Consider the following 90142-nt stretch of genomic DNA (forward strand, 5'->3'; position numbering starts at 1 on the left):
CAAGGATAAAACGGTTTAAGCATAGGAAGTTGGAAATGTTAATCATTTATATATAGTAAAAGCTACTTATAATGTAAAAAGAGGCTAATCTATTATCCATTTCTGTCAAATAAATTAACCTCTCGTTATCTTAACTTCATGCTATTTTCATAGATAGAGATGATTGATAGCTAGCAGCCTGCATTCCCTTACCTGTCTATCAATAAAAGGCTGGTGCTGACTCTTCAAAAAGAAGGAAGGAAAATTACGACGTATAGATCTCATGCAAATCTCCCTCTGTAATCAGTACATCCCTAGGTTTGCTTCCTCGTGCCTCCGAAATGATCCCTTGCTCTTCCATTACATCTATTAATCTAGCTGCACGATTATACCCTATGCGGAAATGACGTTGCAAACTAGAGGTGGATGCTCCCCCTTGTTCGAGTACAAATTCACAGGCTTCTAAAAAGAGCTCATCTTCCTCTTGTGAAATAGAGGTTTGACTTTTTGTTAATAGTTCTTCCTGACTAAATAAGTACGCAGGTTTTTGCTGAGCTTTTACATGAGCAACCACACGATCAATTTCTTCATCCGATACAAAATTCCCTTGTACACGAACTGTTTTCGATGATCCATTCTCTAAGAGCAACATATCCCCTCTACCTAGTAGTTTTTCAGCTCCACCTGTATCAATAATGGTACGAGAATCTACTTGTGACGATACTGAGAAAGCCACTCGTGTCGGAACATTTGCTTTAATTAAGCCTGTAATAACATCTACTGAAGGTCGTTGTGTAGCTAATAATAAGTGAATGCCACATGCGCGAGCTTTTTGAGCAATTCGACAAATTGCTTCCTCAACCTCACCAGGCGATACCATCATTAAATCTGCTAACTCGTCAATGATAATAACCAAATATGGAAGCTCTCCACTCTTTTCATTATGCGCTCGAACTCGCTCATTATATTTAGTAATATCACGAACACCTGTATGAGCAAATAACTCATAACGGCGTTCCATTTCTTCCACTGCCCATTTTAAGGAAGCGGTAGCTGCTTTTGCATCAGTAATAACAGGACTAACTAAATGGGGAATACCATTGTAAGGTGCTAGCTCGACCATCTTAGGGTCAATCAGCATTAACTTTACTTCGTGAGGTGCTGCTTTATAAAGTAAACTCACAATAATCGTGTTAATGCATACACTTTTCCCAGATCCAGTTGCTCCTGCAATTAAACCATGTGGCATTTTATTCAAATCGGTCACCACTGGCTCCCCTGAAATATCTAATCCCAATGCCACTGTTAGTGGTGATGGACTCTGGTTAAATGCTGGAGTTCGCAATATTTCTCGTAATAAAACAGGCTTACTATGACGATTTGGCACTTCAATTCCAATAGTATTTTTACCAGGAATTGGAGCTTCAATTCGGATATCTCTCGCAGCTAAACTCAACTTAATATCATCTGTTAAGTTGGTAATTTTGTTCACCTTCACTCCAGGCTCCGGATGCACTTCAAATCTCGTAACAGTTGGTCCTTGTGTGACATTTACAACTTTTGCACGTACGTTAAAATTCGTCAATGTCAGATCAAGGAGTTTTCTTTGTTCATCAAGCCACTGATTATCGTCTTCCATTTTAGCAGGTGGTACATTTAGTAAGTTCATAGATGGAAAGGCATAGCTTGACTGCGTAACGACAGCTGGTTGTTGTTCTTGCTTTTTAATCGGTTCTTTCTGTGCCAGTTTTCGACGATCTTTCTTTAGCATCATCACATTGTACGGAACATAGCGTCTTGATTGATTTGGCAGCTCCTCTTTCTGTTCTAGAGGAGGTTCCTTGACAGGAGTTGATGACATATTAAACGGCTCTTCCTCTTGTTCGGGAGACATAACCGTAGTATCTCTTTCTTGTACATGAGCAAGTTCCTCAACTGACTGCCCCTCTTTAATGAAAGAAGAGTACTGTTCAATCTGACGTTGTTGTTCATCTTTTAATCTATTCTCATCTACATCATGATGACTAGTAGGAGGAAGTTCGATTGGTTGACTTTCCACTTCCTTTACCGGCTCAACTTCAACTTCATTATTTCCTGGCTTTTCATCCTCCGTTGATTCTACCGTTCCCTTTTCTTTTCGACGAAAGAAGGCATCTAGATCATCATCATATTTTTCTTCACTTAATGGAACATGCGAATGAGTCTCTTCTATAGGTTCAATACCGTCTGTGTCTACAATCACTTCTTCACTTGGATCTTCTTTCTCGTCGATTTCAACAGACCATTGGCGTTCTTCTGACACCTTTCCCTCTTCTTCATAAAGGTACGGAACTTCTTCTTGTAACATGTCTGACGTATTCTCTTCGTCAGCCAAATAAAAAAGACGATATTCTTGTTCAACGTCGTGCAGTTCTTTTTCTTCCGATAGTTCAGGTGTATATTCATCTATCACTCTAGCATCCTCTTGAGTCACGCCATTTGTATCGTTGTCGTGCTCACTTTGAATCATCTCTTCTCTCTCTCTAAACGAAAAGGAAGAAGGGAGTTCATATTCTACCACGTCGTTACGTTGTAAAGACGTTAGCGTCGTATTCGTTGGACGCTTTTTAAATCCATAAATAGGTGATGGAACCTCTGTAGGCCTAAAAGGTCGTGTGCTACGCACTTCTTTTTTTGGCGGAGCAGGTTGCGGGACCTTTACCTCTTTTGGCTCTCTTATTTGTTTTACTTCTTCCACTACCTTTTGGGTTCCTGTTCGCTTTTTCATGCTTGGTTCATCTATTGAAGCTTGACGTCTCGTCGATCTCCTTACAGGACGATTTGTTACTTCTTCATCAGGAATAAGCGGGAAGCGAAAATTTCCTTTTGGATAATGGTAAGCCACTTTCGCCTCGATTTCTTTCGTTTCTTTTCCCTCGCTATTTTCATTTACGTTCACGTTCACCTTCACAGGTTGCTTAACTGTTTTTTTCGGCTGCAGAGTAGAACTCTTATCAGCCTCTTTATTATGTAAAGGAACTTCTTCAATTTGACCGTCTTCTTTTTCAATAATTTCTTTTACTTCATAACCTAATAAATAATCCATTGCTTTGCGCATCCAACGCATCTTTATCACTCTTTCTATTTCTCCGTTTTTTACACAACATGTTATCTGTATGTATCTTGTCATCTTACTATAAAAGCTGTTTTATACACTTTGTTACATTTTAAAGAGTGTAGAGCTTGATTAATCCCTGCTCTATTTTACCATTTATTCTATAGCCCTTAAAACTGTAACAAATAGGTTATTGAGAAAGAAACATTTAAAATCCATCTTTATAAACATATGAACACCTAAAAAATAACAAAAAGACTTTATAATTCAAAAACCACTAGTATATACTAGTGGTTTGTTATTTTACCAAATATTCATAAGAGGATGCAATTCCTTTTGATGAACTGTAATGCTTGAAATGTGTGTGTAAACGAATGCGTTCCAAATGGACTAGTTTTTACTTTTGAAAAAACGCACTACCTACCTCATAATCATTTGGTAACACTAAAATTCCTTTTTCTTGAGGTGCATCTGGTAAATCTAACTCTTTTGCAGAGCAAATCATCCCCGATGACGCCACACCACGTAACTCAGCATCTTTGATTACAAGACCACTTGGCATCACAGCACCTACTTTTGCTACGACTACCTTTTGGTTAGCATCTACATTAGGTGCACCACAAACAATTTGAAGCGTCTCTGTACCAACATCCACTTTACAAACACTTAATTTATCTGCATTTGGATGTTTTTCTTTTTCTGTCACAAATCCAACAACAAATTTTGGTGATAAGTCCACTTCAATTGATGCCTCAAAGCCATTTTTCGTCATGACTTCATTAACTTGCTTAACAACTTCTTCTGTTAACTCGACTGAGCCATTTGCTTCAACTGTCATATATTGAGATAGGTTAAAAATATTATAACCTGCTGTTTCATTTGTTTCTTTATCATAAACGCGAGCTACATCGCCTTTTCGCTCAAACGTTTTATTTTCTTCATTAATATCTTTCAACGCGACGATTAACGTATCACCAATTCCTTGCTTATTGTAAAAAAGATTCATTTTTTATCCCTTCCTTGCTCATTTTTTGCGATTCTTACCTAAAATAAAGATTGGCTCTAGTTCATTGTTTTCATATAAAAATGATAATGCCGTAATTGGTACTCGACCACTTGCAAAGAAACTCATTGTCATTTGAGCCAACACATCATAACCTGTCTCATTTTGAATGTCTGCAATGATTAACACGTCTTGATGTGGTACAGCTATAGCCATTGTACCTTTTATATCAGATTCCATCTTTTTGAGAAATGATTCGTTTAAAATACGACTCGCATCATATCCATCATTACTGTTAACAAAATAGAACGTACTTCCTGCGACCTCATCTTTCTTCACTGAAACAGGTAGAGATCGAAGGTTAAAGGTAGCCATCTCACGAATAGCTTCAACAGATAACTCTTCTTTTTTTAACCATTCTTCATCAATTAACCGATATGTATTTCCTAAATCCAAAGCATAGTAAACTCGTGTTTCTGCTGTATGTTCGTCAAATACCAGATTGCGTTCATCATTCGTTTTTACTGGAAAAGAAGTTGAACGGATAACCGGATAGACTTTCTTTTCTTGACCAGCTAACTGCTGCTGTTCATTCATAACTTGGAGAGCTTCCCTTATATAATATACCATCTCATCGAGAGCTTGTTCTTTTTTTTCTTCCCATTTTCCAATTAACCCGGGGATTGATACATTCAATCCTTTTTTCATTTGCTTATGCTCGACTCTTAACGTATCCTTTTCCCGATCATAAAAAAAAGACCAATTATCATCGTTAAGACGTTCTTCGAGTAGCTTTCTCATTTTTTGACTATTCATTTTCATCTTACAGCACCTCCTCTTACAAGATACATGCGCGTTTTTTACTTTGAAAGTCCACTAATAAATTGATTAATTTGTTCTTTCGTTTTGCGCTCTTTGTTTACGTATCGTCCAATTTCTTCGCCGTCTTTATAAGCAAGAAAACTTGGAATCCCAAACACATCTAACTCTACACATAAATCAATAAATTGATCACGATCAACATAATAGAATGTATATTCGCTATGTTCATTCATTACTTCTGGTAAAATTGGCTCGATTACGCGGCAATCTGGACACCAATCTGCTGAAAACATCATAATGTGTTGACCAGTTTGAATCACTTCTTTATATTGTTCAATCGTTTCTAATTTTTTCATCTCATTTTCCTCCTAATTCTAACTTTAAATCATTTTCTTTAATCCATTTACGCTTTCTCATCCACTCTGATAAGACCAAACTAATCATAGCAGGTCCAACAAAATGGAGCAAAAGCACTTTTAATAACACAGACATGGAAAAGCCCATTGTCGTAAACGTCATAATCTGTCCTACAAAGCCACTCGTACCCATACCAGCACCTGGGGCATTATTACTCATATCAAACCATACTGTTGCTATTGGTGCAAGTATGATACCTGCAACAGTAGGCGGAATAAGGACAAGAGGATTTTTGATGATGTTTGGTACTTGCAACATAGAAGTCCCGACTCCGATGGCAACAAAGCCACCCACACCGTTTTCACGATAACTACTTACTGCAAATCCTATCATCTGCGCGCAACACCCCACCGTTGCAGCACCAGCTGCAATTCCTTCCAAGTTTAGCATAAGAGCGATAGCAGCACTAGAAATTGGAGCCGTTAATGCAAGACCCATAAGAGTTGCAATAATAATCCCCATAATAAAAGGCTGCTGTTCAGTAGCCCACATAATCACTTCACCGATGGATGTCATCAATAAATTAATAAGAGGTCCAAATGAACTTGCCACCAAATAACCTGACAAAATTGTCACAAATGGCGTTACGATAATATCAACTTTTGTTTCTTTACTTATCATTTTCCCAACTTCAGTTGCGATTAAAGCAGCAGCGAAGCTTCCTGCTGGTCCTCCTAATGATGCACCAGCTGCACCGCTAACAATCGTTGCAAACAAAACAAGGGGCGGCGCTTTTAGTCCATAAGCTACCGCAGCTCCAATGGCTGGTCCCATTAAACTCATGCTAAGTTGACCTAGTTCTACAAAGAGCGTAAACCCAACTTGTTCACCAATTGTTTTTACGATTAAACCAATAATAAGAGACGAAAATAGACCAAGGGCCATGTATGTCAATCCATCAACAAAATAAACTTTTGGAGATAATGTTACACCTTTTCTATGTAAAAACTGTTTCATCCTGTTCACCTTTACCGTTATTCATTTTACAAGTTTATAAGTTCACTTTTTATGATAACCATTTTAGGGGCATTCATAACTTTACCAAGATTTAATCGTGAGAAAGTCGGACTTGAAACTCATATTGTCCATATAACATTTCAACAATATGCATAAACATATTCGTACGATCAATTCGAGCATTCGTAAAGATTCCAATAGCTCCTTCTTTTTGACGCACATTGATTTTCTTTGTGTAAGCTTCCATCACTTCTGCTAATTCTACTTTCTTCTCCCTTAGCTCATTCGCAATTTCAATCGGCAATGCAATCCTTGCTCCTCCTGCTATAATGGGAGTTTCAATATGTCTTGAAACAAGCGCTCCCCAATTACAAAGGATAAGACCATGGTTTGTTTCCACTACCCCTCCCTCAAGACCAATTCCAATGTCAGCACCTGTTTTTTCACATGCTACTTGTGCTCGGTTAATCGCACCTTGTATCGTTTCCTCATCAGAAAAAGGTTGTGAAGATACACCAGAATCAACTTCTATAGCAGTGAAAAAAGTGCCTTCAGCTCGTATTACTTGCTCTACTGCATTCACTTTTGTAGGGTTCTTAGTTCCAATACCAACTTTCATAACATCTGGCTCCCTTTACTCGTTTACGTTTTGAACACTTGTTTTACATATAAGCTGTTTTTTAGAGGCTTTCATGCTATATAATCACATATAAGCAACACTCTTTTAGAAAAAAGCCTACACATAGTAGACAAGAAGAAATCGCCCTCTTCTACTCAGAGGACGAGTGATGTAATCTGCACCATGACAACAACTAAAAGTAATGCCTTCATACAACATCCCTTGCCTATCTATTCATGTACTGAATTTCATAGGCAAGGGATGTAACAAGTCAAAGATAGCCCTCTTTGACTCAACTATTTTTAGTATAAAGGATAAGACACCAACATGGAATCTACAAAGACGATGATTTACGAATTTTGCTTAATTGTGTCAACAGTTTTGCGATCCGATGCTTTTACTAATTTAATTAACAGTTCTTTAGCAGCCGCATAGTCATCAATATGAATAATTGATGCATGTGTATGAATATAGCGAGAGCAAATGCCAACTACTGCAGACGGCACACCTTGATTAGATGTATGGACGCGACCTGCATCTGTTCCACCTTGAGAGACAAAGTATTGATATGGGATGTTATTTGTTTCTGCTGTATCTAAAACAAACTCTCTCATTCCTCGGTGAGTCACCATTGAGCGATCTAAAATACGTAAAAGAGCACCTTTTCCTAATTGGCCAAATGCATGTTTATCACCAGACATGTCGTTGGCTGGACTCGCATCTAATGCGTAGAAAATGTCTGGGTTAATCATGTTAGCTGCCGATTGTGCACCACGTAATCCTACTTCTTCTTGAACTGTAGCGCCTGAATAAAGAACGTTAGGAAGTTGATCATTTTTTGTTTCTTTTAACAGTTCCACCGCAAGTCCACATCCATATCGATTGTCCCACGCTTTAGCCATGATTTTTTTCTCATTGGCCATTGGTGTAAATAAACAAACTGGAACAATTTGGTCACCAGGCTTAATTCCCATTTCTTTTACTTCTTCTTTACTGTCTGCGCCAACGTCAATTAACATATTTTTAATATCCATTGGTTTGTTACGTTGAGCATCCTCTAGTAAGTGTGGAGGAACAGATGCAATTACTCCTACAATAGGGCCCTTGTTTGTAATGACTTGAACACGTTGTGCTAGTAGGACTTGGCTCCACCAACCACCTAAAGGCTGAAAGCGAAGCATGCCTTTATCCGTAACGGATGTCACCATAAATCCTACTTCATCCATATGACCGGCTACCATAACTTTTGGACCCGTTTTATCTCCATATTTCACACCAAAGATACTTCCTAGACCATCCTGAATCATTTCATCTGCATAAGGCTCTAATTGAGAGCGCATAAAAGCTCGAACTTGATGTTCATTTCCAGGTGCTCCTGGAAGTTCGGTTAACGTTTTAAATAGCGTTAAGGTTTCTTGATTCATTTGAATTCTCCTTTGTATATGTATCTTTTTACATTTTATCTAAAATATAAAATCCTTTCCACTATTCAGACAGATATAACCTCTCGCTTAACAAAGGGGAAATAATTTTGTATACTTTTCTTATGAAACGAAAACAAGATCAAACAGAAAGGTGAGTAATCATTATGAAATGGACACACGTTGCTACAGGATTCGCATTAGGTTTTGCTAGCGCTTACATTATTCAAAAGAAGCAATCATCACTTTCGTCTAGTGACGCCCTTCAATTAGTAAAACAAGCATTTAAACAAAATGGCACGATTGACGGATCTTGGATTCAAACCACTTCAAAACTTCATCAAGCCCAAGGATTAACATTTGAAGGTTACAGCGGTGGTATTATTCGAACAGTCGATAACCAACAAGAGCATTTTGAGTTTTTTGTGGATAAATCAAGCGGTGCAATCATTGATTTAAAACTTATTTCTTAATCGTAAGTTGTTCGGTTATTTCACCTGATTCATTCCACTTTAATGCACGATAAGTCGAATCATGATAAAAGCTTAACCAAGCATTCTTTTTGACAGCAAACGATAACCATGTTTGTTTTTGATCAATGGAAGTCATTGGATAATCATCATAAGCCATTACCCAGAGTACATTTTGATGGGCATGTGTTGGAAGCAAATCACCGAGATGAACGAGCGTTTCTCCACCACTCTCTATGACAACGACTGCATGTCCATCACTATGACCTCCTGTATGATACATTTTTACATCCTTTACCACTTCAACTTCCTTTCTAAATGGTACCACTTGATCTTTAATAGCTTCCCAATTTTCTTTCCAGTATGTATTTCTTGATCGTATATTAGGATTTCTCATCTCTTCCCATTCGACATCTGTTGTCACAATCTCTGCGTGTTTGAAGACAGATACAATCTTATCTCCTTCTACTTTTGTAAGACCAGAAGCATGATCAAAGTGCATATGAGTCATTATTACAATATCAATATCTACTGGGGTTAAGCCTAGCTCTTTTAGCGATTCTTCAATTGATGACTCTTCAGATACACCAAAATTTCGTTTCTGCTTTTCTGTTAGTTTCCCTTTACCTAATCCAGCTTCCAGCAAAATGTTTTTCCCTTCTGCTTGAATTAATATAGGATCCGTTCTTAGTGTAATCTGATTCTTTTCGTTTACATCATATTTTTTTGACCACAATGCTTTTGGCACAACTCCAAACATTGCACCCCCATCTAAGTTATTTTCACCACCTCGCAACCACGTTAATGTAACTTCACCTATTGTTAATGTTTCCACTCTCTTCACCCCCACTTTTCTTAATATGATTTTACCATTTCAAGATTTGAAAATTCAAAATATTTTATCGTCAAAAAATTGTTTTCACAAACTTTTTATTTTTACATGTAATGTAGATCAATTTCCCCTCTAGATATTCCGTTTTTGAACTACCCCCACTTAACACTCTTACGAGCTGTTTGAAGTGGGAGATTCCTAAGAACACCAACCTAACAGTTAGTTATTGATTAGGCGATCCCCGTAGTCCCTACGGTTAGAAGTCTTATTGCTTCATTTTTAAGATTTTGTCCTGCGTTAATATCTCGATCATGATGTGCGCCACAAGAAGGGCAATCCCATTCACGGAGGTTGAGATTTTTAACGGCTTTGTTTTGGTAGCCACAAATTGAACATAATTGAGAACTTGCAAAGGTTTTAGACACAGTGACTACCTGTTTTCCATACCACTTTGCTTTGTACGCTAACATCGTTCTAAATTGCGACCACGATACTTCACTAATTGCTTTCGCTAACTTATGGTTCTTCAACATATTTGACACTTGCAAATCTTCGATACCGATTACATCGTGGTTTTTGATGATTTCAGTAGAGATTTTTTGCAAGTAGTCTGTTCTTGCATTCGTGATTTTCTCATGGAGGCGAGCTACTTTACGTTTTTGCTTTTGATAGTTTTTTGCTTCCTCCAGTTTACAGTTTCGTTTGAATGCTAATTCCTGTCGTCTCGAAAGAACACGCTGCGCTTTGGCTAATGTTTCTTCCAGTTTGCGAAACCATTTAGGATTACTAAATACTTCACCTGTTGAAAGAATCGCAACATCTTTTAGACCAACATCCACACCAACAGACGAGCCCGTTTTAGGAAGTTCTTGAACTTCTGTTTCAACAAGAATGGATACAAAATACTTCCCACTTGGATGTCGTCTGATTGTCGCACTAAGAATACGACCTTCTACTTCACGACTTTTCGCAAATTTAACGAATCCCAATTTAGGTAACTTGATCTTGTTGTCTACAATGGCAATATTGCCATTCGTATGCTTTGTTGTGTAGGATTGCACATTATTCTTTTTACACTTGAAACGTGGTGGTTTGTTCTGCTTTTTAAAGAATCGTGAATACGACTCGGCAAGGTTTTTTAGTGAGGATTGAATCGCAATGCTGTCTACTTCTTTTAACCAAACGAATTCTTTCTTTAGTTGTGTTAATTGAGACGAACAAGCGTTATAAGTTAACCCTTTCCCCGTTTCTTTGTAAGCATCGTTCCATTTCGCCAAAAAGTGATTGAAAACAAAGCGAGAACAACCGATTGTTTTAGCGATTAAGATTTCTTGTTCCTTATTAGGATAGATCCGAAACTTATAGGCTTTATTGACTAACATGACTTTCACCTCCTCGCGTGTTGAGATATACATATTATACCATATTAGATATATATTATATTTTATTTAGAGGTGAAGGTATGGAAACACAATCCGTTGTCTTAAGATTTCCCAAGATTTTTTTAGATAGAGTCGACACATACAAAGTGGTTTTGGTATTCGTACACAAGCTATTTTTCATTTACTGCAACTCGCACTCGAACAGTCGGACAATCGAGATGGCAAGTAAGCCATCCCTTGTCCGAAGGCGATTCATCCCCCCACCTACTCATTGGGCTTGGCCCTTCTCATTCCTTGAGGTGGGGGTCTTCTCGACTGAAATGATAAAAACACCCCTTGTCGGTTATCCAATCATTGCGGCGGATAGATGACAAAGGGTGTTTCATTCATCAGCGATACTTTACTTCACATCGATAAATACGTTGACCTTTTTTAGAAAACTTCTCTTCATATTCAGTCATCACATTTCCTTCAAAGTCACTATTATGCAAGTCTAAGCTAATATATTTTAACAGCAAACCGTATTCTGAAAAGCTTGTTAAAGAATATTCGAATAAGCCTTGGTTATCTGTTTTAAAGTGAATTTCTCCATTATCAATTAAAATATTCTCATAAGACTGTAAGAACGCCTTATACGTTAAACGACGCTTTGCATGTCTTACTTTTGGCCATGGATCTGAGAAATTCAAATAAACTTGACTAACGTCGCCTTTTGCGAAGAACTCTTCTAACTCTCTAGCATCAACATTCAACAAGCATAAATTTGGCAAGTCTTCTTCAATTAATTTATCAAGAGCACTTACAATCACACTTTTATACAGTTCAATTCCAATATAATTAATGTGCGGATTTTGTTTCGCCATCCCTACTAGAAATTGACCTTTCCCTGTCCCAACTTCAATATGAATTGGGTTGTCATTATTAAAAACTTCATGCCATTTTCCTTTATGTTCGACTGGATTGGCAATAATGTACTGAGGGTATGAATCTAATTTTTCTTGCGCGCCTGGTTTGTTACGTAATCGCATCTGGACACCTCATCTTCATGATTAATTTATTTTATAAATGTACAAGCAAAAAAGTCAGCTACAAGAACTGACATTGAACATGAATAATTGTATTTCCAAAGAAAAAGATAAGAACATGACATTTGAAAGGATGTGGCCTAATGCCTTTGAGTTATCAAAATCAAATGGACATGCTAAAAGATATTTTATCAAATCATCAAAGTGATTGTTGTGGAACAGTCGCGGAATGTGAACAAGTAGAAAGACTTATTAAATCTATGCTTGCAACTGGCTCGCAAAGTGAGCAAATAGCAAGCACACTTCAACACGTTTACGAATACACACAAGCAGCTAAAGATTGTCAACATTTAGATCAACATATCCAAACGAATCAACAAAATTTATCTCAATGGGTAAGTGAATTAACAACTTTATCATGAGCAACCGGAAATGAATCATTGTGGGTAGATTTCATTAATCAATTGACCTAAGTAATCCTCCCAATGCTTCATTTCCTCTTCTTCATTTTTTAATCGATACCAATGAAGAAATAAGATTGTTTGACTAACTACATACCACTTCATTCTTCGTTCTAGACTCTCTGTTAATTCAATTCCATAATCTTTTAACCAATTCTCCCAATCTGATGGACGGATGTACCAATAAAGCAATAATCCAAGGTCAATTGCTGGGTCTGCAATCATGGCACCATCCCAATCAATTAAATACAGCTGTTCATCTTCTCCCAATAACCAGTTGTTGTGATTCACATCACAGTGACACACAACGTAACGATCTGTACGCACATAAGGTAATTCTTTTTGTAGATACCGAATACTTTTTTGCACGACTGGATGGGTAATCAGTTCTTTATCCACTTGTGTATAAATATCTGTTAATACTTGTTCTGGTAACAAAGGAGCCTTTCCCAACCTTTTTAACATTCCTAGTAATTCTTTGGAATGATGGATTTTACTTAAAAGTTCTGTTACCTTTTGTGAGCTCATATCAACAGGCTTCAGCTCTCTTCCGTTAAGCCAATGTTGAGCCGTAATCACATCTCCATTTTCCATACGTCTTGTCCATACAAGCTTAGGGACAATCCCTTCTGCAGATAATACTGCTAAAAATGGCGAGGAATTACGCTTTAAAAAAAGTCTACGGTCTTTGAACTTTGCAAAGTAAGCATCTCCTGTCGCTCCACCTGCCGGGATAATCTCCCATTCACTTCCTAATATATGTTCCAACCAATTCACCTTCAATTTCAACACACACATTTCATTTAAAGATTTGAATGATTCACCAATTCTTCTACTTCAAAAACAACAAAAACTTTTCGTATATAATTAAGTTTAAACCATCTTTACACGAATCATTACGTCATTGTACATCTTAAAATATTTTATAATGGAATTTATTTTTCCTCACAAATAAAAAAGACGGCTATTGAGGACATATTAATCAACAGCCATCCTTTATAAATATTATCTCCATCTCTCTTTTTTCGTCAAGTAGGGGAGAATAATTACTTTTGAAATAATACAAGGACGCTTACAGGTGGGACCTCTATGACATCACCTTCCATATAAGCATAACCATTAAGGTCGACTTTCATATCTCTAGCTGCAATGTACCAGCCGGATTCATGAAGCTCTAGTGTTTGTCGCTCTAAATCATTATTAAAGGCTACAATGATATTTCGCCAAGGTCCAAACTGTGAAACGTTTTGTAGTTTGTACGCAACGATACAATCATTTGAATGTAGAAATGATAAATGTTCACGAATCTGTGCAGTCGTCGGTAATCGAAAAGCTTGATGATACTTGCGTAATGAAATAAGGTCTTTAATGTATTGAACATCTTCTTTGTACTCTGCACATCTATTCCAATCTAGCGCATTAATATGATCAGAGGAGCGGTAACTATTTTCCACTCCGTCTTTCGTACGATAAAACTCCTGACCACTATGAAGAAATGGAATACCTTGAGATAATAATACAATCGCTGTACCTAAACGCTGGCGCTTTTGCAAAATGTCATCCTGTTCGTGTTCATTACATCGCTTCAGCTTATCCCACGTTGTGTGATTATCATGAGATTCAATATAATTAATGCTTTGATGTGGCTCTTTAAATAAATATTTTGCTCCTTTTTTGTAAGGTACACTTCCTGCAATTGATTGCATCACTTCTTCTTTTTTATGATGATGACCAGCAATAAAGCCTCGATCATATAAATTAAACGTGCTTCCTTTAATCGAATCACGAAATCGATCGTTAAAATAACCGATAGTCGGTAATTGATGTGCTTGATGAATAATCGCTTTTTGCTCATATGGAAGTGGTGTATTCAAGTCCCACCCCTCCCCAAAGAGAAGAACAGATGGATCTATTTCATGAATCTTTTGACGAACACACTGCATCGTTTCGATATCTAATATCCCCATCAAATCGAACCGAAACCCATCTACTCCGTATTCCTTTAGCCAAAATTCAATTGAGTCAACAATAAATTTTCGTGCCATTTTCCGCTCTGAAGCGAAGTCATTGCCTACCCCTGTTCCATTAGACGGCATTCCAAATTCATCGTGACGAAAAAAGTACCCTGGCACAATTTTCTCAAAACTTGATTCCTCTTTTATATACACGTGATTGTACACCACATCTAGAATGACACGTAATCCACTTTTTTGTAATAAGCGAATCATTTCTTTAAGTTCGTTAATACGACCATAAGGACTGTGAATATCGAATGCGTAACTTCCTTCTGGCACATTAAAAAATAATGGATTATAACCCCAATTATAAGATTCAGTTTGATTAAGGTCATCTACTCCATAAAAGTCATTGACTGGCAATAGCTCAACATGAGTAACACCTAACCCTTTTAGATAGGAAAAACCTGTAACTTCCCCTTCGGAACGTGTCGTTTGTTCCTCTACTACTCCTAAATACTTTCCCCTTTGTGTAATTCCGCTACTTTCATGGATTGAAAAATCACGAATATGCATCTCATAAATGATGGCATCGGTAGCAACTTGAAAAGGTGGCTTCGGTGTTGGAGAGATGTTCGTTTTATTTATATCCACTACTACGCCATACTCACTGTTCGGTGTCAGCGCTACAGTATACGGATCAATTGCTTCCCTCCATATTTGATTGACACATACAAGAAACGTGTAATAGTAGCCCTCAATGTCCCTTTTCTCTGTGAATGTCCACACTCCTCTTTCAATCCGTTCCATGTTGTTTGTGAACGTTCTTTTCGTTTCAGGATCAATTGTTTTTACTTTTACATGTGTAGCCGTTGGTGCCCATAAACAAAAAGTCGTTTCACCTTTACAATACGTTACCCCTAGGTCCGTTCCCTCATATGAAAAGAATTCATCAAACTCATGAGTACGAATAACTGCTCCAATTTGTAAATCTGTTGTTGCTCCGTGTTCTTCTTTTATTTCATATACCTGCCCAACTACAAGAGGGCTCGAAACGATGCATTCGTATTTAATGTGCTCATCTAATAAAATCGTTTGAACGACCTTTAACGTTTCCGTCATTTCCGGACCTTTTAGATAAAAAGAATTGGATTTACCTTCGTGATACTTTTTAGGAATTAATATAGTGATTAGATCCATCTTATCTAAGTAAGCTTCGAACGTCCTATTTATATATGGCACAAACACTTCACCCCTTGTTTAAAGTTGCCGATAATAAAGAAGGTAACGATAACCTTCTCATCGAAAAGTAACTACTTATAGAACTATCATATGTAACATGAAGAAAGGATGAAAACGCTTTGAAAATAAATAATGCCTGTGTACAGTGTGGCATTCCATTCACGATCTACCCATGCGGTTTTTTAATACTTAAGGATATGGACTACTGTTCCTTATCATGTTTTGAGGTCATTTCATTAGATAATTGTGTTGCGATTTCTTATCAACATGAAGAAGAAATTTGCTTACTCTTTGATCAAATCTCTTCTTTAGTTTCAACTCAAACGAAGTGTTACCTCTCTCAGTCATTAGATGTCTCTAACGAGTTGTTTTCTTCTTTTTCCCATATACATACACGCATTAAACAAAAAGAAATGATTCATTTTATTGAACAAGGATCGCTTGTTAGTTACTTACAGCCAATTATCGACCTAGATACAAATGAGATCTATGGGTTCGAAGCTCTTTTGCGTGCAGAAGATAGCTTCAAAGAAATTTCTCCAGCTGTTTTATTTCAAACGGCTATTGACACAGGCATGCAATCATTACTTGATAAGCGAGCACGCCAATGTGCTGTGCAAGCGAAGGCGAAACATTTACCAAAAGGTACTAAGGTTTTCATTAACTTTCTGCCTTCTACTATTTATAACCCATATTATTGTTTACAACACACCTTTCAACTAATTGAACAATATGAGCTAGATCCTGCAGATTTTGTATTTGAAGTAGTAGAAACAGAAAAAGTAACAGATCTTTCTCACTTAAAAAAGATTTTACAAACATATAAAGAAGCTGGTATGAAGGTAGCTCTTGATGATGTGGGAGCTGGCTTTTCTACACTAGAGATGCTACAAGACTTAAAGCCAGACTTTGTAAAAGTGGATCGCCATTATATCTCCTATTGTGATCAAGATGAAGAAAAACAAAGATTTCTTCGTGATGTCATAGAGATTGCTACTAAATTAGACATTCAAGTATTAGGAGAAGGCATTGAGCGCAAAGAAGAACTCGACTACTGTAAGCAGATTGGTATGAACTATGCACAAGGTTATTATCTCGGCAAACCTGCATTACACGTTGATTTAAATAAAAAGAAGAACTGATATTTCATTCATTCAGTTCTTCTTTCTTGTCTCGTGTTAAATAAGTAGCTTGACTACGTCCTAGCAAAACATGAGCTGCTTTTAACTGGTTATACTTTAATGGCATGGAGTTGCCTCTCAATTCATGAAACCATGAATCATAATTACGCCGATCAACGAATGTGATACCATAGGGCGGAACTGGGCAATCGATATAGCCTGTTCGCGATAAAACCACCTTCTTTATAGGTAATTCAACATTGTTTGCCTCATATAATTGACGAACAATTTTCTCTGTGCGATTAAGACCTATTAAAGGGTTTAATACCTTTCTTTTTTCGTCTCCTACCCATTCATCCCAAAATCGTTCTTTTGAATATTGGAACACAGAGTTGTCCTTTCTTTCTATCATTGAAATACACCATGTGTCATTGGGTCCAATAAGAACGACATCAACTTCAACAGGAGCCTTTTTTATAACAAAAATTGGTTTATACATCACTAAATATGTATCAGGAAACCGTTGCAAGAAGTATTTTAACGTTGGGTCATGGTAAAACTCCCGCTCTACATTCGAATATTCCCATAGAGTTGAGCTAGCCCATTTCACTTGAAGTTTAAAAACATTTTCTAAAAAAAGAATTTTGAGATCTTCAAACGTTTGTGGAGTCGTTGTGAAAGAAGAAAGTGACTTTTCAACGTGTGGTTCACTAAACCTTTCCTCAACGACTAGTTCCTCGTCTTCTTTTTTGAAAAATTTTCGAACTGTCTTTATAAACGATTGTTTTTCTTCACTTTTTCCAGCTAATTCTTCTTGTTCAACATGTGAAAACATTAAAGAAATGTCACCTTTTTCAAACGATGCTCTCACATTATTCCAGTTCTTTTTCTTTAATTGGATAAAGCGTGCTGGATATTGATATGGATCTTGTTCATATCTAGATACATAGTCTTGAAGCTTAATAAGTTGAGCCATAATCATTTAATCTCCTAATCTAAATTACAACATCCACTGAACAAAGAGTGGACAGACAATAACCGTCACAATCGCACTTAATGTCATTGAAATGGAACTGATAGCTGCTGTTTCAGCACCTAATTCCAAGGCTTTCGCTGTACCAATTCCATGAGAGGAACTCCCTAAAGCTGTTCCAACACTAATAAAATGATGAATGTTCAATTGTTTTAACAAAAATGGACCAATCATCGCTCCCGTTATCCCTGCGACCATTACATAGACTGCTGCTAATGACGAAGAGCCTTCGATTAAAGTCGCGATGTCCATGGCAACAGGTGATGTAACGGATTTTGGAGCAAGCGAACGAATGACCTCGTTATTGACTTTGAATCCAATTGAAAAAATGAGTCCACTCATAATTCCAACGATACTGCCAATCCCAACTCCACCAATAATTGGCCATACATATTGTAAAAGCAAGTGTCGATTGCGATAAAGTGGGTAAGCTAAAGCTACAACAGCTGGACCTAACAATTCTCCTATCCATTTTCCTCCTACCATGTAGGTTGGATAATCAACGTTCATTAGTAATAAGAACGCCACAATGATACATGTACTCGTTGCTGTTGGAACCAAAAGTGGAGTATTTACTTTTTTATAAAGCTTCTTCATACAAATATATACCAAAACCGTACCTACAATGTATAAAACTCCCATTAGCACCTTCATAAGGTCACGCCCTGTTTTTGTTTTGGTTCGCTTTGTTGTTCTTGTTTATTGATGATAAATTGACTAACAGCTCCTGTCACTATTAATACAAGCAATGTACTAACAATCACCACAAGAATGGAGACAAAACCGATTCCCATAAAGTAATCTACATATTGAATAATACCTACAGTCGCTGGTACAAATAATAAAGCCAAGTGGGACAACAGCCATGTCGATCCTTTTAAAAGCCATTTTTCTTTCACAATATTTATTTGAAGCATTAGAAACAGTAATAGCATTCCTATGATACTACCTGGAATAGGTACATCCATATATGCTTGTATGACGACACCTACTTTGTAGAGAATATACAAACCAACTACTTGAATAACAATGGTTAAGAATCTCACTATTTCTTCGCTCCTTTGCACGACTCATGCCTTCATAAAGATTGTTTTATTAACACGTTTTCATCATAACCTTTGTGACATTTCAAGAAGCGAATTTATACACAACGATCTGTTAAAAACAGGCTTGTTATTTACCCATGTGCTTCTTAGACGTTCAACAAAGGAAGTAGCTACTATTGAATTAGGAAAAGGAAAACATCTCTATTACTTCATACTTAGGAACACTGTTTGGGTGAATCATATAAAGGTTAATCTTACTTATCGTTAATTCATTTTCTTCTTGTGTCACTATTTCTTTATTCATATATCGGTCAAATTGAAACGGACTTTCACCATTCCACCGCTTTGCAATTGTAATATGAGGATGATAGGGACGTTTGTCTAAGCTGAATCCTAGCTGTACACACTTCTCATAGATTTCTTTTTGCAACTTTGCTAACTTCTCTTCATCGCTTACTTGTAAAAACACCACGCGAGGACGTTCTTTTACCCCAAATACATGCAGTGGTCCTACTTGTAACTTAAATGTCTTGTAGTTCTTGGCTATCTCTACGAGTTCTTGAGCTAATTTATTTACTTTCTCTTCTTTTACTGCGCCTAAAAAAGCTAGTGTAATATGATAATCACACATATGAGTCCATACTCGAAATGGAAAATCATCTTTATTAGCTTCCAAAAAAGCAACCGATTGTTCGCTGATAAACGTGGGTACATTGATTCCAATAAAGTAATGTTGCTGTTTCACACCTCTTCATCACCCTTCTACTTTCATAATACCATTATCAGTTTTGTCAAAACAGTTCATACTTGTTAGATTCTTTGATTATTCAATTAAAGCATCTACTGCTTAAAAATTAGCACTTTGTGTTATCATATATAAAAAGTGATTAATAAAGGATGAGAGATGTGAAAGTAGTTAACAACATGGCTGATTTAATTGGCCAAACACCACTTGTCAAACTAAATCGTCTTCAACCCGCTGACGGTGCGTCTGTTTATTTAAAGCTTGAATTTTTCAATCCAAGTCGTAGTGTAAAAGACCGTGCAGCATACAACATGATTATTGAAGCAGAGAAAAAAGGGCTATTAAAGGCAAACTCAACAATCATTGAGCCAACTAGTGGAAATACAGGGATTGGTCTAGCAATGAATGCTGCTGCTAGAGGTTATAAAGCCATTTTAGTGATGCCAGACACGATGACACAAGAACGAATTAACTTGTTAAAAGCATACGGTGCTGAAGTGGTTCTTACACCCGGTGATGAAAAGATGCCAGGTGCTATTCGCAAAGCCGAAGAGCTGACAAAACAAATTCCACATGCATTTATGCCAATGCAATTTGAAAACGAAGCAAACCCAAATGCTCACCGCACCAGCACAGCACTAGAAATTATTGAAGCAATGGAAGAAGTCGGAAAACAACTAGGCGCTTTTATTGCAACAGCTGGTACTGGTGGAACCGTAACGGGAACAGGTGAAGTGTTAAAAGAACATTATAAAGACTTGACCGTTCACGTTGTAGAACCTGCTGGGTCACCTGTTTTATCAGGTGGAAAACCTGGAAAACATAAGTTAGTTGGTACAAGCCCTGGATTTATCCCTAAAATTCTAAATCAAAATGTCTATGATGAGATTATTCAAATAAAAGATGAACAAGCGTACGAAACGGTACGTAAGCTTGCTTCTGAAGAAGGAATACTAGTAGGACCCTCTTCAGGTGCAGCTTGCTTTGCTGCTATTGAAGTTGCAAAACGGTTACCATCAGATCAAGCAGTCGTTTGTATCATTTGCGATACAGGAGAGCGTTACTTATCGAGCGATTTGTTTGCATTTGAATAAAGAAAAAGTGGCTGAGACATAAGTGTTTCAGTTGATAAGATATCCGAACCATTTTGAGTTATACACTCTTTATAGTTCGGATATTTTTCAGTTAAAAAACCAAGTTTAAAAGAATAGTGGAATGGAGCGTAGGACACTCGACTCCTGCGGGAAGCGAGTGGCTGGAGCGCAATGGAACGAACTTGTTGTTGTAAACTAACGATGATAGAAACGTCACTGTTCGTTTTTGAGAAGGAATCATTTCGTTATATCCCACTCTCTTTTTCTTGCTCCATTCTACGTAAAAAGAAAATAAATAGACACCCAAACATCGTTAATACGCCAAAGCAACCGTATACTGTAGCAATTGAGTATTTCTCTAAGACTAAACCTCCAAAAAACGTACAAAACCAACTCCCAAGACCATTTCCAACTGCTGCATAAATAGAAACCGCTGTGACTCTCACATTAGCCGGAGCTAGATCTCGCACATATTGAAGAGCTGCAGGAATAAACAAACCAACTGAAAACCCTTGAGCAATTGTTGTCGCATATACAATCGCTAACGGCGGCTCTATGAAATAAAATAACCAACGTAAACCTGAAATAAAAGCAGATAAAATTAAGATATGTAACATACCAAACCTGCGGATCCATCCATTCGCTACTTTCATAAAAGGCGCTTCACTTCCAGCTGCTAGTAAAAATGCGATTCCAACACCTGTTAAGGTTCCACCAATATCAGTGATGTACAAACTAAAATAAAAATTATTCGCAAAAATAGGACCGAAAACTAAAAAGGTAATAAGTAGAAACAAAACAAACTTCGGCATCTTAAGTAAGCTAGATACACCGTCTCTCAATCGTACATTCATTGTTTGGCTTTCTTTTGGTAAATATCTCGCTAAAACAGAAGCTGCTACTAACACGACAGCAAACACGTAGAAGATAACATGCAAACCAAATACCTCTGATAGACGCCCTACCGCAAGTACCGAAACAGCAAAACCAATCGCTCCCCAAAGGCGAATAGAACCATAATCACCGTTTACTTTTTGTACATAGTTTAAAGCAATGCTATCTGAGATTGGAATAAGAGAACTTTGAAAGAATGCTAATATGGCGGCTAGAATGACAAAAACATAATAATCATTCACAAATGAAAAGAAAAATCCTACAACTCCTGTGCATAATAATGTACTCATTAAAACAAAGCGAGGCTTTTGTGTATAGTCAGAAACGATTCCCCAAAGAGGTTGTGCAAAAATCATCACGACAGGGCTAATTGACATAATGATTCCTACCTGTGCGCCAGAAAGTTTGACGACATCACTTAAATACACAGATAACAAAGGAAAAAGTCCACCAATACCAAAAAAAATTAAGAAGTAATACGAAATAAAAATTGTCTTTACATTTACTTTTTCATTTTTCAATGCTAGTTCCATCTTAACGTCACCTTCTCATATAAAATCATCTATGAGTTTGATTCTTCACCAAAAAGAGCATAGAGAATGACCGCTTCCCATGAACTAAGCAAGCGGTCATTCTCTATATTTTACCATAGTCGTTTGTTGAGTAGGAACGATTATTTGGTAAGCTCATGCAAAGCTTGTGCATAAATTGCGGTAGCTTTTAACAAATCTTCAATGTACATGTACTCGTCCTTTTGGTGAGCGACTTCTTCACGTCCTGGAAATAAAGGGCCGAATGCTACACCTGCTTCAAGTGCTCGGGCATATGTCCCCCCTCCAATTGAAAGTAACGTCGCTTCTTCTCCTGTCTGTTCTGTGTATACCTTTTGCAGCGTTTTTACAAGCTCGTGATTTTGATCAACGTGATGAGGCTTTGAATCGGATATGTTTTCAATACTTACCTGATGTTCTTCGCTGATCTGGGCAATTTTTTCTAAAACCTTGTCGTAGTTAGCTGTTACTGGATAGCGCATATTAACCCCAATTTTCCCACCTTGTTCTGCTGTATAAGCTAATACACCAACGTTCATCGTTAATGGGCCCGTAATATCATCTTCATATTGAACTCCTAGCTTCTCCCCTAAACAATCTCCAACAACATAATCATTCACGTAGTTTAGAAACCCCTTAGCAGGTACATCTAGAGGAAGCGTATGTAAAAATTCACTCAAAATCAGTCCTGCATTTATTCCTTTTTGAGGTACACTTCCATGAGCAGAAACCCCCACTAATTCAAGCTCTACATTATCACCTTTACTTGTCACTCGCCCTTCTACTTCTTTCGCTTTCAGAAATTGCTCATAAAGCTCTTCAACATTTACCGAGTTTTCCGTCAGTCGAATTGTTGCACGAGCAAAATCAGGAACCATGTTGTAACGTCGACCAGAAGAAAGTTGTGTTAACATCAATGGACTCTCTTCTACGGAAGAAGACGGCTTTACTAAATCGAAGTCAGCAATTCCTTTTTCTGCATGAATAAGTGGAAAATCAGCATCAGGAGCAAAGCCGACTGTTGGCATTTCTTCACGTGCAAAATAATGATCAACACATTGCCAGCTGCTTTCTTCATCTGTTCCAATAATCATGCGGATGCGCTTATTGAGTGGTAAGCCTAAATCTTTTACAATCTTCATCGCGTAATAAGCCGCCATGGTTGGTCCCTTATCATCGATTGCACCTCGAGCAAAAATTTTCCCGTCTTTTATTTCTGCTCCGTAAGGCTCTACAGACCATCCGTCACCTTCAGGAACTACATCAACATGACAAAGTACACCAACAAGTTCTTTACCTTGTCCCATTTCAATATGTCCAGCGTATCCATCTACGTTTTTCACAGTAAAGCCATCAGTCTCTCCCTTACTTAATAAAAACTCTAAAGCTTGTTGGATCCCTTTACCGAACGGTGCACCTTCTTCATTACTCTCTTCAAGAACACTTTTAATACGTAGAAATTGTTGTGTTTGCTCAATGATTTCTTGTTTTCGTTTTTCAACCTCTTCTGTCCAGTTAATCTTGCTCATCTCGTTCACTCCTGTATTCATTCTATTACTTCCAAATGTACCATAAATATCACTCTAAAAAAATAGCTGTCCATGAGTCCATATGTTTTGGATATAAAAGAAGTGGGAATGACAGAAAATAAAGGTGTCTAATTGAAGAGCAAAAATAAAATAGAGAAGAAAAATAAACTTCTTATATTTTTAAATTTATCACTTAAAAATATTCTAATTTTTCCGATTATTTTATACAATAGTCATATATTGTTAAAATTAAGAGAGGAGATGTTACGAGATTATTACATACCTTTATCTATTTATGTAAATATTATGTTAATTCAGCCTTTTGACTTTCAATTTTATCTAGAATTTGTGTACAATAAAAACAAGTATGAAAGTAGTAATTGACACCTGAGATTTATTCTAAACTTTTGCGATGCGAAAAACGAATAAGGAAGTGGTCTTTTGAAGCCTTCAACAAATCGAATGCTAACTCGTATCAAATCGATCTACATGTTCATTCGTTCGAATGGAACAGTCACTACGCAAGAACTTGTTGACGAATTTGGTATCACCCCACGCACCATTCAACGAGACTTGAATGTGTTAGCATACAATGATTTAGTTCGCAGCCCCAGTCGTGGTAGTTGGACGACTACGAACAAGAAGGTCAGGATGTCATCCTAGTTACATTGGCAATAAAGAAACACATATAGAGATAAACGTGAAACTGTTCACTTAACGGTGAAATAGAAAAAGGAACCACGTATTGGGTTCCTTTTTTTTTTCGGGCACTTATCCCTTTCTATGTTGCTTTAACAAATCTACCTCCGCGTCTGTTAACTCTCGGTATTCACCTAACTCTAAGTTTTCATCTAATGGTAGTGGCCCCATTGAAATCCTCTTTAAATAGGTTACTTTCTTTCCTACTGATTCAAACATCCTCTTCACTTGATGAAACTTTCCTTCCGTAATTGTTAACTCAATTTCCGATTCGGTATCTGCCTTTAAAATTTTAAGTTCGCCGGGTTTTGTTTCATACCCATCATCTAATGTTACTCCTTGCTTAAACGCCTCAACGTCTTCTTGTGTAACAGGCGCGTTTATGATTGCAAAATACGTTTTAGGCACATGCTTTTTAGGAGATAGCAATTGATGTGATAATTGTCCATCATTGGTCAAAAGCAAAAGTCCTTCTGTATCCTTATCTAAACGCCCAACAGGGAATGGATTGTACACAGCATCTTCAATTTCCAACAAATCCACCACTGTTTCTTGACGAAAGTCTTCTGTAGCAGATAAGACTCCTGGCGGCTTATTCATCATCAAATAAATAAATTCTTTATATGAAACAGGCTCACCATGAACAGTAATCTCTTGTTCATTAGGATCTACGTGGGTTTTTGCTTCTTTTATAAGCTCTCCATCTACTTTTACTACTCCAGATTTTAATAACCCTTTAATTTCTTTTCGACTACCATACCCAATGTTTGATAATAACTTATCGATTCGCATGTTAAAACCTCCGACCATATAACAAAATGAAAGAGGCGAACCTCTTTCATTTTGTTACGAACTTTGTGATTTTTTTCTTAGTATTTTTCGTTGAATTAAACTTGTAATTCGATTCCCCATCACTTTTTGTAAAAGTTGTGAACGATATGCAATGACAAAGTAAATGACTCCCCCGATAGCTGCGCCAACAAGCGTAATAATAGCTGCTGGCAAGCGTCCGGCCTCATACATCACAAAGAAGCTCATCGCATATTCAGTTACCTTCACACCAATTCCCATTAACACAGCAAAGATAATCATTAACATCGCTCGCTTTACTAACGTACGATGTTCATATCTTCCATGCTTTTTAATCATATAAAACGTATAAGCAATAGAAACAAAATAGCCAAGCCCTGTTGCTAGAATAGAACCAATTTCATGGAATAACATAATAAACGGCATGTTACATACAATCTTCACAATTAATCCAAACCCTAGACTAATAACCGCATATTTTTGTTTATTAATCCCTTGGAGAATGGCAGCATTTACTGTAAAGAATGAAAATAGTAAAGCAATTGGCGCATATACCCGTAAGATGTACCCCCCTGCTTCAACCGTTTCTACTCCAAAGAAAAAGCCATAAGCTGGATAGGCTAACACAAACAAACCGATAACCGCCGGCAAGACTAAAAAGATAATCGTTTGATAGGTTTGATCAATTTGCTTTTGTAGTGTGCCATACTCTTTATTCATATAAGAATTTGTAATCGTTGGAACAAGTGTTAATCCAAATGCTGTAGCAAGTGAGACTGGAATCATCACAAGCTTTGGTACATACGTTTGGACAATTCCGTACATTGATTCTGCCACATCTTGTTGTCCAGCAGCAATCATTGCTTTGTTAAATGTAAACTGATCCACGAATTGATACAAAGGAATAGCCAGTCCAACAAAAACAAATGGCAAAGCATACGTAAACAGCTCTTTAAACATTGACGCAGTTGAAATACGTGTAGGCGTCACACTCTGTTCGAGTAATGAATCCAAATGAGGCTTTCTCTTCTTCCAATACCAAAGTAAAACCGCAAGACCCCCCAATGCTCCAACAAACGCAGCAAAAGTCGCAAAACCAACAGCAGTAGCAATACTTCCACCTAATACCTTAATGACAATATAAGTTGAAGCTAATAAAAAGACGATGCGAACCACTTGTTCAATAACTTGTGATACAGCTGTTGGCCCCATCGATTGATGACCTTGAAAGAACCCTCTCATAAGACTCATCATCGGTACGATCAAAAGCGCCACACTGACCATGCGCATAACCATTACAACATCTTCTAATGAGTTTTCTAAGTTATTGCTTCCTAGAGTTGCTTTTGCAATAATAGGAGCAGCAGAATAGAGAAAGATAAACGCTAAAAAGCCTGTAAAAAGCATCAGTTTCATTCCTGATCGAAACATCCTGCGGCTCGTATGATAGTCTCCTATCGCATTATATTTTGAAACAAATTTTGAAACAGCCATTGGAACACCAGCTGTTGCGATACTTAAATAGATTGTGTATTGCACATATCCGTATCCAAATAAGGCTCCACCTACTGTTCCAACAAGAGCAGAAAATGGAAATAAATAAATCATCCCTAGAACCCGAGATATGTAAGTACCAAGTGTTAAAATAAAAGTTCCTCTTAATAACTTTGAATCTGACATGGATTTGCCTCCAATATTCGATGTTACATATTTGATAATAGTAATAAGATTGAAAATAAGCAAGCTGCAGTTTACAATTAAGAACGCTTTGGTAAAAACTAAACCATAGCTCACTATTTTATACAATTCTTTAAAGTTTGTCAGTTTTTAATTAAAAAATGTTCAACTTATAAAGGAAGCCAAAGGAAAGACGATAAATTAAAGTTGGTGAATAAAATGAAGTATGATGTTGTTGTGATTGGTGGAGGACCTTCTGGATTGATGGCATCCATTGCTGCTGGCGAATCGGGAGCCAGTGTATTATTGATTGATAAAGGAAATAAACTAGGACGAAAGCTAGCTATCTCTGGTGGCGGACGTTGTAATGTAACCAATCGCTTACCAATTGATGAAATTATTAAGCATATTCCAGGAAATGGACGATTTTTATATAGTGCATTTTCAATTTTTAGTAATGAAGATATTATCCGCTTCTTCGAAAACTTAGGAATTAAGCTAAAAGAGGAAGACCATGGACGCATGTTCCCTGTAACAGACAAAGCTCAATCTGTTGTAGATGCGTTGATTGGAGAGTTAAAAAGATTAAAAGTAGACGTTCGAACAAATACACCTGTTAAAAAGGTAGCCTATCAGGATGAGGCTGTAAAAGCTGTTCACTTACAAAGTGGAGAAACAATTGAAGCAAAAAGTGTGATTATTGCCGTTGGTGGAAAGTCTGTCCCTCACACAGGCTCTACCGGAGACGGTTATAAATGGGCGGAAACAGCAGGACATACGATTACTGAACTGTATCCCACTGAAGTTCCAATTACTTCAAATGAAGCATTTATTAAAGAAAAAGTCATGCAAGGACTTTCATTACGTAATGTGGGACTAAGTGTCTTAAATAAAAAAGGCAAGCCTGTCATTACACACCAAATGGACATGATTTTTACCCATTTTGGAATATCAGGACCTGCCGTTCTTCGCTGTAGTCAATATGTCGTGAAGGAGTTAAAAAAACAAAAAAGCTCGTCCGTTACGATGAGTATTGATGCCTTCCCTCATAAAAATGAAGAAGCTATTTTTCAAGAGTTAGTTAAACTAACAAAAGAAGAACCTAAAAAAGCATTTAAAAACGTAGTAAAAGGTTTTCTACCTGAACGCTATTTATTGTTTGTGACACACCTTGCTCAAATCGATGAACAAGCAATCGCTGGACATCTTTCTCATGAGAAGCTACGAGAGTTTGCAAAGCTTTGTAAACGATTTGAATTTCAAGTAAATGGCACTCTTTCAATCGAAAAAGCATTCGTAACAGGTGGAGGCGTTTCAGTAAAAGAAGTACATCCAAAAGAAATGGCTTCTAAATTCATGAACGGTTTGTACTTCTGCGGAGAGGTACTTGATATTCATGGCTATACCGGCGGCTATAACATTACGTCTGCCCTTGTAACAGGACGTCTTGCTGGGTTAAATGCAGGCGCATATGCTAGAAGTTCATACTAAAAAAGAGGGTAAGGTATGAATCAATAAACTGAACAACGTAGGTTTACATGCAACATCCCTTGCCTCTCTATCCATTGGTATAACTGGACAACGGAGCAAGGGACGTTGCTGTCTGAGTCAAAAAGGGGTGTTTTTTCCCCCTTCTTTTCATGTTAGTCTCTGTAAATAACCATGGCTGAAAAGCAATACACCTGCTCTTCTCGATCAAACCCTGTTGAAATCTGATACTTAATATCAATAATCTGATCACCTGATAACGTTTTCAAAAATCGATTGACGGATACTTCTAAATCTTTTTCATGTTCTTTATCGAATAACTTCACTTGCACCAATACGTTAACACCATCCTAAATCACAATCTTCTACATACGGGGGTACGTTTTCCTCACAGTTAATTAATTTCAATATTTTATTGTCTTCATACGTGTAACCTTCAATTAATTCATATTCTTTTCCGGATTCAGTTAACACAACTTTTCCAATGCATTCTGTGTAAAAATATAACTCGACACAATCTTCTTTAATTTTGGCATGCACCCTTTCTGTCACATCCATAATATGAAACATGCTCATACGTATCCCCTCCCTTTATTTAAGAATATTCAGAAAAATCACATTCATGAACAACAGATGAAATAAAAAGAAGCTTCAGCATGTATGTTACTGAAACTTCTTCTACTAAATCATTATGAAGTTGCGTTATTTTTTAACAACGTCTCCTTGCCAATCTAACATGCCACCAACCATGTTTCGCACTTTATATCCTTGATCTTGTAGGTAAAGACAGACATTTTCGCTGCGACGACCTGAACGACAAATAAAAATATATTCCTTCTCTTTATCAAAATAGTCCACATTCTCAGGGATATCACCCATTTTTATATGTTTCGCTTTTGCGATAATACCTTCTTCTACTTCTTCATCTTCACGTACATCTACTAAGTAAAGATCTTCACCTTTTTCAATCTTCTCTTGAAGTTCGCCCGTTGTAATTGTTTTAACTTCTTCCACACTTATCACTCCTTTTCATATCATTTTTTTATTTTATCAAATATAAAAGCAGTAAAGCTACTATCACGACATTTAACTCATCTAGACAGATTCAAAACAACCTTATCTCCTATGATATTGAGAAAAAAATGCGCTTTTTTCTCTCTATATCCCATTGTTTTCCGACTAAAAAAAGAAACTTATAGTTCTATAACAATGAGTCTTTAGTCTCTTTTTTATTTTACAGAAAATATAGAAAATAAAAAGAAGAGCAGCAATAGTAATCATTTTTACTATATAAAGGAGTTTTTTTCTAACTATGCACTTACTGAATGATAACTTTGAAGTCAATATTGGCACTCTTATCTCTATTACTCGTCAAGGAAAAGAGATGACACAAGAAGAACTTGCAAAAGGCATTTGCTCGATTCCTTACTTAAGCAAGTTAGAAAACAACCGCATCGAAGCAAATGATGAGATTATTGAATTATTGTTAGAGAGATTAGGCTATGATTATGGCCTAGTCATGAGTGAACAGCAACTTCTTAATGACGAGGTGCTAAGATGGTACGAAGCAATGGTCGATCGACGTAATGAGACGGTTCAAAATTACGCTGAAGAATTAGAACTTAAAACGAAAAGCATCTATAATATGACGCTTTTGAATAACTATCGTCTCGCTCAATTTCGTTATTTTTTATATGAAGAAAAGTTTTCAGAGGCTAGACAACTCATCGAATATTTCACAAGAATTAAAAAGAAATTAACCGTTGTTCAATCTTTATATTTTCATATGTTTTTAGGGTTGTATCATTGTTTACTAGGGGATTATGCACAAGGATTAGACATGTTTAAAAAGGCGGAACAAATGAGTGAGAAAATTCGCTACAAAGAGCCTGAGCTCTCTTATAACTTAGCCTTAACTCATAGTCACTTACATCATCCTTCTTTAGCCATCATTTATGGTTATGAAGCGTTAGAAATGTTAAACTCTGCATCCCTTTTTTTACGAAGTCTAGACTGCCAATTATTAATTGCGATTAATTACAAACGCATTAAACAATTTTCACAAGCCAGACAACTCTTTCATAACATTTTATCAACTGCTAAAAAGCTAGACTTAAAGGACATGCAAGCTTTTTGCTATCATAACCTAGGAAATTTATATAGTGAGCAAAAGGATCACCAAAAAGCGACTACTCATTATGAAGAATCCTTATTCCTTAAAAAACAGTATTCTTTTTCCTATTTAAAAACCTCTTATTATTTAGCAAAAGAATTAGTGGCACAAAATGATAAAGAACAAGCACTAGAAATAATTCAACAGTCAATGAAACAACTAAACAATATGCCAGAACTAGAAATAAAGTTTCAGATTCTTGCTCTTGAAGTTGATCGCAATCATGCAGAGCTAGAAAACTATTTAGAAACTGTCGCCCTGCCATTTTTTGAAGCAAAAGAAGACCTGCACTACTTATTAATCTGTTACGAGCAATTGGCTAATATGCATTCTAACCGCTTTTCATATAAGAAAAGCAGTTATTATTATAAACTTTGCAATGACATTAGAAGAAACTTAACAAATTAGGAGGAATTGTTATGAAAAAGTATATTCTTGGCTTTTTTACATTCACACTAGGTTTCACGTTCACTTCTTGCTGCTTCATTTTTACATTCTACATCTGATGAAGATCATCCTCGCTATCACAATATTATTGATGTAGCATCGGACGAAGACCACCCATATTATCATCGTTAATGTAAAAAGTGGCTAGATAAAGCGCATTACCACTCTATCTAGCCACTTTTTTAGCTATTAATTTGCTACAATGTTTACTAACTTACCAGGTACCGCAATTACTTTTCGAACTGTTTTACCTTCGATATACTCTTGAACGTTTCCATCTGCCATCGCCATTTCCTGTAGTTGTTCTCTAGAAGCTTCAGTTGGTACGCTTAGTTTTGCACGTACTTTACCGTTAATTTGAACAACAATCTCTACTTCATCATCTACTAATTTGGCTTCATCAAAAGCTGGCCATGCTTCATATGAAATTGTTTCAGAATGACCTAACTTCTCCCACAGTTCCTCTGAAATATGAGGACAAATTGGCGCTAATAATTTCACAAAACCTTCTACGTATTCTTTAGGAAGAACCTCTGCTTTATAAGCATCATTAATAAATACCATTAATTGAGAAATGCCTGTATTAAAACGAAGCCCTTCATAATCTTCTGTCACTTTTTTAACCGTTTGGTGATAAACACGCTCTAACGTTGTATCTGTAGAGTCTTGAACTTTGCTACTTAGCGCACCATTATCTTCTACAAGTAAACGCCATACACGATCTAGGAAACGACGTGAACCATCTAATCCTTTTTCTGACCATGCAATTGATGCATCAAGTGGTCCCATAAACATTTCATACAGACGTAACGTATCTGCACCATGTGTCTCTACGATTTCATCTGGATTCACAACATTTCCTTTTGATTTACTCATTTTTTCGTTGTTTTCACCTAAAATCATTCCTTGGTTAAATAACTTTTGGAATGGCTCTTTCGTTGGGACTACACCGATATCGTATAAGAATTTGTGCCAGAAGCGTGCATATAGTAAATGAAGAACGGCATGCTCTGCTCCCCCGATGTAAATATCTACAGGCAACCACTCATTTAGCTTTTCTGGCGCTGCTAAATACTCATCATTTTTCGGATCAATATAGCGTAAATAATACCAGCAGCTTCCTGCCCATTGTGGCATTGTATTCGTTTCACGACGCCCTTTTTTACCTGTTTCAGGATCTACAACATTAACCCAGCCTTCAATATTCGCTAGTGGAGACTCCCCTGTACCAGAAGGTTTGATTTCTTTTGTTTTCGGTAACGTCAGTGGTAGCTGTTCTTCAGGTACAGCAGTCATTGTTCCATCTTCCCAATGAATAATTGGAATTGGCTCACCCCAATAACGTTGACGACTAAATAACCAATCGCGCAGACGATATGTGACTTGCTTTTCACCTTTGTTGTGTTCAACAAGCCAGTCAATTGCTTTTGCAATTCCATCCTCTTTGTTTAATCCATTTAAAAAGTCTGAGTTAACGTGCTCGCCGTCTCCTGTGTATGGTTCTTTCTTAACATCTCCACCTGCTACTACTTCTTTAATCGGTAGATCAAACTCTTTTGCAAATTCAAAATCACGCTCATCGTGCGCTGGAACAGCCATAATTGCACCTGTACCGTAGCTAACAAGTACGTAATCTGCGATCCAAATTGGCATCTTTTCACCATTAATTGGATTAATTGCATAAGCACCTGTAAAGACACCTGTTTTTTCTTTCGCTAAATCTGTACGCTCAAGATCACTTTTCATTTTTACATTTTCTAAATACGTTTGAACCGCTTCTTTTTGATCAGCTGTTGTAATCTTTTCAACAAGCTCATGCTCTGGTGCTAAAACAGCGTAAGTGGCTCCAAATAACGTATCTGGACGTGTTGTAAACACTGTAAATGTTTCGTCATATCCGTCAATATCAAAATGAACATGTGCACCTTCTGAACGGCCAATCCAGTTACGTTGCATATCTTTGATGCTCTCTGGCCAATCTAATTCTTCTAAATCTTCAAGTAAACGGTCTGCATAAGCAGTGATTCTAAGCATCCATTGCTTCATTGGACGACGCTCTACTGGGTGACCGCCACGCTCACTTTTCCCATCAATGACTTCTTCGTTCGCTAGCACTGTTCCTAATGCTGGACACCAGTTTACCGCTACTTCGTCAATGTACGCTAACCCTTTTTCATATAATTTTAAGAAAATCCATTGTGTCCATTTATAATAATCCGGATCTGTTGTATTGACTTCCCTATCCCAATCGTATGAAAATCCTAGTGCTTTAATTTGGCGGCGAAAGTTATTAATATTTTGCTCTGTAAATTCTGCTGGGTCATTTCCAGTATCTAACGCATATTGTTCTGCCGGTAAACCAAAGGCATCCCATCCCATTGGATGTAACACATTAAAGTCTTGCATACGCTTCATACGAGATAAAATATCCGTCGCTGTATACCCTTCTGGATGCCCTACATGAAGCCCTGCACCTGATGGGTATGGAAACATATCTAATGCGTAAAACTTACGTTTACCTTTGTCCTCTGTTGTTTTGAATGTTTTATTTGTTTCCCATTGCTCTTGCCATTTCTTTTCAATCTGTTGGTGATTAAAAGCCATGATAATCCTCCTCATAGTTATAAATAAGTCAGTTTCTGCAGTTATAAACAGTCACCTTCACTTTTAGTGCAAATAAAAAACCTCTCATCCCTAAAAAAGGGACGAGAGGTTGAATTAACTTCCCGCGGTACCACCCACATTAGCACACCATGGTGCTCACTCAAACTCCTTAACGCGGATGGACGGCAAATGCTACTAAAACACTTGTTCACACTTGCAACTCAAAAGGCGAGTTCATGAACGCACGTTTGTTGACTCACACCAACCGTCAACTCTCTTTGCTCGTTTCGCTCACTACTATTCCTTATCATTGTTGTTAGAATGTATGTAGATTCCTATATGTATTGTAAATAATATGTTACCAATCTGCAAGTTGTTACGGCTATTTTATTTACACTATTTTCAGTATTTCTTTTCCAATTTTGTTTTATACCAAAAAACACGACCATACGCATTCATTTTAACCATTCACTATCGACCAACGATGTTGTAAGTGTATACGTATTGGATGATGGAGTAAGTACGTTTATATGCAACACCCCTTGCCCGCCTTTTTGTTGAGTTTAATGCATTGGGCGAGCAAAGGATGTTCGAGATTAAATCAAAATACAGAGTCTTTTATCCCTTTTGACTTCACTCAATATTAAATCCCTAATCCAAACGAGAATAAAACAATCGCAAGTACCAATCCAATGAGTGGTACAATAACCGTCATCGCTGCCATAGGTAAATATGCAGCTTTATGGGTGTCTCCACAAATAGCTGTAATGGTTGTTACGACGTAACCATTGTGAGGAAGTGAATCTAATACTCCTGATGAAATAGCTACAACACGATGAAGTGCTTCAGGATTCACTCCTGCATCAATATAGTGTGGAGCTAAAATTGGCAATGCAATTGCCTGACCACCAGAAGCTGATCCTGTCATACCAGCGATCACACTAACAGCAATTGCCCCACCAATTAATGGACTTCCAGGAATGTTTGTCATCGCATCAACTGCTACAGCGAATGCTGGTACTGCTTTTGCAACTCCCCCAAACCCGACAACTGCAGCTGTATTACCAATCGCAATAAGCGCTCCAAGTGTTCCTTCAGAGATGGCATTCCAAAAATTTTTAAAATATTTACGATTTAATAAGTAAGTGGCAATAATCCCCCCTGATAATGCAACAATAAGTGCTGATTGCTTTAACGAGTCATGGAAAACAAATGAAATAATTAATACGACAAGTAAAGGAATTAAGCTTAGTAACGGATTTGGCAAACTTCCTCCCTCTACAGTAGTAGGATCATTTTTACGTCCTACGAATTTCTCACCATTGCTAACTGCTTTGCCAATTAAACGCTTTAACCACCAATATCCAAATACCGCCATTAACACGCCAACAATTAAACTAACTTCCCAGCCTGCATAAGGAGTTGTTCCAAGGTATTCAATGGGAATCCAGTTTTGGATTTCTGGTGATCCCGCTGATGTCATTGTAAATGTAACAGAACCAAATCCTAAAGCAGCAGGAATAAAGCGACGTGGCAAATCTGCTTGCCTAAACAAACTAACTGCCATTGGATAAACCGAAAATGCAACCACAAATAAACTTACACCACCATACGTTAAAATAGCACACGCTAGGACAATCGCAAGCACGGCACGTTTCATACCTAGTTTATCTACTATCCACTTTGATACACTATCGGCTGCACCACTATCTTCCATTACTTTCCCAAATATAGCACCTAATAGAAACATTAAGTACCAAGATGCCACAAATCCCGTGAATCCAGACATGTAGTTACCTACAAAATTAGCTTCACCTTCTCCTACTAACTGAGGAAAGAGTGGCAAACCACTGAAAAGCGCTACAAACAATGCACACAGTGGACCTGCGATTAACAAATTCATGCCACGCATTGTCAATACAATGAGTAAAACTAATCCCCCAATTAAACCAATCATACTTAGCACTCACTCATCACTCCTATTCATAATTTTTTAATCTAAACACACAAAAAAGAAAGCGGTTTCAATTATCGTAATAGCGTCTTTCTCTTAGGTGCTTGTCACCGTCTATATTATAGTATTAAGATTAGAGTCCGTAAATTCTAAATTTTTAGTTTTATTATCCAGTAATAAAAAAGCCTCATGTATCTTATCTAATGCTGTCATTAAACAAAACACAGAGACTTTTTTATCATTCTCATTTACGTTGAGATTGGCTTTGCAACCATTTCCTCTTGATATACTCGTTTTAATTTCTTATCGTAAATCCACGTTGGGATGAGTGAAAGTAATAACACAAACATAAGAACGTAAAATAACGTTGTAATGTTAGAGAAATCAACAAATAATCCCCCTATAAGAGGTCCTAACATCCTTCCACCTGTTGCAGTACTGTTTACAACCCCTTGATAAAACCCTTCTTTTCCTTTTGGTGCTAATTGACTTGCAACCGTTGGAACGGCTGGCCAAACAAACATTTCACCGATTGTAAGAATAACCATTGCTAATACAAAATGAGTAAATGTTGTCGCCACAGATACAATACCGAATGAAAGAATAAAGATAGCTGTACCAATCAGAATCTGCACCTTCAACGTTTTGGCAAAGAATTTTACAACTGGTAAAATAAATGGCTGACCTACAACAATTAACACACCATTAATTGTCCACAACATACTATATTGTTTTAGTGAAATCTCAAGATCTCGAGTATGAGCCGCAATAGTAGATTGCCATTGTACATACGCCATCCAACATAATAAATAACCTACACATAGCATAAGTAATGCAGCAAATCTCGCTTTATCATTCACCAGTTTTGCTTCATTTAATACACTTGTTTGTTTTGTGTGAGTGGTGGCAATATGGCGATATGAAATAAATGCAATGCTAAAGAAAATGACATACATAAGTGCATTCGCAATAAAAATATACGTAAATGAATAAGAAGCCACTAAACCACCAAGAGCAGCCCCAATGGCAACTCCTGCATTTTGCGCCACGTACATAGCGTTAAATGCCTTACGACCACCTTCTGGCCATACTGTTCCCGCCATCGCGTACATAGCAGGAAACACCATACCGGAACCGAATCCAACAACAATAAGCAAGATGACATACGTTGGCCATCCATGAAAAAATACTAATCCAATTAAAGCAATTAATGTAATTGAAATGCCAATAACAATTGATTTATATCCTCCAATTTTGTCAAAAAGCGTCCCACCAATTAAATTTCCAACAACGCTTGCTCCTGCATTTAACATTAATACAAATCCAGCTACAGATAAAGACTTCCCTAGATGTTCATGTATGTAGATTGTATTTAGCGGCCAAAGAAACGAAGCACCCGTTACATTGATGAGCATCCCAATTACTAAAAGCCATAAAGCTTTTGGCATATATGCTCTCTCCTTCTTTAACTAATTCCATTCAAATAGGCAGTACACTTCTCATTTGTTACTACATCACCCTAAATCTAAAATGAGAAACAACTGCCTATACATATTTCATTTATTTAGATTGAAATAACCATTTTATTTCGAAAACCAAAATAAATTGTAGTCCTTTGTTATACTTTTCGCAACCCATTTTCGTAAAAAGATTATTAAAAAAACAATGCAAATTCTCTTAATTTTCAACATGTAAAATAGAGTGTTCATATGTATGCAACTAAATAATAGCAATCGCTTCACTAATGATACTCTTATTGAAAAAACATACTACTGAATCGTATTTTTAAACACCTTAACAAAAAAGATGCCCGTCTTGCTACAACATCAAAAAGTGCGTAGCAAGACGGACATCTTTTTCTTTTATTTAAATGTTTTGTTTGATTTTACCGGTTGTGCTCGCTTACTATTTTTTTCTTTTACTTCTTTTACCGGGTCAAAGTCTTTTCCAACTTCAATATCATTGCTATTTACACCATTCTTTGTCTTTTGTTCTGGATTGTTTTGTTTTGAACGTTTCTTCATTGAAAGACCTCCTCGTTTAATGTTCTGTAATAACCATTTCGTTTTGAAGCTGTTGAATTTGCAACCTCATACGATAGAGTTGCTCACGTTGTTGAGCATTTGCACTATGAGAAAGCTCTTCCAATTCTTTGTACGCATTTTCTAATCCTAATTGCGCACCTGTATATTCTGTATCATTGTAATGTTCTTGCTGCATGCCATTTTGAAGTTGTTCTTTTGCAAAACGCATTGCATCTTCACATTGTTGCATAAGTTTATCGACTGATTGACGAGTTGCCATCTTATTCCCTCCATTTAAAAACAAACTAAAAGCGGTCCTCTCCACTATTTTGTTCAAAAGTCTTACAGTTTACGACATCATTTAAATAGAAGAAACTGCTAACACGACTTTCATTTGGATATCACGTTGTTTTTTGTTAAAATCTGATGATGAATCATCATTTATATTTTGCTTTCAAAAGGAGTCTAATTACTTGAAATTATCTAATCCATTTCCTTATACAGCCGAAAACAAGCGTTATCATACATGGAATTATCATTTACGTCAGACGTTTGGTCATAAAGTATTCAAAGTAGCTCTAGATGGAGGGTTTGATTGCCCAAACCGTGATGGTACGGTGGCACATGGTGGGTGTACGTTTTGTAGTGCCGCTGGTTCTGGAGATTTTGCTGGAAACCGTACGGATGATCTTGTCACACAATTTCATGACATTAAAGACAAAATGCATGATAAATGGAAAGATGGAAAATATATTGCTTATTTTCAAGCATTCACAAATACACATGCACCTGTTGATGTTTTACGTGAGAAATATGAAACAGTTTTAACCCTTCCTGGTGTTGTTGGTCTTTCGATTGCCACGCGACCAGATTGTTTGCCTGATGATGTTGTAGAGTACTTAGCTGAATTAAATGAACGCACATATCTATGGGTAGAGTTAGGCCTACAAACCGTTCATGAACGAACATCTTTGCTAATCAATCGAGCTCACGATCATCAATGTTATATAGAAGGTGTGAAAAAACTACGAAAACACGGTATTCGCGTTTGTTCACATATTATTAATGGTTTACCATTAGAGACACCTGAAATGATGATGGAAACAGCTCGTGAAGTTGCCAAGCTAGACGTGCAAGGTATCAAAATTCATTTGTTACACTTATTAAAGGGAACACCTATGGTTAAACAGTACGAAAAAGGAATGCTTGAATTTTTAACTTTTGACGATTATGTTCAGCTTGTATGCGATCAATTAGAAATATTACCTCCTGAAATGATCGTTCATCGTATTACGGGTGATGGACCGATTGACTTAATGATAGGTCCCATGTGGAGTGTCAACAAATGGGGAGTATTAAATGCCATTGATCAAGAACTCATTCGTCGAAATAGCTATCAAGGAAAGTATTTTAAAAAGGAAGTTGTGACACCATGAAAGTAGAGCGTATTTTACCTTTTGCTCGTTCCCTATTAGAACGTGCGATTAAACCTGGAGACACAGTTGTTGATGCAACAATCGGGAACGGACACGATACATTATTTTTAAGCCACCTTGTCGGTGAAAGCGGGCGTGTGTATGGCTTTGATGTTCAGAGAGCTGCTTTAGAGGAAACCACAAAACGGTTGAAAGAACATAACGTTTTAAATCGAGTCACGTTGTTTCACGAAAGTCATGATCAGCTTTCTTCTTTACTTCCCGACTCTTTAAAAGGAACACTAACAGGAGCGGTTTTTAACCTAGGTTACTTACCGGGAGGCGACAAACAAATTGTGACTACTCCAAGTTCAACCATTCACGCGATTGAGCAATTAATTCATTGGTTGGCACCAGAAGGGATCATTGTCCTTGTTATTTATCACGGACATGCAGAAGGTGAAGTAGAAAAGCAAGCACTTATGCAATATGTAAAACAGCTTGATCAGAAGCTTGTACATGTGTTGCAATATCAATTTATCAACCAGAAAAATAATCCTCCTTTTATCGTAGCGATTGAAAAACGCTGAACCACTAAAAAAATAGAACGCTACTTTTACCATTGAATTCAGATAAAAGTAACGTTCTATTTTTTTGAAGTTATTTTGCTTTTGAGAACATCCGATAAATCCGTCCATTGACATAAAAGAAATAACTAAGCCTCCCACCTGACCGAATCAGTTTCTTGGCAGTCGTATGAACTTCTTTTTGATTCCTCACCTTTTCATCTGATAAATAGACCCCTAGTAATCCTCTATTAATAAATCGATGAAAATGCTCATTTGGCAATCCTTTTATGTGAGAATCTGCTTCTGTTACAAAGTGCAAGAAACGATTCATCATGAATTTATAATGAGGATAGTAAAAACAAAAGTTCAAGTCTCCCCCTAGTTTATCTTCTTCTTGATCAATGAAGTAGTCTAACAAGATATGTAACCCTTGTATATACGGAAAATAACCTTTTTTCACTTTCAATGCTTGTTCTTCTGTAAAGGTTGACTGAAAACTGTATGCAACTAAACAAAAAATCCCTAATGTCGATCCTGAACATGCTGAAAACTCGTACCATTCCATTTCAGGGAGGGTCTCTTTGTATGCAGAAAACCAGTTTTCTAAGCGTGGCACACGTTCTTCGACTGTCACATGCTTATGCACTTGTAAATCACAATAGTACGTAGCTAGTTCGAGAATGTGTTCTGAAATAATGGGATAATGAACGCTTTTACCCAATACCTCTTGACATGTTTGAACCAATGCAACTAAATAACCACCATCGTCTTGGTCCGTTCGAAAACGGTAATATTCACGAATAGGAGCACTTACAGTTAACGCATCTAACATGGACTCATGAAGCGCAGTAAAATCATTAGGATCCAATGAGTTACTTCGGTCACATAAGTTATCTAAATAATCACTAATGGTTTGATACGCTACAATAAAGCGTATGCATTCTGTCATCTGTTCCTTTGCTAAAATCGACAGAATACCACCACCTTCGCAGTGAAATGTTTTATAATCGATACTCGAAATGGCTTGCCTTCTTAATTCTTCATCTGGAATTCTTTCTGCATACTTCCTCCAATAAGCTAGCTGCTTATGAACGAGAGGTAACACATCTTTGTATACTTTCTTCATTAATAAAAAAGGGTGGGACGGAATTTTCATCTATCATTCACCTCGAATTTAAATCACATTCATTAAATGTGAAGGTCAACAAAGCTCTTTGCATAGGCAAAAACTTGCTCTCTTTCTGGTTCATTAAAAATCTCATGATATAAAGAAGGCCATTCTTTATAAATCTTTTCACTCAAGTCTACTTCATCAAACCACTGTTTTACAATTAGCTTCTCGATAATTTTATCTTCTCCTGCTTGCATTAATAAAAGCGGCACGTCTGGTGTGTTCTCTACGTCTTTGAACGCCATGTTCATTGCATCCATTAACTCACGGTACCACCTAACAGACACTTTTGTTACATAGAGAGAATCATTTTGATCTTCATCCATTACTTCTTTATTTCTTGTCACTTTATCCACTGTTAACACGGTATTAAACAACATGCTTGGCATTAACTTATTTAACCCTTTCGACAGCAAATCCATATAAGCAGGTGGATGCTCTCTTAGCCCTAAACAAGGAGACGATAAAATAGCCCCCCATACTGGAAGGTTTTTTTCCTGAAGTGTGCGAATGACCGCTAGCCCTCCCATACTATGGCCAAGCAAGAAAATTGGCAAATCATACTCTTGAGCTTCTCGTACCCATGTTTCAATTTCTTCTATGTATTCATCAAATGATTTAATATGCCCTCTTCTTCTCGTTGTCATTCCTTGTCCAGGAAGATCTCCCATAATGACGTGCATACCTACAGAACGCCACATTTCAATTAACCATCGATAACGACCATGGTGCTCTGATGCTCCGTGTACCATTACCATGACGCCTTTAGGATTGTCAGCTTCCCATTTCCTCATAAGAGCTACTTCCTTTCTTTTGTTTACTCATTGAAAAAAACTTTGTACACTTACATTAGAAGATTTATTCATTTTTTTCAACTACTATAAAAGGGGTGGGTAAGATGATTTATCCTTATAAAGATAAAACACCTACTATTTCAGCAAGTGCCTATATTGCTGATTATGTAACAATTACAGGCGATGTTTCAATTGGAGATGAAAGTAGTATTTGGTTTAACACCGTCATTCGTGGCGACGTCGCTCCTACCATCATTGGTAATCGAGTGAATATTCAAGATCAATCGACTCTCCATCAAAGTCCGAACAACCCATTAATTATTGAAGACGATGTGACGGTCGGACATCAAGTCATCTTACATAGTGCGATTCTACGCCAGAATTCCTTGATTGGGATGGGGTCCATTGTATTAGATGGGGCAGAAATTGGTGAGGGTGCTTTTATTGGCGCTGGTAGCCTTGTACCACCAGGTAAAAAAATCCCACCGCATACATTAGCGCTTGGAAGACCCGCTAAAGTTGTACGTGAACTAACAGACGACGACCAAAAAGACATGGATCGCATTCGAAAAAGTTATGTCGAAAAAGGGAAATACTACCAATCGTTAAAGTAACTATTTTCAATCAAGAACTGATAATATTTTCGTGTTCTCTTTATTGTATAACAACCACACATAATCTATAAGTGAGTTTTTCCAAAAACTTACTTATAGATTGTATACCGCCTTTACACAAGCGAACAACTTCTATATATCACCTAACGATACTTTCTCCTAAACATACGACTTCTAACTAAATTAAAATTTTCTATTAATTTACATTTCCTTATTACTCACTAAACATTCCCTTATTACAATGAAAATAACACTTTTTCTTAAAGGGGATAAAATGATGAGAACAAAGTTGATTCGCCAATTGTATGATGTTGAGTGTTACGTATTTAAAAGTGTGAACAAGCATTTTGATCGACGACTAGCCAACGCTTATTTTCGTACAATTACCCATTTAGGTGGAGCAACTTTTACAATTACTACAGTCTTAGCTTTGTTCATTTTAACAAGTGGTCCTTTAAAGACCATTACGCTTGCTAGTGCACTGTCACTTGCTATTAGTCATCTTCCTGTCGCTATTTTTAAGCGCCTTTATCCTCGCAAAAGACCTTATTTACAGCTTAAAAATACAAAAGTGTTAGAAAAACCTTTAAAGGATCATTCATTCCCTTCCGGCCATACAACAGCTATTTTCTCAATATCAACCCCTTTTATTTTTTATGTACCATCCCTTGCAATTATTTTGTTACCGTTCGCATTAAGTGTTGGGGTATCCCGTATTTATTTAGGGCTTCACTATCCTACCGATGTTGGTGCTGGAATGGTTCTCGGCACTTTTGTTGGATTCTTATCTCTTTATGCTCTAACGTTGTAAAGGAAGTCTATACTAGTTTTTATTTACCTAAAACATCATCATTGAATGGATAGGGGGAGATACGATGAAAATTGCTTTATTCACTGATACATTTACACCAGATGTAAACGGCGTAGCAAAAACATTATCAAGATTCACCCGTTATTTAGAACATAAGAAAATTGCTTACCAAGTATTTGCTCCTGAAAGTACGAATGATGATTTATTTTCAAAACAAATTCATCGCTTTGCGAGCCTACCTTTTTTTCTCTACCCTGAATGTCGCTTAGCACTACCGAATATGCCAAAGATTCGTGCACAGCTACAAGCATTTCAACCAGATATTATTCATATCGCAACTCCTTTTAACATGGGACTATGCGGTTTACACTATGCAAAGAAAATGAACATCTCAATGGTCGGTTCTTATCACACTGATTTTGAACAATACTTGTCTTACTATGATTTACATTTTCTTACTCCATTTTTATGGAAGTATATGAAATGGTTTCATCAACCACTCGAACGAATCTTTGTTCCTTCTGAATCTACAAAAGAGCATTTACAGCAACAAGGGTTTACCAATCTCTCTATTTGGTCACGTGGAGTTGATCATACATTGTTTCATCCTCATTATGACCGGTTCGATGTGCGCATTAAATATAATATAAAAAAACCATATATCCTAACGTACGTTGGTAGACTTGCGCCTGAGAAGAACCTCACTCTTTTAATGGAAATTGCAAAGTCGTTACCTCCTCATATCCGTCACAAAGTTCATTGGTTGATTGTAGGTGATGGACCATTAAAGGAACTGCTAAAAAGAGAATCTCTCGAACATATGACCTTCACTGGTTTTCTTCAAGGTGAACAGCTAGCAAAAATCTATGCAGCTTCTGATTTATTCGTTTTCCCATCTGCTACTGAAACGTTTGGAAATGTCGTATTAGAGTCTCTCTCTTGTGGAACACCTGTTATTGGCGCAAACGCAGGTGGGGTCAAAACCATCATTCAACATGGACGAAATGGGTACCTTTGCAATCCTCAATCAGTTGATGAGTTTGTTCATCATACTACAGAGTTACTAGAAGATTTACACAAACGTATTCACTTTGGACACCAAGGAAGGAATTATGCGTTAACTCAAACATGGGATAGCATCTTTGAGCGATTATTACTTGAATATGAAGAAGCTGTTATAAACAGAAAACAATCTGTTCAACTAGCATAAACAAAAAGACCTCCTTTAAAGGAAGTCTTTTTGTTAGTTACCTAATGCTGCTTTTTTTAATGCATCTGCTTTGTCTGTACGCTCCCAAGGAACATCAATGTCTGTACGACCAAAGTGACCGTAAGCAGCTGTTTGTTTGTAAATTGGACGACGAAGATCAAGCATTTTAATGATACCAGCTGGACGAAGGTCAAAGTTATGACGAACTGCTTCTACTAACACTTCTTCAGATACTTGACCTGTACCAAATGTATCAATTGAGATAGATACTGGCTGCGCAACACCAATTGCATATGCTAACTGAACTTCACATTTATCAGCAAGGCCTGCAGCTACGATGTTTTTCGCAACGTAACGAGCTGCATATGCAGCAGAACGGTCTACTTTTGTAGCATCTTTACCAGAGAATGCTCCACCACCGTGACGAGCATATCCACCGTACGTATCTACGATGATTTTACGACCTGTTAAACCAGCATCACCTTGAGGACCACCGATTACGAAACGACCTGTTGGGTTGATAAAGTACTTTGTATTCTCATCGATTAACTCTTGAGGAACAACTGGATTAATGACATATTCTTTTAAGTTACGTTGAATTTGCTCTAACGTAATTTCTGGATGATGTTGAGTTGAAATAACAATTGTATCAATACGAACTGGTTTGTTATTTTCATCATATTCAACTGTTACTTGAGTCTTTCCATCTGGACGAAGGTAAGGAAGGATTTCTTCTTTACGCACTTCTGTTAAACGACGAGCTAATTTATGAGCTAATGAAATTGGAAGTGGCATTAACTCTTTTGTTTCGTTACAAGCAAAACCAAACATTAAACCTTGGTCTCCAGCACCGATTGCTTCGATTTCCTCGTCAGTCATCTGACCTTCACGAGCTTCTAAAGCCTTATCAACACCCATTGCGATATCTGCAGATTGCTCATCAATTGATGTTAATACTGCACAAGTTTCCGCATCAAAACCGTATTTTGCACGTGTATAACCAATTTCCTTAATTGTTTCACGTACCGTTTTTGGAATATCTACATACGTAGATGTTGTAATCTCACCACTAACCAATACTAAACCAGTTGTAACACTTGTTTCACAAGCTACACGAGCATTTGGGTCTTTTGCTAAAATTGCATCAAGAATTGAATCAGAAATCTGATCACAAATTTTATCCGGATGACCTTCTGTTACAGATTCTGACGTAAATAAACGACGTTTCGTTGACATCAATTTTCCTCCTTTAATACAGTTCCATAGTGATACGGTACTCATTTCCCTTATTATTGTTCATAAAAACAATTGAAAATATAAAAAACCTTTCCTTAATTTCGAGGAAAGGTATCAAATTCAACTTAGCCTTTCACTCTTATCGATCAAGGTTGGACCTTGCATCAGGTTAGCACCTTATCACCTAAATATGTAAAAAAATGGTGATGGTTGCTGGGTTTCATAGGGCCTGTCCCTCCACCAGCTCGGGATAAGAGAGTATCCGTTCAATGACATATCATACATTAACATCCATTAAAGTGTCAACCTTATTGACGTAAAAAATATTGTTATTTTTTCAAATCTTTTTATAGAAATATCTATAAATGATATAAAGTAGTTGAAGTCTTTTTGAAAGCGCTTTACAATGTAGTTGTCATACAAGTAAAGAAGGCAAATGAAGAAACCGTTGATCACGAATGCATGTTTCACAAATTTAATCTGTAAAATAATCATTTAAACTACGCCTATTTTTACACGATATATAAACAATTCGCGATAATTAGTATAGACTATTAATATAAATGTGTTATACTAATTATAAATTTATTGTATTGCAACAAAAAACAAAGGATGGTATTGCAAATGAGTACAGTGGATATGTCTATTGAGTTATCTGAACTACTTAAACTACAAACAATTCAACAGAATCTTTCAGTGCCTCAACTCGTAGAGAAAGTGCTACAACGCAGTGAAGGAACGTTAACATCTACAGGGGCCGTACGTGTAGAAACAGGAAAATATACAGGACGTTCGCCAGAAGATAAGTTTATTGTAGAAGAAGAAACGACAAAACAGTTGATTGATTGGGGTAAAGTAAACAAACCATTTTCTGCTGAGAAATTTGATTCATTATATAAGAAAGTGTTAGCGTACTTAAAAGAAAAAGATGAGTTATTTGTGTTTAATGGCTACGCAGGCGCAGACGCAAAGTACACACTGCCAATTCGCGTCATTAACGAATACGCTTGGCATAACCTGTTCGCTCACCAACTTTTCATTCGTCCAACTGAAGAGAACGTAACGTCTCATGCTGCAGAATTCACTATTGTATCTGCGCCAAATTTCAAAGCAGATCCTGTTGTAGATGGAACAAACTCTGAAACGTTTATTATGATTTCGTTTGAACGAAAGATTATTTTAATTGGTGGAACAGAGTATGCAGGTGAGATGAAAAAATCGATTTTCTCAGTTATGAACTTCATCCTTCCTCAAAAAGATATTTTATCTATGCATTGCTCCGCTAATGTTGGCAATGAAGGTGATGTAGCATTATTCTTTGGATTATCTGGAACAGGAAAAACAACATTATCTGCAGATGCAAATCGACGATTAATTGGCGATGATGAGCACGGTTGGTCTAGCTCTGGAGTGTTTAATGTCGAAGGTGGTTGTTACGCCAAATGCATCAACTTATCTGAAGAAAAAGAACCACAAATCTTTAATGCCATCCGCTTCGGTGCGGTTCTTGAGAATGTGACCATTGATTACGATACGAGATTAGCAGATTATGATGATAATTCTCTAACTGAAAATACACGTGCAGCATATCCAATTCAAGCAATTGATAACATTGTAGACCCAAGTGTTGCTGGCCATCCTACAGCAATCGTCTTTTTAACAGCAGATGCTTTTGGAGTCTTACCTCCAATTAGTAAATTAACGAAAGAACAAGCAATGTATCACTTCTTAAGCGGTTATACTAGTAAACTAGCAGGAACGGAGCGCGGCGTCACATCTCCACAAGCAACGTTCTCTACATGCTTCGGTTCTCCTTTCTTACCTTTACCTGCAACAACATATGCAGAAATGTTAGGAAAGAAAATCGACGAACATAATGTAAACGTTTATCTTGTGAATACAGGATGGACTGGTGGAGAATATGGTGTTGGTGAGCGTATGAAGCTACGTTACACACGTGCCATGGTTCGAGCGGCATTAGAAGGTGAGCTGTCGAACGCTGAAACGGTTAAAGACGGTATATTCGGATTAGAAATTCCAATTCATGTGCCTGGTGTGCCTGATGAAGTGTTACAACCAGCAAAAGCTTGGACTGATGCTTCTCAATACGAAGAAAAAGCAAAAGAACTAGCTTCAAAGTTCAAAGAAAACTTCAAGAAGTTCTCAAACGTTCCAAGCGAAATAAAAGATGCTGGTGGTCCCTTAAACTAAGAGTATGCGCGTAAAAAGAGAGTCCTTATCAGGGTGCTGAAAAGGACTCTCTTATTTTTATAGAATAAGGGTTCAAAACGGACCCCATGAGGTCGTTTCCTTACGTTTAATTAGTGGAATTTAATTTTACTAACTCATATGTAATTCTTGTTTGATTATGAACAAGCTCTACTTTACGAATGACTCCTGTTCCTGTACGCTCTCCCTCTTTCGTTTTATGTACACCAATTGGGATATCTAACGGATACAAGCGGTACCCCTCTTTTTCTAACATAAAAAGATTCTCATCTAGTCGTTTTTCTAATCCTTTTGTCACAATCATCGTGTTTAGTTCTAATGGCATTCCCATTTAAAATCCTCCCTTTTTTCTTTCTTGTATTGTACAACGTCTATTTTAAAAGGAAAACTCCCAGTATCATTATTGACTTTTCATCCATCTTGTTAATTTATAAACGGTTTCGCGATTTGTAACAGGCGGAAAATAATGAGTGAAAGTTTTAAAGTACCAGCTTTCTACTTGCTTGTTAAGCTCCTTTAGTCGATTTTCTACTTTATATGCGTGATCAATTGATACGTTTCGATCTTTTGCACCATGAATAAGTAACACTGGCGCATTGAGTTCTTCAAGTGTATGTAAAGGTGTTCGCCAGTCGTAGCGTTCGGGATATTTATGAGGAGTTCCCCCGATTACTCTTTTCATCATTCTTCGTAAATCTTCTCTTTCATAATAAGTAAGTGTCATATCACTCACGCCTCCCCATAACACAAGAGAACGCGCATGTTGACGCAAAATAGCTGTAAACAAGGCCATTACCCCGCCACGAGAAAAGCCGAAGATGTGGATACGATCTCTACTTACACGATGATGATTTTGTAACAAGTCGTAAGCTGACAACGCATCTTCTCGGTCATCACCAGCGAAGTCTTCATTTCCTTCCCCTCCTTGGTTCCCTCGATAAAAAGGTGCCATGACAATAAATCCCTCCGATGCAAATTGAACAATTCGTCCAACCCGTACCATGCCGACATTCTTTATGCCACCTCTTAAATATAAAAAGCCATCATACATTCCTTCTGCTTTCGGTTCGGCTAGTAACCCTTTTACTTTCAATCCATTAGATATATATGTAACAATATACAGCTCGATTGCTGGATTAGGAGAAGGAAACCTTTGCTTGTCTATAATTAAACCATTATCCATCTTTTTATCTCTCCAATATGTTCACATTTCATTTTGGCTTAGGCACTCACCAAACACCTACTCCCTTCATACTTTATCATAGAGTATCTTTGTACTTTCAAGGAGGATTGAATAACGTATGAAGAAAAAAGTAAAATGGCTTTTATCATTCGTTGCTGTCTTTATACTAATTGTTCCACTTATTTCGTGTAATAAACAAGAAGAAACGTACACATTACGTGTTGGAGAAGTTACACACTCTATTTTTTATGCTCCTCAATATGTAGCTCTTTCAGAAGGGTTCTTTGAAGAAGAAGGATTAGATGTTAAGCTACAGACGACTTGGGGTGGAGACAAAACGATGACTGCTCTCCTGTCTAACGGAATTGACATTGCATTAGTAGGAGCTGAAACATCCATTTATGTGTACGCACAAGGAGCAAATGATCCTGTCGTTAACTTTGCTCAGCTCACACAAACGGATGGTACATTCCTTGTTTCACGTGAAAAAGTTAGCGAATTCTCATGGGAGCAATTGAAAGGAACCACCTTCCTAGGACAACGTAAAGGTGGTATGCCTCAAATGGTAGGAGAATACGTTCTTAAACAACATAACATTGACCCTCAAAATGATTTAGATTTAATTCAAAATGTTGATTTTGCTAACATTGCAAATGCATTTGCATCTGGCACTGGTGATTATGTGCAACTATTTGAACCAACCGCTAGTATTTTTGAAAAAGAGGGGCGAGGTACCATTGTTGCTTCTTTTGGTGAAGAATCCGGAAACGTCCCTTATACCACTTTTATGAGTAAAAAAAGCTTTATCAACGAAAATACGGAAGCAATCGAAAAGTTCACTCGTGCTATTTATAAAGCTCAACAATGGGTAGACACACACAGCTCTAAAGAAATCGCTGAATCCATTCAACCTCAATTTGAAGACACACCACTTGATATCATCGAAACTGTCGTTGAACGTTATAAAGCTCAACAATCTTATGCTACAACTCCATTGTTACCTGAAGAATCTTGGAATAACCTTCAAAACATTATGAACGAAGCAGGAGAACTTCCAACTAAAGTAGACTATTCTGAACTCGTCAATACGAGCTTTGCCGAAAAGGTAATCTCTGAATAAGGAGAGAATTGACATGTCCAAACTACATGTCCATCGCGTTCACCATACGTATTTTACAAAAGAATCTGCGATTACCGCTTTGCAAAACATTGATTTATCAATTGAGGAGGGAGAATTCGTCTCCTTTCTCGGCCCTAGTGGCTGTGGAAAAACTACGTTGCTTTCAATTATCGCTGGACTCCTCAAACCGACTGAAGGCCGTGTGACCATCAATAACGAAGACATCTATACGAATGATTCAAGAATTGGATATATGCTACAACAAGATTACCTATTCCCATGGAAAACCATTAAAGAAAATATACTTCTTGGCTTAAAAATGCGTAAAGAATACACAAAAGAAAAAGAAGAGCTTGCTCTTCACTTATTAAAAAGCATCGGCCTTACAGATGTCGAAAATCTGTACCCTCGCCAACTCTCAGGAGGCATGCGACAACGTGTTGCACTGGTACGTACACTTGCCATTGATCCATCTATCCTACTACTAGATGAGCCCTTTTCAGCGCTAGATTTTCAAACGAAACTAAAATTAGAAGAGCTTGTTTCAAAAACATTAATGTCTTTAAAGAAAACAGCTGTATTAGTCACACATGACATTGGAGAGGCCATTGCGATGAGCACTCGTATCTTTCTTCTGTCTAATCGACCTGGAACGATTGCTAAAACATTTCTTGTACCACAAGAACTTCGAACACTCTCGCCTTTTGAAGCGAGGCAGCATCCTACGTACAATGAATTGTTTCAGCGTATATGGAAGGAGCTTGATGACCTTGAATCAAAAAGCAACGATTAGCTCCCTTCATCAACAATATAAAAATAGCTTAAAAAAAGAACAACGTGTCATTTTAATGCTCCAAACACTTATTTTTATTTCCTTCTTTTCACTTTGGGAGATTGCTTCTACCTATCAGTGGATTGATCCATTAATTTTTAGTTCCCCATCTAAGATTTGGACGTTATTCATCACAAAACTAGCTGACGGATCTTTACTTCCACACATCACGTTTACATTATTTGAGACCGTGTTAGGGTTTATCCTTGGAACATTAGCTGGTGTATTATTGGCGACTGCTCTCTGGTATTCCCCTCGATTGGCTCGTGTATTAGATCCTTACCTCGTTGTTTTAAATGCCATGCCGAAAGTAGCGTTAGGTCCTATTTTAATTGTAGCAATTGGGCCTGGTTTTTTTTCCATTCTTGTTATGGGTGCTATCATTTCAGTCATTATTACAACCATTGTCGTCTACACCGCTTTTAAAGAAGTAGATGAAAACTACATCAAACTGTTAAAAACGTTTAACTCGACTAAAAATCAATGCTTCCAAGAAGCGGTTCTTCCGGCTTCTTTGCCAGCCATTATTTCTACTTTCAAAGTAAATGTAGGATTATCGTGGGTAGGGGTTATTGTCGGAGAATTTCTCGTTTCATCTAAAGGATTAGGGTACATGATTATTTATGGCTTTCAAGTATTCAACTTTACTCTTGTATTACTAAGTTTATTGCTAATCGCTGTATGCGCTACAGTAATGTATCAAGTTGTTAACTACATGGAACGAAAATTAATCAAAGAAAAAGATAATTAAATAAAAAATGGGGCTAGATCAAAAGAGATGTTCTCTACCTCTTTTGGTCCAGCCCGCGCTCCTTTTCAGTACAAAGAGTTATTTATTTGGTTGTGTTCATTCGTTTTATATACTTCATCACGTATTGAAGCACATTATCTTTCATAATAAAACTAAAGGTCTCTTCTTTTTGAATAGAAGGTGGAAGGTTATCTAAGAGGACTGGACCTTTTGTTTCTAAGTAATCTTGTCGTTCAATTAATTCACTAATTGTTGCAACATAAATATTTTTAATAATTGGTGCGCCTTTATTTACTACTTTATACTGCCCAATATACGTCAGTGCATCAACTTTTCCACCGGTTTCTTCAAATACTTCACGTACTGCAGCTTGTTCAGGTGTCTCTCCTGCCTCTAATTTCCCACCAGGAAACTCCATTCCTCGTTTTGAGTGTCTCGTCAGCAACCATTGGCCATTATAAGTACATACAACCCAAACATGACGTGGTGCTTTTGAGAATGGATGACGTTCAAACGATAAAAATACTTGGTTATTATATGCATCCTTAAACGTGTACATTGTCTTTTCAAGCCCCATTTAATTTTTTTATCATTTTATCATAATTAAAGGGCTTCTTATCAGAAAAAGTAGTTAATTTTAAAAAAAGAGTAATTCACTGTGAACTACTCCTTACTTTGTGATAAAATCCCCATCTGTTCAATATGTTGGCGCGTTTCATTGCTTCCTAAGTTATATAACATCTCGAAAACTTTTGTTGTCGTTTGATCATAAGCATCATTTTGACGGTCATAATGATACTCTAAGTAAGGGACATGAGCACGAAAGAAACCTTGCCAATCACTTGAGAAACGTTGATCAAAATACTCTCGCAATGTTGTGATTTCATCTTCTGTTGCTTCAATTTCATAACTCCATTCAGAAGCTGATCGTACTTGTGAAATTTCTCCTGATCCTAGTGAGATATAATAGGTTTTCTTATGTTGTTCCAATGCCAGCAGCTCCTTTTTTCTTCTCTATCTTACTTATGCCAATTAATGAGCTTGTTTATGCATCTACTACTATTTCAAGCGATTTTTAAGCTGTTCAATTGCTTTTAAGATGGGCTCTGGAATGGGCAACCCTACGATTCCTGCATTTTCTGTAATCGAGATTACTTCATTTGCAATATAAAATAAGATGGTGGCATCACGAATAAGGTGGTTGTCCCACAGCAAAACATCTAAAAAGTTGGCTACAGCTACTAATATGAATATAAATATTTTCTTGGTGATTCCTTTTGCCCCAACTTTGCTTGATATATTTTTTTGAACAAAAGCAGCTAACACACCCGTTATATAATCCAATGCTACACATGCTACTAATACCGTCAATAGGTAGTCCCATCCACCAAACCAAAAAACAGAAAGTGAACCTAAGCCTGAAAGAGCCAGTAAGCTATATTTTTGTATATTCCATTCCTCCTTATGAAAAATGACTTATATCTTTATAATATGAAGCAAAGAATAAACATGTTCTTATGTAGAAATAAGTATTTTCATCAAAGAAGGACAGGTGAATAAGGTGGATTGGATTAATTCTTTACATAAAGATGTGAGCCTTAAAGGACAAAGAGACCATGAAGATGTAGACACTCTCGTTCACTCATTTCTTTCAAGGATGACAAAAGAACAGCTGACAAGTGTCATTCAAACTATGAGTAGAGAAGACATACACTCTGTTCTATTTCCTTACGTCCAACAAAAAGTGGAAGAGACGTTTTGACTACCAACTGATTGTGAATAAAAAAAGGAAGCATAACCAATTATGTTGGCCGTGCTTCCTTCTTCATCTATCTATTTACCAAGGAATGATTTTAACATCCATGCATGCTTCTCAAAGCTCTTATGAATCGCTAACAACATATCACCCGTTGTTTCATCATCTACTTCTCCAGCAACATCCATTCCTTCTTTTAATTCTTTTGTTAATGTATCAAAGTCTGATACAAGTGTTCCTACCATATCCGTAGCAGTTTCGTTACCGCTTGCTTCTTGAATACTTGACATTGCAAGACACTCTTTCATTGTAGCTACCGGCTTACCTTCTAATGCCAATAAACGTTCTGCTAGATCATCAATATTTGTTGCTACTTCATTGTATAGCTCTTCAAACTTTTCATGAAGCGTAAAGAACTGCTCACCCTTTACGTACCAATGGTAATTATGTAGTTTAATGTACAACACACTAAAGTTCGCAATTTGATTGTTTACAACATCTGTTAATTGTTTTGACATTCATCTCACTCCTTATATTGTAATATTACCCGGTTTTAAATAGTTAAAACCTTCTTTTGAACTTCTTACACGTTTTATTATGGTAAGATAAAAGCAAGATTATAACCGTCAGGAAAAGAAAAAGGGGATTTCAAATGTTATACACAATTCTTATTATTTCAATTTTAATTGTCGCCATTGTCCTCATACTTAGTGTCGTCACAACTTCAAAGGCATACGACTACAAACATACAGTAGACTCACTAGAGAATAATCCAAATTTAGAGGGTGAAGATTCTCGTTATAACAAGCAGTGAATGATAATTAGGAGCTCGACAAGCCGCTCAATTACTTGTAAACAGTGGATAAAAAAAAACAAGAGCTGACGACACGTCAGCTCTTGTTTTTTATCCAAATACTTTCTCTAAATCTTCCTTGCTTTGCTCTAACCAAAAACGCATAAGACGCTTTGAACCTTCTAAATCGTGAAGTTTCGCTTGACCACATTGCTTTTCGTTTGCCGCTGGAATCTCAACAATTTCAACAGCATCTTTCATTGTATCTTCTAAAAGATCAATAATTTCACGAACAGTTGGTTCACCACTTACTACTAAATAGTACCCTGTTTGACAACCCATTGGTGAAATGTCAATGATGTCAAAATGATCGTACTTCTCTGCGTGAGTACGAATATTAAACGCTAATAAGTGTTCAAGTGTGTGAATCGCATCTGGTTTCATTGCTTGTTTATTTGGTTGACAGAAACGAATATCATATTTATTTACAACTCCGTCGCTACCTACTTTGTGAACACCACAGTGTCTCACATAAGGTGCTTTTACGGCATTATGATCAAGTTCAAAACTTTCTACTGATGGCATAGTTACCACTCCTTTTTTTAGCTCTTATTATATCATACAATTAATTCCGATATATTTCATCAATTTAATCTGTTTTACTTAATTTGGTTGCATTTTGGATACAAAATCGTCTATAGTAACCTCAAAGTATATGAAAAAGGATTGTGAATCATAACATGTTAGCTAAATTCTTTTTAGCCGTTATTCGTTTTTATCAAAAAGCCATCTCTCCCCTAAAGCCCCCGACATGTCGCTTCTATCCAACATGTTCTCACTACGGACTTCAAGCGATTAAACGTTTTGGAGCCATTAAAGGTGGTTGGCTCACCATTAAACGAATTTTAAAATGCCACCCGTTTCACCCAGGTGGCATCGATGAAGTCCCTGAAAAGAAACCGTCACATCGTTAATTATTTAGTTTCATATCCATCCACAACTAAATCTAATTTTCCTGTGCCTGGGTCAATGACTAAGCCATGTACAGGAATTTCTTTTGCAAATAGCGGATGATTTTTAATTGTCTCCACACTATGTGCTACACTTTCTTCCACTGAATTAAAGCCTCTTAACCATTTGTCTAACTCTACACCTGAATATTCAAGTGTATTAAATACATCTTCAGATATCCCTTTGTCTTGCATCTTTTCAATAATGGATTCAGGTGTCAGTTTCCCCATTCCACAATCATGATGACCGATAACACACACTTCATCAGCGTTTAGCTCATACACAGCTACTAGAATACTGCGCATAATGCTTCCGAACGGATGAGATACTATCGCTCCAGCATTTTTAACGATTTTCACATCTCCATTACGAAGATTCATTGCTCTTGGTAATAATTCCACTAACCTTGTGTCCATACAAGATAGAATAACTAACTTCTTATCTGGAAATTTCGTCGTATGATACTTTTCATATTCTTTTTCATCTACAAATTTTTCATTATACGTTAAGACATCCTTTAGTAAACTCATACCTCTACTCTCCCCTTCATTGTTGACTATATCATTTATTATAAGCATACGAAGCTATAGATAGCTACATTTACTATCTTATCATAGAAACTCATCTTCATTTAATAAAAATGTAGTTCTCTTTTTAAACTTCTCTCTTGTATTATACACAATTATTCTGTATGATGTAAAAGTTAAATCGTAATAATTCTTATTTAAACTCAGGAGGAAACATAAATGAAAAAAGTCCCTGTTACTGTATTAAGTGGCTACTTAGGTTCTGGGAAAACCACTTTACTTAATCATATTTTACAAAACCGTGAAGGCTTAAAGGTCGCTGTTATCGTCAATGATATGAGCGAAGTAAATATTGATGCTGACTTAGTCAATCAAGGTGGATTCTCTCGTACAGAAGAAAAGCTAGTTGAAATGCAAAACGGCTGTATTTGCTGTACATTGCGTGATGACCTAATGAAAGAAGTAGAACGACTGGTGCAAGGAGGAAGTATCGATTACATTGTGATTGAGTCATCTGGAATTAGTGAGCCAGTTCCCGTTGCTCAAACGTTCACTTACATCGATGAAGAATTAGGAATTGACTTAACAAAAGTTTGTCAATTAGACACGATGGTAACAGTTGTAGATGGCAACCGCTTTTGGGAAGACTTTTCATGCGGAGAAAGTTTACTAGATCGCAAAGAAGGTACAGATGAAAATGATACACGCGAAGTAGTCGATTTACTCATTGATCAAGTAGAGTTTGCCAATGTCATTTTATTAAATAAAGTCGACTTGTTAGAAGAAGAAGACGCTATCGAATTAGAAAACGTATTGCGCAAATTGAATCCTGAAGCAAAAATCATTCAAACTGTAAACAGTAGAGTAGCTTTATCCGAAGTGTTACATACAAACACATTTGATTTTGATAAAGCTAGTCAAGCAGCTGGTTGGATTAAAGAGTTGAATCAAGAGCACCACACACCTGAAACAGAAGAATTCGGTATCTCTTCATTTGTTTATCGTAGAAAGCGTCCTTTCCACCCAGAACGTTTCATGAGTTGGTTAGAAGACTGGCCAGTAGATGTGGTACGTGCAAAAGGCTTCTTTTGGTTGGCTTCCCGAAACGATTTTTCTGGACTACTATCTCAAGCTGGAACTTCAATTATGATTCAAGGTGCTGGCGAATGGGTAGCCGCTTACTCAGAAGAAGAAAAGCAACAAACATTAAAAGAAGAGCCTGAATTGCTCCAAAAGTGGGATGAAAAATTTGGTGACCGTATGAATGAGTTGGTCTTTATTGGTCTAGATATGAATAGAGATGAAGTGGAGAACTCATTGGACACATGTTTGTTAACAGATGAAGAAATGGAGCAAGATTGGTCAACGTTCCGTGATCCCCTACCTCCGTTCACCGTTGCGTCATAATTTTCTTGTTTTCAAATCGTAACACTTACGATATAATGACCTAGGTCATAAAAATAGAGAACAAAGAAAAAGGAGAGAAAACGTAAATGAAGCTAAAAGCGACATTAATGGCTTTACTCTTAGGAGCAGGAACCGTTCTTTCTGGATGCGGATCTGACGCAAAGGAAGAAGCGGGTTCTACTAGCAATGCAGATGAAAAATTAAAAATATATACAACCATTTATCCTCTACAAGACTTCACAGCTAAAATTGGTGGTGAACATGTAGATGTAGAGAGTGTGTTCCCTCCAGGGGTCGATGCGCACACATTTGAACCTACGTCTAAAACAATGGTAAATCTCGCTCAAGCAGATGCATTTATTTATTCTGGTATTGGATTAGAAGGATTTGTGGATAGTGCAAAGAAAACATTAGCAAACGAAGACGTTCAACTTGTTGAAGCCGCTCAAGGGATTGAACTATCCAAAAATGAAGAAAGTCATGACGATCATGCTCACGAAGAAGAAAATCATGATGATCATGGACACAACCATGGTGACGAAGATCCACATGTATGGATTGATCCAGTTCTTTCTATTAGTCTAGCTGAAAACATTAAAGATTCACTTATTGAATTAAAGCCTGAGGCAAAAGAAGATTTCGAAAAAAACTTTGAAACAGTAAAAGCCGATTTAACAGCACTCGATCAAGAATTTAAAGACACAATTGAAAATGCGTCGAAGAAAGAAATTCTTGTGGCACATGCTGCTTACGGTTACTGGGAAAAACGTTACGGATTGAAACAACTTAGTGTTGCTGGTTTGTCTCCAACAAACGAGCCATCACAAAAACAATTACAAGCAATTATCAAAGAAGCAAAAGAGCATAACATTGAACACGTCATCTTTGAACAAAACTTACAGCCTAAAATTGCTGAACTTGTTCAAAAAGAAATTGGCGCAGAAGCTTTAACTCTTCATAACTTAGAGTCTGCTACAAAAGAAGACGTCGAAAACAATGATGATTATTTCTCAATTATGGAGAAAAACATTAAGACACTGAAAAAAGCGTTAAACTAAAAAATAAACCAGTCATTCGGCTGGTTTATTTTTGTTTTATGCTGTATTTTTGCATAAAGCGATCTGCACGCCCACCACGATCAGCAAATTTCTGTCTACCTGTGTAGAACGGGTGTAAATCAGAACTAACTTCTACTTTAATTAATGGATACGTATGACCATCTTCCCACTCAATTGTCTCATTTAACCATTTTTTAGAGCCCGTTAAGAACTTAAATCCACTTTTTGTATTCATAAATAAAACCTTTTTATATTCTGGATATGTATTTGGCTTCATACTATCTCTCCTTTTATATCTTAATCTCTTCTATCACATCGTGATGATTCTTATTTATGATTGTTAAACTTGCTAAAATATGATTTCCTATTTATGCATAATTCGTGGTAAAAAGTGGACAATAATGGGCATCACTACTCTATTTGAAAGGTTGATTTCCAATGGATCATCTCGTCACTGCACGATCGATGTTTGGTATGACAATGGGTGTTCACATCATCTTTGCCACACTTGGTGTTGGGATTCCCCTCATGATTTTACTGGCTGAATTGATGTATCAAAAAACAAAAGACAAAGATTATGAATTAATGGCAAAACGTTGGACAAAAGCACAGGCAATTCTTTTAGGAGTGGCTATTCCTACCGGGACAATTGCTGGTGTTCAATTAGCTTTGCTTTGGCCTGGGTTCATGGAAGTTGTTGGGAAAGTAATGTCTCTGCCTTTTCAGATTGAAATCTATGCTTTTTTTATTGAGGCACTTTTTCTCTCGATTTACGTGTATGCAGCCGATCGCATTTCACGCAAAATGCGTATTATCAGTTTAGTACTTGTTGCACTTGGGGCAGTTGGTTCCGCTGTATTAATTACAAATGTCCATGCTTTTGAAGGGACTCCAGCAGGGTTTCGAATTGAAAATGGCGAGATTGTGGATGTAGATCCATGGGCTGCCTTCTTTAATCCAAGCTTTCTTGTAACCGCAGGGCATGTGGCTGTATCTGCTTACATGACGGGTGCATTTATCATCGCTTCCATCGCAGCTTATAAAATGTTAAAAACACGAAAGAAAGACCCTCGATTATATAAATTTCATCACAAGGCATTAATGATGGGATTAGTTGTAGGGGGCATCTTTTCATTCCTTACCGCTTTAAACGGACATGAATCAGCACAACTTCTTCATGAATATCAGCCAGAAAAGCTTGCTGCTGCAGAAGGATTGTTTGAAACACAAAGTTATGCTCCACTTGCTATCGGAGGATATACCGATCGGGAGACCCAAGAAGTGAAATGGGGAATCGAAATTCCTTGGGCTTTAAGTTTTTTAGCCAATGACCGATTCGATACTGTCGTGGTTGGATTAAATGATTTTCCAGAAGACTATTGGCCACCTCTCTTCGTGCATACGCTTTTTAATGCTATGGTAGGAATTGGCTCTTTATTGATTCTTTTATCAATTGTTGGAATCATCTGGTATAAGTTTTTGAAGAAAAAAACGTTTCCAAAACCATTTATGTGGGCGTTTGTTTTAGCTGGCCCTTTATCTATGGCTTCCATTGAGTTTGGATGGATTTTTGCTTGTACAGGAAGACAACCTTGGGTGATTTACCGAATCATGCGTACTTCTGAATCGGTAACAACATCTGCTAATTTAGGCTTTCTATTCACATTGTTTCTCATTATTTATGTTGTATTAATGGCCGCTGTTGCGCTTGTATTGATTTATTACTTTAAGCGCAATCCATTATCAAAAGAAATTGCTGCACATGTTAAGCCATAAGGACGTGATACTACTATGACAGATTCGGTTATTGCTATTACGGTTGTTTGGGGATTTATTTTCATCTATGCATTAATGGGAACGATGGATTTTGGTGCTGGGTTTTGGTCAATGATTTACATTAACCGCGAACAAACAAATGCAACAAATATCGCCAACACGTACCTCTCTCCTACATGGGAAGTGACAAACGTATTTATTGTAGCCATTGTTGTTGCCTTATTTAGCTTTTTCCCTGGTGCGACATTTACATTAGGAACAGTTCTTCTCATTCCAGGAAGCATTATTCTTTTGTTACTAGCATTACGAAGTGGCTTCCTTGTATTTGCAAACTATACAAAAGGTTATCGTCATCAAAAAGCTTTAACGTATATTTCTGGGATTTCAGGTGTATTAATTCCTGCCTTTCTCATTTGTGTACTTCCTGTTAGTCAAGGTGGTTATATTGATACGATTGATGGAAATCAAAAGCTAAATTTAATCAGTGTGTTCACAAGTGTACACGTGTATGCATTTATTGGATTTGCTGTTAGTTCGTCTCTCTTTTTATCCTCTTTGCTCTTAGCAGATTATTCCAAGTCTTCTGATGAGCTAAGAGCATATGATATCTATCGAAGAGATGCTCTCATTACTGGACCCATTTCGTTAATTATGGCTGCATTTATTATGATTACGATGCGTAATGAAGCCAATTGGTTATTTTCCAATATGATGGACTTTAAATGGGCTTTATTTGCTTCTGTTGCGATGTTTGTTGTTGCTGGAATTGCGTTAATGATGCCATACAAAGGACAAAAAGGAATGCCTCGCTTAGCTGTCGTAGCGGTTTTATTGCAATACTTCTTTGCTAGTTATGCATATGGACGGGGACATCTTCCTTACATTGTCTATCCTGAAGTAACTATTGAAACAGGGTTTACTCACCCTAATGCTTTTCGTGCATTGTTTATTTCATACATCGTCGGATTTGCCATTTTGTTTCCTGGTTTTTATTACTTCTGGCGATTGTTTATGAAACAAAACAAAGAATATGTCAAAAAGAAGCCTTATTAACAAAATGAGGGTATTTCAAAAAAGTACGTTATGTTCTTTTTGAAATACCCTTTTTATTATGCATTTACTTTCATATTAGCGATTACACATGCAGCAAAACTCTTACACTTTTCAACATCTTCTCCAAATGGTGCAAGTTCTACTTTTAGGCCCTCCGCTATCAATTCACCATGTAATTCTTTTACTTTCTCCTCGATCAGATCCACCGCTCCGCAGAAAATATCATAGGCTGTGTCTCCTGACCCAAACACACCCACTCTTTTACCTTCTAAACTAATTGATTCCAGTTCGTCATAGAGGTCTAGAAATTCATCTGGCAGTTCTCCATCTCCCCACGTGTAAGCACCTAAAAGAATATGATTGAATTCTAGTAAGTCACTAACATCCACTTCAAATGCTTCTTTACGAGTGACAGAAATGCTCTCTTTTGTTAATTCTTCTTCTAAAATATCCGCAATGGCTTCCGTATTTCCAGACATACTTGCATAAATTAATAATACATCAGACACCCTATTCTCTCCTTTACTACTTACATAAACATCGTCAATATATCTTCCTCATCCTTTAAGCACTCTGCTTTTAAAGAACAACTATAGAGCTACGCTTGCTCAATTACTTTACGAATGGCACTCCATGAATGCTTAACAAAATAGATTGGTTTTTGCTGTTTTTTTGCCTTTTCTTTGATGACTTTCGCCATATTATGATTAATAAAATCGGTAATGACTAAAATGAACCCAATGTGATCTGGTATGTCTCTCTTTACCATGTTACTCTTACGACCATCTAAATGAATAATTTGTTTGAATCCTTCTCCTTCTAACCGATCCGTTATGTGCTTTAAACGATCGCCACCTACTACCATAATTGAAGACACAGTTACTCCTCCTTATGTTTGATGTATGTATTTATGAAACTATATAATGTTCTATTTTAGAGTGTATAATTTATTCTTTCTATTTATAACTTAATTGATAATGATTATCTTTGTCAATGATTTATTGATATTAATTCTCAATTAAACAAAAAGATTGGCCTCGTTGAGCAGAAAATCGCTCATATACAAGACCAATCTTTTTTTATTTCCCTCGTTTTTGACGCCTTTCCATTGCTGATTGATAAAGCTCTTTTTCTTCATCTGTTTCAGGATAAACACTTGGCACTTCTAACGGTTTACCTTCATTATCCACTGCGACCATTGTCAAAAAACTTGTGGTCGTGAGCGTCTGTTCACCCGTTTTCCAACTTTCACGTTTTACACGTACATACACTTCCATTGACGTACGACCTGTAGAAGTCACAAATGCTTCTAGAGTTAACACATCTCCAACTGTTACGGGCGAAAGAAAATTAACAGAGTCAATCGATGCTGTAACAACAATCGATCGTGAATGTTTCATTGCAGAAATGGCAGCAACTTCATCAATATACGCTAATACTTTCCCACCAAAAATGGAGCCCATATGATTTGTATCAGGTGGTAAAACAAGCCTTGTTTGAACCACCTTTGATTGCTGCATTGGAATTTTTTGAGTCATCACATGTATTCCTTCCTAAAGCTCATCAAACCCATTTAAATCTGATGCTTTCGTATACTGTCTTGACTTTTGTTCAAAGAAGTCGGTTTTCCCTAAATCAACTTCTTGATACGCAATAATCCATCGCAAAGGATTTTGAATCGGTGCATGTGGAAATACATCTCGTCCAAACCCTAATTGATTGCATCGCTTATTTGCCATATAGTGTATATATTGTTCAATTTCTTTCATCGTTATGCCGTCAAATTTCTCACCAATAATGGACTCAGCCCATTCTATTTCAAGTAATGCTGCTTGTTGGAACGTCTGCACCACAAATTGTTGTAGCTCCTCTGTGTTACATTCCGGGTTTTCATACAATACTTCTTTAAAAATTTTTTCAAAAAGACCCACGTGAAGTTGCTCGTCTCGATTGATGTAATTAATCATGGTAGACGTAGCAACCATCTTTTGGTTACGAGCTAGATTATAGAAAAATGCAAAACCGCTATAGAAGAATAGGCCCTCCAAGATCACGTCAAATACAATTGATTTCAAGAAATTTTCGACTGTTGGATGTTCAACAAATTGCTTGTATCCATTCGTGACAAAATCATTTCGTTTTCGAAGTTTTTCATCAGTTCGCCAATATTCGAACACTTCATCTTGTTTTGATTTGGACACGATACTAGATAATACATATGAGTAAGAATGGTTATGAACCACCTCTTGTTGTGCCAAAATAATCATCAATGCATTGATTGAAGAGTCCGTCACATAGTCTGCTACTTTACTCGCATAATCTGATTGAATGCTATCTAACAACGCTAATAGACCAACAATTTTCAAGAAACTTTCTTGCTCATCTTTTGATAGCTGTGGAAATTGTTTAATATCTTGGCTCATATTAATTTCAAATGGAACCCAAAAATTAGCTAGCATTCGCTTATACTTTGGATAAGCCCAGGAAAATCGTACGTCGTCCCAGTTTAAGATGTTAGAACTTTCTCCATTAATGATTGCTGTCGATCGATTTGGTGCTTGCTCGTCCATTAATAAACGCTTCTGTAGTAGTGTAGACATGTCCATCTCTCCCTTTTTAGCTATGACAACTTTCGCATTCTTCCACGACATCGTTTGATGTTGAACGTACATAATACGTCGTTTTCAACTTCTCCTTCCAAGCCATCACATGCAAATCTAATAAATCCTTTGCACGAATGTCATTGCGAATATATAAATTAAAAGAAATGGATTGATCAATGTGACGTTGGCGTTTCGAATTTTGTTTAATACTCCACTTTTGATCAATAAAATAAACGGATTTATAATACCAATTTGTCTTTTCAGTCAAATCAGGTGCAGTCACTGGTATCTTATAATCTTTCTTCTCTTCAGAATAAAATTTACGAAAAATAGGGTCAATACTTGCTGTCGATCCCGCGATAATTGATGTCGATGAATTAGGTGCTACAGCCATTAAATATCCATTTCGAATACCATGTGTTTTGACTTTTTCACGCAATTTATCCCACTTTTCACTTTTATATCCTCTGCTTGTAAAATAGGTTCCGGTTTGCCAACTCGAACCTTCAAACACAGGATATGAACCTTTTTCTTTCGCTAGCTTCATGGAAGTTTCAATCGTATAATAAGCAATTTCCTCATATAGATCATCTACGTATTGAACGGCTTCTTCGGATTCCCACGTAATTCCTTTTAATGCTAAAAGATGATGAAAGCCAAACGTTCCTAATCCAATTCCACGATACTTTTGATTGGTTACTTGAGCTTGTAAGACAGGAATGGTATTAAGCTCAATAACATTATCTAACATGCGTACTTGGATAGAAATGAGACGAGGCAGCACATCATCACTCACCGCTCGTGCTAAATTAATAGATGACAAATTACATACCACGTAATCGCCGGACTCTCGCACAGTCACCACTTTTCCGTCTGCTGTTACATACTCTTCTGTCACAGTCGTTGCACTCATGTTTTGTGCAATTTCTGTACATAAGTTACTACAGTAAATCATTCCTTTATGACTATTAGCATTCGCACGATTAACTGTATCACGGTAGAACATATACGGCGTACCTGTTTCTAACTGTGAAATCATGATTCGTTTCATAATGTCGATTGCTGGAATCACATCATATCCATCCTCTAATAACCCGTCTTTAGCTGCTTCCACACACTTGTTGTAATGGTATGTAAATGCATGATCGTCAGCGTTTGGCACTTCTCCTTCTTGTAACTCTTTTGCATCAAAAAAGGCGTCGAGTTCAAAACCTAATTTCTTTTTAATCGGATGAGGATCAAATACATAGTATGGTTCACGATTCTCCACTGCTCTCATAAAATTGTCAGGGATACACACTCCTGTGAAAATATCATGTGCGCGAAGCCTTTCATCTCCGTTGTTCAAACGCAAATCTAGAAAACTCATAATGTCTTTTCCAAACACATTATAATAAACTGCAATCGCACCTTGACGTTGCCCTAATTGATCAACTGAAACTGCAGTATTATTGATTTGTTTAATCCATGGAACAATTCCACTAGAATTCCCTTTAAATCCTCGAATATCAGAGCCTAACGAACGGATCTTTCCAACATAAACCCCGATACCGCCTCCAAATTTAGAGAGCTTAGCACTGTCTGTATTAGAATGATAAATTCCATCTAAACTATCTTCCACTGTATCGATGAAACAAGATGATAATTGACCATACGTCTTACCTGCGTTTGCTAATGTTGGAGTTGCCACAGTCATATATAAATTTGACATCGCCCAATACGCTTCTTTTATAAGGTCAAGACGTTTTGCTTTGTCTTCTTTCATCATTAGTGTCATCGCAATGACTAAAAAACGCTCTTGAGGCAGTTCATATACTGCTTTATCATGTGATTTTGCTAAATATCGATCAGCAAGTGTGAGCAACCCTATGTACGTGAAGAGCTCATCGCGAGTTGGATCAATGATTTGTTGAATATCAGCCATTTCTTCTTTTGAATATGATTGGATAAGCTGATCATTATAGATACCGATGCTCGTTAAATGAGAGACCAGTTCATAAAATGAGCCGTATTTTTGTGCACGGTCGTATCCTCGGTTTCGAGCTGCTTGTCTATATAATTCATCCAAATACACACTTGCAGCCACGTATGTCCAATCAGGCTCTTCCATTGAGATGTAATCAAGTGCTGTTAAAACAAAAGCGTTTGCGATTTTATCGGCACCCATCTCTTCTTTTACAGCAATCGTTTGAATCATTTTTTCTTCATACGACGAGAAATGAAGTTTTGGGAACTTCATTTTTAGTTGTTCGATATATGTGTTCACCCATTGTAGTGGTGTTGAGTCTGTCACTTTTGCCATCTCTCTATTCCTCCCTTTTTCTATCAAAATAAAAAACGCTCACCTGTGTAGGATGAGCGAATAGAACGAAGATAAAAAAAGAGAAAAACTCTTTTCGACTCCTCGTTCTACCCTCTCACCTCCCGAAGAAGATAAAACGAAATAAAAAAGGCAGGTCTCCTGACTTATGCTTCACTTTACTTTAAGGCCTTCCCATGATGATCACAGTGGATTCCTTATTTCATCAGCACTCACAGTTGCGGGGACAGTTCTGGACTTTAACCAGATTCCCTATTAAGTCGATACGCGACACCTTTTTTAACGGATAACACAAAATATAGTATTTAAAACTTATGTATAAGACAAGATATTGTGTTGTATACACATTATAAAGGACAAACAAGAAAAGTAGCAACTGTTTTTTAAAAAAGAATTTTCGACTCATTCTATTTACTTAAGTTAAAGCGGCGATAAAAGGCTTTTAAAAAATAACCCCCTTTTAGTAGCAAAATTTTTCAACTTTGCTACTAAAAGGGGGATGATTACTATATAGAGTTACTTATTTTAGGCGTTTGATTGCTTAAATCCTCTTCTTGCTTTCCACTTTGCTAATAAACCGTGTGTTGGTGACAATACAAACGTTAATGCAAATAATAGACCGGCAACCGACGCCATCGCTCCAGCAATTGATACATTTAAGCATACAGCTAGATAATAACCCACAACGGCTGAACATACACCGACAATAGCACTAATAACTAGCATGATACTTAAACGATCTGTTAGTAAATAGGCTGTCGCTCCTGGAACAATGAGCATGGCAACCACAAGAATAGCTCCCACGCTATCAAAAGACGCGACAGTTGAAAGAGATAGCATTCCCATCAACAAATAATGAATGAACGCAACTGGAATACCAATTGCAACCGCCATCTGTGGATCAAACGACGTCAGCTTTAATTCTTTATAAAATAAACCGATGAGCAACAGATTTAAGAATAGTACACTCCCTAGCATCCAAACCGCTTTTGGACCAAGTGACATCCCAGCTATCTCTACCGTGTTCCATGGCACAAATGTGATATCACCCATTAGCGCATGATCAACATCTAAATGAATATTTCCTGCATATAGAGTAATTAAAACTACACCTAAAGCAAATAACGACGTAAACACAACACCAATAGAAGCATCAGTTTGGATACCTGTTGAGTGTAGCACTTGAACAAGCCATGCCGTCATCAAGCCAACAATCGCGGCACCTATTAACATATAAATACCATCTAAGCTGTTACTAACCAAAAAAGCTCCGACAATGCCTAGTAATACGGTATGACTAATCGCATCTGCTAACATTGCCATTCTCCTTAAGATAAGAAAACAACCAATAATCCCACATGTCACTCCCACAAGTGATCCAGTTAAAATAATCCATGCTTCATAACTCATACGTTTCTTGCTCCTTTCTTACTTGTAGGAACGGTGCTCATTTTTTGCTTCTTATCGTAACTATTCGGTAAACGTCCTACTAACGTATGAAGCAATGTAGGTTCTCGGTCATATTGTTTAAGAAGATTCATAAATTCCTCTTTAATACTAGTTTGTAAGTCATTGAAATCACTAACCTCTGTTCGAAGGTGAAGATGACCGTATTTCATTTCATTCATTAAATACACTTCCATAAAGCGATAAGATAACACGAGTTGATGAGCCTTTTCTAACCCTTCTTTTGTAAAGCTCCATTCGTGAGAAGTAGGTTGAAAAATCAATGACTTTCGTTGTAACTTCTTCAAAGAATGAGAAACTTCCATCGTAGAAAATTGACTCGCTTCAAGCATTCTCTCTTCCTTTATAGTCGGAATTAGCTTCTCCTCATGATTAACTACTCTCTCTAGTTGTTCATATAGGACAATGAGCGTGTTTTCTACTCTTACTTTTCTTCTTATCATCATATGCTTCATCGCTTTTGCTACTAGCCCTCGATTCGGTGCAAAGATCATGGAAAAGAGAAAAAGTGTCGTCGCAGATAAAATAATCATCGGACCCGTAGGCATTCCTGTAATGGTTGCACTTAAAATGGTTCCACTCACTCCAGATAACATCCCAACAACACCTGACAAACAAGCCATCACATCTAATCGCTCTGTCCAGTATCGTGCTGTAATGGCAGGTGTAATTAATAGTGCTGACATTAAAATAACCCCAACAGCTTGCAATCCAATGACCACAGCTAACACAATTAATGTCATAAATAAGCCATTTAACATTCTCGTTGGTAAGCCAATTCCTTGTGCGAATTGTGGGTCAAACGTCATTAACTTTAACTCTTTAAACAAAGCAGCTGTAATGATAACCAGGATAAAAGCAATTGTACTAATCACTTTTACATCCGTTCCTACTAATGAAGCCGCTTGACCAAAGATAAAATCATCTAATCCACTTTTACTCGCTCCACTATTGTGTTGAATATATGTTAACAAGACAATCCCAAATCCAAAGAAAACAGACAACACCAACCCAATCGATGTATCTTCTTTAATACGAGAATGTCGGACAACCGCTTGAATAAAATACGTGCCAATTAAACCTGAAATGGCTGCACCTATAAGCAACCAAAGCATATCTTTTTGTTGAATAATCAAGAATGCGACACAGATACCTGGCAATGCAGCGTGAGCCATCGCATCTCCAATTAGGCTTTGTTTTTTCAACAATGCAAAACTTCCTAATACACCACTTGCTAATCCAAGTAAAAGGGTTCCAATTAAAACCCATTGTGTATTTGCATCTGTAAAAAGCGCTTCTATACCGCTCATTGTAACCCCACCTTATCGCTGTTCTACAATGGCGTTACCTTGTTGTAAAAATGCAAGTCTTCCACCATATGTTTTTTGTAAGTTATCGAGTGTAAAAATCTCATCTGTTGGGCCAATTGCAATTTTCCTCATATTCAACAATAACGTCCAATCAAAGTACTCTGATACGGTCTGTAAATCATGATGTACAACTAGGACAGTCTTTCCTTGTTCTTTTAGTTCATTTAACAACCCAATAATTGCTTTTTCCGTCGCAGCATCTACTCCTACAAACGGTTCATCCATAAAATAAATTTGTGCATCTTGTGCGAGCGCTCTAGCTAAGAACACGCGCTGTTGTTGACCGCCTGATAATTGACTAATTTGTCGATTCGCATAACTGCTCATTCCAACTTTTTCTAAGCATGACATTGCAATTTCACGGTCTTTTTTCGATGGTCGCTTAAACCAACCGACGTGACCATATCTGCCCATTAATACGACATCAAGTGCATTTGTAGGAAAGTCCCAATCAACGGAACCTCGTTGCGGGACATATCCTACTAGTTTGCGCTGCGCTTTATAAGGTTTATCATAGATTGCTATACTTCCAGATGCTTTTGGAACTAATCCTAAAATCGCTTTAATTAATGTTGATTTACCGGCTCCGTTAGGCCCAATAATTCCTACAAGCTTCCCTTCTGGAATTTCAAACCCTACTTCCTGTAAAACGGGCTTTTTTTGATAAGCAACTGTTATATTTTCAACTTTTATAGCATCCATTTTCGTTCCTCCTTATTTTAATGCAGAAACAATCGTGTCGATATTGTGACGATACATCCCAATATATGTTCCTTCTTCTGTCCCTTCTTCTCCCATCGCATCAGAGAATAGTTCACCGCCAATTGAAACCGTGTGACCTTTTTTCTTCGCACCTTCTACAACTGCTTGAATCGATCGCTGCGAAACACTACTCTCCACAAAAACTGCTTTCACGTTTCTTTCTGCTAACATATTTACGAGACTCTGTACATCTTTTAAACCATACTCAGCATCTGTACTAAGTCCTTGAAGACCCTTTACGTCAATATCATACGCTCTTCCAAAATAACCAAACGCATCATGTGCAGTCACTAATACTCGACTTTCACCTGGAATGTGTGAAAACTGTTCTTTAGCATATGATTGAACTTCTTCTAATTGTGTCAGGTATTCATCGGCATTTTTTTCATAATCTGCTTTATTTTCTTGATCATATTTAATTAATTCATCTTTTACAGCGTGAACAGCGTAAGACCACAGTTCGATATCAAACCAAATATGAGGATCATGCGCTGTTGCATCTTCTTGCTTCGATAATAATTTTTCTTTTGGAACCGATTCGCCCACTGCTACCACAGGTTTGTCTTTGCTAATTTTCTTAAATACCTCATCCATTTTTCCTTCTAAATGTAGACCATTATAAAAGATAAGGTCGGCTTCTTGTAACTTTTTGATGTCCCCGTGGGATGGTTGATAAAGGTGAGGGTCGACTCCCGGTCCCATCAATCCTTCAACTTGTACGTGCTCTCCACCAACATTTTTTACGATATCAGCAATCTGTCCAATTGTCGTCGTAACGACAACCTTTCCCTCTTCTCGTTTTGTTTCATTATTCGCTTGCTGACAGCCTACAACCATTATTAGTAAAAACACAGACACCATAACTAAAAGAAATTTCTTCAATGTTCTTTCCTCCTCATTTTCCCTATATCTAAAGTTTTTCCTTCATCCAAAAATAAGTGTAAAAATTTTTATCCGAGCCCTTTTTTTCGTCTCAACCATATTTTATGCGTTTATCACAAAAAGTTTCCTTAATACAAAATTTATAGCTCGGACAAAATTTTGTCAACCTCTTTTCACCGACAAAGATAGAAAAAGAGTGCCTTAGAATGGTATAATCACCACTTCTAAGACACCCTTTAACTGTTTTTCTGAGATTATAGAATTTTACTCTATCCTATTTAAAAAGAAAATAGATCTCCAGTTCAAATCTTTTGAACACTTTCACATAACGACGCATTGATTTAGAGTGTATAGATTTTTACTTGTTTTGCAAGTTGTTTAACATAGCTTTCATTAACCTCATATCCAATCCCTGCACTCGTTGGGACAAGGATCTCTCCATCACTAAGCGTTACTTCTGGACTAATGACATCTTGATTCCAGTATCGGGAAGAGGCAGAAATATCTCCCGGAATAGTAAAGTGTGGCAATGATGCTAAGGCAATATTATGTGCTCTTGAAATACCTGACTCTAACATCCCACCAACCCATAATTGAATACCTGTTTTTTTGCATAAATCATGAATTTTAACGGCTTCTGATAATCCACCAACGCGACCAATTTTAACATTTATAACCTGACAGCTTCCTAACTCAATTGCTTTTCGAGCATCTTCATATGACACGATGCTTTCATCCAAGCAGATGGGAGTCTTTAGTTGTTTCTGAAGTTGCGCGTGGTCAATAATATCATCTGAGTCTAACGGTTGTTCAATCATCATTAAATGAAAGTCATTTAACCTTTTTAGTAAATCAATATCTTGTAACGTATATCCTGAGTTTGCATCTGCCATTAATGGTAAGGTCGGAAAATGCTGACGAATTCCTTTAATGACCTCATAATCATTTCCTGGTTTTATCTTTACTTTAAAGCGCTTGTACCCTTCTTGTACATGCTTCTCAATTGTTTTAATCATCACTGGTAACTCATTAATGCCAATGACAACACCTGCTTCTATTGTTTTACGGGTCCCCCCTAATAATGTAGAGAGTGGGACACCTTCTCGCTTCGCATACAAATCCCAAACAGCACAATCAAGTGCTGCTTTTGCCATATGGTTTCGTTTAATTGAACGAAATAGCGTCGTGACTTCACTTGGGTGCTCAATGTTTTTACCTAATAATGATGGAATTAAAAAGTTCTCAAGTATATGAAAACACGTTTGAATCGTTTCTTCTGTATACCATGGTGTAGAAAATGCAACAACTTCCCCCCACCCTGTTATACCTACTTCATCTTTTACTTCTACAAGAATCAATTCTCGATTCTTAACTGTTCCATAACTAGTCGAAAAGGCATGAAGTAGTTCCATTTCAATAAAATACAGGTTAATCTCTTGTATATTCACTCTTCTCACTCACTAACGAAAGCAGATTTCGACGCACTAATTTATTAGAAGCATTTCTTGGTAATGCTTCTACAACGAAAACCTTTTTCGGCACTTTATATTTAGCTAGACGTGACGCACAATAAGAAGTGAGTTCTTGTTCAGTTATCATAGTCTTCAATGTAACAAACCCGTATGGTACTTGTCCCCACTTCTCATCAGATACAGCCGTTACGCCCGCATCGGAAACAGCCGGATGGGACCTAAGGACACTTTCAATCTCAGCTGGATACACATTTTCTCCACCAGAAATGATTAAATCAGATCTTCGGTCTAACACATACAAAAAGCCTTGCTCATCTAAATACCCAACATCGCCAGTATGAAGCCAACCATTTTGAATGGTGGCCTTTGTTTTTTCTAAGTTGTTTAAATAACCCACTGTCACATTAGGTCCTTTCACGACAATTTCACCTGACTTATTCGATTCTACAATTTCTCCTTGGTCATTTACAATTTGAATTTCACAAGGAAACAATGCTTTTCCTGCTGAACCTAATTTCGCTAAACTGTACTCTGGAGCTAGTGTCACCACTTGTGAAGCCGTTTCCGTCATGCCATACGTTTGATAAACAGGAATCTTTTTCTCTACACACTGCCTTAGAACAGGTAAAGGTGCTGGTCCTCCACCTACTAACATACAGCGAAATGTTTGTGGATAGTGATGTTCACCGAGTTCATCGAGCATTTTTGTCAACATTGTTGTCACAACAGAAACAATAGTGACACCTTGCTTTTCGATGGCTTCATTTACTTTCTGCGCATAAAACTGATGATGTAAAATGACTCTCATCCCGTAAAAAACACTCCGCATAAGAATGGATAACCCACTAATGTGAAAGAGAGGTACGGCTACAAGCCAACAATCGTTTTCATGAAGACCTAAGTTAAGTGCCGAACCCATGGCACTCCACCAATGATTTCCATATGTTTGAATGACACCTTTTGGCTGCCCAGTTGTTCCTGATGTATACATAATCGTATCCGCATCATCTAAAGAAAATTCTTTCACAACATCAAATGCTTTTTTAGGACTCTCACTCAATGTTGAAATAGGCACGAACGACAATTGATTAGCTAACATACTTTCTTTGACGACTCTTTGGAATTCATCATCATAAACAAGTAAAGTTGCTTTTGAATCCTCTAGCTGATAAGCGATTTCAGCTGATGTTAGACGAGTATTTAACAATACAGTTTGAACGCCTATATATTTGAGTGCATGTATGACATAAACCATCGATAGACGATTGTGCATCAAAACAGCGACGGTATCTCCTTTTTTCACACCATGATAAGTAAATTGCTCCGCTACAGATAACGCTTGTTCATGTAGGTTTTTAAATGTGACCACTTCATCATCCGTTTCGATGGCTACTCGATCTGGTGTCATACATGCTCTTTTCATCAACCAATTTGGAATGGTTGTCATATTCGTCATCTTCTTTCATAAAAGAATGGTACAAAAACAGCTTGATGATCATTCACCAAGCTGTTTTGCTTCTTATGGGAAACGAGGGAATTGCTTGAAGTCTGGTGTGCGTTTTTCTTTAAACGCATCTCTTCCTTCTTTTGCTTCCTCTGTTGTGTAATAAAGAAGGGTAGCATCTCCTGCTAATTGCTGTATACCAGCTAAACCGTCTGAATCTGCATTGAATGCTGCTTTTAAGAAGCGTAACGCTGTTGGACTCTTTTCTAACATTTCTTCACACCACTTGATTGTTTCTTCTTCTAACTGTTCAAGAGGTACAACCGTGTTAACTAGTCCCATATCAAGAGCTTCTTGCGCATTATATTGACGGCATAAATACCAAATTTCACGCGCTTTCTTATGACCAACGATACGAGCTAAATAGCCTGAACCGTATCCTGCATCAAAACTTCCTACCTTTGGACCTGTTTGACCAAAGACTGCGTTGTCTGCTGCAATCGTTAAGTCACATACAATGTGAAGAACATGGCCACCACCAATTGCGTAACCTGATACCATTGCAACAACCGGTTTTGGAATAACGCGAATTAAACGTTGTAAATCTAATACATTCAAGCGTGGAATTTCGTCTTCTCCAACATATCCACCATGTCCGCGTACCTTTTGGTCACCACCAGAACAGAATGCTTTGTCTCCTGCACCTGCAAGAACGATTACCCCAACATTTGAATCATCGCGCGCATAAGCAAATGCGTCAATTAACTCCATTACTGTTTTCGGACGGAATGCATTGTGTACTTCTGGACGATTAATGGTAATTTTTGCGATACCATTATATGTTTCATATAGAATATCTTCGTATTGACGTTCAGATGTCCATTCAACTGTCATTTCGTTTTCCTCCTAGCTTTTATGTAGTAGATATAAACTCATTTACTATTGTACCAAAAATCTGCGGTTGTTCCACATGGATTGCATGACCTGCACGCGAAATTATTTTTTTTGTCGATTTAGGTAGTAATTTCTCCATCTTCATGGCAATCTGACAAAACTTTTGATCTTCATCTCCTGCCAGTAACAAAACTGGCGCATCTACAGCTTGCAATTCATTCCATAAAGATTTTTGTACACCCGTTCCCATTCCGCGTAAACTATTCGCGAGTCCTCTTTCTGTCTGCTGCAACCGTTCTTGTCGAATGTGCTGTTGAGTATTAGCTGGAAGTTTCTTTTGCGAGGCAAATAACGGTATGTTTTCCCATTGATTCACAAACGATTCAATTCCTTTCAACTCAATTTCTTGAGCTAATGCTTCATCACTCTGTCGACGATGCTCTCTTTCTATTTCTGTTTCTAGCCCAGGAGATGCACTTTCAAGGATGAGCGATTGAACAAATTGCGGATAAAAAGTGGCAAACGATAAAGCAAGTCGACCACCCATTGAATACCCAAGCACATGGGCTTTTGAGACATTAAGTTGTCGTAGGATACAAGTAATGACTTCACACATAGATTCCATTGTATAAAGGTGAACATAACTTGGGCTATCTGTTTGTCCATGGCCGATAATATCGATGTTGATAAGCCGATAGTGCTTCCATTGAGTATAAAACGTCTTCCATGTTTCACTCGAACCAGTAAAACCATGTAAGAGTAACAGCGGCTCTCCTTTACCTTGTACATCTACATGATAAAAAACACCATTTACTGATAATTTCATTGTTTCTTCACCATTTTATTCATTTCCTGGGAAACATTATTCCACAACTTTCGATGCAATTGAACATTTTCTTGTCGATTTGTTTGAACTTCAATTACATGTAACCCTTTTGATGAAACCGAATCTCGAAGGTACATACCAAAATCATCCCATGTTTTAGCCTTTAGAAAAGTTCCTCCATACATGTTCACAACGTGCTCATAATCAATACCTGTTGGTGTTCCGAATAGAGATTCAAAGTGCTTTTCCTCTTTAGATTGAGGCAAGAACGAGAAGATACCGCCTCCATCATTATTTACTAAAACAACCGTTAAGTTTAGGTTAAGCATTTTTGCAGCTAACAGACCGTTCAAGTCATGGTAAAAAGATAAATCACCAATTAATAATACCGTGTGCTCATGTACCATACTTACACCTAAAGCTGTTGATACGACTCCATCTATGCCATTTGCACCTCGATTTGCTAAAACACGAATCGATTTTTCATTGTTCATAAAAAATGTATCAACATCTCGAATTGGCATTGAGTTTCCGACAAATAACGTTGATTGTTCTGGCAAGTGTTGAACTAACTGACTCACAATTCTTCCTTCAAATAAGCGGTCATCTTTACTTGTCACCTCTGTTAATACACAAGTTACCAAGTGATTTAATTGGTCCCAAATATTTAGCCACTGACTATTTTCAGATGATTTTTCATTGAGATACTGAACAAGTGAGTCGCAAAATTCAAGGTCATGACAAGAGATCATGTTTGTAGCTAATAACGTAGGATCTCTCCATCCGTTTCCTTCATCAATCACAAACATCTCAGTTGGTGGATAATTTTTCAACAGAAGTGTTAATGGTTTTGAAACAGGCATCGCGCCGAATCGAATGACAACGTCTGGATGCAACAATTCAAATAGCTCGTCATTTTTTAAAATCGTATCGTATGTAGAAATGACATAGCGCTTGTCATGTTTCCCGCTTCTCACTTGCGATAGAGGATCTGCAATGATTGGAAATTGTAGCTTCTCAGCTAATGCACAAATGGAAGAAGCCAAATTTTCATCAACATGGTCACCGCATACAATTAACCCTTTCTCATAACGCTCAAGTCGGTCCGCTAACTGTTTGAACTCTTGTTGTGATAATGTCATACGCCCACTTGTCCCTTTAACGTAAGAAGTCTCTTGGCGCTTTCCATTTTCCCATAATCCCTCTAATGATAGGTTTGGTACAAGAGGTTCACGCAAAGGAACATTCAAGTGTACTGGGCCCGCTGGAGTTGCGGAAGCTGTATGAATAGCTCGTCCAGCTACTGTACGAATATAACGTATCATGTTTGGTGTTTCCTCTGGCAATGCCAATTCAGCAAACCACTTCGCATACTTTCCAAATAAGTGCATTTGATCGATAGCTTGAGGGGCTCCAATGTCTCGTAATTCATGAGGTCGATCCGCTGTAATGATTAACAGCGGTATTCTTGAGTAATGAGCTTCGACCACTGCCGGATAGTAATTGGCAGCAGCTGTACCCGACGTACATAACAAAGCAACAGGTACCTTTTTAGCCTTCGCCATTCCTAACGCAAAAAAACCAGCCGAGCGCTCATCAATATTAAGATGAACGCGAATGTCTGGATGTTCGGCCATTAAGAGAGCTAAAGGGGTGGATCGTGAACCTGGACTAACGACCACATCATACACATTTGCATTTGATAGCTCATCGATAAAAGACGCAAGATACGAAGTTAAATTATTCATGTGTGACATGATCAGTTCCTCCTAAAGCTGACAACATTGGATTAAACTTTATTTTCGTTTCTTCATATTCACTTTCTGGATCTGAATCAGCTACAATCCCGCAACCGGCAAATAAAGTAGCTCCTTTTTCAGAAAATAAGCCGGAGCGGATGCCTACAATGAATTCTCCATTCCCTTGCATATCCATCCATCCAATCGGTGCAGCATACCAACCTCGGTCAAAATATTCTAATTCCCTTATCACTTCTAATGCTTTTTTCTGTGGAAACCCTCCTAAAGCAGGAGTTGGATGAAGTTTTTCTAAAAACGAAAATAAAGTAACTCCATCTCTCATTGTCCCGTTTACCGGTGTATATAAATGTTGAATATGTTTTGTTTTATATAACGTCGGACCTGTAGGTAGTTGGACATTGGTACAATACTGCTTCATTGCCTCTTTAATCATATGAACAACCACATCATGTTCAATAAGGTTCTTTTCATCTGTAAGCAATTGTTGACCAAGCTCTTCATCTTCTGCAACTGTATCTCCTCGACGAATGGATCCTGCTAAACAAGTAGAAAATACATCGGATTTGTTTCTTTTAATTAAACGCTCTGGTGAAGCTCCTATAAAGCTGTGTCTTGTATTTTCGAATGTATACACATAACTAGTTGGTTGCTCTTTTACTAATCGCTCTAAAATCATCTCTTTTTGTACAGGTTGATGAAAAATGAGTTCCATTTGACGAGCCAACACTACTTTTTCAATTCGCTCACCTTTAATGCGACTTGTAGCCTGTTTCACAGACTCTTTAAATCGATCTGGCTCTACTTCATAGTGATTCATCACTCGTGCAATACTTTGTTCTTGAGAACGTGTACGGTTGAGTTGAAATAGCTCTTTCTCTTTCTCATCAAACATGTGATGATAACGATCAATATGATCGGTTGGACGAACAACAATATTAGCAGTAAAGAAAGCTTCGCCATCTTTTATTGTATATAAATAAGTGGGAACCATGAACTTTCCACTTGAGAACTCACTCCACTTTTGTTCTTTTTGTTGTTCTGGATCAAAAGAAAACCCCCCGAATAACAATGGGCCTGTTCCATCTGGAAAATCATCTATACAAATAACATCTTCTTTTATAAAGCGCTTCCATTCTTTTTCGATATAGTGAAAACGATCTCCATGACGTTCTGTGCTTATAATGTGAGCATATCCTAATCCTACTAGCGAAAATGTTCGATCTGGATCTTGCCAGAAAAAACGTTGGTGAGAAAACTCTTTCGTACCATTTCTATAGAATATAAGGGGATCGATAGGCTTCACTTTTTTCACTAAGCTGACGAGTTTTGTTTTGCCGTCCATGTTTACACGTTCAATCACATCTTTAAGTTGTTTTTGTATAAATTGATCTGTTACTGCAATCACACTACGTCCCCCCCATTCACTTCTCTTTATACTCTGTAACTAATTTATTATAAACTTTTACCTATAAAAAATCTAGTTTGTACCTTTGTAACAAGTGTTTACCCCATTTTAAGGTAAACGAACATGTCCGTTCCTCACTAAAAAACATTGACACTCCATAAGGCTTTTTCTACACTAAATATGTACCACTTGGTTTATTATTAACGTGTACTCGTTACCTAAAAAATCAACTTGTATTTGTTACCTATTTCTTAGGTGAAAAAGAAAGAGATAAAAGGTGTAAATTAAATAGTGACCTTTTTCATAAAGAAAGGAAGAGGCTTCATGCAGGCAAACATCCAGAACGACACAGCAGTGGCAAAACAAAGCCGTGGCAAAGTTTTATGGCAACTAACTCGACCACATACGTTAACTGCTGCATTTGTACCTGTTTTAATTGGAACAGCGTTAGCCATGTTCTACACGATGATTCATGTTCCTTTATTCATAGCCATGTTAGTAGCATGTTTACTTATCCAAGCAGCTACAAACATGTTTAATGAATATTACGATTACAAACGCGGACTTGATACCGCTGAATCCGTAGGGATTGGAGGAGCGATTGTTCGCGACGGTTTTAAACCGTCTACAGTTCTAAACTTAGCATTAGGCTGCTATGGCCTTGCCCTTTTGCTAGGTGTTTATATTTGCATGAACACAAGCTGGTGGCTTGCAGCGGTTGGATTAGTTTGTATGGCAGCCGGTTACTTTTATACGGGTGGACCACTTCCAATTGCTTATACACCATTTGGCGAATTAGCAGCTGGGCTTTTCATGGGACTAACCATTATTTTAATTTCGTTTTTCATTCAAACGAATACCGTTACAATGGAAAGCATATTAGTTTCAATTCCAATCGCTATTCTTGTTGGTGCGATCCTTCTCGCTAACAACATTCGAGACCTCGATGGAGATAAAGAATTCGGAAGAAAAACCATTGCCATTTTATTAGGAAGAACAGGTGCGATTTATTTATTAGCATCAATGTTCATTGTTTCCTACGTTTGGGTTATTGGTTTAGTACTTGTTGGATATGCAAGTGCTTGGATTTTCCTTGTCTTCCTTAGCATTCCAAAGCCAATTAAGGCTATCAAAGGCTTCATTGGAAAAACGGTTCCGCTTCAAATGATGCCAGCCATGAAGGCAACTGCTCAAACAAATACGATTTTCGGCTTTCTTTTATCTATTGGTTTATTTATTAGTTACTTTCTCTAAACATGTGCTCGATGAAAAACCAAACCTAAATAAAGATTTACCAAAAGTCTCTATACTCGATTTAGTTATTCTTACTTACTAGACGAGTTAGAGGCTTTTTTATGTATATAACCTCTTACTTTGCTTGATTCAAGCTCGTGTTTTTTTAATTATTTTCGTAAATAATAGTGAAAGAAGAAGTGTTACTTTCTAAAGGGGGATATCATCTTGTTACAGTCAACTCAAATTCAAGAACTAAAAATAGAATTAATGAGTCGAAAGCAAGCCATAGAAGAACATTTTCAACAAAATGACTCATTTGGACTAACTCGTAGTGATGCTCATGATTCAACAGGGGAATTATCGAGCTATGATAATCATCCTGCTGATACAGGTACTGAAACGTACGAGCGTGGAAAAGATCAGGCATTAAATGAACATATGGAAGAAGAATTAAAAGAAATTGATGCAGCATTACAAGCAATGTCTGCAAATCAATATGGAAGCTGTAAAACGTGTGGAAGAGACATTTCTTTCGAACGATTACAAGCCGTACCAACGACACAATACTGTAAAGAACATAGTCCATCACAACATACTTCAACAGACCGTCCAATTGAAGAAGCGGTATTAAATCACCCTTTTGGACAATACGAATACGATGAAAAGTACGCTGAACCATATGATTCAGAAGATACATGGCAAGACGTTGCTCGTTATGGAACATCCGAGTCACCTTCAGATTTTATTGAGGATACGGAATATTACAGTGAAACTTATGTTGAAGCAGATGAACGACTCGGCTATGTGGAAGATTATGAAAATTTTGCTGCTAATGACTTGTATGGACAACCTTTACCTATTTATCCAACGAAGAAGCATGAAATGTATGAGGACGCACTAGACGAAGAAGGAATCATGTCTGTATTTGGTGATTTACCTGGCTATGAGAAAGACCCATATACAGAAGACTAATAAAAAAGGGGGAGTGAAATAAGAGAGAGAACTTCTGTCTCGTTCCACTCACCCTGCAGTACCCCTTGTCAGGAAAAAACCATTATGAATGGGTAACGAACAAGGGGTTTTGCATATGAAGATTTTTACTTAACGGTACTTACGTTTCATTCTAGTATGACGCTAGTTATTTCTAACATAGTTTGTTGGCTCAATATGCCAAATACTATTTGCATACTCTTTAATTGTACGATCACTTGAAAAATACCCTGATTGAGCAATATTAAGTGTACTCATCTCAAACCATTTAGACTTATTCAAATACGCTTCGTTTACTCGTTCTTGAGCTGTTACATAAGAAGCAAAGTCTCTTAAAACATAGTATTCGTCATTTTGCATCAGTAAAGAATCGTAGATAGGCTCAAATAAATCATACGAGTGTGGGAAAAAGCCATTAACTAACTGTTCCATCACCTGCTTGATTCGTTTATCATGGTGATAATAATCATAGGAACGATAACCACCATTACGATTATAATGAAGAACTTCCTCAGCTTTTAAACCAAAAAGGAACATATTATGTTCACCAATCGCTTCACAAATTTCAACGTTTGCTCCGTCTAGTGTTCCTACTGTAAGGGCTCCATTCATCATAAATTTCATGTTTCCTGTTCCTGAAGCTTCTTTGCTTGCTGTAGAGATTTGTTCACTTACATCCGCAGCTGGAAATATCTTTTCTGCTAGTGAAACGCGATAGTTCTCTAAAAACACAACCTTCAGTAAATGAGACGTTTGTGGGTCGTTATTTATTTTATCCGCTAACGAATTAATAAGCTTAATAACCTTTTTCGCATAATAATAACCAGGTGATGCTTTTGCTCCAAAAATAAACGTTCTCGGATGAATAGAGAAATTGGAATCCTCTTTTAAGCGATTATAAAGATACATAATATGCAATACATTTAATAATTGTCTCTTATATGCATGCAGCCTCTTTACATGAACATCGAAAATAGAATGCTCATCCACCACAATACCATTTTTCTCTTTGATTAGTTGCGCTAACGCTACTTTCTTTTCTGTTTTAACTCGCTCTAAGCTTTCCTTAAAAGCATTATCATATGCATACTCGTTTAAACGTGACAAAAGTTGAGGCTGATGAATCCATTCGTCTCCAACTGTTTCATTAATTAATGCTGACAATTGAGGATTTGCTTTCAATAGCCAGCGACGATGAGTAATACCATTCGTTTTATTGGAAAACTTCTCTGGGTATACTTCATAGAAATCTTTCATTTCACGCTCTTTTAAGATTTCTGTATGGATTTTAGCTACACCATTTACTTGATAACTGCCTACAATAGCTAAGTGAGCCATCTTCACTAATCCATGCGCAATAATAGCCATATGCTCAATCTTTTCCCAATTACCAGGATAGCGCTCCCAAAGTTCTCTACAATAACGTTCATTTACTTCTTCAATGATCATAAAAATCCGTGGAAGTAGCGGTTTAAAGATGTGAACTGGCCATTTTTCCAGCGCTTCGGATAACGTTGTATGATTTGTATATGAAATGGTTTGAGTTGTAATTGCCCAAGCCTCATCCCATCCTATCTTTTCTTCATCTAAAAGAATGCGCATTAATTCTGGGATTGCTAATACAGGATGTGTATCATTTATGTGAATGGCAACCTTGTCGTGAAAGTTTAAGAGTGTACCATATGTTTTACGATGCGACTTTACAATACTTTGTAGACTAGCGGACACTAAAAAATACTGCTGCTTCAAACGCAGAATTTTCCCATCATCGTGTGTGTCATCAGGATATAAAAATTCCGATACTGCTTCTGTTTCTCTTTTATACTCCATGACATCTTTATAAATAGGAAAAGTAGAAGGCTCTGCATTCCATAACCTTAATGTATTTACTGTATCATTATTGAATCCAATGACTGGGATATCATATGGTACAGCCGTAATCATTTCACTATCAATATGTCGAAATTGAAGCCTACCTTTTTCACAATAAGATTCAATCTCTCCCCAAAACCCTACTTCGATTGCTTGATCGGACTTGCGAACTTCCCAAGAGTTTTCATGTCTTAACCACTGCTCTGGTAGCTCTACTTGAAATCCATCGACAATCTTCTGCTCAAATAAACCATGTTTATAACGTATACCAAAACCATGGCCTGGCAGATTGGTAGATGCCAATGAATCCAGGAAACAAGAAGCTAACCGGCCTAATCCACCGTTTCCAAGGCCCGCATCTGCTTCGACATCCTCGATATCTTCAAAAGAAATTCCTAATTCTTGTAGTCCCTGTTCAACTACCTCTCTAATACCTAAATTCAATAAATTTTGACCTAATAACCGACCAAGAAGAAATTCAATCGATAAATAATAGACTTGCTTTGTATTTGAGTTGCGATTTTGCTCATTTGTCGCAATCCAGTTGCTACTAATATACTCTCTGACCATATTCCCTAACGTATGATATTGATCTCGAACGGTTGACTCATTAAAGCTTTTACCGTATGTCATTTCAAGCTTCTTTAGAAAAGCTTGTTGAAAACTTTCTTTGTTAGAGAACATGTTTTCACTCCTTTAATAATAAACTTGCATAAAGCTGATTATACTTAAATGCAGATTGAGCCCAACTATAATCTTGAGACATCCCGTTTACCACTAATTGTGCCCACACATCTGTTCTTGCATAGAACTCTCTTGCTCTTTTAATGGTATGTAACATATCATGTGCATTAAAGTTCGTAAAACTGAAGCCGTTCCCCTCACCACTTTCTTCATCGTAAGACTGAACAGTATCGTTTAAGCCACCTGTTTCTCTTATAATAGGAACCGCTCCATATTTTAAAGCGATTAATTGTCCTAATCCACATGGTTCAAACTTAGAAGGCATTAAAAATAAATCGGACCCCGCATAAATTAAATGTGCTAACTCTTCATCAAAACCAATAACCGTTTTAACTTTTCCAGGGTATTGTGCTTCCATATCAATGAAGAAAGATTCAAATTCTTTATCTCCTGTTCCTAGAACAACGAGCTGAACATCTAGTGCCATCATTTCATGAAAAACGTGTCTCACCAGTTCCAACCCTTTTTGAGCAGTTAATCTTGTCACCATTGAGATGATAGGAACTTGTTTATCTTCCTTTAACCCAAGTTCTCGTTGAATATATGTTTTATTTCGAGCTTTATTCTTTAAATTCACAGCAGAATAAGGGTAAGGGATAAGTTTATCTACTTGCGGATTGTACATCGTATCATCAATTCCATTGATAATCCCTAATAAATCTGGCTGTCGCTTTCTTAGCAGCCCATCTAATTTCTCTCCATAATACGGAACTTGTATTTCATCACGATACGTTGGGCTAACGGTTGTAATTTTATCAGCGGATACAATCGCTGCTTTCATAAAATTTACGTTTCCATAGAACTCTAATTGATTTTCAGTAAAGTAATAGTCGTTTAAATTTAACAAATCATGTAAAATCTCTTTTGGAAAGATGCCTTGAAACTGCAAGTTATGAATGGTAAACACGGTTTGAATGACATCGTATTGTTCATAATGTGCTCTTAATAAAAAGGGAATCATTCCGGTATGCCAATCATGGCAATGGATAACATCTGGAGTAAAATCTAGAAATGGAATACTTTCAATGACTGCCCTACAAAAGAAAGAAAAGCGCTCTCCGTCATCATAATGTCCATAGAGCGTATCTCGGTTGAAATAATATTCATTATCAAGAAATACATATGTAACCCCGTCCATTTGCATAACTTCTAATCCGCAATATTGTTTTCTCCAACCTACTTGCACATCCACTATTTTTGTTAAACTCATTTCATCTTTATATTTTTGTGGAATCTGCCCATACTTCGGCATCATTACACATACATTTGTCCCTAATTTAGCTAAGTCTTTAGGGAGAGAACCTGCCACATCAGCAAGTCCTCCTGTTTTAACAAATGGTACACATTCAGATACAGCAAATAATACATTCACGATTTCATCAGCGCTCCTTGAATAGTTCCTTTTGCGATCACTTGTGGTATGTTCTTATCACCAATTAATTCAATTCCTGGTCCTACTTTTACATCTTTATCCAAGATTACACCATTTAATAAGCTATCTGCTCGAACAATTCCTTTTTGCATAACAATACTATTTTTTATAACAACGCCTCTTTCAACTTTTACTCCTCTGAAGATAATACTATTTTCAACATGTCCTTCAATGATACACCCGTTTGCAATGACAGAATTTTTCACAGTTGCTCCGCTCATATATCGAGTAGGTGGTTCATCTTTCACCTTCGTATATACAGGTCGTTCTTTCATAAATAGTTGCTGCCATGTTTGTGGTGACAAAACGTCCATGCTGGCTTCAAAATATGAAGAGATATTTGAAACGTTTGCTACATATCCCGCATGCTCATACTGTAATACCTTAGAGAACTGTGCCATATATGCGACAAAGTCTTCTATTGTTGCAAAATCATATGTCTCGTTTTGTAACATATTGACTAACGTTTCCGTTTCTAACACGTACATGTTCAAAGACTTGCCATCTTGTACAACCTCTGTGATTGTAGCACCTGTATCAATATGTCGAGTTAACACATGTTGAAAATTAATTGTACATACCGTATAACTATTCGCAATAACCGCATACTTTTGAGTACTTCTTAAAAAATAGTTAATATGATAACGTAATTGTGAAAAGACAGATGGCGCTTCAAATACATTGCTTCCAATCATAGGAGGAAAGATAAACAGTCCATCTCTTTTTCTATTCAAATCCCATTCTTTTCCTGAACCGAGATGGTCCATTAATGAACGATAATGATAACGAGGAAAGAGGGCAACACTATGAATCCCTGAATGCACCATATTTGATAATGCAAAATCAATTAAGCGATACCTTCCGGCAAAAGGCAACGCTGCAATAGAGCGATATGATGTTAAAGGTTGTAATGAATGTGTATTTGTACAAGCATCAATAATTCCAAGCATTTGCGTATTCATTATTGGTCATCCTTTCGTTGTAAAGTTAATATTATGCAAGTGATTCGACCAGTTCATTTGTCACTAAAATGACTTCATCATTTTCTTTTGATGGTTTAATAATTGTTCCATCAGGAATAACAACACCTTCAGGTATAATGGCATTTTCAATGTACACATTTTGACCCACTTTAGCGTAAGGCATGACAACGGTTCTTTTTAACTCTGAATTAGCTCCAATCTGCACACCCTGAAATAAGACAGATTGTTCAATCTTACCTTCTACAACGCACCCTTCATTTACAAGAGATTCAACAACTTCAGCAGATGGTGCAATATATTGCGGTGGTTCACTTGGGTTAACAGAGTACACTTTCCAAGATGGATCATATAAATTCAGTTTGGTATCCTTAAGAAGTAAATCCATATTCGCTTCCCATAAGCTCTTCACTGTACCAACATCTTTCCAATATCCTTCAAATGGATATGCTAACACCTTTTTCTTCTCTTCTAGTAGTAAAGGAATAATGTCCTTTCCAAAATCATGACTAGAATCTTGATTACGAGCATCCATTTCTAGAAACTCTTTTAATACGCTCCATTTAAAAATGTAAATTCCCATTGAAGCCAAGTTGTTTTTCGGAAATGCAGGCTTTTCTTCAAACTCTAAAATGTTATACTGACTATTCGTATTCATAATTCCAAATCGACTTGCTTCATCCCATGGTACTTCAATAACAGAAATCGTTACATCTGCTTCTTTTTCAAGGTGATAGTCTAACATCGTGCTATAATCCATTTTGTAAATATGATCTCCTGATAAAATAAGTACGTACTCTGGATCATATTGATGAAGATAATTTACATTTTCATAAATCGCACTAGCAGTTCCTTTATACCATTTAACCCCTGAAGATTCTGAATATGGAGGAAGTACCGTCACACCACCATTATGGCGATCTAAGTCCCATGCACTACCAATACCAATATAAGAATTTAACACTAATGGTTGATACTGAGTTAGTACACCAACTGTTTCAATTCCTGAGTTCGTACAATTACTAAGAGCAAAATCAATAATTCGATACTTACCACCAAACGGAACTGCTGGCTTGGCAATATTTTTAGTAAGTGAACTTAACCGACTTCCCTTACCCCCTGCTAGTAACATAGCGACACACTTCTTTTTTAACATTATTTCTTTCTCTCCCCTCTTTTTTTCTTTGCTCGTAATACACTAATCCCAAATCTAGGGATATTGATCTCAATGTAAAAGGGTTTTCCATGATACTTTCCTTCTGATGCTGTGACTGCTTTTCGATTTCGAACATCAGATCCCCCGAATGCCAATTCATCACTATTTATCACTTCAATATAATCCGTTTGTAAAGGAACACCTATTTTATAATCTTCATAAGCAACGTTTGAGAAATTACATACTATTACAAGAAGCTCATCTGGCTTTTGTCCTCTTCGTACAAAAGAGAAAATTTGCTGCTGAGCATTGTTGGCATCAATCCATTCAAAACCTTCTTCATGATGATCTAGCTCAAACAAAGGCTTACTTTTTCGGTAAAATTTGAGTAACTCCTTCACATACTGATTTAGCTTTTTATGCAAGTCGAAATCAAATAATACCCAATCTAAATCATCTAAATCTTTCCACTCGTCAAATTGCGCAAATTCTCCGCCCATAAAAAGTAGTTTTTTTCCTGGGTGAGTGAGTAGATAGCCATATAATAAGCGAAGTTGAGCAAATTTGTCTGTGTAATCTCCAGGCATCTTATTCAACAATGAACGTTTACCATGCACGACTTCATCGTGAGAAAACGGTAAAATAAAGTTTTCATTGAATGCGTAGAGTAACGAAAACGTTATCCTATTATGTAAACCTTTACGTTCATGAACATCTGCTTCCATATAAGTCAACACATCGTTCATCCAACCCATATTCCACTTATAATTGAAACCAAGTCCATTGTCTGATGTAGGAGCTGTTACGAGTGGCCAATCCGTAGAATCTTCCGCTATCATTAAGATTGTTGGGTCCTGTAAAAACACTGCTTCATTTAACTTCCTTAAAAAAGCTACAGCATAAGGATTTTCACATAGTTCATGTTTATTTTGCCAATACAGCATATTAGCCACTGCATCTACTCGAAATCCGTCTATGTGGAAGTAGTTCATCCAAAATAAAGCGTTCGAAATTAAATAACTTTGAACCTCTGGCTTCCCAAGATCAAAGTTGGCTGTTCCCCACACATAATTTTCTCGATCTGATTCGTTTTGATATTCGTATGTTGGTGTACCATCAAACATATAAAGCCCGTGTTGATCCTTACAAAAGTGTCCAGGAACCCAATCCAAGATCACCCCAATATTCTCTTGATGACAACGATCGATAAAGTTCATTAAATCTTTAGGAGTCCCGTATCGACTGGTAGCCGAAAAATAACCTGTCCCCTGATAGCCCCATGAACGATCAAATGGGTGTTCAATAATAGGCAATAACTCAATGTGTGTAAACCCGTGTTCCTTCACATATGGAATTAATTCATCTGCTAATTCTAAGTAGGTATACAAACGACCATCATCATGCTTCTTCCATGTTCCAACATGCAGTTCATATATGAACATAGGTGAATGATAGGATTGTTTCATTTTTTTCTTTCTTTTCCAATATTGATCGTTCCATTTATATCCTTCTAAGTTATACACAATAGAAGCTGTGTTTGGTCTTTCTTCGCTATAAAATGCATATGGATCAGATTTAAGAACAGAACGCCCATCTTCTGTATATACCTCATATTTATACATGTCACCTTCAATTAAAGCAGGGACAAATAACATCCATATACCTTGCTCACTGATTTTCATTAATTGATGCTTTGTACCATTCCATTGATTAAAATCCCCTACAACTCGAACCTCTTTTGCTTTAGGAGCCCATACACAAAAGCGCACACCTTGCACGCCATTTTCTTCAACTAAGTGTGCTCCAAACAAAGTATAGCTTTCATATAAGCTACCTTCATGAAAGAGATGAACATCAAACTCTGTAGGTTGAATTGTTGATTCCAATTCTCGTCACCCTCTCAACCATCATTTTGATCATACATAATCAAGTTCAAGAAAATATCGAAAATACCTTCTGAAAAAAAATCTGTTTATTGCGACATTTTACGACATAATTATTGTTTTAGTTAGAGCCATTTAATACGCTGAGGAATACTTAAGATTTGATTGTAAAAACTAAGGTAAAAGAAAGGGAGATGATATAATGATAAAAGGTAATAAACAACCGAAGATAAATAACGAAGTAAATCCTTACTTTGAAGCACCCGATAATAAGATCTTAGCAATTGATATGTTTAGAGGGCCGTACACAGGCATTTATTCAGACTTTGATTTATCTAATCCTGGTACAAAATTAAAGGTTGATGATTATAAGAAGTTCACTGATTAAAAAAGAGCAGTCTGCATAAATGCAGACTGCTCTTTTTGATGACCCGTACGGGATTCGAACCCGTGTTACCGCCGTGAAAGGGCGGTGTCTTAACCGCTTGACCAACGGGCCATAACATCCATTAAATTGCTCTGGCGGAGAAGGAGGGATTTGAACCCTCGCGCCGCTTACACGACCTACACCCTTAGCAGGGGCGCCTCTTCAGCCACTTGAGTACTTCCCCGTATAATGGCTCCACAGGTAGGACTCGAACCTACGACCGATCGGTTAACAGCCGATTGCTCTACCACTGAGCTACTGTGGAATAATGGTGGGCCTAAGTGGACTCGAACCACCGACCTCACGCTTATCAGGCGTGCGCTCTAACCAGCTGAGCTATAGGCCCCAAATTGGAGCGGGTGATGGGAATCGAACCCACGACATCAGCTTGGAAGGCTGAGGTTTTACCATTAAACTACACCCGCGTATTTATTTATCTAATGGTGCGACTGATGGGAATCGAACCCACGACATCAGCTTGGAAGGCTGAGGTTTTACCATTAAACTACACCCGCGTATTTATTTATCTAATGGTGCGACTGATGGGAATCGAACCCACGACATCAGCTTGGAAGGCTGAGGTTTTACCATTAAACTACACCCGCGTATTTATTTATCTAATGGTGCGACTGATGGGAATCGAACCCACGACATCAGCTTGGAAGGCTGAGGTTTTACCATTAAACTACACCCGCGTATTTATTTATCTAATGGGGCGACTGATGGGAATCGAACCCACGAGTGCCAGAGCCACAATCTGGTGCGTTAACCACTTCGCCACAGCCGCCATTATTAAATTTCAATTAAAATGGTGGCTCGGGACGGAATCGAACCGCCGACACATGGATTTTCAGTCCATTGCTCTACCAACTGAGCTACCGAGCCTTATTAAAATGGCGGTCCCGACGGGAATCGAACCCGCGATCTCCTGCGTGACAGGCAGGCATGTTAACCGCTACACCACGGGACCATTTTGGTTGCGGGGACAGGATTTGAACCTGCGACCTTCGGGTTATGAGCCCGACGAGCTACCAGACTGCTCCACCCCGCGATAATAAAAGTTATTAAGTAAAATATGGCGGAGGAAGAGGGATTCGAACCCCCGCGGGCTTTAACACCCCTGTCGGTTTTCAAGACCGATCCCTTCAGCCGGACTTGGGTATTCCTCCGTATATATATCCTTCGATTCAGCTGGTGGACCTTGTAGGACTCGAACCTACGACCGGACGGTTATGAGCCGTCTGCTCTAACCAACTGAGCTAAAGGTCCTTCAATATGGTAGCGGCGGAGGGGATCGAACCCCCGACCTCACGGGTATGAACCGTACGCTCTA

86 protein-coding genes, 14 tRNA genes, 2 riboswitches and 1 other annotated feature are annotated in these 90142 nt (G+C 37.3%); of the genes, 26 read left to right on the top strand and 74 right to left on the bottom strand.

The window, feature by feature from the left end; translation table 11 throughout:
• Positions 1 to 244: 244 nt before the first annotated feature.
• The 7 genes from DIS06_RS15530 to DIS06_RS15560 form a co-directional block, all read right to left on the bottom strand.
• Positions 245 to 2746, bottom strand: a complete 2502-nt coding sequence (locus DIS06_RS15530; protein WP_481746874.1) for a DNA translocase FtsK — start codon at positions 2744 to 2746, stop codon at positions 245 to 247.
• Positions 2747 to 3470: 724 nt separating this feature from the next.
• On the bottom strand, positions 3471 to 4079 hold the full coding sequence (gene ytpR / locus DIS06_RS15535) for a YtpR family tRNA-binding protein (RefSeq protein WP_110114156.1): 609 nt from the start codon (positions 4077 to 4079) through the stop codon (positions 3471 to 3473).
• An 18-nt stretch (positions 4080 to 4097) separates the two neighbouring features.
• Positions 4098 to 4892 carry a DUF1444 domain-containing protein gene (locus tag DIS06_RS15540; RefSeq protein WP_110114237.1) on the bottom strand — a complete coding sequence of 265 codons (795 nt, stop codon included), beginning with the start codon at positions 4890 to 4892 and terminating at the stop codon, positions 4098 to 4100.
• Positions 4893 to 4936: 44 nt separating this feature from the next.
• Positions 4937 to 5254, bottom strand: coding sequence for a thioredoxin family protein (locus tag DIS06_RS15545; protein WP_110114157.1), 318 nt, complete (start codon positions 5252 to 5254; stop codon positions 4937 to 4939).
• Between the two features lies 1 nt (position 5255).
• Positions 5256 to 6272: a PTS sugar transporter subunit IIC gene (locus tag DIS06_RS15550; RefSeq protein ID WP_110114158.1), complete on the bottom strand. Its 1017-nt coding sequence runs from the start codon at positions 6270 to 6272 to the stop codon at positions 5256 to 5258.
• A 91-nt stretch (positions 6273 to 6363) separates the two neighbouring features.
• Complete coding sequence (locus DIS06_RS15555; protein WP_110114159.1) at positions 6364 to 6891, bottom strand: DUF84 family protein; 528 nt, start codon at positions 6889 to 6891, stop codon at positions 6364 to 6366.
• Positions 6892 to 7241: 350 nt separating this feature from the next.
• Positions 7242 to 8315: a M42 family metallopeptidase gene (locus DIS06_RS15560; protein WP_110114160.1), complete on the bottom strand. Its 1074-nt coding sequence runs from the start codon at positions 8313 to 8315 to the stop codon at positions 7242 to 7244.
• Positions 8316 to 8479: 164 nt separating this feature from the next.
• Between DIS06_RS15560 and DIS06_RS15565 the strand changes: the two genes are divergently transcribed.
• Positions 8480 to 8785 (top strand): peptidase, encoded by a 306-nt coding sequence (locus DIS06_RS15565; RefSeq protein ID WP_110114161.1) that lies wholly within the window; start codon positions 8480 to 8482, stop codon positions 8783 to 8785.
• Here DIS06_RS15565 and DIS06_RS15570 read toward each other — a convergent pair.
• The 3 genes from DIS06_RS15570 to trmB all read right to left on the bottom strand — a co-directional run bounded on the left by DIS06_RS15570 (position 8775) and on the right by trmB (position 12024).
• Positions 8775 to 9617 carry a YtnP family quorum-quenching lactonase gene (locus DIS06_RS15570; protein ID WP_110114162.1) on the bottom strand — a complete coding sequence of 281 codons (843 nt, stop codon included), beginning with the start codon at positions 9615 to 9617 and terminating at the stop codon, positions 8775 to 8777. The genes DIS06_RS15565 and DIS06_RS15570 overlap by 11 nt on opposite strands.
• A 227-nt stretch (positions 9618 to 9844) precedes the next feature.
• Positions 9845 to 10996, bottom strand: coding sequence for an IS200/IS605 family element RNA-guided endonuclease TnpB (gene tnpB, locus DIS06_RS15575; RefSeq protein ID WP_110114163.1), 1152 nt, complete (start codon positions 10994 to 10996; stop codon positions 9845 to 9847).
• 389 nt (positions 10997 to 11385) lie between these two features.
• Entirely contained in the window at positions 11386 to 12024 is a 639-nt protein-coding gene (trmB, locus tag DIS06_RS15580) for a tRNA (guanosine(46)-N7)-methyltransferase TrmB (protein ID WP_110114164.1), read from the bottom strand.
• A gap of 140 nt (positions 12025 to 12164) precedes the next feature.
• On the opposite strand from trmB, the gene DIS06_RS15585 reads away from it, so the two are divergent.
• Positions 12165 to 12443, top strand: a complete 279-nt coding sequence (locus DIS06_RS15585; protein WP_110114165.1) for a YtzH-like family protein — start codon at positions 12165 to 12167, stop codon at positions 12441 to 12443.
• 15 nt (positions 12444 to 12458) lie between these two features.
• Here the strand turns inward: DIS06_RS15585 and DIS06_RS15590 are convergent, their stop codons facing one another.
• Positions 12459 to 13280, bottom strand: coding sequence for a phosphotransferase family protein (locus tag DIS06_RS15590; RefSeq protein WP_481746873.1), 822 nt, complete (start codon positions 13278 to 13280; stop codon positions 12459 to 12461).
• A gap of 248 nt (positions 13281 to 13528) precedes the next feature.
• Positions 13529 to 15679 (bottom strand): type I pullulanase, encoded by a 2151-nt coding sequence (gene pulA, locus DIS06_RS15595; RefSeq protein WP_162595991.1) that lies wholly within the window; start codon positions 15677 to 15679, stop codon positions 13529 to 13531.
• A 119-nt stretch (positions 15680 to 15798) separates the two neighbouring features.
• On the opposite strand from pulA, the gene DIS06_RS15600 reads away from it, so the two are divergent.
• Positions 15799 to 16821: an EAL domain-containing protein gene (locus tag DIS06_RS15600; protein WP_239422090.1), complete on the top strand. Its 1023-nt coding sequence runs from the start codon at positions 15799 to 15801 to the stop codon at positions 16819 to 16821.
• 4 nt (positions 16822 to 16825) lie between these two features.
• Here DIS06_RS15600 and DIS06_RS15605 read toward each other — a convergent pair whose 3' ends face one another.
• From DIS06_RS15605 to thpR, 4 genes are all read right to left on the bottom strand, one after another.
• Positions 16826 to 17776 carry a nuclease-related domain-containing protein gene (locus DIS06_RS15605; protein WP_110114167.1) on the bottom strand — a complete coding sequence of 317 codons (951 nt, stop codon included), beginning with the start codon at positions 17774 to 17776 and terminating at the stop codon, positions 16826 to 16828.
• A 24-nt stretch (positions 17777 to 17800) separates the two neighbouring features.
• Complete coding sequence (locus tag DIS06_RS15610) at positions 17801 to 18487, bottom strand: LrgB family protein (RefSeq protein ID WP_110114168.1); 687 nt, start codon at positions 18485 to 18487, stop codon at positions 17801 to 17803.
• The gene (locus DIS06_RS15615) at positions 18484 to 18879 is read right to left on the bottom strand and encodes a CidA/LrgA family protein (protein WP_110114169.1); all 396 of its coding nucleotides are present in this window, start codon (positions 18877 to 18879) and stop codon (positions 18484 to 18486) included. Before DIS06_RS15615 ends, DIS06_RS15610 begins: the two co-directional genes overlap by 4 nt.
• Positions 18880 to 19060: 181 nt before the next feature.
• A complete protein-coding gene (thpR, locus tag DIS06_RS15620; RefSeq protein ID WP_110114170.1) occupies positions 19061 to 19624 on the bottom strand; it encodes an RNA 2',3'-cyclic phosphodiesterase in 564 nt (187 codons plus the stop codon).
• A 152-nt stretch (positions 19625 to 19776) separates the two neighbouring features.
• Between thpR and cysK the strand changes: the two genes are divergently transcribed.
• Positions 19777 to 20718 (top strand): cysteine synthase A, encoded by a 942-nt coding sequence (cysK, locus tag DIS06_RS15625; RefSeq protein WP_162595992.1) that lies wholly within the window; start codon positions 19777 to 19779, stop codon positions 20716 to 20718.
• Positions 20719 to 20963: 245 nt separating this feature from the next.
• On the opposite strand, the gene DIS06_RS15630 is transcribed toward cysK, so the two are convergent.
• Both DIS06_RS15630 and pepV read right to left on the bottom strand, forming a co-directional pair.
• Positions 20964 to 22145 carry an MFS transporter gene (locus DIS06_RS15630; RefSeq protein WP_110114172.1) on the bottom strand — a complete coding sequence of 394 codons (1182 nt, stop codon included), beginning with the start codon at positions 22143 to 22145 and terminating at the stop codon, positions 20964 to 20966.
• Positions 22146 to 22285: 140 nt separating this feature from the next.
• Entirely contained in the window at positions 22286 to 23692 is a 1407-nt protein-coding gene (pepV, locus tag DIS06_RS15635) for a dipeptidase PepV (protein WP_110114173.1), read from the bottom strand.
• A 441-nt stretch (positions 23693 to 24133) separates the two neighbouring features.
• Here pepV and DIS06_RS15645 point away from each other — a divergent pair, with 441 nt between their 5' ends.
• The gene (locus tag DIS06_RS15645) at positions 24134 to 24355 is read left to right on the top strand and encodes a DeoR family transcriptional regulator (RefSeq protein ID WP_110114175.1); all 222 of its coding nucleotides are present in this window, start codon (positions 24134 to 24136) and stop codon (positions 24353 to 24355) included.
• Positions 24356 to 24463: 108 nt separating this feature from the next.
• Here DIS06_RS15645 and DIS06_RS15650 read toward each other — a convergent pair whose 3' ends face one another.
• Positions 24464 to 25183: a pseudouridine synthase gene (locus tag DIS06_RS15650; protein WP_110114176.1), complete on the bottom strand. Its 720-nt coding sequence runs from the start codon at positions 25181 to 25183 to the stop codon at positions 24464 to 24466.
• 54 nt (positions 25184 to 25237) lie between these two features.
• Positions 25238 to 26881, bottom strand: a complete 1644-nt coding sequence (locus DIS06_RS15655) for a putative polysaccharide biosynthesis protein (RefSeq protein ID WP_110114177.1) — start codon at positions 26879 to 26881, stop codon at positions 25238 to 25240.
• Positions 26882 to 27097: 216 nt separating this feature from the next.
• On the opposite strand from DIS06_RS15655, the gene DIS06_RS15660 reads away from it, so the two are divergent.
• Positions 27098 to 28369, top strand: coding sequence for a BaiN/RdsA family NAD(P)/FAD-dependent oxidoreductase (locus DIS06_RS15660; RefSeq protein ID WP_110114178.1), 1272 nt, complete (start codon positions 27098 to 27100; stop codon positions 28367 to 28369).
• Positions 28370 to 28521: 152 nt separating this feature from the next.
• Here DIS06_RS15660 and DIS06_RS15665 read toward each other — a convergent pair whose 3' ends face one another.
• The 3 genes from DIS06_RS15665 to DIS06_RS15675 form a co-directional block, all read right to left on the bottom strand.
• On the bottom strand, positions 28522 to 28701 hold the full coding sequence (locus tag DIS06_RS15665) for a sporulation protein Cse60 (protein ID WP_110114179.1): 180 nt from the start codon (positions 28699 to 28701) through the stop codon (positions 28522 to 28524).
• Positions 28702 to 28705: 4 nt separating this feature from the next.
• The gene (locus tag DIS06_RS15670) at positions 28706 to 28942 is read right to left on the bottom strand and encodes a DUF2553 family protein (RefSeq protein ID WP_110114180.1); all 237 of its coding nucleotides are present in this window, start codon (positions 28940 to 28942) and stop codon (positions 28706 to 28708) included.
• Between the two features lie 126 nt (positions 28943 to 29068).
• On the bottom strand, positions 29069 to 29380 hold the full coding sequence (locus DIS06_RS15675; RefSeq protein WP_110114181.1) for a rhodanese-like domain-containing protein: 312 nt from the start codon (positions 29378 to 29380) through the stop codon (positions 29069 to 29071).
• 298 nt (positions 29381 to 29678) lie between these two features.
• Between DIS06_RS15675 and DIS06_RS15680 the strand changes: the two genes are divergently transcribed.
• Entirely contained in the window at positions 29679 to 30947 is a 1269-nt protein-coding gene (locus DIS06_RS15680) for a tetratricopeptide repeat protein (protein ID WP_110114182.1), read from the top strand.
• A gap of 228 nt (positions 30948 to 31175) precedes the next feature.
• Here the strand turns inward: DIS06_RS15680 and leuS are convergent, their stop codons facing one another.
• The 5 genes from leuS to DIS06_RS15705 form a co-directional block, all read right to left on the bottom strand.
• Positions 31176 to 33590, bottom strand: a complete 2415-nt coding sequence (leuS, locus tag DIS06_RS15685; protein ID WP_110114183.1) for a leucine--tRNA ligase — start codon at positions 33588 to 33590, stop codon at positions 31176 to 31178.
• 94 nt (positions 33591 to 33684) lie between these two features.
• Positions 33685 to 33910, bottom strand: a binding site (T-box leader).
• Positions 33911 to 34233: 323 nt separating this feature from the next.
• Positions 34234 to 35556, bottom strand: coding sequence for a GntP family permease (locus tag DIS06_RS15690; RefSeq protein ID WP_110114184.1), 1323 nt, complete (start codon positions 35554 to 35556; stop codon positions 34234 to 34236).
• A gap of 236 nt (positions 35557 to 35792) precedes the next feature.
• On the bottom strand, positions 35793 to 36992 hold the full coding sequence (locus DIS06_RS15695) for an MDR family MFS transporter (protein WP_110114185.1): 1200 nt from the start codon (positions 36990 to 36992) through the stop codon (positions 35793 to 35795).
• A 414-nt stretch (positions 36993 to 37406) separates the two neighbouring features.
• On the bottom strand, positions 37407 to 37568 hold the full coding sequence (locus DIS06_RS15700) for a glycogen biosynthesis protein GlgD (protein ID WP_110114186.1): 162 nt from the start codon (positions 37566 to 37568) through the stop codon (positions 37407 to 37409).
• A gap of 16 nt (positions 37569 to 37584) precedes the next feature.
• Positions 37585 to 37848 (bottom strand): YtzC family protein, encoded by a 264-nt coding sequence (locus DIS06_RS15705; protein ID WP_110114187.1) that lies wholly within the window; start codon positions 37846 to 37848, stop codon positions 37585 to 37587.
• Between the two features lie 193 nt (positions 37849 to 38041).
• On the opposite strand from DIS06_RS15705, the gene mnmL reads away from it, so the two are divergent.
• Together mnmL and mnmM are read left to right on the top strand one after the other, a co-directional pair.
• On the top strand, positions 38042 to 39004 hold the full coding sequence (gene mnmL / locus DIS06_RS15710; protein WP_110114188.1) for a tRNA modification radical SAM protein MnmL/YtqA: 963 nt from the start codon (positions 38042 to 38044) through the stop codon (positions 39002 to 39004).
• Positions 39001 to 39573 (top strand): tRNA 5-(aminomethyl)-2-thiouridylate-methyltransferase MnmM, encoded by a 573-nt coding sequence (mnmM, locus tag DIS06_RS15715; protein ID WP_110114189.1) that lies wholly within the window; start codon positions 39001 to 39003, stop codon positions 39571 to 39573. The genes mnmL and mnmM overlap by 4 nt, the downstream gene beginning before the upstream one ends.
• Positions 39574 to 39643: 70 nt before the next feature.
• Here mnmM and DIS06_RS15720 read toward each other — a convergent pair whose 3' ends face one another.
• Both DIS06_RS15720 and DIS06_RS15725 read right to left on the bottom strand, forming a co-directional pair.
• Positions 39644 to 40708 carry a tetraprenyl-beta-curcumene synthase family protein gene (locus tag DIS06_RS15720; RefSeq protein ID WP_110114190.1) on the bottom strand — a complete coding sequence of 355 codons (1065 nt, stop codon included), beginning with the start codon at positions 40706 to 40708 and terminating at the stop codon, positions 39644 to 39646.
• 32 nt (positions 40709 to 40740) lie between these two features.
• The gene (locus DIS06_RS15725) at positions 40741 to 41517 is read right to left on the bottom strand and encodes an alpha/beta fold hydrolase (protein ID WP_110114191.1); all 777 of its coding nucleotides are present in this window, start codon (positions 41515 to 41517) and stop codon (positions 40741 to 40743) included.
• Between the two features lie 104 nt (positions 41518 to 41621).
• Between DIS06_RS15725 and DIS06_RS15730 the strand changes: the two genes are divergently transcribed.
• From DIS06_RS15730 to DIS06_RS15740, 3 genes are all read left to right on the top strand, one after another.
• Positions 41622 to 42131, top strand: coding sequence for a gamma carbonic anhydrase (locus tag DIS06_RS15730; RefSeq protein ID WP_110114192.1), 510 nt, complete (start codon positions 41622 to 41624; stop codon positions 42129 to 42131).
• A gap of 277 nt (positions 42132 to 42408) precedes the next feature.
• Positions 42409 to 42942, top strand: coding sequence for a phosphatase PAP2 family protein (locus DIS06_RS15735; RefSeq protein ID WP_110114193.1), 534 nt, complete (start codon positions 42409 to 42411; stop codon positions 42940 to 42942).
• Between the two features lie 64 nt (positions 42943 to 43006).
• Positions 43007 to 44152 carry a glycosyltransferase family 4 protein gene (locus DIS06_RS15740; protein WP_110114194.1) on the top strand — a complete coding sequence of 382 codons (1146 nt, stop codon included), beginning with the start codon at positions 43007 to 43009 and terminating at the stop codon, positions 44150 to 44152.
• Between the two features lie 33 nt (positions 44153 to 44185).
• Here DIS06_RS15740 and metK read toward each other — a convergent pair whose 3' ends face one another.
• Entirely contained in the window at positions 44186 to 45388 is a 1203-nt protein-coding gene (gene metK / locus DIS06_RS15745) for a methionine adenosyltransferase (protein ID WP_110114195.1), read from the bottom strand.
• Positions 45389 to 45524: 136 nt separating this feature from the next.
• Positions 45525 to 45645: riboswitch (SAM riboswitch) on the bottom strand.
• A gap of 367 nt (positions 45646 to 46012) precedes the next feature.
• On the opposite strand from metK, the gene pckA reads away from it, so the two are divergent.
• Complete coding sequence (gene pckA / locus DIS06_RS15750) at positions 46013 to 47599, top strand: phosphoenolpyruvate carboxykinase (ATP) (RefSeq protein ID WP_110114196.1); 1587 nt, start codon at positions 46013 to 46015, stop codon at positions 47597 to 47599.
• A 106-nt stretch (positions 47600 to 47705) separates the two neighbouring features.
• Here pckA and DIS06_RS15755 read toward each other — a convergent pair whose 3' ends face one another.
• The gene (locus DIS06_RS15755; RefSeq protein WP_110114197.1) at positions 47706 to 47948 is read right to left on the bottom strand and encodes a DUF2584 domain-containing protein; all 243 of its coding nucleotides are present in this window, start codon (positions 47946 to 47948) and stop codon (positions 47706 to 47708) included.
• Between the two features lie 69 nt (positions 47949 to 48017).
• A complete protein-coding gene (locus tag DIS06_RS15760; protein ID WP_110114198.1) occupies positions 48018 to 48800 on the bottom strand; it encodes an alpha/beta hydrolase family protein in 783 nt (260 codons plus the stop codon).
• A 118-nt stretch (positions 48801 to 48918) separates the two neighbouring features.
• Between DIS06_RS15760 and DIS06_RS15765 the strand changes: the two genes are divergently transcribed.
• From DIS06_RS15765 to DIS06_RS15775, 3 genes are read left to right on the top strand one after another with little or no spacing between them, the layout of a single operon-like run.
• Complete coding sequence (locus tag DIS06_RS15765; RefSeq protein ID WP_110114199.1) at positions 48919 to 49920, top strand: ABC transporter substrate-binding protein; 1002 nt, start codon at positions 48919 to 48921, stop codon at positions 49918 to 49920.
• 13 nt (positions 49921 to 49933) lie between these two features.
• The gene (locus tag DIS06_RS15770) at positions 49934 to 50713 is read left to right on the top strand and encodes an ABC transporter ATP-binding protein (RefSeq protein WP_110114200.1); all 780 of its coding nucleotides are present in this window, start codon (positions 49934 to 49936) and stop codon (positions 50711 to 50713) included.
• A 55-nt stretch (positions 50714 to 50768) separates the two neighbouring features.
• A complete protein-coding gene (locus DIS06_RS15775; protein WP_481746875.1) occupies positions 50769 to 51503 on the top strand; it encodes an ABC transporter permease in 735 nt (244 codons plus the stop codon).
• Positions 51504 to 51585: 82 nt separating this feature from the next.
• Here the strand turns inward: DIS06_RS15775 and ytkD are convergent, their stop codons facing one another.
• From ytkD to DIS06_RS15790, 3 genes are all read right to left on the bottom strand, one after another.
• Positions 51586 to 52062 carry an RNA deprotection pyrophosphohydrolase gene (ytkD, locus tag DIS06_RS15780; protein WP_110114202.1) on the bottom strand — a complete coding sequence of 159 codons (477 nt, stop codon included), beginning with the start codon at positions 52060 to 52062 and terminating at the stop codon, positions 51586 to 51588.
• A gap of 104 nt (positions 52063 to 52166) precedes the next feature.
• Positions 52167 to 52493, bottom strand: coding sequence for a hydrolase (locus tag DIS06_RS15785; protein ID WP_110114203.1), 327 nt, complete (start codon positions 52491 to 52493; stop codon positions 52167 to 52169).
• Positions 52494 to 52562: 69 nt separating this feature from the next.
• Positions 52563 to 52976, bottom strand: coding sequence for a phage holin family protein (locus DIS06_RS15790; protein WP_343287507.1), 414 nt, complete (start codon positions 52974 to 52976; stop codon positions 52563 to 52565).
• Between the two features lie 88 nt (positions 52977 to 53064).
• On the opposite strand from DIS06_RS15790, the gene DIS06_RS15795 reads away from it, so the two are divergent.
• Positions 53065 to 53265 carry a hypothetical protein gene (locus DIS06_RS15795; protein ID WP_110114205.1) on the top strand — a complete coding sequence of 67 codons (201 nt, stop codon included), beginning with the start codon at positions 53065 to 53067 and terminating at the stop codon, positions 53263 to 53265.
• A gap of 71 nt (positions 53266 to 53336) precedes the next feature.
• Here DIS06_RS15795 and DIS06_RS15800 read toward each other — a convergent pair whose 3' ends face one another.
• On the bottom strand, positions 53337 to 53777 hold the full coding sequence (locus DIS06_RS15800) for a Dps family protein (protein ID WP_110114206.1): 441 nt from the start codon (positions 53775 to 53777) through the stop codon (positions 53337 to 53339).
• A 134-nt stretch (positions 53778 to 53911) separates the two neighbouring features.
• Between DIS06_RS15800 and ytzI the strand changes: the two genes are divergently transcribed.
• Entirely contained in the window at positions 53912 to 54073 is a 162-nt protein-coding gene (gene ytzI / locus DIS06_RS15805) for a YtzI protein (RefSeq protein WP_110114207.1), read from the top strand.
• 90 nt (positions 54074 to 54163) lie between these two features.
• On the opposite strand, the gene DIS06_RS15810 is transcribed toward ytzI, so the two are convergent.
• A complete protein-coding gene (locus tag DIS06_RS15810) occupies positions 54164 to 54637 on the bottom strand; it encodes an S-ribosylhomocysteine lyase (protein ID WP_110114208.1) in 474 nt (157 codons plus the stop codon).
• A 155-nt stretch (positions 54638 to 54792) separates the two neighbouring features.
• On the opposite strand from DIS06_RS15810, the gene yidD reads away from it, so the two are divergent.
• On the top strand, positions 54793 to 55026 hold the full coding sequence (gene yidD / locus DIS06_RS15815; protein ID WP_110114209.1) for a membrane protein insertion efficiency factor YidD: 234 nt from the start codon (positions 54793 to 54795) through the stop codon (positions 55024 to 55026).
• Here the strand turns inward: yidD and DIS06_RS15820 are convergent, their stop codons facing one another.
• Entirely contained in the window at positions 55027 to 55593 is a 567-nt protein-coding gene (locus DIS06_RS15820) for a beta-class carbonic anhydrase (RefSeq protein WP_110114210.1), read from the bottom strand. It abuts the gene before it with no gap.
• A 216-nt stretch (positions 55594 to 55809) separates the two neighbouring features.
• Between DIS06_RS15820 and DIS06_RS15825 the strand changes: the two genes are divergently transcribed.
• Together DIS06_RS15825 and DIS06_RS15830 are read left to right on the top strand one after the other, a co-directional pair.
• Positions 55810 to 56997: a GTP-binding protein gene (locus DIS06_RS15825; protein ID WP_110114211.1), complete on the top strand. Its 1188-nt coding sequence runs from the start codon at positions 55810 to 55812 to the stop codon at positions 56995 to 56997.
• Between the two features lie 86 nt (positions 56998 to 57083).
• Complete coding sequence (locus tag DIS06_RS15830) at positions 57084 to 58055, top strand: metal ABC transporter substrate-binding protein (RefSeq protein ID WP_110114212.1); 972 nt, start codon at positions 57084 to 57086, stop codon at positions 58053 to 58055.
• A gap of 25 nt (positions 58056 to 58080) precedes the next feature.
• Here DIS06_RS15830 and DIS06_RS15835 read toward each other — a convergent pair whose 3' ends face one another.
• A complete protein-coding gene (locus tag DIS06_RS15835; RefSeq protein WP_110114213.1) occupies positions 58081 to 58332 on the bottom strand; it encodes a type B 50S ribosomal protein L31 in 252 nt (83 codons plus the stop codon).
• 161 nt (positions 58333 to 58493) lie between these two features.
• Between DIS06_RS15835 and DIS06_RS15840 the strand changes: the two genes are divergently transcribed.
• Both DIS06_RS15840 and DIS06_RS15845 read left to right on the top strand, forming a co-directional pair.
• Positions 58494 to 59831 (top strand): cytochrome ubiquinol oxidase subunit I, encoded by a 1338-nt coding sequence (locus tag DIS06_RS15840; RefSeq protein ID WP_110114214.1) that lies wholly within the window; start codon positions 58494 to 58496, stop codon positions 59829 to 59831.
• Positions 59832 to 59846: 15 nt separating this feature from the next.
• Positions 59847 to 60884 (top strand): cytochrome d ubiquinol oxidase subunit II, encoded by a 1038-nt coding sequence (locus DIS06_RS15845; protein ID WP_110114215.1) that lies wholly within the window; start codon positions 59847 to 59849, stop codon positions 60882 to 60884.
• A gap of 56 nt (positions 60885 to 60940) precedes the next feature.
• Here the strand turns inward: DIS06_RS15845 and DIS06_RS15850 are convergent, their stop codons facing one another.
• The 15 genes from DIS06_RS15850 to DIS06_RS15920 all read right to left on the bottom strand — a co-directional run bounded on the left by DIS06_RS15850 (position 60941) and on the right by DIS06_RS15920 (position 78089).
• Positions 60941 to 61393, bottom strand: a complete 453-nt coding sequence (locus DIS06_RS15850) for a flavodoxin (protein WP_110114216.1) — start codon at positions 61391 to 61393, stop codon at positions 60941 to 60943.
• Between the two features lie 89 nt (positions 61394 to 61482).
• On the bottom strand, positions 61483 to 61761 hold the full coding sequence (locus DIS06_RS15855) for a DUF2325 domain-containing protein (protein ID WP_110114217.1): 279 nt from the start codon (positions 61759 to 61761) through the stop codon (positions 61483 to 61485).
• Between the two features lie 202 nt (positions 61762 to 61963).
• A complete protein-coding gene (locus DIS06_RS15860) occupies positions 61964 to 62422 on the bottom strand; it encodes an acyl-CoA thioesterase (RefSeq protein ID WP_110114240.1) in 459 nt (152 codons plus the stop codon).
• Between the two features lie 15 nt (positions 62423 to 62437).
• On the bottom strand, positions 62438 to 63484 hold the full coding sequence (locus DIS06_RS15865) for a ribonucleotide-diphosphate reductase subunit beta (protein WP_110114241.1): 1047 nt from the start codon (positions 63482 to 63484) through the stop codon (positions 62438 to 62440).
• 16 nt (positions 63485 to 63500) lie between these two features.
• Positions 63501 to 65789, bottom strand: coding sequence for a ribonucleoside-diphosphate reductase subunit alpha (locus DIS06_RS15870; protein ID WP_110114218.1), 2289 nt, complete (start codon positions 65787 to 65789; stop codon positions 63501 to 63503).
• A gap of 132 nt (positions 65790 to 65921) precedes the next feature.
• Positions 65922 to 66100, bottom strand: a riboswitch (cobalamin riboswitch).
• Positions 66101 to 66332: 232 nt separating this feature from the next.
• Complete coding sequence (locus tag DIS06_RS15875) at positions 66333 to 67217, bottom strand: metal ABC transporter permease (RefSeq protein ID WP_110114219.1); 885 nt, start codon at positions 67215 to 67217, stop codon at positions 66333 to 66335.
• Entirely contained in the window at positions 67214 to 68584 is a 1371-nt protein-coding gene (locus DIS06_RS15880) for a metal ABC transporter permease (protein WP_110114220.1), read from the bottom strand. Before DIS06_RS15880 ends, DIS06_RS15875 begins: the two co-directional genes overlap by 4 nt.
• Positions 68585 to 68596: 12 nt before the next feature.
• The gene (locus tag DIS06_RS15885) at positions 68597 to 69346 is read right to left on the bottom strand and encodes a metal ABC transporter ATP-binding protein (RefSeq protein ID WP_110114221.1); all 750 of its coding nucleotides are present in this window, start codon (positions 69344 to 69346) and stop codon (positions 68597 to 68599) included.
• 12 nt (positions 69347 to 69358) lie between these two features.
• Entirely contained in the window at positions 69359 to 70288 is a 930-nt protein-coding gene (locus DIS06_RS15890; RefSeq protein WP_110114222.1) for a metal ABC transporter solute-binding protein, Zn/Mn family, read from the bottom strand.
• A gap of 341 nt (positions 70289 to 70629) precedes the next feature.
• Positions 70630 to 71736: an o-succinylbenzoate synthase gene (gene menC / locus DIS06_RS15895; protein ID WP_110114223.1), complete on the bottom strand. Its 1107-nt coding sequence runs from the start codon at positions 71734 to 71736 to the stop codon at positions 70630 to 70632.
• The gene (locus tag DIS06_RS15900; protein ID WP_110114224.1) at positions 71717 to 73207 is read right to left on the bottom strand and encodes an o-succinylbenzoate--CoA ligase; all 1491 of its coding nucleotides are present in this window, start codon (positions 73205 to 73207) and stop codon (positions 71717 to 71719) included. The genes menC and DIS06_RS15900 overlap by 20 nt, the downstream gene beginning before the upstream one ends.
• A 72-nt stretch (positions 73208 to 73279) precedes the next feature.
• Complete coding sequence (menB, locus tag DIS06_RS15905; RefSeq protein WP_110114225.1) at positions 73280 to 74098, bottom strand: 1,4-dihydroxy-2-naphthoyl-CoA synthase; 819 nt, start codon at positions 74096 to 74098, stop codon at positions 73280 to 73282.
• A 19-nt stretch (positions 74099 to 74117) separates the two neighbouring features.
• A complete protein-coding gene (gene menH / locus DIS06_RS15910; protein ID WP_110114226.1) occupies positions 74118 to 74924 on the bottom strand; it encodes a 2-succinyl-6-hydroxy-2,4-cyclohexadiene-1-carboxylate synthase in 807 nt (268 codons plus the stop codon).
• A complete protein-coding gene (gene menD / locus DIS06_RS15915) occupies positions 74921 to 76681 on the bottom strand; it encodes a 2-succinyl-5-enolpyruvyl-6-hydroxy-3-cyclohexene-1-carboxylic-acid synthase (protein WP_110114227.1) in 1761 nt (586 codons plus the stop codon). Before menD ends, menH begins: the two co-directional genes overlap by 4 nt.
• Positions 76665 to 78089 carry an isochorismate synthase gene (locus DIS06_RS15920; protein ID WP_110114228.1) on the bottom strand — a complete coding sequence of 475 codons (1425 nt, stop codon included), beginning with the start codon at positions 78087 to 78089 and terminating at the stop codon, positions 76665 to 76667. Before DIS06_RS15920 ends, menD begins: the two co-directional genes overlap by 17 nt.
• A 324-nt stretch (positions 78090 to 78413) precedes the next feature.
• Here DIS06_RS15920 and DIS06_RS15925 point away from each other — a divergent pair, with 324 nt between their 5' ends.
• Both DIS06_RS15925 and DIS06_RS15930 read left to right on the top strand, forming a co-directional pair.
• The gene (locus DIS06_RS15925) at positions 78414 to 79343 is read left to right on the top strand and encodes a 1,4-dihydroxy-2-naphthoate polyprenyltransferase (RefSeq protein ID WP_110114229.1); all 930 of its coding nucleotides are present in this window, start codon (positions 78414 to 78416) and stop codon (positions 79341 to 79343) included.
• Positions 79344 to 79550: 207 nt separating this feature from the next.
• Positions 79551 to 80297, top strand: a complete 747-nt coding sequence (locus DIS06_RS15930; protein ID WP_110114230.1) for a TraR/DksA C4-type zinc finger protein — start codon at positions 79551 to 79553, stop codon at positions 80295 to 80297.
• A 162-nt stretch (positions 80298 to 80459) separates the two neighbouring features.
• Here DIS06_RS15930 and DIS06_RS15935 read toward each other — a convergent pair whose 3' ends face one another.
• From DIS06_RS15935 to glgB, 5 genes are read right to left on the bottom strand one after another with little or no spacing between them, the layout of a single operon-like run.
• Positions 80460 to 82871 carry a glycogen/starch/alpha-glucan phosphorylase gene (locus tag DIS06_RS15935; protein WP_110114231.1) on the bottom strand — a complete coding sequence of 804 codons (2412 nt, stop codon included), beginning with the start codon at positions 82869 to 82871 and terminating at the stop codon, positions 80460 to 80462.
• Between the two features lie 4 nt (positions 82872 to 82875).
• Positions 82876 to 84303 (bottom strand): glycogen synthase GlgA, encoded by a 1428-nt coding sequence (glgA, locus tag DIS06_RS15940; RefSeq protein ID WP_110114232.1) that lies wholly within the window; start codon positions 84301 to 84303, stop codon positions 82876 to 82878.
• Complete coding sequence (locus DIS06_RS15945) at positions 84300 to 85325, bottom strand: GlgC family sugar phosphate nucleotidyltransferase (protein ID WP_110114233.1); 1026 nt, start codon at positions 85323 to 85325, stop codon at positions 84300 to 84302. Before DIS06_RS15945 ends, glgA begins: the two co-directional genes overlap by 4 nt.
• Positions 85326 to 85356: 31 nt before the next feature.
• Positions 85357 to 86499, bottom strand: a complete 1143-nt coding sequence (locus tag DIS06_RS15950; RefSeq protein ID WP_110114234.1) for a glucose-1-phosphate adenylyltransferase — start codon at positions 86497 to 86499, stop codon at positions 85357 to 85359.
• Positions 86499 to 88385 carry a 1,4-alpha-glucan branching enzyme gene (glgB, locus tag DIS06_RS15955; RefSeq protein WP_110114235.1) on the bottom strand — a complete coding sequence of 629 codons (1887 nt, stop codon included), beginning with the start codon at positions 88383 to 88385 and terminating at the stop codon, positions 86499 to 86501. The genes DIS06_RS15950 and glgB overlap by 1 nt, the downstream gene beginning before the upstream one ends.
• Positions 88386 to 88584: 199 nt before the next feature.
• Here glgB and DIS06_RS15960 point away from each other — a divergent pair, with 199 nt between their 5' ends.
• Positions 88585 to 88770 (top strand): hypothetical protein, encoded by a 186-nt coding sequence (locus DIS06_RS15960; RefSeq protein ID WP_110114236.1) that lies wholly within the window; start codon positions 88585 to 88587, stop codon positions 88768 to 88770.
• A gap of 39 nt (positions 88771 to 88809) precedes the next feature.
• On the opposite strand, the gene DIS06_RS15965 is transcribed toward DIS06_RS15960, so the two are convergent.
• From DIS06_RS15965 to DIS06_RS16030, 14 genes are all read right to left on the bottom strand, one after another.
• Positions 88810 to 88881: transfer RNA gene (locus DIS06_RS15965), tRNA-Glu, on the bottom strand.
• Between the two features lie 21 nt (positions 88882 to 88902).
• Positions 88903 to 88993, bottom strand: a tRNA-Ser gene (locus DIS06_RS15970).
• A 6-nt stretch (positions 88994 to 88999) separates the two neighbouring features.
• Positions 89000 to 89074, bottom strand: a tRNA-Asn gene (locus DIS06_RS15975).
• Positions 89075 to 89078: 4 nt separating this feature from the next.
• Positions 89079 to 89155 (bottom strand) — tRNA-Ile (locus DIS06_RS15980).
• A 5-nt stretch (positions 89156 to 89160) separates the two neighbouring features.
• Positions 89161 to 89234: transfer RNA gene (locus tag DIS06_RS15985), tRNA-Gly, on the bottom strand.
• Positions 89235 to 89250: 16 nt separating this feature from the next.
• Positions 89251 to 89324: transfer RNA gene (locus tag DIS06_RS15990), tRNA-Gly, on the bottom strand.
• A 16-nt stretch (positions 89325 to 89340) separates the two neighbouring features.
• Positions 89341 to 89414, bottom strand: a tRNA-Gly gene (locus DIS06_RS15995).
• Between the two features lie 16 nt (positions 89415 to 89430).
• Positions 89431 to 89504 (bottom strand) — tRNA-Gly (locus DIS06_RS16000).
• 16 nt (positions 89505 to 89520) lie between these two features.
• Positions 89521 to 89596 (bottom strand) — tRNA-His (locus DIS06_RS16005).
• 22 nt (positions 89597 to 89618) lie between these two features.
• Positions 89619 to 89694: transfer RNA gene (locus tag DIS06_RS16010), tRNA-Phe, on the bottom strand.
• 9 nt (positions 89695 to 89703) lie between these two features.
• A tRNA-Asp gene (locus tag DIS06_RS16015) sits at positions 89704 to 89779 on the bottom strand.
• Between the two features lie 4 nt (positions 89780 to 89783).
• Positions 89784 to 89860, bottom strand: a tRNA-Met gene (locus DIS06_RS16020).
• Between the two features lie 25 nt (positions 89861 to 89885).
• A tRNA-Ser gene (locus DIS06_RS16025) sits at positions 89886 to 89978 on the bottom strand.
• A gap of 23 nt (positions 89979 to 90001) precedes the next feature.
• Positions 90002 to 90078 (bottom strand) — tRNA-Ile (locus tag DIS06_RS16030).
• Between the last annotated feature and the right edge of the window lie 64 nt (positions 90079 to 90142).

Source organism: Bacillus sp. CGMCC 1.16541 (genome assembly GCF_003184905.1).
Taxonomy (GTDB): Bacteria; Bacillota; Bacilli; order Bacillales; family Bacillaceae_H; genus Priestia.

Bases quoted from the DNA above. Each gene is read 5' to 3' on its own strand.
- DIS06_RS15695 (WP_110114185.1), bottom strand. From the start codon at position 36,992: ATGCCAAAAGCTTTATGGCTTTTAGTAATTGGGATGCTCATCAATGTA.
- DIS06_RS15650 (WP_110114176.1), bottom strand. From the start codon at position 25,183: ATGCGAATCGATAAGTTATTATCAAACATTGGGTATGGTAGTCGAAAA.
- DIS06_RS15705 (WP_110114187.1), bottom strand. From the start codon at position 37,848: ATGGCAACTCGTCAATCAGTCGATAAACTTATGCAACAATGTGAAGAT.
- DIS06_RS15610 (WP_110114168.1), bottom strand. From the start codon at position 18,487: ATGAAGGTGCTAATGGGAGTTTTATACATTGTAGGTACGGTTTTGGTA.
- DIS06_RS15545 (WP_110114157.1), bottom strand. From the start codon at position 5,254: ATGAAAAAATTAGAAACGATTGAACAATATAAAGAAGTGATTCAAACT.
- DIS06_RS15835 (WP_110114213.1), bottom strand. From the start codon at position 58,332: ATGAAGCCAAATACATATCCAGAATATAAAAAGGTTTTATTTATGAAT.
- ytpR (WP_110114156.1), bottom strand. From the start codon at position 4,079: ATGAATCTTTTTTACAATAAGCAAGGAATTGGTGATACGTTAATCGTC.
- DIS06_RS15875 (WP_110114219.1), bottom strand. From the start codon at position 67,217: ATGAGTTATGAAGCATGGATTATTTTAACTGGATCACTTGTGGGAGTG.
- DIS06_RS15555 (WP_110114159.1), bottom strand. From the start codon at position 6,891: ATGAAAGTTGGTATTGGAACTAAGAACCCTACAAAAGTGAATGCAGTA.
- menH (WP_110114226.1), bottom strand. From the start codon at position 74,924: ATGAAATTATCAGTAAATGGTGTTTTTTATCATGTAGATGTACAAGGT.
- DIS06_RS15670 (WP_110114180.1), bottom strand. From the start codon at position 28,942: ATGAGCATGTTTCATATTATGGATGTGACAGAAAGGGTGCATGCCAAA.
- DIS06_RS15845 (WP_110114215.1), top strand. From the start codon at position 59,847: ATGACAGATTCGGTTATTGCTATTACGGTTGTTTGGGGATTTATTTTC.
- DIS06_RS15560 (WP_110114160.1), bottom strand. From the start codon at position 8,315: ATGAATCAAGAAACCTTAACGCTATTTAAAACGTTAACCGAACTTCCA.
- ytzI (WP_110114207.1), top strand. From the start codon at position 53,912: ATGTTATACACAATTCTTATTATTTCAATTTTAATTGTCGCCATTGTC.
- DIS06_RS15700 (WP_110114186.1), bottom strand. From the start codon at position 37,568: ATGAAGAAACGTTCAAAACAAAACAATCCAGAACAAAAGACAAAGAAT.
- DIS06_RS15830 (WP_110114212.1), top strand. From the start codon at position 57,084: ATGAAGCTAAAAGCGACATTAATGGCTTTACTCTTAGGAGCAGGAACC.
- DIS06_RS15825 (WP_110114211.1), top strand. From the start codon at position 55,810: ATGAAAAAAGTCCCTGTTACTGTATTAAGTGGCTACTTAGGTTCTGGG.
- DIS06_RS15585 (WP_110114165.1), top strand. From the start codon at position 12,165: ATGCCTTTGAGTTATCAAAATCAAATGGACATGCTAAAAGATATTTTA.
- DIS06_RS15660 (WP_110114178.1), top strand. From the start codon at position 27,098: ATGAAGTATGATGTTGTTGTGATTGGTGGAGGACCTTCTGGATTGATG.
- DIS06_RS15720 (WP_110114190.1), bottom strand. From the start codon at position 40,708: ATGAAAATTCCGTCCCACCCTTTTTTATTAATGAAGAAAGTATACAAA.
- mnmM (WP_110114189.1), top strand. From the start codon at position 39,001: ATGAAAGTAGAGCGTATTTTACCTTTTGCTCGTTCCCTATTAGAACGT.
- yidD (WP_110114209.1), top strand. From the start codon at position 54,793: ATGTTAGCTAAATTCTTTTTAGCCGTTATTCGTTTTTATCAAAAAGCC.
- DIS06_RS15755 (WP_110114197.1), bottom strand. From the start codon at position 47,948: ATGGGAATGCCATTAGAACTAAACACGATGATTGTGACAAAAGGATTA.
- DIS06_RS15740 (WP_110114194.1), top strand. From the start codon at position 43,007: ATGAAAATTGCTTTATTCACTGATACATTTACACCAGATGTAAACGGC.
- DIS06_RS15810 (WP_110114208.1), bottom strand. From the start codon at position 54,637: ATGCCATCAGTAGAAAGTTTTGAACTTGATCATAATGCCGTAAAAGCA.
- metK (WP_110114195.1), bottom strand. From the start codon at position 45,388: ATGTCAACGAAACGTCGTTTATTTACGTCAGAATCTGTAACAGAAGGT.
- DIS06_RS15870 (WP_110114218.1), bottom strand. From the start codon at position 65,789: ATGGCAAAAGTGACAGACTCAACACCACTACAATGGGTGAACACATAT.
- DIS06_RS15935 (WP_110114231.1), bottom strand. From the start codon at position 82,871: ATGTTCTCTAACAAAGAAAGTTTTCAACAAGCTTTTCTAAAGAAGCTT.
- DIS06_RS15735 (WP_110114193.1), top strand. From the start codon at position 42,409: ATGAGAACAAAGTTGATTCGCCAATTGTATGATGTTGAGTGTTACGTA.
- DIS06_RS15760 (WP_110114198.1), bottom strand. From the start codon at position 48,800: ATGGATAATGGTTTAATTATAGACAAGCAAAGGTTTCCTTCTCCTAAT.
- DIS06_RS15550 (WP_110114158.1), bottom strand. From the start codon at position 6,272: ATGAAACAGTTTTTACATAGAAAAGGTGTAACATTATCTCCAAAAGTT.
- DIS06_RS15605 (WP_110114167.1), bottom strand. From the start codon at position 17,776: ATGGCTCAACTTATTAAGCTTCAAGACTATGTATCTAGATATGAACAA.
- DIS06_RS15880 (WP_110114220.1), bottom strand. From the start codon at position 68,584: ATGAGCGGTATAGAAGCGCTTTTTACAGATGCAAATACACAATGGGTT.
- DIS06_RS15925 (WP_110114229.1), top strand. From the start codon at position 78,414: ATGCAGGCAAACATCCAGAACGACACAGCAGTGGCAAAACAAAGCCGT.
- cysK (WP_162595992.1), top strand. From the start codon at position 19,777: ATGAGAGATGTGAAAGTAGTTAACAACATGGCTGATTTAATTGGCCAA.
- DIS06_RS15680 (WP_110114182.1), top strand. From the start codon at position 29,679: ATGCACTTACTGAATGATAACTTTGAAGTCAATATTGGCACTCTTATC.
- pepV (WP_110114173.1), bottom strand. From the start codon at position 23,692: ATGAGCAAGATTAACTGGACAGAAGAGGTTGAAAAACGAAAACAAGAA.
- menB (WP_110114225.1), bottom strand. From the start codon at position 74,098: ATGACAGTTGAATGGACATCTGAACGTCAATACGAAGATATTCTATAT.
- DIS06_RS15960 (WP_110114236.1), top strand. From the start codon at position 88,585: ATGATAAAAGGTAATAAACAACCGAAGATAAATAACGAAGTAAATCCT.
- DIS06_RS15540 (WP_110114237.1), bottom strand. From the start codon at position 4,892: ATGAATAGTCAAAAAATGAGAAAGCTACTCGAAGAACGTCTTAACGAT.
- DIS06_RS15630 (WP_110114172.1), bottom strand. From the start codon at position 22,145: ATGGAACTAGCATTGAAAAATGAAAAAGTAAATGTAAAGACAATTTTT.
- leuS (WP_110114183.1), bottom strand. From the start codon at position 33,590: ATGGCTTTTAATCACCAACAGATTGAAAAGAAATGGCAAGAGCAATGG.
- ytkD (WP_110114202.1), bottom strand. From the start codon at position 52,062: ATGTACACGTTTAAGGATGCATATAATAACCAAGTATTTTTATCGTTT.
- DIS06_RS15565 (WP_110114161.1), top strand. From the start codon at position 8,480: ATGAAATGGACACACGTTGCTACAGGATTCGCATTAGGTTTTGCTAGC.
- trmB (WP_110114164.1), bottom strand. From the start codon at position 12,024: ATGCGATTACGTAACAAACCAGGCGCGCAAGAAAAATTAGATTCATAC.
- DIS06_RS15730 (WP_110114192.1), top strand. From the start codon at position 41,622: ATGATTTATCCTTATAAAGATAAAACACCTACTATTTCAGCAAGTGCC.
- pckA (WP_110114196.1), top strand. From the start codon at position 46,013: ATGAGTACAGTGGATATGTCTATTGAGTTATCTGAACTACTTAAACTA.
- DIS06_RS15885 (WP_110114221.1), bottom strand. From the start codon at position 69,346: ATGGATGCTATAAAAGTTGAAAATATAACAGTTGCTTATCAAAAAAAG.
- DIS06_RS15530 (WP_481746874.1), bottom strand. From the start codon at position 2,746: ATGAAAAAGCGAACAGGAACCCAAAAGGTAGTGGAAGAAGTAAAACAA.
- DIS06_RS15770 (WP_110114200.1), top strand. From the start codon at position 49,934: ATGTCCAAACTACATGTCCATCGCGTTCACCATACGTATTTTACAAAA.
- DIS06_RS15775 (WP_481746875.1), top strand. From the start codon at position 50,769: ATGCTCCAAACACTTATTTTTATTTCCTTCTTTTCACTTTGGGAGATT.
- DIS06_RS15655 (WP_110114177.1), bottom strand. From the start codon at position 26,881: ATGTCAGATTCAAAGTTATTAAGAGGAACTTTTATTTTAACACTTGGT.
- tnpB (WP_110114163.1), bottom strand. From the start codon at position 10,996: ATGTTAGTCAATAAAGCCTATAAGTTTCGGATCTATCCTAATAAGGAA.
- DIS06_RS15590 (WP_481746873.1), bottom strand. From the start codon at position 13,280: ATGTGTGTGTTGAAATTGAAGGTGAATTGGTTGGAACATATATTAGGA.
- DIS06_RS15840 (WP_110114214.1), top strand. From the start codon at position 58,494: ATGGATCATCTCGTCACTGCACGATCGATGTTTGGTATGACAATGGGT.
- DIS06_RS15800 (WP_110114206.1), bottom strand. From the start codon at position 53,777: ATGTCAAAACAATTAACAGATGTTGTAAACAATCAAATTGCGAACTTT.
- DIS06_RS15860 (WP_110114240.1), bottom strand. From the start codon at position 62,422: ATGACTCAAAAAATTCCAATGCAGCAATCAAAGGTGGTTCAAACAAGG.
- DIS06_RS15900 (WP_110114224.1), bottom strand. From the start codon at position 73,207: ATGACAACCATTCCAAATTGGTTGATGAAAAGAGCATGTATGACACCA.
- menD (WP_110114227.1), bottom strand. From the start codon at position 76,681: ATGTCACACATGAATAATTTAACTTCGTATCTTGCGTCTTTTATCGAT.
- DIS06_RS15945 (WP_110114233.1), bottom strand. From the start codon at position 85,325: ATGAATACGCAAATGCTTGGAATTATTGATGCTTGTACAAATACACAT.
- DIS06_RS15950 (WP_110114234.1), bottom strand. From the start codon at position 86,499: ATGTTAAAAAAGAAGTGTGTCGCTATGTTACTAGCAGGGGGTAAGGGA.
- DIS06_RS15765 (WP_110114199.1), top strand. From the start codon at position 48,919: ATGAAGAAAAAAGTAAAATGGCTTTTATCATTCGTTGCTGTCTTTATA.
- DIS06_RS15725 (WP_110114191.1), bottom strand. From the start codon at position 41,517: ATGAGGAAATGGGAAGCTGACAATCCTAAAGGCGTCATGGTAATGGTA.
- DIS06_RS15820 (WP_110114210.1), bottom strand. From the start codon at position 55,593: ATGAGTTTACTAAAGGATGTCTTAACGTATAATGAAAAATTTGTAGAT.
- DIS06_RS15865 (WP_110114241.1), bottom strand. From the start codon at position 63,484: ATGTCTACACTACTACAGAAGCGTTTATTAATGGACGAGCAAGCACCA.